The 81,825-nt window shown below is 64.2% G+C and carries 64 protein-coding genes, 3 tRNA genes, 1 other RNA gene and 1 pseudogene; 34 read left to right on the forward strand and 35 right to left on the reverse strand.

The window, feature by feature from the left end:
- Nucleotides 1–4: 4 nt before the first annotated feature.
- The 6 genes from AC5RTY_RS10265 to AC5RTY_RS10290 all read right to left on the reverse strand — a co-directional run bounded on the left by AC5RTY_RS10265 (nucleotide 5) and on the right by AC5RTY_RS10290 (nucleotide 5,368).
- The gene (locus AC5RTY_RS10265; RefSeq protein WP_494022925.1) at nucleotides 5–1,117 is read right to left on the reverse strand and encodes an ABC transporter ATP-binding protein; all 1,113 of its coding nucleotides are present in this window, start codon (nucleotides 1,115–1,117) and stop codon (nucleotides 5–7) included.
- Nucleotides 1,107–1,904 carry an ABC transporter permease gene (locus AC5RTY_RS10270; RefSeq protein WP_493999956.1) on the reverse strand — a complete coding sequence of 266 codons (798 nt, stop codon included), beginning with the start codon at nucleotides 1,902–1,904 and terminating at the stop codon, nucleotides 1,107–1,109. The genes AC5RTY_RS10265 and AC5RTY_RS10270 overlap by 11 nt, the downstream gene beginning before the upstream one ends.
- Nucleotides 1,901–2,830, reverse strand: a complete 930-nt coding sequence (locus AC5RTY_RS10275) for an ABC transporter permease (protein ID WP_494022926.1) — start codon at nucleotides 2,828–2,830, stop codon at nucleotides 1,901–1,903. Before AC5RTY_RS10275 ends, AC5RTY_RS10270 begins: the two co-directional genes overlap by 4 nt.
- Nucleotides 2,830–3,951: an ABC transporter substrate-binding protein gene (locus tag AC5RTY_RS10280; RefSeq protein WP_494022927.1), complete on the reverse strand. Its 1,122-nt coding sequence runs from the start codon at nucleotides 3,949–3,951 to the stop codon at nucleotides 2,830–2,832. The genes AC5RTY_RS10275 and AC5RTY_RS10280 overlap by 1 nt, the downstream gene beginning before the upstream one ends.
- A 69-nt stretch (nucleotides 3,952–4,020) precedes the next feature.
- Nucleotides 4,021–4,584: a helix-turn-helix domain-containing protein gene (locus AC5RTY_RS10285; RefSeq protein WP_494022928.1), complete on the reverse strand. Its 564-nt coding sequence runs from the start codon at nucleotides 4,582–4,584 to the stop codon at nucleotides 4,021–4,023.
- 163 nt (nucleotides 4,585–4,747) lie between these two features.
- The gene (locus AC5RTY_RS10290) at nucleotides 4,748–5,368 is read right to left on the reverse strand and encodes a TetR/AcrR family transcriptional regulator (protein WP_494022929.1); all 621 of its coding nucleotides are present in this window, start codon (nucleotides 5,366–5,368) and stop codon (nucleotides 4,748–4,750) included.
- Between the two features lie 143 nt (nucleotides 5,369–5,511).
- Between AC5RTY_RS10290 and AC5RTY_RS10295 the strand changes: the two genes are divergently transcribed.
- A complete protein-coding gene (locus AC5RTY_RS10295; RefSeq protein ID WP_494022930.1) occupies nucleotides 5,512–7,986 on the forward strand; it encodes a GcvT family protein in 2,475 nt (824 codons plus the stop codon).
- Nucleotides 7,987–8,048: 62 nt separating this feature from the next.
- Here AC5RTY_RS10295 and AC5RTY_RS10300 read toward each other — a convergent pair whose 3' ends face one another.
- Nucleotides 8,049–9,395: an FAD-dependent oxidoreductase gene (locus AC5RTY_RS10300; protein WP_494139476.1), complete on the reverse strand. Its 1,347-nt coding sequence runs from the start codon at nucleotides 9,393–9,395 to the stop codon at nucleotides 8,049–8,051.
- Nucleotides 9,396–9,434: 39 nt separating this feature from the next.
- Here AC5RTY_RS10300 and AC5RTY_RS10305 point away from each other — a divergent pair, with 39 nt between their 5' ends.
- The 5 genes from AC5RTY_RS10305 (at nucleotide 9,435) to AC5RTY_RS10325 (ending at nucleotide 14,391) form a co-directional block, all read left to right on the forward strand.
- Nucleotides 9,435–9,791, forward strand: coding sequence for a YraN family protein (locus tag AC5RTY_RS10305; RefSeq protein WP_494022932.1), 357 nt, complete (start codon nucleotides 9,435–9,437; stop codon nucleotides 9,789–9,791).
- The gene (locus tag AC5RTY_RS10310; RefSeq protein ID WP_494022933.1) at nucleotides 9,791–11,329 is read left to right on the forward strand and encodes a YifB family Mg chelatase-like AAA ATPase; all 1,539 of its coding nucleotides are present in this window, start codon (nucleotides 9,791–9,793) and stop codon (nucleotides 11,327–11,329) included. The genes AC5RTY_RS10305 and AC5RTY_RS10310 overlap by 1 nt, the downstream gene beginning before the upstream one ends.
- A 38-nt stretch (nucleotides 11,330–11,367) precedes the next feature.
- Complete coding sequence (gene dprA / locus AC5RTY_RS10315; protein ID WP_494022934.1) at nucleotides 11,368–12,573, forward strand: DNA-processing protein DprA; 1,206 nt, start codon at nucleotides 11,368–11,370, stop codon at nucleotides 12,571–12,573.
- Between the two features lie 111 nt (nucleotides 12,574–12,684).
- On the forward strand, nucleotides 12,685–13,638 hold the full coding sequence (locus AC5RTY_RS10320) for a tyrosine recombinase XerC (RefSeq protein WP_494022935.1): 954 nt from the start codon (nucleotides 12,685–12,687) through the stop codon (nucleotides 13,636–13,638).
- 249 nt (nucleotides 13,639–13,887) lie between these two features.
- Nucleotides 13,888–14,391 carry a DUF3145 domain-containing protein gene (locus AC5RTY_RS10325; RefSeq protein WP_493977382.1) on the forward strand — a complete coding sequence of 168 codons (504 nt, stop codon included), beginning with the start codon at nucleotides 13,888–13,890 and terminating at the stop codon, nucleotides 14,389–14,391.
- Nucleotides 14,392–14,499: 108 nt separating this feature from the next.
- Here the strand turns inward: AC5RTY_RS10325 and fabF are convergent, their stop codons facing one another.
- From fabF to aceE, 6 genes are all read right to left on the reverse strand, one after another.
- Nucleotides 14,500–15,735: a beta-ketoacyl-ACP synthase II gene (fabF, locus tag AC5RTY_RS10330; protein ID WP_493999945.1), complete on the reverse strand. Its 1,236-nt coding sequence runs from the start codon at nucleotides 15,733–15,735 to the stop codon at nucleotides 14,500–14,502.
- 106 nt (nucleotides 15,736–15,841) lie between these two features.
- Entirely contained in the window at nucleotides 15,842–16,087 is a 246-nt protein-coding gene (locus AC5RTY_RS10335; RefSeq protein WP_136786952.1) for an acyl carrier protein, read from the reverse strand.
- A 111-nt stretch (nucleotides 16,088–16,198) separates the two neighbouring features.
- Nucleotides 16,199–17,266 (reverse strand): beta-ketoacyl-ACP synthase III, encoded by a 1,068-nt coding sequence (locus AC5RTY_RS10340; RefSeq protein ID WP_494012291.1) that lies wholly within the window; start codon nucleotides 17,264–17,266, stop codon nucleotides 16,199–16,201.
- Nucleotides 17,263–18,228: an ACP S-malonyltransferase gene (locus AC5RTY_RS10345; RefSeq protein ID WP_494012290.1), complete on the reverse strand. Its 966-nt coding sequence runs from the start codon at nucleotides 18,226–18,228 to the stop codon at nucleotides 17,263–17,265. Before AC5RTY_RS10345 ends, AC5RTY_RS10340 begins: the two co-directional genes overlap by 4 nt.
- Nucleotides 18,229–18,323: 95 nt before the next feature.
- On the reverse strand, nucleotides 18,324–19,655 hold the full coding sequence (locus AC5RTY_RS10350; RefSeq protein WP_494012289.1) for a PucR family transcriptional regulator: 1,332 nt from the start codon (nucleotides 19,653–19,655) through the stop codon (nucleotides 18,324–18,326).
- A gap of 128 nt (nucleotides 19,656–19,783) precedes the next feature.
- A complete protein-coding gene (gene aceE / locus AC5RTY_RS10355; protein ID WP_493999941.1) occupies nucleotides 19,784–22,525 on the reverse strand; it encodes a pyruvate dehydrogenase (acetyl-transferring), homodimeric type in 2,742 nt (913 codons plus the stop codon).
- A 385-nt stretch (nucleotides 22,526–22,910) separates the two neighbouring features.
- Between aceE and AC5RTY_RS10360 the strand changes: the two genes are divergently transcribed.
- The 6 genes from AC5RTY_RS10360 to gnd all read left to right on the forward strand — a co-directional run bounded on the left by AC5RTY_RS10360 (nucleotide 22,911) and on the right by gnd (nucleotide 27,718).
- On the forward strand, nucleotides 22,911–23,333 hold the full coding sequence (locus AC5RTY_RS10360; RefSeq protein WP_493986977.1) for a DUF3052 domain-containing protein: 423 nt from the start codon (nucleotides 22,911–22,913) through the stop codon (nucleotides 23,331–23,333).
- Nucleotides 23,330–23,794: a peroxiredoxin gene (locus AC5RTY_RS10365; protein WP_494012288.1), complete on the forward strand. Its 465-nt coding sequence runs from the start codon at nucleotides 23,330–23,332 to the stop codon at nucleotides 23,792–23,794. The genes AC5RTY_RS10360 and AC5RTY_RS10365 overlap by 4 nt, the downstream gene beginning before the upstream one ends.
- A 5-nt stretch (nucleotides 23,795–23,799) precedes the next feature.
- Nucleotides 23,800–24,633 (forward strand): NAD-dependent protein deacetylase, encoded by an 834-nt coding sequence (locus AC5RTY_RS10370; protein ID WP_493999939.1) that lies wholly within the window; start codon nucleotides 23,800–23,802, stop codon nucleotides 24,631–24,633.
- 194 nt (nucleotides 24,634–24,827) lie between these two features.
- Nucleotides 24,828–24,900 (forward strand) — tRNA-Val (locus AC5RTY_RS10375).
- A gap of 1,099 nt (nucleotides 24,901–25,999) precedes the next feature.
- The gene (locus AC5RTY_RS10380; protein WP_494012287.1) at nucleotides 26,000–26,155 is read left to right on the forward strand and encodes a hypothetical protein; all 156 of its coding nucleotides are present in this window, start codon (nucleotides 26,000–26,002) and stop codon (nucleotides 26,153–26,155) included.
- A 126-nt stretch (nucleotides 26,156–26,281) separates the two neighbouring features.
- A complete protein-coding gene (gene gnd / locus AC5RTY_RS10385; RefSeq protein ID WP_494139477.1) occupies nucleotides 26,282–27,718 on the forward strand; it encodes an NADP-dependent phosphogluconate dehydrogenase in 1,437 nt (478 codons plus the stop codon).
- 174 nt (nucleotides 27,719–27,892) lie between these two features.
- On the opposite strand, the gene AC5RTY_RS10390 is transcribed toward gnd, so the two are convergent.
- The 7 genes from AC5RTY_RS10390 to msrA form a co-directional block, all read right to left on the reverse strand.
- The gene (locus AC5RTY_RS10390; protein WP_494139478.1) at nucleotides 27,893–28,417 is read right to left on the reverse strand and encodes a DUF1360 domain-containing protein; all 525 of its coding nucleotides are present in this window, start codon (nucleotides 28,415–28,417) and stop codon (nucleotides 27,893–27,895) included.
- A 177-nt stretch (nucleotides 28,418–28,594) separates the two neighbouring features.
- Entirely contained in the window at nucleotides 28,595–29,344 is a 750-nt protein-coding gene (locus AC5RTY_RS10395; protein WP_494139479.1) for a sunset domain-containing protein, read from the reverse strand.
- A gap of 243 nt (nucleotides 29,345–29,587) precedes the next feature.
- A complete protein-coding gene (locus tag AC5RTY_RS10400) occupies nucleotides 29,588–30,910 on the reverse strand; it encodes a hypothetical protein (protein WP_494139480.1) in 1,323 nt (440 codons plus the stop codon).
- A 255-nt stretch (nucleotides 30,911–31,165) separates the two neighbouring features.
- Nucleotides 31,166–32,152, reverse strand: a complete 987-nt coding sequence (locus AC5RTY_RS10405) for a diaminopimelate dehydrogenase (protein ID WP_494139481.1) — start codon at nucleotides 32,150–32,152, stop codon at nucleotides 31,166–31,168.
- A gap of 47 nt (nucleotides 32,153–32,199) precedes the next feature.
- Nucleotides 32,200–32,787, reverse strand: coding sequence for a serine O-acetyltransferase EpsC (gene epsC, locus AC5RTY_RS10410; RefSeq protein WP_493977395.1), 588 nt, complete (start codon nucleotides 32,785–32,787; stop codon nucleotides 32,200–32,202).
- Between the two features lie 47 nt (nucleotides 32,788–32,834).
- Nucleotides 32,835–33,770, reverse strand: a complete 936-nt coding sequence (cysK, locus tag AC5RTY_RS10415) for a cysteine synthase A (RefSeq protein WP_493977396.1) — start codon at nucleotides 33,768–33,770, stop codon at nucleotides 32,835–32,837.
- Between the two features lie 85 nt (nucleotides 33,771–33,855).
- On the reverse strand, nucleotides 33,856–34,380 hold the full coding sequence (msrA, locus tag AC5RTY_RS10420) for a peptide-methionine (S)-S-oxide reductase MsrA (protein ID WP_494012281.1): 525 nt from the start codon (nucleotides 34,378–34,380) through the stop codon (nucleotides 33,856–33,858).
- A gap of 98 nt (nucleotides 34,381–34,478) precedes the next feature.
- Between msrA and AC5RTY_RS10425 the strand changes: the two genes are divergently transcribed.
- The gene (locus AC5RTY_RS10425; RefSeq protein WP_494012280.1) at nucleotides 34,479–35,543 is read left to right on the forward strand and encodes a Nif3-like dinuclear metal center hexameric protein; all 1,065 of its coding nucleotides are present in this window, start codon (nucleotides 34,479–34,481) and stop codon (nucleotides 35,541–35,543) included.
- 74 nt (nucleotides 35,544–35,617) lie between these two features.
- Nucleotides 35,618–36,358: a zinc ribbon domain-containing protein gene (locus AC5RTY_RS10430; RefSeq protein WP_494012279.1), complete on the forward strand. Its 741-nt coding sequence runs from the start codon at nucleotides 35,618–35,620 to the stop codon at nucleotides 36,356–36,358.
- Between the two features lie 3 nt (nucleotides 36,359–36,361).
- Here the strand turns inward: AC5RTY_RS10430 and AC5RTY_RS10435 are convergent, their stop codons facing one another.
- The 3 genes from AC5RTY_RS10435 to AC5RTY_RS10445 all read right to left on the reverse strand — a co-directional run bounded on the left by AC5RTY_RS10435 (nucleotide 36,362) and on the right by AC5RTY_RS10445 (nucleotide 40,187).
- Nucleotides 36,362–37,195 (reverse strand): hypothetical protein, encoded by an 834-nt coding sequence (locus AC5RTY_RS10435; RefSeq protein ID WP_494139482.1) that lies wholly within the window; start codon nucleotides 37,193–37,195, stop codon nucleotides 36,362–36,364.
- Between the two features lie 313 nt (nucleotides 37,196–37,508).
- Complete coding sequence (locus AC5RTY_RS10440; RefSeq protein WP_494012277.1) at nucleotides 37,509–39,278, reverse strand: hypothetical protein; 1,770 nt, start codon at nucleotides 39,276–39,278, stop codon at nucleotides 37,509–37,511.
- A 144-nt stretch (nucleotides 39,279–39,422) separates the two neighbouring features.
- Nucleotides 39,423–40,187, reverse strand: coding sequence for a YaaA family protein (locus AC5RTY_RS10445; protein WP_494012276.1), 765 nt, complete (start codon nucleotides 40,185–40,187; stop codon nucleotides 39,423–39,425).
- Nucleotides 40,188–40,314: 127 nt separating this feature from the next.
- Here AC5RTY_RS10445 and rnpB point away from each other — a divergent pair.
- Nucleotides 40,315–40,706, forward strand: an RNA gene (rnpB, locus tag AC5RTY_RS10450) — RNase P RNA component class A.
- A 488-nt stretch (nucleotides 40,707–41,194) separates the two neighbouring features.
- Here the strand turns inward: rnpB and AC5RTY_RS10455 are convergent.
- A pseudogene (locus tag AC5RTY_RS10455) lies at nucleotides 41,195–41,367 on the reverse strand (IS110 family transposase); the annotation flags it as partial.
- Between the two features lie 693 nt (nucleotides 41,368–42,060).
- On the opposite strand from AC5RTY_RS10455, the gene AC5RTY_RS10460 reads away from it, so the two are divergent.
- Complete coding sequence (locus AC5RTY_RS10460) at nucleotides 42,061–44,136, forward strand: acyltransferase family protein (protein WP_494012275.1); 2,076 nt, start codon at nucleotides 42,061–42,063, stop codon at nucleotides 44,134–44,136.
- Nucleotides 44,137–44,369: 233 nt separating this feature from the next.
- Here the strand turns inward: AC5RTY_RS10460 and AC5RTY_RS10465 are convergent, their stop codons facing one another.
- From AC5RTY_RS10465 to AC5RTY_RS10475, 3 genes are all read right to left on the reverse strand, one after another.
- Nucleotides 44,370–44,540: a transposase gene (locus AC5RTY_RS10465; protein WP_494012274.1), complete on the reverse strand. Its 171-nt coding sequence runs from the start codon at nucleotides 44,538–44,540 to the stop codon at nucleotides 44,370–44,372.
- Between the two features lie 364 nt (nucleotides 44,541–44,904).
- Entirely contained in the window at nucleotides 44,905–45,120 is a 216-nt protein-coding gene (locus tag AC5RTY_RS10470; protein ID WP_494139483.1) for a hypothetical protein, read from the reverse strand.
- 366 nt (nucleotides 45,121–45,486) lie between these two features.
- Nucleotides 45,487–47,196: a hypothetical protein gene (locus tag AC5RTY_RS10475; RefSeq protein WP_494012273.1), complete on the reverse strand. Its 1,710-nt coding sequence runs from the start codon at nucleotides 47,194–47,196 to the stop codon at nucleotides 45,487–45,489.
- A gap of 651 nt (nucleotides 47,197–47,847) precedes the next feature.
- On the opposite strand from AC5RTY_RS10475, the gene AC5RTY_RS10480 reads away from it, so the two are divergent.
- Together AC5RTY_RS10480 and AC5RTY_RS10485 are read left to right on the forward strand one after the other, a co-directional pair.
- The gene (locus AC5RTY_RS10480; protein WP_494012979.1) at nucleotides 47,848–49,308 is read left to right on the forward strand and encodes a glyceraldehyde-3-phosphate dehydrogenase; all 1,461 of its coding nucleotides are present in this window, start codon (nucleotides 47,848–47,850) and stop codon (nucleotides 49,306–49,308) included.
- A gap of 198 nt (nucleotides 49,309–49,506) precedes the next feature.
- Nucleotides 49,507–49,707 carry a hypothetical protein gene (locus tag AC5RTY_RS10485; RefSeq protein WP_494012272.1) on the forward strand — a complete coding sequence of 67 codons (201 nt, stop codon included), beginning with the start codon at nucleotides 49,507–49,509 and terminating at the stop codon, nucleotides 49,705–49,707.
- Nucleotides 49,708–49,775: 68 nt separating this feature from the next.
- Here AC5RTY_RS10485 and def read toward each other — a convergent pair whose 3' ends face one another.
- The 3 genes from def to orn all read right to left on the reverse strand — a co-directional run bounded on the left by def (nucleotide 49,776) and on the right by orn (nucleotide 51,300).
- Nucleotides 49,776–50,348 (reverse strand): peptide deformylase, encoded by a 573-nt coding sequence (gene def, locus AC5RTY_RS10490; RefSeq protein ID WP_494012271.1) that lies wholly within the window; start codon nucleotides 50,346–50,348, stop codon nucleotides 49,776–49,778.
- 113 nt (nucleotides 50,349–50,461) lie between these two features.
- Nucleotides 50,462–50,534 (reverse strand) — tRNA-His (locus tag AC5RTY_RS10495).
- Nucleotides 50,535–50,685: 151 nt separating this feature from the next.
- Nucleotides 50,686–51,300, reverse strand: a complete 615-nt coding sequence (gene orn, locus AC5RTY_RS10500; RefSeq protein ID WP_494012270.1) for an oligoribonuclease — start codon at nucleotides 51,298–51,300, stop codon at nucleotides 50,686–50,688.
- Between the two features lie 209 nt (nucleotides 51,301–51,509).
- Between orn and mptB the strand changes: the two genes are divergently transcribed.
- The 12 genes from mptB (at nucleotide 51,510) to AC5RTY_RS10560 (ending at nucleotide 65,634) form a co-directional block, all read left to right on the forward strand.
- Nucleotides 51,510–53,042: a polyprenol phosphomannose-dependent alpha 1,6 mannosyltransferase MptB gene (mptB, locus tag AC5RTY_RS10505; protein WP_494012269.1), complete on the forward strand. Its 1,533-nt coding sequence runs from the start codon at nucleotides 51,510–51,512 to the stop codon at nucleotides 53,040–53,042.
- Nucleotides 53,043–53,078: 36 nt separating this feature from the next.
- The gene (locus tag AC5RTY_RS10510) at nucleotides 53,079–53,507 is read left to right on the forward strand and encodes a DUF3224 domain-containing protein (protein WP_494012268.1); all 429 of its coding nucleotides are present in this window, start codon (nucleotides 53,079–53,081) and stop codon (nucleotides 53,505–53,507) included.
- A gap of 85 nt (nucleotides 53,508–53,592) precedes the next feature.
- Nucleotides 53,593–54,441 (forward strand): ABC transporter permease, encoded by an 849-nt coding sequence (locus tag AC5RTY_RS10515; RefSeq protein ID WP_494012267.1) that lies wholly within the window; start codon nucleotides 53,593–53,595, stop codon nucleotides 54,439–54,441.
- On the forward strand, nucleotides 54,425–55,216 hold the full coding sequence (locus AC5RTY_RS10520; RefSeq protein ID WP_493999919.1) for an ABC transporter ATP-binding protein: 792 nt from the start codon (nucleotides 54,425–54,427) through the stop codon (nucleotides 55,214–55,216). The genes AC5RTY_RS10515 and AC5RTY_RS10520 overlap by 17 nt, the downstream gene beginning before the upstream one ends.
- Nucleotides 55,216–56,289: a glycosyltransferase family 2 protein gene (locus tag AC5RTY_RS10525; RefSeq protein ID WP_494012266.1), complete on the forward strand. Its 1,074-nt coding sequence runs from the start codon at nucleotides 55,216–55,218 to the stop codon at nucleotides 56,287–56,289. The genes AC5RTY_RS10520 and AC5RTY_RS10525 overlap by 1 nt, the downstream gene beginning before the upstream one ends.
- Nucleotides 56,286–57,110 (forward strand): CDP-alcohol phosphatidyltransferase family protein, encoded by an 825-nt coding sequence (locus AC5RTY_RS10530; RefSeq protein WP_494012265.1) that lies wholly within the window; start codon nucleotides 56,286–56,288, stop codon nucleotides 57,108–57,110. The genes AC5RTY_RS10525 and AC5RTY_RS10530 overlap by 4 nt, the downstream gene beginning before the upstream one ends.
- Nucleotides 57,111–57,115: 5 nt before the next feature.
- The gene (locus tag AC5RTY_RS10535) at nucleotides 57,116–58,015 is read left to right on the forward strand and encodes a glycosyltransferase family 2 protein (protein ID WP_494012978.1); all 900 of its coding nucleotides are present in this window, start codon (nucleotides 57,116–57,118) and stop codon (nucleotides 58,013–58,015) included.
- A 96-nt stretch (nucleotides 58,016–58,111) separates the two neighbouring features.
- The gene (locus AC5RTY_RS10540; protein ID WP_494012264.1) at nucleotides 58,112–58,573 is read left to right on the forward strand and encodes an adenylyltransferase/cytidyltransferase family protein; all 462 of its coding nucleotides are present in this window, start codon (nucleotides 58,112–58,114) and stop codon (nucleotides 58,571–58,573) included.
- A gap of 225 nt (nucleotides 58,574–58,798) precedes the next feature.
- Entirely contained in the window at nucleotides 58,799–60,247 is a 1,449-nt protein-coding gene (locus AC5RTY_RS10545) for a Stealth CR1 domain-containing protein (RefSeq protein WP_494139484.1), read from the forward strand.
- An 89-nt stretch (nucleotides 60,248–60,336) separates the two neighbouring features.
- On the forward strand, nucleotides 60,337–63,000 hold the full coding sequence (locus AC5RTY_RS10550) for a CDP-glycerol glycerophosphotransferase family protein (RefSeq protein WP_494139485.1): 2,664 nt from the start codon (nucleotides 60,337–60,339) through the stop codon (nucleotides 62,998–63,000).
- Between the two features lie 82 nt (nucleotides 63,001–63,082).
- Complete coding sequence (locus AC5RTY_RS10555; protein ID WP_494139486.1) at nucleotides 63,083–64,501, forward strand: phosphohexomutase domain-containing protein; 1,419 nt, start codon at nucleotides 63,083–63,085, stop codon at nucleotides 64,499–64,501.
- A gap of 35 nt (nucleotides 64,502–64,536) precedes the next feature.
- Complete coding sequence (locus tag AC5RTY_RS10560) at nucleotides 64,537–65,634, forward strand: mannose-1-phosphate guanylyltransferase (RefSeq protein WP_494014780.1); 1,098 nt, start codon at nucleotides 64,537–64,539, stop codon at nucleotides 65,632–65,634.
- A gap of 162 nt (nucleotides 65,635–65,796) precedes the next feature.
- Here AC5RTY_RS10560 and AC5RTY_RS10565 read toward each other — a convergent pair whose 3' ends face one another.
- Nucleotides 65,797–67,890: an acyltransferase family protein gene (locus tag AC5RTY_RS10565; RefSeq protein WP_494014779.1), complete on the reverse strand. Its 2,094-nt coding sequence runs from the start codon at nucleotides 67,888–67,890 to the stop codon at nucleotides 65,797–65,799.
- A gap of 193 nt (nucleotides 67,891–68,083) precedes the next feature.
- Between AC5RTY_RS10565 and AC5RTY_RS10570 the strand changes: the two genes are divergently transcribed.
- Entirely contained in the window at nucleotides 68,084–69,679 is a 1,596-nt protein-coding gene (locus tag AC5RTY_RS10570) for a stealth conserved region 3 domain-containing protein (protein ID WP_494014778.1), read from the forward strand.
- A 92-nt stretch (nucleotides 69,680–69,771) separates the two neighbouring features.
- Nucleotides 69,772–73,014 (forward strand): CDP-glycerol glycerophosphotransferase family protein, encoded by a 3,243-nt coding sequence (locus AC5RTY_RS10575; RefSeq protein WP_494014777.1) that lies wholly within the window; start codon nucleotides 69,772–69,774, stop codon nucleotides 73,012–73,014.
- On the opposite strand, the gene AC5RTY_RS10580 is transcribed toward AC5RTY_RS10575, so the two are convergent.
- The 4 genes from AC5RTY_RS10580 to AC5RTY_RS10595 all read right to left on the reverse strand — a co-directional run bounded on the left by AC5RTY_RS10580 (nucleotide 73,011) and on the right by AC5RTY_RS10595 (nucleotide 79,119).
- On the reverse strand, nucleotides 73,011–74,216 hold the full coding sequence (locus AC5RTY_RS10580; RefSeq protein WP_494014776.1) for a CDP-glycerol glycerophosphotransferase family protein: 1,206 nt from the start codon (nucleotides 74,214–74,216) through the stop codon (nucleotides 73,011–73,013). The genes AC5RTY_RS10575 and AC5RTY_RS10580 overlap by 4 nt on opposite strands.
- A 51-nt stretch (nucleotides 74,217–74,267) precedes the next feature.
- On the reverse strand, nucleotides 74,268–77,135 hold the full coding sequence (locus tag AC5RTY_RS10585) for a GH25 family lysozyme (RefSeq protein ID WP_494014775.1): 2,868 nt from the start codon (nucleotides 77,133–77,135) through the stop codon (nucleotides 74,268–74,270).
- A 742-nt stretch (nucleotides 77,136–77,877) separates the two neighbouring features.
- Nucleotides 77,878–77,950, reverse strand: a tRNA-Arg gene (locus AC5RTY_RS10590).
- 314 nt (nucleotides 77,951–78,264) lie between these two features.
- Entirely contained in the window at nucleotides 78,265–79,119 is an 855-nt protein-coding gene (locus AC5RTY_RS10595; RefSeq protein ID WP_494014774.1) for a hypothetical protein, read from the reverse strand.
- Between the two features lie 232 nt (nucleotides 79,120–79,351).
- On the opposite strand from AC5RTY_RS10595, the gene AC5RTY_RS10600 reads away from it, so the two are divergent.
- Together AC5RTY_RS10600 and ettA are read left to right on the forward strand one after the other, a co-directional pair.
- A complete protein-coding gene (locus AC5RTY_RS10600) occupies nucleotides 79,352–79,903 on the forward strand; it encodes a single-stranded DNA-binding protein (protein ID WP_494014773.1) in 552 nt (183 codons plus the stop codon).
- Between the two features lie 90 nt (nucleotides 79,904–79,993).
- A complete protein-coding gene (gene ettA, locus AC5RTY_RS10605; RefSeq protein WP_494014772.1) occupies nucleotides 79,994–81,676 on the forward strand; it encodes an energy-dependent translational throttle protein EttA in 1,683 nt (560 codons plus the stop codon).
- Nucleotides 81,677–81,825: the final 149 nt, after the last annotated feature.

Raw genomic sequence — 81,825 nt, forward strand, 5'->3', positions numbered from 1 at the left:
TTTCCTAGGTCGTGGAGACGAGGTCGGAGTCTTCGAGCAGCACGCCGTCCCGGGCGGACCAGTAGACGACCGCATCGTCTCCGGGCCGCAGGCCGTTGCTTTCGGACAGCGGGGTGCGGACGATGCCGGTGGAGCCGTCGGGCAGCTGCAGTTCATACTTGTGGCCGGAGCCCAGATAGATGTTCTGGACCACCTTGACCGGGACGGTGACGGCGCCGCCAGGGACTTCCTCCGCCTTCGGGGCGACGCGCAGCTGCTCGGGCCGCAGGACCAGGGCACCCTTGCCCGAGACGCTCCGGCCGGCGGGGCCGCGGAGTTTGGCCCCGTGGAAGTCCATCAACCACTCCGGGCCGGCCGTATCGACGTCGGCACGGAAAATGGTGGACTCGCCCATGAACTTGGCCACGAACAGGCTGGAGGGGCGCTCGTAAAGCTCGGCACTCGTACCGACCTGCTCGATCCTGCCGTTGTTGAAGATGGCGATGCGGTCGCTGAGGATCAGGGCTTCTTCCTGGTCATGGGTGACGAAGACGAAAGTGCGGCCGACTTCCTGGTGGATCCGCTTGATCTCCAGCTGCAGCTTCTCGCGCAGGTTCTTGTCCAGCGCGCCCAGCGGCTCGTCCATGAGCAGCGCCCGGGGGTTGAAGACCATGGCGCGGGCGAAGGCGACGCGCTGCTGCTGGCCGCCGGAGAGTTCGCGCGGGTAGCGGTCCTCATAGCCGGACAAGCCGACGGTCTTGAGTGCCTCGGCAATCAGCGTTTGCTGCTCGGACTTGGGGGTCTTGCGCTGCTGCAGCGGAAACGCGATGTTCTCGGCGACGCTCATGTGCGGGAACAGGGCGTAGTGCTGGAAAACGACGCCGAGCCCGCGCTTGTGCGCCGGCACGTTGTCCACGCGCTGGCCGTCGATCTCGATCGAGCCGCTGGTCAGGTCCGTAAAGCCGGCCACGAGGTTCAGCGTGGTCGTCTTGCCGCTGCCGGAGGGGCCCAGCAGGGTGATGAATTCACCCGGCTCGATGGTCAGCGAGACGTCGTCCACGGCGGTGGATTTGGCATAGCGCTTGGTGACATTCTGGATGTCGATCCGGGTGCCGGCCCCGGTGAGCTTACTGGACACGTTTCCTCCTACGCATACTGAGCAGCCCGACGGCAATGATGATTGTCGTCAAGAGCATGATCAAGGTTGCTGCGGCCGCGATGGTTGGGTCCGTGTCCCTGGTGACGGACGAATACATCTTGACGGGCAGCGTTTCCAAGTACGGACTTTTGATGAAGATCGACAGCACGACCTCGTCGAACGAGGTCACGAAGGCGAAGAGCGCGCCCGAAACGACTCCGGGCAGGATGGATGGCAGGATGACCTTAAGGAACGTGGACCACCGGTTCGCGCCCAGGCTCGCCGCCGCCGTCGCCAGCCGCTGATCGAAACCGCTGAGGGCCGCCGTGACGGAGACCACCACAAACGGTACGGCCAGGACCGTGTGGGCGAGCACGAAGCCGGTCAGGGTGCCCAGCATCTGCAGCCGCAGGAAGATCGCATAGATGCCGATGGCGAGGATGATCGCCGGCACTACGATCGGGGCCAGCAGCAGCGCCTGCAGCGTCTTGGCAGCCCGGCGCCGGACGAACTTTTGCAGGCCCATCGACGCCGCGGTGCCGATGACGGTCGCCGCGACGGCAACGATGACGGCGATCAGTATCGAATTGCCGAGGGCGGACATCCAGGCCCGGTCGGTGAAGAAATTTTCATACCAGCGCAGCGACCAGCCCGACGGCGGGAAACTCAGCGAGGCCTTGTCCGTAAAACTGAGCGGAATGACGATCGAGGTCGGCGCGATCAAGATGGCGGCCACCAGGCCCGCATAGACCAGCAGCAGGGACCGGGTCAGCACGGAATGTTTCACAGCAGTCCTCCTTCATCGCCGGCGGCACGTTTGCTCTTGCGCAGCAGCAGCGCCAACAGGCCCAGCAGCAGCAGCGTGGCAAGAAGCAGGATGACGCCCAGTACGCTGCCGCGACCCCACTGGAGTTGGCCGTTGACCTGCACGTAGATGTATTGCGAAATCAGCATCTCGGACGGCGAGCCGAGCAGCGCCGGGGTGATGTAGAAGCCCAGCGCCTGGATGAAGACCAGCAGGGAGCCGGACACCACGCCGGGCATGGCCAGCGGCATGAAGATCCGGGTGAAGGAAACGAAGGGAGCGGCGCCCAGGCTGCTGGAAGCCTGCAGCAGCCGCAGGTCCACGTTCCGCATCGACGCGTACAGCGGCAGCACCATAAACGGCAGCAGCACCTGGACCATGCCGATCAGGACGCCCGTGGTGTTGCGGATCAGCTCGAACGGCCCCAGCCCCAGGAACCCGAGCATGCCGTTGATCAGGCCGTTGTCCTGCAGCAGGATGATCCACGCGAAGCTGCGGATCATCAGCGACGTCCAGAACGGTATGAGGACTATGACCACCAGCGCCGCACGCATCTTGGGGCCCGAAATCACCATGAAGTACGCGTACGGATAAGCCAGCACCAGGCAGATGGCTGCGGACAGCAGCGCGACCCACAGGGTCCGCCCGAGCACGGCCCAGTTGCCGGCGTTGGCGGCAAACCACTCGTAGTTGTGCATGCCGGGCACGGGGTCCGCCACGCTGCGCCACATCGCCTCGGCCAGCGGGTAGGCGAACACGCCGGCCATCAGCGCCAGCGCCGGGAGCAACAACAACAGCGGACTCAGCCGCGGGCGCCTTCCGGCCGACGGCGCTGCGCCGCCCTCGCCATTCCCCGTCCGGCCGGCCGGGGCAGCCGACCGGACGGGGTCTTTGACTGCGTTGCTCATTAGGAGACCCAGGCCGTCCAGCGTTCCAGGGTCGAGGCGTAGTTCTCGCCCCACCATTCGAAGTCGGAGACCAGGACCTTGTCGGCGATCTCCGGTTCGGTGATCAGGAACTTCTTGCCGTTTTCATTCACCGCCGGCTTGGCGTCCACGTGGACCGGGGAATACGACGTTTCCTCGGTGAGCTTCTCCTGCTGTTCCTTGCCGAGTGCGTAGTTGATCAGGGCCATCGAGGCCTTCGGGTTCTTGGCGTTCGTGGGAACGGCCAGGACGTCCATGACCACGACGCCGGTCTCCCAGACCGGCTCGAACGGGGCTCCGTTTTCCACGGCTCCGTAGGCGCGGCCGGACCAGACGATCGCCATGTCCACTTCCTCCGCCTCAAGCATCTGCTGCGACTGGGCTCCCGTGGTCCAATACACGAGGCTGTCCTTGATGGTGTCCACCTTCTTCAGCGCCCGCTCGACATCGAGCGGGTAGAGGTCTTCCTCGGCCACCCCGTCGGCGATCAGGGCGCCCTCGAGGAGGCCGCCTCCGACGTCGGCGCCCTGGACGGCCCGCTTGCCGGGGAACTTCTTGGTATCGAAGAAATCGGCCCAGCCCTGGGGCGCCTCGCTGTACTTCTCGGTGTTGTACACGACGACCGCCGCGTACTGCATGGCCGGCACGTAGCAGTCGCTGGCCAGGCCCTCGGGGATGTTGGACTTATCGATGATCGAGTAGTCCAGCTTCTGCAGGAGCTTTCCGCATTGGCCGGCCGCCCAGTTCGAATCGGTGTCGACGACGTCCCACGTCACGTTGTTCGACTCCACCTGCGCCTGGATCTTCGCATACTCCATCGGCCCATCGGACAAGACGTTCGCCCCGGACTCCTCGGCGAACGGCGTCACTGCCGCCGCCATCTGTCCGTCCTGGTAGATGCCGCCGTAGGAGGCAAAGGTCATGTTCAGGCCCTCCAAGGCGCCGGCTTTGACCGTTCCGGCTTCCGCGGGACCGGTGCCCAGGTCGATGTCGGCCGAGGCGGCACTGCCCCCACCGCCACAGGCCGACACGAGCAGCGCGACTGCTGCCGCCATTCCAACCGGCAGGGCCCGCCGGCGGCGGGATGTGCTAAGTGCTGACATTATTTCTCCTCTTTCGTGTGGAACGCTGAGTGCGGAAGCGCCGGCTGTCGAACCGTCCGGCCCGCTGCTTTAGATGGTTGGAGGGCTGATGATCCACATGACCTCGGACGTGCCGTGGGCCAGGTTCCGAAGGCCGTGCGGCGCGGACGAGAGGTATTCGACGCTGTCCCCGCCTTCCAGGACATGGGACTCGCCGGAGAAGCGGACCTCCACCCGCCCCTTCAGGCAGACGAGGACCTCCTGCGCATTCCCGTGGGCGTACAGTTCCTCGCCGGTCCCGCCGTGCATGTCGAGTTCGCCGGCGTAGACCTCCAGGTTCCGCTGCGGGGAGCCGGTGAGCAGGTACTTGTTGAGGCCGTCGCCGGCATGGAAAACCGGCCGGTCGGCCTTGCGCAGTACCCGGCCCTCGGGCCTGGTGCCGTCGATCAGCTCCGCCGTCGTCGTTCCGAGGGCTTCAGCGATCTTCTTGAGCGTGGCGACGCTGGCGTTCGAGTGCGCGTTTTCCAGCTGGCTCAGGAAACCCGAGCTGACGCCGGTCAGCTGGGCCAGGCTGCGCAGCGAGATGCTCCGCAGTTCCCGTGCCGCACGAATGCGCTGGCCGATCGGCTGATCGTTGTCCGCCGTACCGCTCATCGAACACCTCCTTTAGTCTTCCTAACGCGGTGATTTATGTCACTTATCACCGTGTTTAGTAGACCCTAGCCCGGGTGTTCAGCCGAAAACAAGCGTTTCACCGATTTTTTGTGAGCCGCGTCTCGGGGCTCGGGCCAAAAACCCCGTCCGCTTCCTGGGGGCCTCACTCGCCGAGGTCGGCGCCGAGCTGAAGGCGCGCCGCCGCCAGCAGCAGCGACTTGGTGTAGTCCGGCGTAATTTTCGGGTCCTTCGTGGCCACGGCCATGATCAGGCCGTCGATGAGTGCGACCAGGGTGTCCACGATCTGTTCCACCGGGATCGCGGGGGTGAAGCGGCCGGCATCCGTGCCTTCGGCAATTGCTGCGCCCAGCGCCTTCCGCCACAGGGTGTTGGTGTGCAGCACAACGGGTTGCACCTCCCCGTGCCTGCTGGCCGCCGCGCAGGATTCCAGCCAGACGGTGCAGTGCTCCGGATCCGTGACCGCGCCGGCGAGGAGCGCCCGGATTTTCGCGGCCGGGTCCTCCTGCCGCTGCGCGGGCAGCTGCCATTCCGTCGCCCTGCGCTCACACGCGGTGACCAGCATATCGCGGACCACGGCGTCCCGGCTGGGGAAGTAGTGCTGGATCATTCCAATGGAGATTCCCGCTTCCGTGGAGATGTCCCGCAGGCGGATTCCGTCGAATCCGCGGGCCGCCAGCAGGCGTTCCGCCGCCTCGAGGATGAGGCGGCGCCGCGGCTGATCCTCGACGGTCAGCGCGCGGCCCGGGGCGGCAACGGGGCTCATGTTTTCCCTTCGATGTGCTGTGATACCGTTCACAATAATTCATTATTAACGGGAACGACAGCGGCCCGAGTGCCCCATCCGCGGCGGGCCCGTGGACCGCACGGCGGGCCCCTGACCTGCTGCCGACAGAAGCGAGGAAAACCATGGACCGGCTCGTAGACCGCACCATCAGCGCGGCAGCCTTCACCGATGAGGCCCGCGGGCCGCTGCCCGCCCGCGCGCGCACCGTCGTCGTCGGCGGGGGAATCATCGGGGCCAGCATTGCCTATCACCTGGCGGCCTCGGGGGAGACGGACGTCGTCCTGCTCGAAGCCAACGTCCTGGGCAGCGGCACCACGTGGCACGCGGCAGGCCTGGTGACCGGCGGGAGGACGACGACGGCGATGACCAAGCTGGCAAGGTACGGCCTCGAGACCTACGGCACGCTCGAAGAACGCTCCGGGCTCGACGTCTCGTTCCAGCAATCCGGCTCGGTGATGGTGGCGCGGACCGCCGGCCGGGTGGATGAAATGCACTACGCCTGCGACGTGGCCCGCCAGAACGGCACGGAGGCGGAGATCCTGGATGCGGCCGGCCTGGGCCGGCTGTGGCCGCTGGCCCGGACCGACGGAGTACTCGGCGCGCTCTACCTGCCCGACGACGGGCACATCAACCCCGGGTATGCGGCGCTGTCCTTCGCCAAACTTGCCCACGGGCTCGGCGTCGCCCTGCGCGAAAACGTGTCCGTCACCGGCATCCGCCACGGCCGGGGCGGGGTGACGGGCGTCGTCACGGATCAGGGGACCATAGAGGCCGAACGGGTGATCCTCGCCTGCGGGCTGTGGACACGCGACCTGGCCGCGACCGCCGGGGCGCATGTGCCGCTGTATGCCGCCGAGCACGTGCACGTGCGGAGCGGGGAGATCGACGGCGCCGTGCCCGAGCTGCCGGTCTTCCGGGATCTGGACAACAGCTACTACATCCGACACGAGTCGGGGCGGCTGCTGGTCGGCGCCTTCGAGCCCGACGGGTTGCCGCGGCCGGTGAGCGGGATCGGCAGAAGCGGTTTCGCGGAGTTCGAGGCCGACTGGGAACACTTCGCGACGATCCGCGGCAAGGCGGAGGCGGCGGTGCCGGCACTGGCGCAGAGCCGTTACGACCGCTTCCTCAATGCCCCGGAAAGCTTCACGCCGGATTCCAACTTCGTCCTCGGGGAGACGTCCGAGGTGCGCAACCTCTTTGTCGCGGCCGGCTTCAACTCCCAGGGCATCATTTTCGCCCCCGGCGCCGGTCGGGAACTGGCCGAGTGGGTGATCTCCGGATCGCCCGGCTTCGACGCGGCCGCGGTGGACGTCCAGCGGTTCTCGCGGCACCAGAGCAACCGGCGCTACCTGCACGCCCGGACCCGGGAGGGGCTCGGACGCCTCTACGCCATGCACTGGCCGCAGCTGCAGCCGACCACGGCACGGAACGTGCGGCGCTCGCCGCTGCACGCCCGGCTCGCCGAACTCGGCGCCTGCTTCGGGGAGCTCAACGGCTGGGAACGGGCCAACTGGTACGGCGACCCCGGGACCGCGCCGCAGTATGAGTACAGCTACGGCCGGCAGAACTGGTTCGACCGTGTCGGCGAGGAGCACCGTGGCGCACGGGAAGGGGTGGTGCTGTTCGACCTGAGCTCCTTCGCGAAGATCGAAGTGGCAGGTCCGGACGCGCTGGCGGTCTGTCAGCAGGCCTGCACGGCAGACGTCGACGTCCGCGTCGGCAAGGCCGTCTACACCCTGATGCTCAACGAGGCCGGGGGGATCGAGCTGGACGGCACCGTCACCAGGCTCGGGGAAGACCGGTTCCTTGTGGTGACGCCCGCCTTCAGCCAGGACAAGACGCTGGGGTACCTGCGGCGGCTGGCGCAAGGCAAGGCGGCCGCGGTCTTCGATGCGACGGCCGGTCTGGCGACGATCGGGGTCATGGGACCGAAGAGCCGGGAACTGCTCGGCCGGGTCTCGCCCGAGGACTGGTCGGACGCCGCCCAGGCCTACACCGAGGGACGGACCGTGGAGGTTGCCGACGGTTTCGCCTATGCCCTGCGGGTGAGCTTCGTCGGCGAACTCGGCTACGAGCTGTACCCGGGCACGGACACGGCCCTCAACGTGTTCGACGCGTTGTGGGAGGCCGGCCAGGACCTCGGCGTGCGGCTGGCCGGCTACCACGCCCTCGACTCGCTGCGCAGCGAGAAGGGTTTCCGCCATCTCGGGCACGACATCGGGCCCGCCGACGACCCGTACTCCGCAGGACTCGGCTTCACCGTGGCGCTGGACAAGCCGGGCGGCTTCGTGGGCCGGGACGCGGTGGCCAAGCTGGACCCGGCGGCGCCCGCCCACCGGACCGTCTACCTGGCGCTGGAGGACCCGGAGGCATTGTTCGTGCACGACGAGACCGTGTTCTGCGACGGCGTGCCGGTGGGCCGCATGACCAGCGGCAGCTACGGCTACACGCTGGGACGCGCCGTCGGGCTCGCCTCGGTCGCCGCGGATACGGACCTCTCCGGAACGTTCACGGTCGAATGCCGGGGCCGGCTCGTCGCGGCCACAGTCTCACGGCGCCCGTTCTACGATCCGAAAGGGGAACGGCTGCGCGGTTAGCAGCCGGCCTGCCGGTCGAGGCCTGACCTGCACCTAGGTGCGGCGGGGTGTTCCGCGGCCGATCAGCGGCCCAGCGCGGTCGGAACACCCCAGTCGGCGCTATCCGCGGCCTCGAAGCGACCCAGCCGGTAGGGGCTGATGTCAGCCTCAGGCTGCTTGTCCTCGGCCAGGTCGGCGACAATGACGCCCATCAGCGCCGAATACTTGAAGCCCTCGCCGGCATCCCCGCAGGCGACAACGACGCCGGGGACCGGCGAATCGACGACGAACCTGCCGTCGGGGGTGTCGGTCCACACGCAGACCTGCGCGTCGAGCACATCAGGTTGCAGCGACAGCAAGTCGCGGCGCACCCGTTCGCGGATGATGCCGGTGCGCACCTCATCCGGGGACCTGTCGGCGTCCCCCTCGATGTAGTGCCGCAGCGGACTGTCCAGGCCGACCTTGTAGCCTATGCCGGGGCTGCTCATGGCGTAGATGCCCGGTGCTTCGTCAGTTGGGCCGTCGAAAAAGCAAGGATAGTCGTCGGTGGCGCCCCGCGCGCCGCCGAAGTGGACCACCTGCTCCAGGTACGGCCGAAGCGGCGCAGGCAAGCCAAGCTGTGCGAGCAAGGTGCCGCTCCCCGGACCGGCCGCAATCACCAACACGTCCGCATCGACGCGCCGGCTATCGGAAAGGGAAGCGCTGACGGTTCCCGAAGCCGCCGAAACCTCCGACACCGTGGCCCCGTGCAGGAAGGTGCCGCCGGCCGCGGAAAACAGCCGGAACTGGGCCTGCAGGCTCGCATCGGCCAGCACCACGCCGGCGTCCCGCTGCCAAATGGCATCCCGGCCGTCCGGCCTCAGGCCGGGCAGGAACGCTGCAACGTTGTTCGCGTCGACCTCCTCGAAGGGCACATCTTCGGCCAGAAGGGTCGACCGCAGGCGCGGCAGCGACAACGTGTCGCGCCACAGCAGGCCCTTTTGGTGGTAAACGGGTTGCCCGGCCCTGCTCGAGAGCCGCTTCATGGCCTCCAGCCCCAACCTGGACAGCCGGACCCGGCCGGGGTCCGGGTCGGCAATGCGCCACATGCGCGTCGGTCCATAAGAGGACGACAGGGGGTTCGATACGCCGAAGCGGTCAATCAGGGTGACGTGATGACCCCGGCCGGCCAGCTCGGCCGCTGCCGGCAAACCCCATGCACCGGCTCCGACGACAGTTATCCTCACTGCAATGTCCTTCCTGCGCCCCGGACCGTTCCTGTCCGTGCAGCAGGCCGGCGCCCGCTTGCGCGCGACGAGAGGCTGAACCGGTGGCTGACATGGAGCGCAGGCCGGGGCGTGCTGCGCATCACTTCTCAGCGTAACGGAGGCTGCCGCCCTGCCCTGCACAGGCCGCCGCACGGGGCGGGATTTCCACATCCCGGGGGTCATGTGAAGCTGCCCTCCGCCGCCCCCGCCACGCTGGAGGGCATGAGAGCGAAAGACGACCTAGGCCGACGCGGTGAGGAGATGGCCGCGTCCTATCTTTTCGGCGCCGGCCAGCGTGTCATCGACCGAAACTGGCGCAGCCCCGACGGCGAACTGGACATCGTCTCCGTGGACGGGGCGACCATCGTGGTCTCCGAGGTCAAGACCCGGCGCAGCACCGACTACGGCCACCCCTTCGAAGCCATCACCGACGCCAAGGTCCGCCGTCTCCACTTTCTCGGGCACCAGTGGCTGCGCGACCACGGCATGGCCGGCACGGCAATGAGGGTGGATGCCGTCGCGGTGCTCTACGGGCAGGGGCGCTGGCCCGTGATCGAGTACCTGAAGGGCGTCGGCTGATGGGGCTCGGACGCACATTCTCGGTGGCGCTGGTGGGCCTGAACGGGCACATCGTCGAGGTAGAAGCGGACATCGGACAAACCCTCCCGGCCTTCATTCTCCTGGGGCTGCCGGACGCGGCCCTGACCGAGGCCAAGGAACGGATCAAGGCCGCGGCGAAGAACGCCGGGGTCCCGCTCAGCAGGCGGAAGATCACCGTCAACCTTGTCCCCGCTTCGCTGCCCAAGAAAGGCTCCGGCTTTGACCTGGCCATCCTGATGGCCTCGCTCCAGGCGGCGGGGGACGTCCGGCCCAGCGGCCGCAACATCTTCCTGGCCGAGCTGGGACTCGACGGAAGGCTCCGGCCGGTCAGGGGTGTACTCCCGGCGGTGATGGCGGCCGTCGAAGCCGGGTATCCGCATGTTGTCGTTGCCGACGCCAACGCCGCCGAGGCCGCGCTGGTGCCGGGCGCCCGGGTGCGCAGCTTCAGCAATCTGGTTGAGGTCTTGATGGCCTTCGGCGCCGACGCGAACCGGCTGAATCCCGCACCGCCGGAGCGGCTAAGCCCGACCGTCCCGGCCGCAGCACCTCCTGCGCCCGCCCCCGACTTGGCAGACGTGGCCGGGCAGCATGAAGCCCGGGCGGCGCTGGAAGTCGCCGCTGCGGGCGGCCACCATTTGCTGCTCGTCGGTCCGCCCGGTGCCGGCAAGACGATGCTCGCCGAACGGTTGCCGGGCATCCTGCCCGATCTTTCCGACCACCATGCCATGGAGGTCACCGCCATCCACTCCCTGAGCGCCACGGCCGCCCCGCTGACCGAGCTGGTGCGGCGGCCGCCGTACGAGAGCCCGCACCACACGGCAACGGCGGTCTCCATTATCGGGGGCGGCTCCGGCATGCCCCGTCCGGGAGCGGCCTCGCGGGCACACCGCGGGGTGCTGTTCATGGACGAGGCACCCGAATACGACCGGCAGGTGCTCGACGCGTTGCGCCAGCCGCTGGAGAGCGGGCGGCTGGTGGTACACCGGGCGGCGGGCAGCGCCGCCTACCCGGCCCGTTTCCAGCTCGTCATGGCGGCGAACCCCTGCCCGTGCGGGCTCTCCGACGGCAAGGGTTTGGAATGCACCTGCACGCCCGACCAGAGGCGCCGCTACTTTGGCAAGCTCTCCAACCCCCTGACCGACCGCATCGATCTGCAGTTGACTCTGCCACGGCTGACGGTGGGGATGATGGCCATGGGTGCGCAGCGGGAAGACAGCGCGGCCGTCGCCGCCCGGGTAGCGGTGGCACGGACGGCACAGCGGGCGAGGCTGCAGCCGTGGGGCATCGGGTTGAACGCGGAGATCAGCGGCGAACTGTTGACCGGGAAGCTGCGGCTTCCGGCCGCTATCACCAGGGACCTGGACCGGGCCATGGAATGCGGAGTGCTGACCGGCCGTGGCTACTCGCGGGTCCTGCGCGTTGCGTGGACGCTCGCCGACCTGTCCGGCCTGGACCGACCGGACCGGGACTGCGTCGGCACGGCGCTGGCCTTCCGCCAACAGGTCAAGGCGGCGTGACCATGCCGTCCCCATCTGCGGCCGCAGGCCAGGAGGAGATGACCAGAATGACGCAACTGCCGTCCACCGACGAACGCCTTGACAGGGCGGCGCTGTCCCGGCTGATGGAGCCGTCTGACTGGATCGGCCAGGCTCTGGTCGCTGCTGCCGGCGCCCACGACGCCCTCAGGGTCGCCACCGGCCAGATCAAGGCCGGGCACGGTCTGCAGGCGGAATTGCTGCGCGCCCTCGACCGCGTACCCTCTGCCGGCAACGCCCAGCCGCTCAGCGACGCCCTTGAGCGGTGGGCGCCGCGCATCAAGGACCTTGCGCCCGAACGCGACCTGGCCGTGATCGGCAGGCTTGGCGGCACCGTGCTCATTCCCGGAGACGCCGTGTGGCCGGCCGCGTTGGCAGACCTCGGGCTGGGCGAACCGCTCTGCCTCTGGGCGCGGGGAAGGTTCACGTGCGGCATCCCGGACGTCCGGACAACGGTGGCCGTTGTCGGCTCGCGGGACAGCACGAATTACGGCAACCAGGTGACCGGCGACATCAGCAGCGGACTCGCGCAGCGAGGCTATTGCGTGATTTCCGGCGGGGCCTACGGGATCGATGCGCAGGCCCATCGGTCGGCCCTGGCTGCGGAGACCGAACATGTCGCCACCATGGCGGTCATGGCCGGCGGCCTGGACCGGTACTACCCGGCCGGAAACGAAGAACTGCTCCGCGCCATCGCCAGACGGGGGATCCTGCTGGCCGAAGTGCCGCCCGGCGCCGCACCAACCCGTTGGAGATTCCTGCAACGAAACCGGCTCATCGCGGCGTTGGCCGCCGCAACCATCGTGGTGGAGGCTCGCTGGCGCTCGGGGGCACTGAATACTGCCCATCACGCCGCGGGGCTGGGCCGCGGCGTGGGTGCCGTTCCCGGATCCGTCTACAGCGCGAACTCGGCCGGTACCCACCGGTTGCTGCGAGACGGGAGCGCAACTGCCGTCACGGATGCCGCAGAGGCGGCCGAGCTGGCGGGACCGCTGGGAACAGTGCAGGCCGGGAGCCAAGAGGTGCTCGCCGACCACGACGGACTCGGTGTGGATGACCTGCTGCTGCTCGACGCGCTGCCGGTTCGCCGGGGAAGCACCGTCGACAAGCTCGCCACCGTCGCGGGGATCCCGGTCCGCACCGTCCTCGCGGGACTCGGCAGGTTGGAAGCGGCAGGACTGGCCGTCCAGGACGCCACCGGCTGGCGCCGCGGGCACAGGGACTGAATAGGACACTGGGAAGGAAGCGCGGCAAAGGAAGGAGAGGCGCGGCGGCAATTCGGCCACGTTCCCGTGCGCCTCCTTGAGTTCGGCTGGCCGGACCAGCAAAGTGAGGGGATGAGCTCTGCAGACCAACCCGAACCGCAGGGCACCGAGCCGCTCCCGCAGGCCTTTGACGCGGCCCTCGATGGCTTCGCCCGCTATCTGAAGGCGGAACGGGCGCGCTCGGAACATACCATCCGCGCCTATGCGACCGACGTCCGGCACCTGCTCGGATACGCAGCGGAAACCGGTGCCCGGGAGCTGCCGGACATCACCCTCGGGACTCTGCGGTCCTGGCTGGGCGCGATGAACGGAGCCGGCATGGCCCGATCCACGCTGGCGCGGCGCACGGCCACCGCCCGCACGTTTATGGGCTGGGCGTTGCGGGAAGAGCTCATCCACACCGATCCGTCGCTCCGGCTGAAGGCGCCCAAACGCACCGGCTCGCTGCCCACCGTGCTGCGCCCGGCCCAGGTCGACGAGCTGTTCCGAACGCTCGCCGAGGAAGCCGCCGAGGGGGAGCCGATGCCCCTGCGGGACCGGGCGATGATCGAACTGCTCTATGCCACCGGAATCCGCGTCAGCGAACTCGCGGGCCTGGACATCGACGAAGTGGATAACGAACGCCGGACCATCCTAGTGCTCGGCAAGGGCAACAAGGAACGCACCGTTCCGTTTGGACTGCCGGCCGCCGTCGCCATGGACGACTGGCTGCGCCGCGGCAGGCCCAGGCTGGCCACCGCGGAAAGCGGTCCGGCCCTGTTCCTCGGCCAACGCGGCAGGCGCGTGGACCCGCGCCAGGTGCGCTCCGTCGCGGCGAGGCTCTTCGGCCTGCTCGGCGACACCTCGGCCACCGGGCCGCACGCCCTCCGGCACAGCGCTGCCACGCACCTGTTGGATGGGGGAGCGGACCTGCGGGCCGTCCAGGAGATCCTCGGCCACAGCACTTTGGCGACCACCCAGCTCTACACCCACGTCTCCGTGGACCGGCTGCGCCGCAGCTACCAGCAGGCCCACCCGCGGGCCTGATCGCGGACAGCAGCGGCGGGCGGGACCGGCCGCCCGCCCGGAACGCGGCCGCCCCGGGGAGCCCCCGGACCGGCTGCACTGGCGGAACCGGCGACACGCCATAACACATTGGTAGTTACACTGGCGCAATTCGATGCCGTACGGCACAATGAGGAACGAAGCGTCGGAAACAGCAGTACTGACAAGTTCCATCCGTTGACAGGCTGAAGGTCGTTGGGGAAGACGTACCTACAGCAAATGGAGGATGGGATGTCTGTTGTGATGACGCGTGGAGTGCTGTTTGTGCATTCAGCACCTTCGGCACTGTGCCCGCATATCGAGTGGGCCGTCGGATCCGTCGTGGACAAGCGAACGGATCTCGAGTGGACCCCGCAGCCTGCCGCGCCCGGAATGTACCGGGCCGAGCTGTCGTGGGTCGGCGCGCAGGGGACCGGCGCCATGCTGGCCTCTGCCCTGCGCGGCTGGGCCCATTTGCGCTATGAAGTCGCCGAAGAGCCGAGCGCCGGGGTGGACGGCGGCCGCTGGTCGCACACGCCCGAACTCGGCATTTTCCACGCCATGACCGACGTCCACGGAAACATCATGGTGAGCGAGGACCGCATCCGCTACGCCTACGAAGCCGGTGCCGGCGATCCCGCAGCCGTCTACCACGAACTGTCCCTCGCCCTGGGCGAGGCATGGGACGAAGAACTCGAGCCTTTCCGCCACGCCGCTGAAGGCGCCCCCGTCCGCTGGCTGCACCAGGTCGGCTGACGCCGGCTCTTCCCTCCCTCCTCCATCCACGCAAAAAGGGAGGGCGGCCGGTGAAAACCGGCCGCCCTCCCTTTCGTGCTGCCCGCAGGCAAGCACCGGAATGAACCGTCAGACGTTGCGGAACACGACGACGGCGTTGTGGCCGCCGAACCCGAAGGAGTTGTTCAACGCGACGATGTCGCCCTGCGGCAGGTCGCGGGACGAGGTGACCACGTCCAGCGGAATCTCCGGGTCCTGGTTCTCCAGGTTGATCGTGGCCGGAGCGCGGCGTTCGTAGACGGCCAATACGGTCATCACGGACTCCACGGCACCCGACGCGCCGAGCAAGTGGCCGGTCTGCGACTTGGTCGCGGAGACCGCAACGTTGTCGACATGGTCTCCGAGCGCGGCCTTCAGCGCAGTGTATTCCGGCTTATCGCCGACAGGGGTGGACGTGGCGTGGGCGTTGACGTGCACCACGTCGGTCGCCTGTGCCCGGGCGTCGAACATCGCGGCCTTCAGCGCGCGGGTGGCGCCCAGTCCCTCGGGATCGGGGGCGGTGATGTGGTAGGCGTCGGCGGTGACGCCGGAGCCGGCAAGCTCGGCATAGATGCGGGCACCGCGGGCCAGGGCATGTTCCTCGGCCTCGAGCACCAGCGCGCCGGCGCCTTCGCCCATCACGAAGCCGTCCCGGTCCAGGTCGTACGGGCGCGAGGCACGTTCGGGGTCGTCATTGCGCCTGGACAGGGCCTGCATCGCGCTGAACGCCGCGATCGGCATGGGGTGGATCGCGGCCTCCGCGCCGCCGGTCATGACCACGTCGGCCTTGCCGGCGCGGATCAGGTCGATGCCCAAGGCCATGGCTTCGGTGCCGGAAGCGCAGGCGGAGACCGGGGTGTGGGCGCCCGCGCGGGCACCCAGGTCCATGCTCACGGCCGCGGCCGGGCCGTTCGGCATCAGCATCGGCACCGTCATCGGCAGCACCCGCCGCGGCCCGCGGTCGCGCAGCGTGTCCCACGCATCCAGCAGCGTCCACACGCCGCCGATACCGGTGGCGAAAGCCACGGCCAGGCGGTCGTGGTCAACCTCTTCGATGCCGGAGTCTTTCCAAGCCTCACGGGCCGCCACCACGGCGAACTGGGTGGAGGGGTCCATCCGCTTGGCTTCGACCCGGGTCAGTACTTCGTCCGGGCGGTTGCTGGCCTGGGCAGCGAACGTCACCGGCAGTTCGTACTGGGCTACCCAATCATCTTCGAGGGTACGGGCCCCGGAAACGCCCTTGAGCGCATTCCGCCACATCGTGGGGACGTCGCCGCCGATCGGGGTGGTGGCGCCGAGGCCGGTGATGACTACTTTGCGTGCCATTGATTCATTCTCTCAATAGTGATTGGGCAATAAATCCGGTGCGGCGGCCGGACCGGGGGTCACCGGCCGGCCGCCGAGTCCCGGGAAGCCCCCGGGTGGCGCGGAACTAAGCCTGGGCGTTGACGATGAAGTTGACGGCGTCACCGACGGTCTTGAGGTTCTTGACCTCTTCGTCCGGGATGCGCACGCCGAACTTTTCCTCGGCGTTGACCACGATGGTCATCATCGAGATGGAATCGATGTCCAGGTCATCGGTGAAGGACTTGTCCAGCTCGACAGCCTCCGGGGCCAGGCCGGTCTCTTCGTTGACGATCTCGGCCAGTCCGGCCAGGATTTCTTCGTTGCTAGCCATGGTGGCTCCTTTTCTTGTGCTGCCGGACGGTGTCCGGACGGGGTGTCAAACCGCGGTCTGCGGCCTGGTTCTGGTGGGATTGTAGGGGAGGCCCGACTACCGCAAGGCAGTCTACGGCAGGACGATGACCTGCGCGCCGAAGACCAGGCCGGCGCCGAAGCCGATCTGCAGGGCGAACCCGCCGGAGAGCGCGGGGTTCTCCTGCAACAGGCGGTGCGTGGCCAAGGGGATGGACGCCGCCGAGGTGTTGCCGGCATCGGCGATGTCGCGCGCCACGACCACGCTCTCGGGCAGCTTCAGCTGCTTGACCATCTCGTCGATGATGCGCATGTTCGCCTGGTGCGGCACGAAGGCGGCGAGGTCCTCGGGCTGCAGGCCGGCCGCCTCGAGCGCCTGCTTGGCTACCTTCGCCATTTCCCAGACCGCCCAGCGGAACACGGACGGCCCGTCCTGGCGCAGCGTGGGCCAGAGCTTGCTGTCCGTCTCGTCGAAGGTGTCCGAGACGGCCGAGAGCGAGCCGGCGGCCTCTGCGGCCAGCGATAGCTCGCGGACGTGGCTGAGCGAGTGGGTCATGCTGATGGTGTCCCACTTGCTGCCGTCGGAGCCCCAGACCGGCTTGCTGATGCCCGGGGTGTCGGACGGGCCCACGATGACGGCGCCGGCGCCGTCGCCCAGCAGGAAGGAGATCGTCCGCTCGGTGTTGTCGATGACGTCGGAGAGCTTTTCCGCGCCGACCACCAGCACGTAGTCGGCGGTGCCGGAACGCACCAGGGCGTCGGCCTGCGCGATGCCGTAGCAGTATCCGGCGCAGGCGGCGGAGATGTCGAAGGCGGGAGCCGGGGTGGCGCCGATCCGGTCGGCCAGGGCCGCGGCGGCCGACGGCGTGGCGTAGGGATGGGAGACGGTGGAGACGAGGACGGCCCCGAGCTGGTCGCCGGTGATGCCGGCCTGAGCCATCGCTTCCTTGGCGGCGCCTTCGGCCATGTCCAGCACGGACGTGTTGGCGTCCGCCCGGTGACGGGTGACGATCCCGGTCCGCTGGCGAATCCATTCGTCGGAGGAGTCGATCCACTGGCAGACGTCGTCGTTGGTGACGATGACGTCCGGACGGTACGCTCCGATGCCCAGGATGCGCGTGAAGTCGCGTAGCGGGGTCTGCTGGATGACGGGTGTGCTCACTGCTCGGATTCTCCAGACGTGCTGTTCAGGACGGGGGTCTGTTCGGTGTGCTCGGCGATGAAGGCGCGGGCCGCTTCCAGGTCTTCCGGCGACTTCAGGGCCATGGTTGCCACGCCCTTCATGCCGCGCTTCGCCAGCCCGGCCAGCGTACCGGCCGGCGGCAGTTCCAGCAGTCCGGTGACGCCGACGGACACGAGCTTCTCCATGCACTTGTCCCAGCGGACCGGGCGCGACACCTGGGCGATCAGGCTGTCCAGGTTTTCGTCGCCGCCGAAGACCGGTTCGCCGTCGTAATTGGAGAGCAGGGTCAGCGACGGCAGGGCCGGCTTCAGCTGGGGACGCAGGGTTTCCAGGGCGCTGACCGCCGGGGCCATGTGTTCGGTGTGGAATGCGCCGGCGACCTTCAGCGGGATCACCCGCGCCTTGGCCGGCGGATTCGCGGCGAACGCCTGCAACTGCTCGAGCGTGCCGGCGGCGACCGTCTGGCCGCCGCCATTGGCGTTGGCCGGGGTGAGCCCGGCCGCTTCGATCGCGGCGAGCACTTCGTCCGGATCGCCGCCGAGCACGGCGCTCATGCCGGTCGGGGTCTGGGCGGCGGCGCGCGCCATGGCGTTGGCCCGCTCGCGCACGAAGTTCATGGCATCGTTCTCGGTCAGCGCGCCGGCGATGGCGGACGCCGTAATCTCACCCACCGAGTGGCCGGCGACGACGGTGGACAGGTCGAGGGGCTCCTCGGCGGTCAGGGCGCGGGCGGCCAGCAGGCCCGCGGCCACGATCAGCGGCTGGGCGACGGCGGTGTCCTTGATGGTCTCCTCATCCGACACGGTGCCGTGCGTGAGAAGGTCCAGCTGGGCGATGTCGCTGAGCAGTCCGAGGTGTTCGGGCACACCGGGGACCTCGAGCCAGGGATTGAGGAATCCGGGCGTTTGGGAACCCTGGCCCGGGCAGACTATTGCAAGCACGTATTCAAGCTTTCCAAAGAGGAGGCGGTTTCCACGGTGTTTCGGCACACGAAGCTCGCCGAACCGCTTTGTAGGAAGTCTACAAGGTGGCGCAACTACTGCCGAGCCGCCGCGCGGTCCTTCGGGCTCCGCGCTGGAGCCACCAGACGTCCCACGCCGAGGGCGGTCTGCAGCACGAAGGCCTCCCGCGGCAGCAGCGGATCCCAGCCGGTCACATCGCACACCCGGCGCAGCCGGTAGCGCACCGTGTTGGCGTGGACGAACAGTTCCCGCGCCGTGGCCTCCAGCGAATGCCCCAGCGACAGGTAGCTGGAGAGCGTTTCGACCAACCCGTTGCCCGCGTTGAGCAGCGGCACGTAGATGTACTTGTAGAGGTCGCGTCGCGCGGCGTCGTCGCCGGACATCACCCGTTCGGGCCACAGGTCGTTGGCGGCGACAGGACGCGGCGCAGCCGGCCAGGCCTTGGCCGCGTTGAGCCCGGCGAAGGCGGCCTGGGCCGAGGTGCTGGCGTCCACCAGCGAACGGGCCTCCGGGCCGTAGACCACCGGCCCGGGCCCGAAGAGTTCGGCCAGCCGCACGAAGGCGGTGTCCTGGTCCGACAGGCCGCCCAGCACCAGGATCAGCCGCTCACCCTGGATGCCCACCAGCGTGTCGGCGGCGTAGCGGGAGCTGGCGCGGCGCAGTTCGGTCACGAAGCTGGGGCCCGGTTCACCGGGGGAGCCGCCCACCATCACCGTGATGGGGCCGGTGGTCTTCCAGCCGACCGCGGCGATCCGGGAGCGCAGCGCATCGGAGCTTTCGCCGCGCAGGATCGCGTCCACGACCAGCGCCTCGAGCCGGGTGTCCCAGGAACCGCGCGTCTCGGCGGCGCGGGCGTAGACGTCGGCGGCGGCGAAGGCGACCTCGCGGGAATAGCGCAGCACTGCTTCGCGCAGTTGGGCCTCGTCGCTTTCGCCGGCAAGGTCCGGCACTTCGTCTTCCACGGCTTCGACCACCACGCGGATCAGCTGCAGGGCGCGTTGCAGGCTGATGGAGCGGGTCAGCTCGGTGGGGGCGGTGCCGAAGACGTCGTTCATCACCCAGGCCGGGGACGTGGGGCGTTCATACCACGTCACGAAGGACGCGATGCCCTTCTGGGCCACCAGACCGAGGGCGGAGCGTTCGTCCGGCCGCAACCCGCGGTACCAGGGCAGGTCCGAATCCAGCCGCTTCAGGGTCACGGTCGCCAGCGCGCCGACCTTGGTCCGCAGCCGCTCCAACGTCGCCGGGTTGCCGGTCGCGGCCCGGTCGCCCTTCCGCCCGGCGCCGGCGCGCCGCCCGGCCGCACCGGATGTCGAGGGCGGCGCCTGCTGTGCCGCGGTTTTCTTGGCGGCCGTCGTGCCCGGTGGGGCAGCCGTCTTGGCAGGTTCGGTCCGGGCGTGGGGCATGCAACGAGCATACGCACTTGGCCGGGCAAGCTCCATTCCGGCTTTTGTGTGGTTCCTACTAAAACAGGCGGCGGACCCGGCCGCAAAGGGCCGGGTCCGCCGCCCGTCGGGTGGCGTGTTGCCGCGGTTTAGGAGTCGCCCCCGGCGTTGCCCGAGGTGCCGGCGTTGACGTCCATCAGGCGGTACTTGTCGAACGCGTCCCGCGGCACATTCTGGTCGACTTCGCCGCGGCGGGCCAGCATCTGCAGTGCCCGGACCACGATCGAGTGGCTGTCGATCTTGAAGAAGCGCCGGGCCGCGGCCCGCGTGTCGGAGAACCCGAAGCCGTCGGCGCCCAGGGTCGCGAACTCGTTGGGCAGGTACTGCCGGATCTGGTCCGGCACGGCCGCCATGTAGTCGCTGACCGCCACGATCGGGCCCGTCGCCCCTTCGAGCTGCTGGGCCACAAAGGGCTTGCGCGGCTCGGCGCCGGGGTTCAGGAACGCCTCCTCCTCGGCGGCCAAGCCGTCGCGGCGCAGTTCGTTCCAGCTGGTCACCGACCAGACATCGGCGGAGACGCCCCAGTCATCGGCCAGCAACTGCTGGGCTTCCAGCGCCCACGGCACGGCCACGCCGGAGGCCAACAGCTGGGTGCGGGGCCCGTCGACCTTGGCCGGAGCCAGCAGGTAGATGCCCTTGACCAGGCCCTCGACGTCCAGCTCCTCCGGTTCGGCGGGCTGGAGGATCGGTTCGTTGTACACGGTCAGGTAGTACATCACGTTGGGATCCGGATGGTTCCCGCCGTACATGCGCTCCAGGCCGGCGCGCATGATGTGTCCGATCTCGTACCCATAGGCCGGGTCATAGGTGACGACCGCCGGGTTGGTGGAGGCGAGGACCGGGGAATGCCCGTCCGCGTGCTGCAGGCCCTCGCCGGTCAGGGTGGTCCGTCCCGCGGTGGCGCCGATCACGAAGCCGCGGGCCATCTGGTCGGCGGCGGCCCAGAAGAAGTCACCGGTGCGCTGGAAGCCGAACATCGAGTAGAAGATGTAGATCGGCACCAACGGCTCGCCGTGGGTGGCGTAGGAGGTACCGACGGCGGTGAACGCGGCGGTGGAGCCGGATTCGTTGATGCCGGTGTGCAGGATCTGGCCCTGCGGGGATTCCTTGTACGCCAGGACCAGGTCGCGGTCCACGGACAGGTAGTTCTGGCCCTTGGGGTTATAGATCTTGGCGGTCGGGAAGAACGAGTCCATGCCGAAGGTCCGCGCCTCGTCCGGAATGATCGGGACCACGCGGGCACCGAATTCCTTGTCCCGCATCAGGTCCTTCAGCAGGCGCACGAACGCCATGGTGGTGGCCGCCTGCTGTTTCCCGGAGCCGCGCTTGGCAACCTCGTAGGCCTTGTCCTCGGGCAGGTGCAGCTGCTGGTGCGCGGTTCGGCGTTCCGGCACGGCGCCGCCGAGCGCGGCACGGCGCTCCATCATGTACTTGATCTCCGGGGTGTCCGGTCCCGGCCGGTAGTACGGCGGCCGGTACGGATCGGCCTCGAGCTGCTCGTCGGAGATCGGGATGCGCAGGTGGTCGCGGAAGTCCTTCAGGTCCTGCAGTGTCAGCTTCTTCATCTGGTGGGTCGCGTTGCGGCCCTCGAAGTGCGTGCCCAGGCCGTAACCCTTGACCGTCTGGGCGAGGACCACCGTGGGCTTGCCCTTGAATTCGGTGGCGGCGCGGTAGGCGGCGTAGACCTTGTGGTAGTCGTGGCCGCCGCGCTTGAGGTTCCAGATCTGCTCGTCGGTCATGTCCGCGACCATTTCCTTGGTCTGCGGGGTCTTGCCAAAGAAGTGCTCGCGGACGAACCCGCCGGATTCGGCCTTGTAGGTCTGGTAGTCGCCGTCGAGGGTGGAGTTCATGATGTCCACCAGCGCGCCGTCATGGTCCTTGGCGAGCAGTTCGTCCCACTCCCGGCCCCAGGTCACCTTGATGACATGCCAGCCGGCGCCGCGGAAGAAGGCCTCGAGCTCCTGCATGATCTTGCCGTTGCCGCGCACCGGCCCATCGAGGCGCTGCAGGTTGCAGTTGATCACGAAGGTGAGGTTGTCCAGCTTTTCGTTGGCTGCCAACTGCAGGAAGCCGCGCGACTCCGGTTCGTCCATCTCGCCGTCGCCCAGGAAGGCCCAGACGTGCTGGTCGGAGGTGTCCTTGATCCCGCGGTTCTGTAGGTAGCGGTTCAACTGCGCCTGGTAGATGGCGTTGGCCGGGCCGATGCCCATGGAAACGGTGGGGAATTCCCAGAACTCGGGCATGGAGCGCGGGTGCGGGTAGGAGGGCAGGGCGTGGCCTTCGCGGGACTTCTCCTGCCGGAAACCGTCCAGGTCCTCCTCGGACAGCCGGCCTTCGAGGAAGGCGCGCGCGTACATGCCGGGGGAGGCGTGGCCCTGGAAGAAGACCTGGTCGCCGCCGCCGGGGTGGTCCTTGCCGCGGAAGAAATGGTTGAAGCCCACTTCATAGAGGGTGGCCGCGCCGGCGTAGGTGGAGATGTGTCCGCCCACGCCGATGTCCGGACGCTGGGCCCGGTGCACCAGCATGGCCGCGTTCCAGCGCATCCAGGCGCGGTAGCGGCGCTCGATCTCCTCGTCGCCCGGGAACTCCGGTTCCTGGTCGACCGGAATGGTATTGACATAGTCCGTGGTGGTCACCATCGGCACGCCGACGCTCTGCGCACCCGCACGCTGCAGGATGGAGCGGACAATAAACTGGGCCCGTTCGGTGCCCTGGCTCTCCACCAGACCGTCGAAGGACTCTATCCATTCGGCGGTTTCTTCGGGATCGCGATCCGGCAGCTGGCTTGTCAGCCCGCTCAGGATGTGCGAGGTATCTTCTCCTGCGCTCACGTCCAACCTCTCATACGTGCAGATTGTGTCTGCGCCTTACGTGGCATAGCGACCCGGCGCATGGTCCGGCCGGGAGATATTCTTCAGTGCCACTCTAACTGTTCACGGCATTACAACGCAGCCGGAGCCGGCCGTGCCAGTTGTTACGACGACGTCGGAGGCCGCCGCGCCGTCGCCGTCGTCGGACCCACCGGCGCCGGTCCCCGCGGGCGCCCGCCGTCGTCCCTTAAGAAAGAGGCGTAAAGCGGCGCCGCGGCGCGGCAAAAAACGGCAGCGTCCTGCGGGTGGCTTGAAGCGACGGCGATTAGGGTGTTGGCTTGTAACTAGCAACACGCCCATCGCCGTCGGCGGGGTGAATCAATACGTTCCATACAGGAGGAGCACAGTGGGCGAGGCCGAAGCCGCCGCGGTAGAGAATGTGGCAGGCAATTTGGGTTTCAAAGACGGGGACCTGATCCAGGAATTCGGCTATGACGAGGACGTGGACTTCGATCTGCGTGACGACATCGAGGACCTCACCGGCTCCGAACTGCTCACCGAGGACGACCACGACGTGGTGGACGCGGTGATCCTGTGGTGGCGCGACGGCGACGGCGACCTGGTGGACGCGCTGGTCGACACGCAGACAACCCTCGGGCCGGGCGGAGTGGTCTGGGTGCTGACGCCGAAGTCCGGCCGGGACGGTTACGTGCCGCCGGCCGACGTCCAGGAAGCGGCGCCTACCGCCGGCCTGCACGTGACCACTTCCGCCGGCGTCTCCGGCGATTGGGCCGCCACCCGGCTGGTCAGCAAGCGGACCAACAAGTGACCGCGGACGCACCCCGGACCGGGCTGCCCGCACCCGATTTCGAGCTGGCCAACCAGTTCGGCGAACCCGTCAGGCTCTCCGCCCTGCGCGGTGAGAACGTCGTGCTGGTCTTCTACCCGTTCGCCTTCTCCGGCATCTGCACCGGCGAGCTGTGCGAGCTGCGCGACGACCTGGGCCTCTTCCGCAGCGAGAATGCCCGCGTGCTGGCCGTGTCCGTTGACCATAAGTTCGCCCTGCGCGCGTTCGCGGAGCAGGAAGGCTACGAGTTCGACCTGCTGGCCGACTTCTGGCCGCACGGCGACGTGGCCAAGGCCTACGGCGTGTTCGACGACGGCTCCGGCATGGCGCTTCGCGGCACCTTCATCATCGACGCCGAAGGCATCCTGCGGCACGTGATCCGCAATCCCCGCAGCCAGGCCCGCGACATCCAGGAATACCACCGCGTGCTGAAAGAGCTCTAGCCGCCATGGAGTTGCTGCGGCCGGCGCTCGAGATCCTGGCTGGACACCGTCTGGCCGTGTTGACCGGCGCTGGCCTCAGCACCGATTCCGGCATCCCGGACTACCGCGGACCCACCTCCGTCCCGCGCGCACCGATGACCTACCAGCAGTTCGTCGGCGACGAGGACCTGCGCCGCCGCTACTGGGCGCGCAACCACATCGGCTGGCGGCACATGCACCACGCCGCGCCCAACCTCGGCCACTACGCGCTGGCAGCGATGGAGCAGAACGGCCTGCTCAGCGGCCTGATCACGCAGAACGTGGACCGGCTGCATGAGGACGCCGGCAGCGTGAACGTGATCGACCTGCACGGGCGTTTCGACCGGGTGATCTGCCTGGACTGCGGGGACGTGACCAGCCGCTCCTCGCTGGCGGTGCGGCTGGAGGAACTCAACCCCGCCTACGCCGCCGCCGGCGATGCCGGCGACGTCGCTCCGGATGCCGACGCCGACGTCGCCGACACCTCCCGTTTCGTCGTGGCCGACTGCCTGGTTTGCGGTGGCATGCTCAAGCCGGACTTCGTCTACTTCGGCGAGAATGTCCCCAAGGACCGGGTGGCGGCGGCCTACGCCATGGTGGACGACGGCGAGGCGCTGCTGGTTGCCGGGTCCTCGCTCACCGTGATGAGCGGCCTGCGGTTCGTCCGGCACGCCGCCAAACAGGGCAAACCCGTGGTGATCATCAACCGCGGCCCTACCCGCGGCGACGACTTGGCCGACCTGAAGCTGGAAACGGGCGTCTCCGAGGCTCTTGGCCACCTGGCGGCGGAGTTGCCGGGCCGGCTCCAGAAGCCGGCCTGAGACGCGGCCAGGAGGACCGTGCCGCCCCTTCGATGCGCCGGCTGTTGACCCTGAGGGAGGTCTCAGGTTACAGGTTGCATCGTGTTGATCCGCACGTAAATTTGGTTGGCGTTCACGCCGGTTTATCCGGTAGAGTAAATCCTCGTGATGTTGCGGCGGATAACGCTCCGCGGTCCCGCTTTCGACATTACAACGGGTCTTTAGCTCAGCTGGTAGAGCGCCACGTTTACACCGTGGATGTCATCGGTTCGATCCCGGTAGGACCCACGGACAAACCCCGCACTGTCAGGCAAGACGCCTGGGAATGCGGGGTTTTTTCGTGCCCGGCTCCACTGGCCGGGCTGAGCCGCAGTCTCCGGTTTCTGGGTTCAGCTTCGATTCCTAAGTGAATCTTGAGGTCCAGCGGGCGCCTGCCGGTGTAACGTGGGGCTCCCGGTGGCCGCTGCAGGGGGCAGTGGAACCGGATGGATGAGGTAAGGGCCCCGCCCGCTGTTGGGGGATGGGCGGGGCTGTCCCTCAGCGTTGCAGATGCCGGATAAGGTGTTCGTCCGCGCACAGCATTCGACCGCGTCGAAGCCCCTTTCCCGCGAATCCGACACCCGGCCCGGCGGCCCCATCTTCCGCACCGCCCGGCAAGGACACGCCGTCCTGCCGCGCCGCCGCATGGGCTCGTGCGGGACATCTACCGGCACGTGAAAAACTTGTCAGCCATACTCGTCGCTCGCGAGAAATCTCGTCTCGGGGATCACAGCCGGCACACAGGTCCAAAGGGAAAGGCACTGTCCCGTGAGGGACAGTGCCTTTCGGGGCAGCCGTTAGATGGGGGATCAACGGAACTGCCAGGGGATAAGCGGTGCAGCAACCGGGGAGATGGGGGCTCCCGGGCGTTCAATGCCACCGCCAAGCCACAGTCTGCCATGACCCGTGGGCATTTCTCAACCACCATGATTGATCAGTTAAGCGTGTCGCTCGTTATCGGCAAATACGGGTCAAAACACGGCACGCGCCCTTACCATCCGCGAGCCGCCGAACGGTGCTGCCGAGTACTTATTGTGCCGATCTTATGCCAAGACAGAGCGGCCGCTGCGTCATGCAATAACGGTTAAGCAACGGCGCCGTGAAGCTCTCTACAACCGGCCTCCGGTCTGCAACGCTGGACCGATCATGCTGGTTTTCACGAGGGGCAACAATGGAGAAGTTCTGCCGGACTGCAGGCCACGCTTTCGTCCCTGCATGCACCGTCTCGGCACGGCGTTGTGCCTGCTCCGGAACGCACCGCCGGCCGTGGACCGGACAGGACCTCGGCCTGCTACCGGCGCAGGACCCGCTGGATGAAATCGGGCTGCCCGCGGCCTCGCCTCGAGCGTTGACCCCCCGCCCGGATCCCGGCACGGACGCCATCGCCGGCAGGGGCTTTCCCGGCGCCACTGCCGGCAGGGGCTTTCCCGGCGAGGACGACGCGGACGATGACGCAATCGACGCCTGGCTGCGCTTCCGCCCCTCGGCTGCCCCCGGCGAATGAGTCATAGCTAACGTCAGCCCGCTTAGCCGGTGCCGCCGGTCGGGATTAGGCTTGAGGAGGAACCACGGCCCGCTCGGGCTGTACGCTGACGTCCCTGACCGCGGGGACCGCACACATGGAGACTCAATGAGCGCACACATCGGTGTGACAGGTCTGGCCGTCATGGGCGCCAACCTGGCACGGAACTTCGCCCGCAACGGCTACACGGTCGCCCTGCACAACCGCTCGGTGGAAAAGACGGACGCCCTGCTGTCCGCCCACGGCGACGAGGGCGACTTCATCCGCACCGAGTCGCTGCAGGAGCTGGTGGAGAACCTGCAGAAGCCCCGCCGCGTGCTCATCATGGTCAAGGCCGGCAAGCCGGTCGACTCCGTCATCGAGCAGTTGGTGCCGTTGCTGGAAGAGGGCGACATCGTCATTGACGCCGGCAACTCGCACTACGAGGACACCCGGCGCCGCGAGGCCGCCTTGGCCGAGAAGGGGCTGCACTTCGTCGGCATCGGGGTCTCGGGCGGCGAGGAAGGGGCGCTCCTCGGCCCATCCATCATGCCCGGCGGCTCCCGGCAGTCCTACGACTCGCTCGGCCCCATGCTGGAAAAGATCTCCGCCAAGTACGACGGCGAACCCTGCTGCAGCTGGGTGGGCACGGATGGCGCGGGCCATTTCGTAAAGATGGTGCACAACGGCATCGAGTACGCGGACATGCAGGTCATCGGCGAGGCCTACGACCTGCTCCGCACCGGTGCAGGCCTGGAACCGCAGCAGCAGGCCGAGATCTTCACCGCGTGGAACAAGACCGAGCTCTCGTCCTTCCTGATTGAGATCACCGCCGAGGTGCTTGCCCACACGGACGCCAAGACTGGCAAGCCGTTCGTCGACGTGGTGGTGGACTCGGCCGGGCAGAAGGGCACCGGGCGCTGGACCGTCGTCTCCGCACTGGAGCTCGGATCGCCGGTCTCCGGCATTGCCGAGTCGGTTTTCGCGCGCGGCCTTTCCTCGCAGCGCGGCCAGCGGGCGATTGCCCAGGACGTGCTCTCAGGGCACGAAGAGGACGTTAAGGTCCCCCAGAGCTTCGTCGAGGACGTCCGCCAGGCGTTGTTCGCGTCCAAGCTGGTCAGCTACGCCCAGGGCATCGACATGCTCGGTTCCGCCGCGGGCGAGTACGGCTGGGACCTGAAGCTGGACGAGATCGCCTCGCTCTGGCGCGCCGGCTGCATCATCCGCGCAGAACTGCTGGACGACATCATGAAGGCCTACGCCGGCGACTCCAAGCCGGAGAACCTGCTCTTCGCCCCGGCCTTCGCCGAAGCGATCGGCGCGGCAGTCCCCGCTTGGCGCCGCGTGGTGGCCACCGCCGTCCAGCTGGGCATCCCGGTACCGGTGTTCGCATCCTCGCTGGCCTACTACGACGGGCTGCGCCGTAAGCGCCTGCCTGCCGCCCTGACCCAGGGCCTGCGCGACCTCTTCGGCGCCCACACCTACGGGCGGACGGACGCCGAAGGCACCTTCCACACCCTTTGGAGCGGCGACAAGTCCGAGGTTTCCGCGGTCGACACGCACTGAGGCTTAACTGTGGCGAACGCCCCGTACCTGCACAAGCAGATGCGGGGCGTTCGCTGTTTGCACGGTGAGTATTAGGCGTCTTGCCGCGCCTCAACTCCTGTTCGGTCGACGGCTCCGGCGGCTTCAACCCGGTTTAGTCCGGGACTCAGGAGGCCGGGAGCGGTGCGTCGGAACTCATGCCGCCGACTTCTGCACCTTGGAGTAGAAGAACTGGAGGAGGTCGGAGCCGAATTCGGCGCTGAACAGCGCGGCGGTCCAGCGGGTTGGCTTGGGAGCCAGCAGCAGGCCGAAGATGAAGCCGCTGGCCACCCATTGGCCCAGGCAGAACGGGCACGTCAATAGTTCGCCAATGGCTTTCCGTGGCCCAGTGCCGCGTACGTCTTCGGCCAGTTCAGCTGCTCCGCTTTGCCCTTTGAAGGTAGTGAAGGGGGCCCGCAGCGGGCTGGTGACCGGGGCCTTGGTCAGCAGGCGGGAGAGCTTGTGCGTGGCAATGGCGATCAGCGCCAGGTCGCTCCACCGGGGTGCGTCCGGCAGCGTGCGGCGAGAGCGGCGAACGGCGGCCGTCCCCAAGGCCAGTCCTGCGCCGTGGACGCCCATCAGCAACAGGAATGAGCCCAGCGGCCGGTGCTCCCCGTGGGTGTATTCATCCTTCTCGCGCCGCAGCAGGGCCCGTAATGTCTGTGCTTTTTCCTGATACATCTGTTGCTTGCCTTCCCGGTCTGGTGCCTGGGGCGAGTTTATCGACGCCATGGGCGACGCAACAGGGCGGGACGTTGGTGAGGCCGCACAACCGGCGGGCGAAATCCGCGCGGTTAAGCGGAAATCGGCCCCTCCTCGGGAAGTTGAGGAGGGGCCGATTTTCAGGTCTGCGTCCTGCTATCGCTTTGAAGCGCGGTAGCCTGCAGCCCGAGCTGCACCCTCGGTAGCGAAGCACTCTTCGGGGTTAGTGCGCGAGTAGAAGCCGCCGCCTGGGACGTGATAAATCCACTCGCCTGAGGAGCTTTGATTGCCCTTGATCGGGTATCCGGGCGGGCAATAGTTTCCGTTGGGGGCACTTCGAGTGGGCTTCGTACCGGCCTTGATCGTCAGCCACTGAGTTTTCGTGGCAGTCCGCGTGTAGGTCGACGCCGGCAACCGGTACTTTACCGTCGTGGTGACCTTATACTTGCCGGCCCGCAAGGAGACCGACTTCTTGTTCTTGGCCACAGTCTTACTGCCGGCTTTCACCGTCAGCGTCTTGGACACGACTTTTACGCCCTTGGCGGCCGACACGTTCGGCTTGATGGTCGCGGTGCCGTTGTAAGGAGCCTTCTTGCCGGCAATGGTCTTCAGCGCCACGGCAGTGCGGACCACGAGCTTCTGCGTCTTCGACGTCGTCTTGACCTTCGAGTAGACGCGCTGGCCGTCCACTTCTGCGTACGTCTTGTACTTCACGGTTGTGGCAACCGAGTAAGTTCCGGCCTTGAGCTTCGCGCTCTTCTTGTTCTTGAGCACGGTCTTGCTGCCTTGCTTGACCGTGATGGTCTTGGCTGTCACGGTGACCCAGCCGGTGGCGGCAACCGTGGGCTTCACCGTTGCAGTGCCGTTGACGGGGGCAACCGGGCTGCCGATATTTTTGATCGCCACGCTCGTTTCGGGCGCAGGCGTCGGGACCGTCGCCCCGACGGCGGGACCAGTCACCGCGGTGGCGGCCTGGACGGGAGCCGCGGTTGCGGCAGTGACGGAGCCTAGAAGGAGCGAGGCAGCGGCTGCGAACGCAGCGGCGCCACGCACGTGAGGTGCGAGTTTCAATTTCCCCAACTTTCCCGGGCGCAGCCCGGAACCATAATGATTTACTGGTTAATCGTACGAGCAATAATGCTCAGGCACCTAGAATCCTTGGACGTACTCAACGGAGTCGTCGTACCAATCGGTGATGCGCCAGACTCCGCCCTTGACTGCAGCGGCCGGGACATCGGCAAAAACCACGCCGTAACCAATGGAGGAATCAACGTCCACCGTCGGCGGAAGCAGCGGCCCCATGTCGAGATAGGAATCTATTACCGTATACCCGGAGTCGTCGTAGGTGTTCCCGTCTGCACCGATGTATTCCACGACGATCCAGTCGGCCGGATCCATGGTGGAATCGCTGCTGTTACCCAAGAGCAATTCCACGTAAAGATCCGCTTTTCCTGACTCTGTGTTGCTTGGGTATTGACGTGGTTCGAAGAACAGCACGTTCCAGTCAGGCAAAGTGAATATTTTGTCGATAGCGAAGGGGTCTTGCCTCGACGATCGTACAAACAGCACCATTTCGGCTGAGGTCGCTTTTCCGGCTTTGTTCGTTACTACGACCCGGTAGGTATCCAGTTCGTTCTTCGACCGTGCGGTAAACGTGTAGTTCGCGCTTGTTGCTCCCGAAATCCTCTTCCACGAGACCTTTCCGTCGGTTCCTTCGACCCCACGTTCCCACGCGTAGGACAGGGATCCGCCCGTGGCTTGGCTCTTGATAGTGATGGATTGGCCAGTGGTGGTCTCAATCGAACGCGGCATCTTAACCGTCGGTTTGACGACGGTCGTGACCTTCACGCTGTTGGAAGTTGCCTTTCCCGCCTTGTTGCCCGCTACGGCCCGGTACTCGGTTACTGACTGTCCGAAGGGAGTTGTGAAGGTGTGGGTTGACCTGGTGGCCGAGGAAATGTTCGCCCATTTGGATCCTGCCTTACGCTGCCACTGGTATGACATGGCTCCGCCACTCGCTTTGACTGAAAGCGTTACCTTCGATCGTGCCGGAGTGGTCACGTTCTTGGGCTCGGTTGTGATCCTGGGTGAGGTGACAACGGTGAGCGTGGCGCTCCTCGACTTGATCTTTGAGCGGGAGTTGGAGACGATCACGCGGTACTGCGCTCCATTAAGGCTGGCCGTGGCCTTGACCTTGAGAGTGTGGGTTTTGGCAGAAGCTCCGGTGGCTTTGACCCAGTTGTAGGACTTAGGTTTTTTGACCTGCCATTGATACCTGAGTTTGCTGCCGACTGCCTTGACGTTGAAGCTATGGGTCTTGCCGCTGGCCACAGTTGAGGACTTCGGGGCACCCGTGATCGTTGCCTTCACGACTGCCGTGGAGACCGCTGTCGTTGAAGCGACGGTAACGCCGACTGGGTTCGCCTGAGCCTGAGCGAGTGTTATTGGTGCAGTAAATAAAAGAGTGGCCATTGAAACTGTAACGGCGCGCTGAAGTAGCCTTTTCAAGAATTTCCCCCAACAGGAATGACAACAGAGCAGACGGAAGAGAAAGCTCCTCGTCAGGTTGAGGAGTTATCCGAATAATACTCAATCATTCGGCATAAGCAGTCAACGGCGTCATCGGAGCCCGAGAAACCCTGACAGACAGCGAGAGGCCCCTCTGCTCCGCGCAGAGGGGCCTCTTAGGATCGATGGTCGAGCCTACCGGTAGACCGCGACGAGTTGCTACAGCAACTCAGCGCGCAGTTCCGCCGCAGATTTGGGGGAGAGCAGGCCGGGCGGTACGTCGAAGACGGTGACCGCGCCGAACCGGCCCTGCCGGTGCAGGCGGTGCACCGCCCTCGCGTAGGCCACCAGGACACTGGCGGTGAACTCCGGGTTGCTCTCCAGCGAGAGTCCGTACTCGATGACCTGGGCGTGTTCCTCGCTCGTGTTGCCGCTGCGGATGGTCATCCCGCCGTGCGGCATGGCGCTGTGGTCGCGGGCCAGCTCCTCGGCGGTGATGAAGTGGACCTCGGTGTCGTACTGGTCGAAGTAGTGCGGCATGGTCACGATGGCTTCCTTGACCGCTGCGGGGTCGGCGCCGTCTGCCAGCACCACGAAGCATTCACGGGTGTGCTTCTGCCGCGTTTCCAGCTGCGGGCGGCTGCCGTCGCGCACCTGTTCAATCGCGGCTTCCGACGGCAGTGTGTACTGCACCCCGGCTGCGACACCGGGAACCCGGCGGACGGCGTCGGAATGTCCCTGGCTCAGACCGCGGCCCCAGAAGGTGTAGGTGTCGCCGTCGGGCAGGAGGGCCTCCCCGTACACCCGGTTGATGGAAAACATGCCCGGGTCCCAGCCGGCGGAAATCAGCGCTGTCTTCCCGGCGGCCCGCGCCGGCGCGTCGACGGCGTCGAAGTATTCGGGAATGTGGGCGTGCGTGTCGAAGCTGTCCACCGTGTTAAAGCGGGCCGCCATGACCGGACCCTGCTGCGGGAGGTCCTCCTTGGAACCGCCGCACAGGATCAGCACGTCGATGCTGTCTTCGTGGGCGGCCAGGTCGTCCATGGCGTATACGGCAGTCTCCTCGCGCAGCGTGGCAAGGTCCCCGGGGGACCGGCGGGTGAAGACCCCGGCCAGTTCCATGTCTGGGTTCTTGGCTACCGCGGCCTCCACGCCGCGGCCCAGGTTTCCGTAGCCGGCTATGCCGATGCGGATCGATTCGCCCACGGCTTGTCCTCTCGTCAGGTTCAACGTTTATCGGGCAGCAGTGGACGTTAGATCCACATCGCCGGGTCGATGTATTCGGCCGGGTCGACGGCCGGCTTGGTTTCGCGCTGCGGATCGCGGTGCCGGAAGGTGGCCGGAATGCCGGTGATGATCGATTCCGGCGGAGCGTCCTTGACCACCACGGCGTTCGCCCCGACGGCGCTGTCGGCCCCGATGACCACGGGGCCCAGCACTTTGGCCCCGGCACCGATGACCACCCGGTCGCCGATGGTTGGGTGGCGCTTGACCTTGTCCAGCGAACGGCCGCCGAGCGTGACGCCGTGGTAGAGCATCACGTCGTCGCCGATTTCGGCCGTCTCACCGATCACCACGCCCATGCCGTGGTCAATGAAGAACCGGCGGCCGATGGTCGCGCCGGGATGGATCTCGATGCCGGTCAGGAAGCGTCCGGCCTGCGAAATCAGCCGGGCCGGCAGCCGCAGCGACGGTTTGGCCCACAGCCTGTGGGTCAGCCGGTGGATCCAAATGGCGTGCAGCCCGGAGTAGGCCAGGAAATTCTCCACGTGGCCCCGGGCCGCCGGGTCGTGCGACCGGGCGGCCTCGAGGTCTTCACGCAGTCGCGCTAGGAAACCCATGTGCTCTTTCTGCTTGAACAGCGCCGCTCGGCGGCAGGGGAAGCTGGTTAGCCGCGGATGTCGTCGTACAGGATCGTGGAAATGTAGCGCTCACCGAAGTCGGGCACCACGGCCACGATCAGCTTACCGGCGTTCTCCGGGCGCTTCGCGACTTCCAGCGCCGCCCACACGGCCGCACCCGAGGAGATGCCGCCGAGGATGCCTTCCTTGATGCCCAGATCGCGGGCGACGGCGACCGACGCCGACGTCGGCGCGTCCAGCACCTCGTCGTAGACGCTGGTGTTCAGCACCTCCGGCACGAAGTTGGCGCCGAGGCCCTGGATCTTGTGCGGGCCGGGGCTGCCGCCGGTGAGGATGGGGGAGTCTTCCGGCTCGACGGCGATGATCTGGACGCCGGGCTTGCGCTCCTTCAGCAGGCCGCCGGCGCCGGTGATGGTGCCGCCGGTGCCGATGCCGGCCACCAGGATGTCCACCTGGCCGTCGGTGTCGGCCCAGATTTCCTCGCCGGTGGTGGTGCGGTGGATCAGCGGGTTGGCCTCATTGGCGAACTGCTGCGCCCAGATGGAGTTTTCCGTGTTGGCCACGATCTCCTTGGCCTTCTCCACAGCGCCGCGCATGCCCTCGGAGCCGGGGGTCAGCACGATTTCGGCACCGAAGGCGCGCAGCATGACCCGGCGCTCGGTGGACATGGTCTCCGGCATGGTCAGGATCACCTTGTAGCCGCGGGCTGCCCCTACCATGGCCAGCGCGATGCCGGTGTTACCGGAGGTGCCCTCCACGATGGTGCCGCCGGGCTTCAGCGCACCTGCCTTCTCGGCGGCGTCGACGATGGCCACGCCAATCCGGTCCTTGACCGAGTTGGCGGGGTTGTAGAACTCCAGCTTCACGGCGATCTGGGCCGGCAGGCCCTCGGTGAGCCGGTTCAGGCGCACCAGCGGGGTGCGCCCCACAACCTGGGTGACGTCGTCGTAAATCGGGGCCATGTTTTCCTGCCTTCTGGCCGTTCGGGCCGTTACAGATGGGGGTAACAAAACTTCTTCCACACTAGTCAGCGCGGCGAGCCGTGAGCTAAGCGGTGAGCCATTCGGCGTAATATTTTCGGGCCTTGGCCAGCTTCGGATTGATGATCACCTGGCAGTAGCCGGCATCGGGATGCTTGGCGTAGAAGTTCTGGTGGTATTCCTCCGCCGGATAGAAATCGGGCAGCCGCACGACCTCGGTCACGATGGGGTCCTGCCAGTCGGACTGTGCGCGCTCGATGGCAGCCTCGAAGGTTCGCTTCTGTTCGTCGTCGACGTAGAACATCGACGAGCGATACTGCGTCCCGACGTCGTAGCCCTGGCGGTTCAGGGTGGTGGGGTTGTGCGATGCGAAGAACATCCCCAGGATGACGTCCTCGGGCACCACCGCTTCGTCGAACGTCACGGCCACCACCTCTGCGTGCCCCGTCGTTCCGGAGCAGACCGCCTCGTAGGAGGGACTCTTCACGTGGCCGCCCGTGTAGCCGGAAACCACCTCGGTGACACCGCGCGTCCTGTTGTAGACCGCGTCGAGGCACCAAAAGCAGCCACCACCAAGCACAAAAGTCTTCATGGCTTAACAATGTCACGGACCCCCTCGAATGTTCCCGGGCCGCGAACGCGGGCGGCGGTCGGTGGGATGACCACCGCGGATGGGGTAGAAAAGGATTCATGGTCGACGACGAACAGCTCCGTACCGGGGATGCCGAAGCCCCAGCAGGCACCGAAGGCTCCGCAGGCACCGAAGGCCCCGTGGGAACCCAGGCTGCCGAGGCAAACGCAACGCCCGACGGCGCCAACGCCCCCGAGGGAAGCGCAACCCCCGAAGGAAACGAAGTCCCCGCAGGAACCGAAGCCGCCGAGGGAACCGAAGCCTCGGTGCGGGACGAAGCGCGGCCGACTACGCCGGTGCTGGGCGATGTGCTCCTGGCCATCGAAGAGCTCTGGCCCGAATCGCTCGCCGAGCAATGGGATGCAGTGGGCCCCGTCGTCGGCCGGCCCTCCTCCGCCGTGCAGAAGATCATGTTCGCCGTGGATCCGACAACCGAAGTGATCACCGAGGCCATCGAGTGGGGCGCCGACCTGCTGCTCACGCATCACCCGCTGCTGCTGAAGCCGGTCAACTCGGTCGCAACCACCAGCTTCAAGGGAGACGCCGTGCACCGGCTGATCGAAAGCGGCTGCGCCTTGGTCACGGTTCACACCAACGCTGACAGCGCCGTCGGAGGTGTCTCCGACGTGCTCGCCGACGCGCTCGGGTTGCGGGACGTGCGGCCGCTCTCGCCGGCCGACAACGGGTTGCCGGAAGAAGGCATCGGGCGGGTGGGGGAGCTGGCCGAGGCCAAGACGCTGGGCGAGTTCGCCGAGCAGGTATTCAGCATCCTGCCGGCGGTCGCCGGGGGAGTGAGGGTGGCCGGCGACCGCAACGGGATCATCCGCAGTGTGGCCGTGTGCGGCGGTGCCGGCGACTCGCTGCTCGATCAGGTCCGCACGTCGCGGGCGGACGTTTATGTCACGGCCGACCTGCGCCACCACCCGGCGTCCGAAGCGCGAGAGGGGGCCGTGGACGGCCGGCCGTATCTCATCGACGTCTCTCATTTCGGCAGTGAATGGTTGTGGCTGACGCCGGCGTCCGTGGCGCTGGACAATGTCCTGGCCGACCAGGGCTACTCGGTGGAAGTCAAGGTCAGCGTCACCAACACCGATCCGTGGGATTTCGTCCTGACTCCGGGGTAGCAGCGCTTCGTCCGGACTGTAGGCTTGGACGAGGCTGAACCGCAGTGGTTCCGCAGCGTTTTGAAAGGACGTACATGGCGAAGGCACCGGCTTCCGAGCAACTGAGGTTGCTCGACCTGCAGGCACTGGACGGCAAGCTCACCCAACTGAGCCGCCGCGCTGCAGCCACCGCCAAGAACGCCGACATCGACGCGCTGGCGGAGAAGCTGGCGGCCGCCGACTCGTCGCTGGTCGCCCTTAACACGGAGATTGCGGACACCGAACGCGAGCTGAAGCGCGCCGAAGGCGACGTGGAAACTGTCCAGTCGCGGATCGAACGCGACCAAAAGCGTCTGGACAGCGGAGCGGGTTCGCCCAAGGACCTGACAGCGCTGCAGCACGAACTGGTGTCGCTGAACAGGCGCCGCGGCGACCTGGAAGACGTGGAGCTGGAAGTGATGGAGCGCCTCGAGGGGCTCCGCACCCGGCAGGCCGAGCACCAGCAGGCCAACGACCAGTTGCGCGAAGAACTGTCCGGTTTGGAGCGCGCCCGCGACGAAGAGCTCGCCGGCATCGAAAGCGAACGTGCCGCGGCAGCCGCTGAACGCCAGAAAGTTGCCGGCAGCTTCGAGGCCTCCCTGCTGGCCGTCTACGAAAAGACCCTTGCCCACCGGGGCATCGGCGCCGCCCGGTTGTTCCATGGCAAGTCGGAGGGCTCCGGCATGCAGCTCAGCCCTGGCGACCTGGCCGACATCCGCAAGGCCGCAACCGACGACATCGTCTTCTGCCCCGACTCCGGCTGCATCCTGGTCCGCTCGGAGGAGTGGGGCAGCTAGCGGTCACCTTCGGGCCGGGCATGCATGGAGACGGCGCTCACCGGCTGTTTTTGGTGGCGGGAGCCAGCCCAGGTTTCCGAGCTTGTCCTCGATAACGTCCCGCAGGACCGCACAGCCCGCCGCATTCAGATGCGCACTGTTGCTGGAGAGACTGGGCGGCTTGTTGCCCCTCGCCTGTTCTGAGAGGTCCTCCGGCGTCGGCCGGATGCCTGCCATCTCCCAGATCCCTCGATGCGTCAGCAGGTGGTCCAGATCCAGGTACCGCGAGCCGTACCGCGTCTTCAGGGCATCATTGACTCGGTAGATGCGCCGCCGCACGAGCGACGATGCGTGCGTCCCGGTATTGACAAAATGTCCCCAGATCAGCACGTGTCCGCCGGCGGCGGACAGCCACTCGTCAGCCGCCTGCGCCCACCCGAAAATGGTGTCCGGGTCGGTCGTTGCATGGTGTTTGCCGGTGAGGTTGTTCTTGCCGATGTTCAGGTGGCTGATGCCAGCACGGTACCCGCTTCCCTCGGCGGGGATAAACGGGGTTCCGTGAGGGATCCGCGTGCGATTGCCGGGCTGGGACCGGCGGAAACTGTAGCCAGGTTGGGCGCCGTGAGCCTTGGATAGCTTCCCCGATATGCCCGCGAGGGAGCCCGCAGCGCTGAACGATGCAGCACTCGCGGCGCTCATCGACGGCGAGGTCAGGAGGACGGAGCCGGAGGACGGTATGGCACCGGCATCAAAGCGCGCCGGCCGGGACCCCAGCCGGGCGAGAATCTGCTCAGCGGTCTGCCCGCCGGCGCCGCCGTTGAAGTACGTCATCCCGTAGGCGGAGGCTAGGAACGACAATTCCCGGAACATTCCTGCAGCTGTCGACGAACCCCAGCAGGCCATCTCCAGCGCGCCCGAGCGCAACGGGCCGGCCGCCATCGGAACCGCCGGATTACCGGGGAAATCGGCAGCTACCGCACAGGGGACTGCGGCCAGTACCAGCCCAAGTAAGGCTCGGCGCCGGACGGGGCGCTGAATCGAGGACATAGTGCCTTCCGTTCGGTCAGACCGTCAGTGACAGTGCCCCTGTCACCGATGAAAATGGAGCCGTTCGAGCGCACGCCCAATATAGGCCGTCAGGACGCTGCGGATAAAGTGCAGCAGGGTCTGGTCACCTCAGCACCAGGCGGGACAGCCGCCGTTTGATCTTTCGTCGAATCCTCCGCTGCAGTTCCCTTGGGCGGACCAACCCCGAACCCCGGCGACTCAGAAGTGCTGTGTGGTGCATGGTGGCGCTTGTGGTGCCGTCGCCGTCGGCAGGGCCGATGTCGACGGTTTTGCCGGTGGGGAGGGTGTAGAGCCCAACGGCGCAGCTGAGGCTGACGGAAACCTGGTACGTGCCCGGCGGCAGCGAAGAGACGTCGACGCCGGCGCCCTTGCGGGTGCCGAAGTGCGCGCCGGAGTAGTCGCTGAGCCCGTCGCCGAAGACGTTCGGGTCGCCGCGGAATCCGCCGGCGGCCAGGGTGAAGGCGTGGGTGCCGGCGGGTCCGTGCAGCACCAGGTAGTAGCGGGCAGCTTTACTGTCGGGGATTTCCACGCCGCGGACGGCGAAGTCCCCGTCCAGATGAACCCGGAGCCCGCGGGCCCAGCCGGTGTGCAGCCGGAAGTAGGCCTCCGGCGGTGCGGTGCCGAGGACCGGCCGCACATCCAGCACGGCGCCGCCGGGCCGGGTGCGGAAGCGGTACAACAGTCCGTCCAGCTGTGATTCGGTGTAGAACGGTGTGCTGGAGGCCAGCGGCAGCTCGGCCTCCCGGCCCGGCACCGCCAGTCGCAGCCGCAGCTTGTACGTTCCCGCCGGCAACCCGGCCAGATCGATGCCCTGATGGTTGCGCGAGGAAAACCGTGCCAGTCGGTAATTGCAGTAGGCCTGCTGGAAGTACCGGAAGGAGATGCCCGCGTCCGCGTTCGCACCCAGCTCAAACTCGTGTCGGGTGTCTTCCCCGCCGAGCACCAGGGAGCTGACCAAATCCGCCCACTGTCCGGTGGGGTGCCCGCGCAGGAACCCGACGCCCTCGGGGAAGAACACCGAACCGGCCAGCCTTGCCCCTGTGAGATTGGCCACGGCAGTGCCGGCCTCCCGCTGCCGCGCCAGCACGTCGGCGCCTAGCTGGGGTTCCAGCCGGTTCCCGTTGCGCACCGAGCCGTAGCGCGGCGCAACGTTATCCGCGAGCGCATAGAGAGTGGCCAGAATCAGTGGCACGTTGTAGCGGGTCACATCCGTGTGCTCGTTGACCAGGTCCGACTCTGTCTCGATGTAATTGAAGTTCGGATACTTGGCGAACATCGGCAGTGCGGGCACGATCTGCGCCGCGTGGAACTGGTCCCGCGGGGAGCTGAACAGGTAAATGTTCTTCGCCGTCTGTACATCTGCCGCCACGGCGTCAGGCAGCAGCCGGTCCAGCTCTTCCAGTTCGGACTGCCCGCCCCCACCGGTCAGATGCGTGAAGATCTTGGGCCGGTTCGCGCGGGTATGTGTACCGACATAGATCTGTGGAGCGCTGGCGAGGATATTGCCGAAGTTGTACTTGATGCCCAAATACAGCGCAGCGAACCCGCCCTTGGAAAAACCCGCCAACGTGCATTCTTCGCTGGTCAGCCCCAGCCGCTGCAGCTCTGCATCAATCAATGCAACCACTGCCTGCTCGATGGAGAAGTCCAGATGCCGGCACAGGTAGTACGCGTGCTGCCCGTCGAACTTGTCCTTGATCCAGAGCCAGTGCGCCTGGCTGTCGCTGGAAGCTCTGCCGTCAAACTCGTAGCTGTCCAGCCGTCCTACACCCGCGAACATGACGATCAGGTGTCGCCGGTCCAGCTTGGCCGCGCGCCGCTTGTACTGCACCAGCACGCTGCCGTGGACAAAATCCAGCTCTCCGTCGGCCATGCGCCCAACGCCTCCATCACTGCTTCAAGTACTCGGTCGCCCCGAAACTACGTGGCCTTGATGAACGTCAGGCAAACTCGCGGGTCCGGCATCGACCCCCCCTACCCGGTGATCGACCAAGGGCCGCCAGGCCCGCGTGGAGATCTACTCGCCCAAAACAACGTTCAGCGCGTGCGCCTTGCGGGCCGTTCCATCCACGAGCTCGGCTTGCCAGACTTCCTGCGCCGCCTTTAACAGCGCGGCCGGTGTCTCGGGCGCCTTGCCGCGGCGGGTCAGCAGGTGCCGGGCTAGTTCGCCGCGGGTGTGCTTGGCAAAGTGCGAAACGACCGTGCGCTTGCCGTCGCGTTCCTGGAAAACGTTGACCACCACGGTGCGGGTCGGCTCCGGCGTCCAAGCCGCGGCGTAGGTGCTGGAGCGGCAGTCGACCATCAGGTGCCCCTCGGCGTGCGTGTCCAACGCTTTCGGCAGCCGCTTCTTCCAGTACGAGGCCAGCTTCCCGGTTTCCGGCAGACCCACAGACATGGACAGCCGGTAGGCCGGAATGCTGTCCGCGAAACCGATGGCACCCCAGAGCGCTGAGATGACGACGACGGCGGCGTCCGCCTTGCGCTTTTGCGTGGGGGTCATGGTGCGGTAACCGAGTGCGTCGTACAGCACACCGGAGTAGACGGTGTGCGCCGGGGCGGAGGGTTCGTCGTGCAGCCGGGTGTTTCGCTCCACCTCCGCAGCCAGCGAGGCTCCGACGCCCAGACGGGCGAGCGCCTCCGGGCTCCGGCTGACGTGGGCCAAGGCCGCCAGCACTTCCTCGCGGGCCGGGTTCAGCTCCGGAAACTGCAGGTCCTGCAGCTCGAACGGGTGCCCCTTGGCGGCAGCGGTCTTCCCTTCGGAAGGCGGAAGAAGAATCAGCACCGTAAGAGCCTACCGTCGGACGGCGCCGCAGGACGAAAGGCGGCCCGCCGCCGTCGTCCCCGAAGGGAAGCGGCAGGCGCGGCAGATTACGGGTCACGGGCGGGCAGGCCGTATCCTGAAGGCGGGACGGGTTGGCTGGGCGATCGCGTCGGGCTGGTCCGCGAGGACGAGTCCGCCGAGGAAAGTCCGGGCTCCACAGGGCAGGGTGGTGGGTAACGCCCACTCGGGGAAACCCGCAGGCAAGTGCCACAGAAAACAGACCGCCAGGACTGCTCCGGCAGGGCTTGGTAAGGGTGAAACGGCGGTGTAAGAGACCACCAGCGACCCGGGCGACCGGGACGGCTAGGTAAACCCCACCCGGAGCAAGGCCAGACAGGGCACGATCGAGGGCTGCTCGCCCGAGTGTCCGGGTAGGCCGCTTGAGGGTACCGGCAACGGTGCTCCTAGATGGATGATCGCCACCCGGCGGCGGGCAACTGCCGCAGGTGACAGAACCCGGCTTACAGACCAACCCGTCCCTTTATCCTTGTGCTCGATCGACGACGCTACCGGTGCGACCGTTGCACCATGTCACCGAGGATGAGCCAGCGCCGGCTAACAGTTTGATGTGGTATTAGAGCCGAGAACTGCGGGCAGGTCCTGAAGCTAGACGGCACGGCGGCGGGCTCAACAAGATCCAGATGGCGGTGATTTTTCGCACGAGACCGATGAAAGAGTCGAACGGGAACGAGTAAAGAGGACCACGATAGGGCGGCGGACCTTAAGCATCTGGCGGCATGCGGTGTCTCTTGAGAGCTATTGTGCAGGCGAGTCCGTTTTGCTTGTCCCCTGAATGACGGCGCGAAAGGGGGGGTGTCCCTATGTTCTTCGTCAAGGGGTCAAGCCGAGCTGAGACGTTTCGTGAGGGTCATGTCGCGGAGCATGGCGAAGAGGACATCGCAGCGTCGTCTGGCTAGGGCGGTGAGGGCTTGGGTGTGGCGTTTCCCCTCGGCGCGTTTCCGGTCGTACCGGATCCGGTTCGAAGCAGCCGTCGCCTGCTGCGCCGGGTCATCGTCGAAGCCCCAAAGCATCGACAGTTCCGCAGCCTGTTCATCGGCTAAGTGGCGCGCAGGGTGTGGGGCATGGTTCGGGCAGCCTCGGCGATGATCGCCGCGTCCCGGGCATCGGTTTTCGCCTCGCCTCCTTTGCAGGAACACCGGTGGCAACGCAATTGATGGGGATCCGTTTGGTGACGATGCTGCCGATCCGATCACCGTTCCATCACCTATGGAAGCGCCGCCCAGCACAGCAGCGGATCGGGCCAACCAGACGTAATTGCCGATGCTGAGCGACTTGGATACGTTCACCCGGTCACCTGCGGACATCAAAGATCGCGTGCCCGTCGTCGGCGCGGACTTGGTTGTCGCTGGCGAACATCACATCGTCTCGGCGAACATCACATCGTCTCCAACACGGATCGTCGTACCCTCCGTTGCAGATATGACGACTGCCGTCGTGGTGGAGACGATGTTCCCGATCAGCACTTGCGCGTCTTGCTCCACCCTTATGCTCTGGCCGAAAATGCTGGAACACCCTTATTGCTGCCAACCTCGACCACGCCGTTATCGCAATCGAAGTTGATGCTGAGGCGTCCGAGACGGGCGTCGGGAGCGACCGCCAGACGGTTGTTGGATCCGGTGAACTTAATCTAGATGTCCTGCTCTATGGTTCCGGGATAGACGATCTCGTTCCCTGAGCCGTCGGAATAATTTTGTATTCGATTAACCCTTACCATTGGAACAGCTTAGTAGATTCCGCCGCCAGGCCTACCCCCAATTGATCACCGCAACGCGATGTAACTGCCTGTAGGTCTGGCACCAGAAGAGAGAAACATGTGACAGACCTGTCAGTAAGGAAACCGCTGCCTGCCCGTACCGGGAAACCCTCCAGCTTCCGCCCGGATATCCAGGGAATCCGAACCATCGCGGTCCTATCCGTACTTCTGTACCACGCCGGTGTGCCGTGGCTACCTGGCGGGTTTGTCGGGGTTGATATTTTCTTCGTCGTGTCCGGATTCCTGATTACGGGCGGCCTCGTCAGGGAACTGCAGGAGCATGGGCGATTTTCGCTCAAGGACTTCTATATTCGGCGCATGGCCCGCATCCTGCCGGCGGCATCAGTCACCCTAGTCGCAACCGTTGCTGCCACTTGGCTCCTACTCCCAGAAACGCGTTGGGGGCAGGTTGGCAGAGAGGCTTTCGCGAGCGGCCTGTACTTCGTCAACTGGCTGTTCGCGGAAAGCGCTGTCGATTACCTCGCGCAAGACCAGGCGCCGAGCCCACTGCAGCATTTCTGGTCGCTTGCGGTGGAAGAACAGTTCTACATAGTCTGGCCCCTCCTACTGATAGTGGTGGCATGGCTTGCCCTCCGTTCGAAGGTCGGCCTGCGAAACGGTCTATTCGCGGCTTTGGCCCTGATCGCCATACCGTCTATGGCGTGGTCCATCTACTACACCAATGAAAACCCGGGCGGCGCCTACTTTGTAACGACGACCCGTGTTTGGGAGCTCGCAGTTGGTGCTGGCCTTGCCATCTTGATGAGCAGGTCGCCGGCTCCGTCCAATCTGTTGGCCGGAGTCGTCGGATGGTCTGGACTTGCCGCGGTTTTGGCCGCAGCGTTGCTTTTCAGCGGCCGCTTGCCGTTTCCGAGCTACACCGCCCTGCTGCCCGTTCTCGGCACAGCGGCCCTGATCTGGGGTGGTTTAGTCGCGGGCAGCGGTCCGGCGCGCCTACTCTCTCTGGCACCCATGGTTTGGGTGGGAGGCATTTCCTACTCGTTATACCTTTGGCACTGGCCGCTGCTCGTTATCACTGCAGCACTAGTGGGAGAACTGTCCCCGGCGACGGGGCTCTTAGTGGTCATCGCTGCGATGCTCCCGGCCTGGCTAAGTACCCGGTTCATCGAGAAGCCAGCCCAACGTTACATTCGTGGATTCATGGGAAAGGAAGGAAGTCGCGGCGCGAAGCTGACTCTCGGGGCTGCAGTCTCAGTTTTTGGGGTCATCCCCGCCATGCTGTTGGTCTTAGCCGTGCCGACCGCGCAGACTTCAACGGCCCAACCCGGGCAAGGACCGATCGGCGCTGAAGTGCTGGCCAAAGGTGAGAAAGTCACCGTAGTCGATTCTTTCCCGTCTGTTATCCCTGCTGCCGTCAACGGCGCCAAGGACATGCCGGCCGCCAACACGAACGGGTGCATGCTCGACCATACGACGGTCGAACCGAAGGTCTGCGCGTACGGCGACTTGAAGTCCGACAAGGTGGTAGCCCTCGCTGGCGACTCCCACGCGGCCATGCACATCCCTAGCCTTGACCTGGTAGCGAAGGACGCCGGCTACCGGCTGGATACTTACACCAAGGGATCCTGCCCCTTCGTTACAGTGCCCATCGATTTCCAAGAAAAGCACTACAAAGAGTGTGGCGAGTGGGTGGGCAATGTCACCGACAAGCTCGTCAAGGAAAAGCCTGAACTGGTGATCACCACTATGAGCCGCGCCTATAAGGTGTTCGGATCAGGCTTGAGCTTTGAGGAGAGCAAGCAGCCGATCGCCGATGGCTTGGTCGAAAGGTGGGCCAAGTTTGAGGATGCTGGCATTCCTGTTGCGGCGGTGCGCAGCGTTCCGCGGGCCGGCATTGTGGTCCCGGACTGCGTAGCGGAGAACATGGATCGGCTCTCGGCGTGCAGCTTCGGGCAGGACGAGGGACTCTGGAACGATGGGTCAGAGCTCCGTGCGGCCCGAGCCCTACCAAGTGTCACAGTGGTTGACTTGACTCCCGCATTGTGTGGAGACGGCCGATGCCCGGCTGTGATTGGCGGGGTGCTGGTCTACCGGGATACCAACCACATAACGGCGACTTACTCGCGCACACTGCATCAGCAGATGGCGGAACGCTTGGCTCCGCTCTTGAAGTAGGAAATTGTATGGAGTGTGATCGTTGTCCCCGATACACGCGCAGCATAAGTTGTCCCTCACGCTATTCGGCAGCGTCGTCCTAGCCACCGCGACCGCAACGAGACGCTATTGACCACGGTGCGGTCGGCGACCGGAAACAACCAAGGATCAAGTTCAGTGTGGTTCGGTCCTAGTAGGCGCGTATGGACGGGAGCCTTCAGCGCGGAGATGGCGGAGAAGGAACAGGGCGCGTTTCAGGACTTTATTGCCCTTCTTCGACGGATGGTCGCCGCGGTCGAAGTACCCGATCTCCAGGTCACCGGGGCGAATCCGGAGTAGGAGGCCAGATGTTCTGGGGAGGCGAAGACTTCGCCGACGATCTCGGTGATGATCCGTGCTTCCCTCCTGGCAGCGGCCGCCGGCATGGAGGTCAGGACGAGGTAATGAGGGTGGGCCCTCCACCAGTTCTTAGACCGGGCCAGCACTTGGGCTCGGGAAGTTCGCAGCTGCACCCGTTACGCGGCCAACTGCGGCAATAGGACACCGGCCGCGCCCGCACCGGAGACCACCAGGGCCTGCTCACCCAACGCCGTGAACACCTCGACCGCCCAAGCGCTTGCCAGCCCGCGGCGCAAACCTGACCAGCAGCGCAGCCACCGGGCCTGACCGGCCTTTCACGGGGCATCCGGAGTTAACTATTTGACCAGTAGCTCCGCCATCGCAGGGTGAACCAGATGTGGTCGTCGTCGAAGCCGCGAAGCATCGACAGTTCCACAGCCTGTTCGTCAGCTAAGGCGATGGTGCGCACGGTGTGCGTCTGGGCCGCCTCGGCGATAATGGCAGCGTCCCGGCATCGATCTTGACCTCGCCCGGATGCAGGGCCGAGATGCGGGGCATCGCCAGGCCGGGCAGATAAGCGATCATGATGCAGCGCGACCGCGTGATGGTTGCTCTTGCCACGTCATCCTCGGCAAAGACAGCGACCAAATGGTGCTCTTTGATCACGCCGACTCCAGACATCAATCGATTACGCGTGCTGGCATATCCTGCGGCGGCATAGTCCGGCATCCACGACGGGCGATCTGCCGCCGTCCAAGCTCCGCTAGGTCTTTTCCTCATCAGCGACCCTCTGGCGCCTGTCGATCCCTGGTGACAACACCCACCCGGATTATGAACGACTGGGGGGTAGACACGTGCCGAGGCCCCGACTGGCCAGCGACCCTGATTTTGCCTTTATGGGTCTTCAAAGAAGGAAAACACTGCGACTTCCGCGGAGCGTAGGCTCCCGGAGCTCGACGCGGCAGAAATGTACATCATTCCGGACGGACGCCTGCCTAACTGGTTCACAGGCGCCCCCATAGCTGTTTTGAGCTACTGCTTCAGACGTCTCAAACCCGAAGCGACCAGCCGGGCGCCACCCCATACCCGAGATGAGGATAGGGCCGCATCGTTGCGTTCATCAGCAATTGTCAATGTTAAGTTCAGAGGCCGGGTGAATACCCCGTTTCTCATGAGGGAACTGACATAGAGTTCGTATCGTCCAGATAGGAAGTCTGGTAGTTTTACTCCTCGATACTGAGGAGTCGCAAAGTATCCCTTCGAATAATCGTTCCATGGATCTGCGGTCAATACGGAGACACCATCCCGATGGTCGCTTGCAAGTCTCACTGAGACGACATCTGCGCCCTTACCTATGGGCACAAAAACTAGCCAGTATGATACGTCGGCCGAAGCGGCTACTGGCTGACTCGTGACAGCGAAATATCCTTCAACATGAATCTTCTGCCCAGATAACCACGACTTGCGGAGCTTGAAAAAGGCAGGACTCGTAGCGTCCCCGAGTAAGGGACGCTTTTGGAGAGCCAAATTACCTGCCGAACTGGTCAGGTAATAGGCCGAATCTTTATAGGCGGTTCTTGAGTTTTTCAGGGCAGGAAAATCCGCAGCCTCAGCTTCGATTCCAGCGTGCTTCACTCTTATGCCGATCTTATACACTCCGTGAGGAACGGGTGATAAGTCAATGCCTCTTTCTCCGAGGCTCGCGAAACTACCCGCACGATATTCACAGTAGGTACTTTCAAAGTACTTGGCGCTAAGAGTTGAATCCAGCACGCTCCCCAGGGGGAACTCTAGATCGTCTGTCACGGAAGTAAGACGGAGATGGGACTTCACACTGCCGTGCTCGGCAGCTGGATAGCCCAAAATGAAGGCATGGCCCTTCGGGTAAAGCTTTCCTTCGGCAATAGTGGCGTCATTAATGGCACAGGCAAGTTGCCGCCGCTCCTGCAATTCAGATATCCGGTGTGTATCTTCTGTTGAGCCGATGCAACCGCTCCCATTAGTGACATTTCCATACCGGGGCACCAGACCATCTGCTAGTGCTCCGACCGTAGAGATCATGAAGGGAACGTTGTACCGTATGACTTCCGAGTGTTGACGCACTATTGGACTTATCGTTGTTATGAAATTGAAGTTTTCATATTTTGCATAAAGATCCAAATAGGGAAGAATTTCGGTTTCATACTGCACGTCGGCCGGAGAGCTCACTAAGTATAGGTTGCGTTTTCTGTTGGAGTCGGCAGCTAGGACGTCGGGTACAAGGCTGTCCAAAGCTACGACTTCCTGGTCTGAACCACTCGATGTAAGGCCTTTGAGTACGTCTGGTCGTTCTTCGCGGTTCCCGCTTCCAATCCGTAGGCGCGGAACCACGGCCACTATACTTCCATAGTCGTATTTCGCGCCGTGATAGAGGCTTGCACTTCCACCCTTCGACGCTCCCATTAGCGTGCACTGTTCTTTGGACAATCCCAACCTAATGCGGGTCGTCTCAATAAGCTCGTGAACGGATTCTTCTGGTGTGAATCCGCTCGAGTCGCGGATATAGTAAGTGTTGAGAGGATCCCGGATCCACAAAATCGCGCACCGGAGGGACCGCGCGGCGATCCCCTGAAAATCGTAAGTGCCTGCGAAGCCGCTTGAGAATATCACAAGAAGATGGCGCCGATCTTGTTCCGCTTTCTTATACTTGTAGTAAACGGAATGGCCATTGTACGAGTATGATTGTTCCGGAATGTCATTCATGCAATTCTCTTTGGGTTGCGTTGGGTTGGATCGAGGTTCGGTTGCATCATCTGCCCCTGCGCCTGACGCAAGGGCAGATATTGCCGGCGAACAAGTATGGAGCTCAGCCCGAAAATTCTAGCAGTCGGTGATGTAAGCCCGGGATGCAGGATGCGAAAGCAGGGGAGGGGCGGTATCTTGGGCTTCGCGGCGGTCGTGGCGTGTTCGGAAGGGAGCGATTCGTATAAGAACTCGATTCTTGTTCGGACTTGCCTGAGATTCGTAGCGTTTGATGCAGCTCATCGTCGACAGCGGTTTTCTCCTTCGAACTAAGAGTTCTTACAGGGTAGGTGGCAAAGTTAAGGATCTAGGGCGTACAGCGGACCGGCCGGTCATCAATCCCCCTCGCTGTGAGGCAGTTCACCTGTAACGGTGCCTCCCTGCTCCGCGCAGTCTCTAGAATGGATAATGGACAGGCTTCCGCCGCCGCCGATCGAGGGTCGGCGACGGGAACGGGCCGATCCGCAAGCTTCCCGCCGGCACTTGGCGGTGGCGTGCCGTGTGGCCGGACAGACTGTCTAGCCAACCGGCGTCGTCGTGAAAATCCACGGCGGTGACAACCGGGCTCGAGGGAGAACCCGGCTGATGTAGGAAGGTAATTCTGTGAACCAGATGTCAGAGTCGGCCCTGGATACGTGGACCAACCGCGAGGCACTTGCCGAAGCGATGATCCCGATGATCGGGCGCTTGTACCGCGAAAACAACGTAGTCACCTCCATCCACGGGCGCAGCCTGATCAACCAGTCCGTGGTGGGCATCCTGAAGGCGCACCGCTTCGCCCGCCAGATTGACGACGCCGAACTGCCGCTGGAAGAGACCTTCCCCGTGCTGCAGGCGATGAGCGAACTGGACCTCGGCGCGGGTTCCGTGGATCTGGCCCGCCTGCTGGTGAAGTTCAAGAACGAGGGTGACGGCGCCGAGCTGAAGGACTTCGTGCGCAACGAACTGGCGGACATCGTCGGCAAGCGCGGCGCCGACGAGCGCACCAGCACCGACGTGGTGCTCTACGGCTTCGGCCGCATCGGCCGTCTGCTGGCCCGGATCCTGGTCGGCCACGCCGGCGGGGGCCACGGCCTGCGCCTGCGCGCCGTCGTCGTCCGCAAGGGCAGCGACGACGACCTGGTCAAGCGCGCCAGCCTGCTGCGCCGCGATTCGGTGCACGGCCCTTTCGAGGGCACGATCTCCGTGGATGAAGAAAACAACACCATCCAGGCCAACGGCACCCTGATCCAGTTCATCTACTCCAACGACCCGGCGTCCGTCGACTACACCCAGTACGGCATCAAGGACGCCATCGTGGTGGACAACACGGGCAAGTGGCGCGACGAGGCCGGGCTGTCCCAGCACCTTCAGTGCCCCGGCGTTTCCCGCGTGCTCCTCACCGCTCCCGGCAAGGGCGGCCTGAAGAACATCGTGCACGGCGTGAACCATGCAGACATCACCGACGAGGACAAGATCGTCTCCGCCGCCTCCTGCACCACCAACGCCATCACCCCGGTCCTCAAGGCGCTGAACGACAAGTTCGGCATTGCCCACGGCCACGTGGAGACGGTGCACTCCTACACCAACGACCAGAACCTGATCGACAACTTCCACAAGGGATCCCGCCGCGGCCGCTCCGCCGCGCTGAACATGGTGCTGACCGAGACCGGCGCGGCCAAGGCAGTGGCCAAGGCCCTGCCGGAGCTGGAAGGCAAGCTCACCGGCAACGCCATCCGCGTCCCCACTCCGGATGTTTCCATGGCCATCCTGAACCTCAACCTGGAACAGGACGCCACCAAGGAGAGCCTGAACGAGTACCTGCGCGGCATGTCGCTGAACTCGGACCTGCGGAAGCAGATCGACTACATCGACTCTCCCGAGGTCGTCTCCACCGACTTCGTCGGGTCCCGTCGTGCCGGCATCGTGGACGGCCTGGCCACGATTGCCAGCGGCAAGAACGCCGTGCTCTACGTCTGGTACGACAACGAGTTCGGCTACAGCTGCCAGGTGGTCCGCGTTCTCGAGGAGATCGCGGGCGTCAACCCGAAGATCTTCCCGGCCGTTCTGGAACCGGTGGCCGAGACGGTCTGATCGCCCTGAGACGGCACTAACGACGGCGGGGCCGGCGGCATGCGAATGCCGCCGGCCCCCGTCGTTAACCGGCCGGTGGCATCGGGAACGTCATGCTGGTTTGTGGGCGTAGCGATCCAAGCGGCTAAGCCGGCTGTGGGCGCCCGCGCGACTGCCGCCGCTATGGCTTTGCGGCGACGCCGTTCCTACAATGGCCGCATGGTAGAGATGACGCGTTGGGAACGGGCGCAGGTCAATTACAAGGAGGCCCAGCGGCTGCTGGACGCGGCGCACGACGCGTACGCCCGCGGCAATGTGACGTCGAAGCGCATCGACGAACTCAAACGCCTTCGGGACATCGCGCTGGAAGATCTGCATCGCTGCGAAAAGGACCATCGATCCAGTCTCACGGACAGTTGACCGGAATCCTGCCGCTGCGGGCTTGAGACCTCGAAGGATCAAGATCTCGCTTCCCACAGGGCGGACGGCTAGTGGCCGAACGGGTCCGGATCGACTCCCGGCAGCCACGTGTTGCCGGGGACGCCCCAGCCTTCCTTCTTGATGTTCTTGCGGGCGCGTTTGCCCCATCGGTCATTGAGCCGGTCGATGTACAGCTTGCCGTCCAAATGGTCGTACTCGTGCTGCATTACCCGGGCGAACCAGCCCGTCGCCTCAAAATCCACCGGGCTGCCTTCTGCGTCAAACCCCCGGACGCGGGCCCACTCGGCCCGCTTCAAAGGATAGCTGTGCCCGGGCACGGACAGGCAGCCCTCGTTTTCCTCGTCGGGGTCGGGTTCCGCGCCCGAGACCTTGCCGAGGACCAGTGTGGGATTGACCAGGACGCCCCGAGGCGGGACGTCGTCGTCGTTGGCGAATTCATAGGTGAAGATCCGCAGTCCCACCCCGATCTGCGGAGCCGCCAGTCCTACGCCGTGAGCCTCGTCCATCGTCTCGAACATGTCAGCGATGATCGCGCGGAGCTCGTCGTCGAAATTCTCGACCTCAGCTGCCCGGCGGTGCAGCACCGGCTCGCCGGTGATAGTGACGGGGCGGACGGTCATTTCTCTCCTTCGCTCAGGATGTCGGCGCGGGGCGCCGCCGTCGCGGCCGGACATGCGAAGAGCCGCCCCGGCGTCGGGACGGCTCTGCCTGCCGGCTGCTGCCGGACCTTCGGGGTGAGTAACGGGGATTGAACCCGCGACCTCCTGGACCACAACCAGGCGCTCTGCCAGCTGAGCTATACCCACCACGTGCCCTCTTGTTCCTCCCGACGGGCCCCGCTCCAGCGGTTCCTGCCGGTCTCCAACCAGTAAGGCAACGCAGACTAGTTTACATGCTTTTCATCTGGCTTTTGCCACTTTAGGCGATTCCCGCAGTGAAAGTGGCGCAGCTAACATCCTAGTCCCCGGACGTGGCGCCGATGCTTGCGGCGATCTTCTTCGCGGTGGCCGAATCCGGGCCGGGGGAGGGGACGAAGACGGCCTGGCGGTAGTACCGGAGCTCATTGATGGAGTCCTTGATGTCGCCCAGTGCCCGGTGTCCGCCGCTCTTGGCCGGCGCTTGGAAGTAGGCCCGGGTGAACCAGCGGCGCGAGAGTTCCTTGATCGTGGAAACGTCGATGATCCGGTAGTGCAGGTGATCAATGACGCGGGGCATGTCGCGGGCCAGGAAGGTCCGGTCCGTGCCAACGGAGTTGCCTGCCAACTGCGCCTTGCGGGGTTCGGGAACCCACGCCGTGATGTATTCCATCACCTTGTCTTCGGCCTCGGCCATCGTCATGCCGTGCGGGAGTTCGTCCAGCAGCTTGGAGGTGGTGTGCATGGTGCGGACGAAGTCGTTCATATGGGCGAGGGCCTCTGCGGTGGGCTTGATGACGACGTCGACTCCCTCCCCCAGGATGTTGAGTTCCGAGTCGGTGACCAGGACTGCGACCTCGATGAGCGCGTCGGCTTCGAGGTCCAGTCCGGTCATTTCGCAGTCGATCCAGACAATATGTTCATTAGAGATTGGCACCCGATAAATGTATCGCGTCGGCGCGCTGCCGCGCGGGAGAGCGGCAGGGAATGCCGCCGGCCCGGTGCTAACATGCAGAGAGCACCTCAAGCAGGCGTGCCTCCCACGCTGCCTTCGACTGACCGTTCCGAGGCGTGCAGACCACCCCCGCGGCACGCGCCGCACCGGACCAGGTGTACTGACCCCGGAGTGATTGGACCGCCGAGAAGATGACTGCCCAAAGACCCGCGACTGAACCTTCCAGCTCACGCAGCGGAAGCGTCGTCAAGGAGCGGTCTACCCGGAGCATCCTCGAGGGCGCCATCGGCTCGATCATGATGTTCCTCGGGTCGCTGGGGGTGGGGTGGCTGGCCTCGGTGTCCGAGCTGCGGCGCTGGCCGCTGCTGATCTTCCTGCGGGTGGAACTGGTCGGTGTGATCCTCTCGGTGATCCTGCTCGCCCTCGGGGGCATGATCCTGGTGCGGGCCTGGCTGCGGCTCGGCCAGCAGTTCACCGTCTGGGGCGAGTCCGCACGGCGGGCAACGCTGACCGCCATCGTTGCCTGGGGCACCCCGCTGGCACTGTGTATCCCGCTGTTCAGCCGTGACGTCTACGCCTATATTGCCCAAGGCAAAGTCATGGTCAACAACCTTAATCCGTACGTGGACGGGTACGACCAGCTGCAGAACTATCTGCAGACCGGAGCCGACGACCTCTGGGCACGCAGCCCAACGCCTTACGGACCGATCTTTCTCTGGATGGAGGAGTTCACCGTCTGGCTCACGGGCGGCCACCCGGAATACTCCATCATCATGTTCCGGATCCTCGCCATCGCCGGTGCCGCAATGTGCGTCTACTACGGACCGAAACTTGCCGAACTGCACGGCATCAACCCCAACCGGGCGTTGTGGCTGGCCTGCGCCAACCCGTTGTTCCTGACCACCTTCATCGCCAGCATCCACAACGATGCCCTGATGCTGGGGTTGGCTCTTGCCGGTCTCTACTACGCGGCGAACCGACGGGTACTGCTGGGCATCTTGCTGGTGACACTCTCGATAGGCATCAAACCGATCACCCTGATCTTCCTGCCGTTCGTCGGCCTGTTGTGGGCGGGCAAGGGTGCCAGTTGGCCGCGCAAATTCGGATACTGGGCACTGACGGCCGGGATTTCCTTCGGGCTGCTGGCGATTCTGGGGATGATCAACGGGCTGGGATTCGGCTGGGTCGGGGCCCTCAGCCAGCAAGGAGCCGGCCTGATGATCTGGTACGCCCCGGTCGGGCTGCTGGGGATCTTCCTGGGCCTGGTCTCCGGCGGCTTGGGGCTCGACGGCGCGATGGTGCAGTCCGCCGTCTACACCGGCGGCCGGCTGGTGGCCGTGCTGATCGTCCTCTACACCATGTTCCGCGGCAGCTACGACCGGATTGTTCGTCGGCTCGCGCTGGCACTGGCCGCAGTGGTGTTGCTGGGCCCGATGATTCAGCCCTGGTACATCGTGTGGCTGCTGCCGCTGTTTGCGGCCACCGGGATCCGGAACGACTGGCAGGTACAGACCGTCTACGCGGTGACGTCCTTCCTGATGATCTACGCGATCACCGACCAGCTGGACATCTTCCCCTACATCGAGTTCGACCTCGACATGGCGCGGCTTCTCGCCTGCATCGTGGCGGTAGCCTTCGCGCTGTACCTGGTGTTTCTGGATCCGAAAACCCGCAAGCTCTTCCGCAAGAAATACGCCGACTCGCATGACCAGCGACTCTTCTGACGCGCTCGGCAAACGATCTAGGAGAAACAGGGCATCATGAACGACGCCGAACACATCATCGCCGCCGACTTCGACGTCACCGACTGGGTGCCGGAACCCTATGAAGTCGAGGGAACAAGCTCGGACCTGAGCCGGGTCCGCGTGACCAAAGTATTTGACGGATTGATCACAGGCACCAGCCGCGCAGAACTGCTGATGGCCGGCAACAGCACCGGAGCGGGATACGTTGCCTCCGAAGTTTTCACCGGCTCCGTCGATGGCCGCGAAGGCACGATGGTGATCCAGCACTGGGGCCTCGCGGAGGGCGAAGCCGCCGCGAGCGACGGGCACATCATTCCGGGCTCGGGCACGGGAGCGCTGGAGGGAATTGGGGGGAAAGCCATCTACGTCCAGGACACCGCGGGCCAGCACAGCCTTGAACTGCGCGTGTTCTTCCGGGAGGGCGAATCCGCGGTTCGGGGCTGAATCATCTAAACTCGGTAGGTGCACCGCCGGTCCCTCAGGGGTGGCGACGCCACCGTCCACCTGTAAGTAAGGGAAACTACCTGGCATGAGCCTTGCCGAATATGCGAGCGAGAACCGCCTCCACCGAGTCGGTGCCCGCCCTTCGCTTTTCCGCTATCTCGCGGAAGCATGGACCCGTCGTGACTTCGCCATCGCCATGGCGAGGTACAAGATCGAGGCGTCGAACCAGCGCAACCGACTGGGCATGCTCTGGGTGTTCATCAAACCCACACTGAATGCTCTCCTGTACGGCGCGATCTTCGGTATCTTGCAGGGGGCCAGCCGGCCGGAGAACTTCCCGATGTATGTGGTAATCGGCGTGTTCCTCTTCGAGTTCTTTTCCACCTCGATGAACAACGGCGCCAAATCGATCACAGGAAACGGCGCCCTGGTGCAGTCCTTGGCCTTCCCACGGATAACGCTGCCCGTCTCCACCGTGATCCAGCAGCTGATGACACTCGTGCCAATGCTTGCCGTGATGTTCGTGTACATCCTGATCTTGGGTGCGCCGATCAGTGTGGAATGGCTGCTGATCATTCCGTTGGTTGCAATCTTCACGGTGTTCAACCTGGGCGTAGCCCTGATCGGCGCCAGACTCACGGTCCACGTCAGGGACCTGACCCAGTTACTCCCGCTCGTCACCCGGATCCTCTTTTACACCTCCGGCGTTCTGTTTTCCATCGACCGCATCCTGGCATCGCATCCTTGGGCCATCGCGCTGTTCGACTTCCACCCGCTGCATGAAATCCTCTCCATTGCCCGAGGGGTTCTCATGCCGGGTATGGACTACGATCCGATCTACTGGCTCTACTTTTCCGTCTGGTCCGTAGCGGTCTTCGTTGCCGGAGTCTTGTTCTTTTGGGTAGCTGAGGAGCGGTATGGCCGAGTCGACTAAGACTGGAGAAGCGTTGATGGGCACAGATGCGGCCGGCGCCGCCCGTAAACCCGTGGTCGTCGTCGATGATCTGCATGTGAAGTACTACGTCCATGCCGGCGGAAAGCCGGTCAAGGGCACCGGGCGATCGCTGCTGCAGCGGGGAGCCGGCAGGCTCCGTACAGTCCACGCGCTCAAGGGAATCTCCTTCACCGCCTACGAAAATGAATCCATCGGGGTCATCGGCTCGAACGGATCCGGCAAATCCACGCTGATGCGCACGCTCGTCGGGCTGACGCCTCCAGCGCAGGGTGCCGTCTATGCCTCCTCTCGTCCGAACATGCTGGGCGTGGGGGCGGCCTTGATCCCGGACCTCTCGGGGGAAAAGAACATCCAATTGGGCGGGCTCGCGCTCGGGTTCTCTAAGCAGGAAATCAACGGGCTCCGGGACGACATCGTCGAGTTTGCCGAGTTGGAAGAGTTCATCGACCTTCCCATGCGGACCTATTCATCCGGAATGCAGGCGCGGCTGAAATTCGCCATCGCCGCCTCCAAGCAGCACGAGATTCTCATCGTGGATGAAGCACTTGCGGTTGGCGACCAACGCTTCCGGCAGAGGAGCGAGGCCCGCATCCGTGAGATACGCGAGAACGCCGGTACCGTTTTCCTTGTCTCGCACTCGATGAAATCGATACTGGATACCTGCAGCAGGGTCATCTGGATCAATAAAGGCGTGCTGGAAATGGACGGCGACCCGAGAGAAGTCGTGGACGCCTACAAGGAGTCCAGGAAATAGTGACTTCGGCATCCGTCCTGCCTCCGCTGGAGGAGTACCCTGGCGTGTCCTACATCATGCCCGTCCTCAATGAGGCGGCGCATATCGAGGACGCGGTCCGCAGCATCCTGAACCAGGAATACCCCGGGCCAAAGGAAGTGGTTCTGGCGCTGGGGCCTTCAACGGATGAGACTGACCGGATCGTGGCGGACCTGCAGGCGAGGGAACCGCGGTTACGCAGCGTCAACAGCCCCACCGGCCGTACCCCGGCCGGACTGAATCTTGCCCTTCAAGCTTCGAGTCATCCGGTCGTTGTCAGGGTGGACGCACATACGGAACTAGAGCCTCACTACACGAAGCGCGGGGTGGCAACGCTGCGGCGGACCGGTGCGGCTGATGTCGGGGGGCTCATGGACGCCCGAGGCAAGACTCCCTTTCAGCGGGCAGTCGCAGCCGCCTATGTATCGCCTCTGGGACTCGGTGGGGCGGCGTATCACAGCGGGGCACCTGAGGGCCCTGCAGAATCCGCTTATCTCGGCGTCTTCCGACGCGAGGTCTTCGACGAGGTCGGATTTTTCGAGGAGACGCTGTGGCGGGGCCAAGACTGGGACATGTGCCTGCGCCTGCGCCAAGCCGGCTACACGGTCTGGTTCGACCCGGAGCTGAAGGTCGTCTATTGGCCGCGCGCGCAGTGGGGAAAACTGGTCCGGCAGTTCTACGCCGCGGGCATCTGGCGGGCAGAGCTGGCTAACCGGCACAAGGAAGGAAAATCCGTCAGGCACTTCCTGCCGCCAGTACTGGTGGCCGCGTTGGGCGTCGGCGTTGGCTCCGCCAGCATGCTCGCCACCGGCACGGCCAAGACGTGGCCGGCTAGCCTGCGGCTTCTGGCGGGTGCAGTGGCCGCCGTCCCTGCGTTTTACGGGGCGGGCGTCACGTACGCCTCCGCAAGCATGCCAGGCGACCTTGGTCGACCCGAACGACTGCGGCTGCTGGCGGTGCTGCCAGGAATCCACATCAGCTGGGGGCTGGGATATCTCCGCGGACGACTGTTCGGAGCGGCAGGAACCGTAGATACCAGCCGGAGGAAGTCGTGACGGCCGTTCAGCGGCCGGCGCGCCCCACCCTGGAGCAGCTCCGCTCCGTGGCCCAGCCGCCAGAGGTCCGAAGCAGAAAAAACGCTGAGCACTGGACCGCCGAGCTCTATCTTCGGCACATCTCCATCTACCTCACCAGCGTCCTGGTCCGCACCCCGATCTCCGCGAACGGCGTCACAGGCCTCATGATTCTGTCGGGCTGGGCAATTTCCGCATCGCTGCTCGTACCGGGAATCTGGGGACCGTTGCTCGCGGTCTTCTTCTCGCAACTGCAGTTGTACTTCGACTGCAGCGACGGGGAAGTCGCGCGGTGGCGCGGCACTCAAAGCCCCAAAGGCATCTTCCTTGACAAGATCGGCCACTACACGACCGAGGGGCTGATTCCCATCGCACTCGGGCTGCGGTGCCTGGGAGACATGGGCCTGCTGAGCCGCGACCCGGGGCAGGCCTACCTCTATCTGTTCCTCGGTGCGCTGCTGGCGTTCCTTATCGTCCTTAACAAGGCCCAAAACGAGATGGTGCACGCCTCCCGGGCGTTGGCAGGGATGGACAAGCTCCCAGATACGGCAGAGGCGAAAGCCGTTCCCGCCACGTCCTTTGTCGGCAGGCTTCGTCGGCTTGCCCGGTTCCTGCCCTTCCACCGGGTGTTGCATTCGGTGGAGATGAGTTTGCTGGTCCTGGCCGCCTCCATCGTGTCGGTAGCAGCCGGTCAGCAGGTAACGGGGGAGCGTTGGCTGCTCTTCGTCCTGGTGCCCGCCGTCCTGTTCGTAAATATCGGCCATTTCGTCGCCATCATGGCCTCGCCTAGGCTGCGGAAGTGAGCGGCATGCAACAAGACATGAGATCCCAGGAACCGACCTTCGGGGTGGTCATGCTTACTCAGGGAACACGCCCCGCCGAATTGCAACGAGGATACGAATCGTTGCAACGGCAGCAAGGGGTGAGGCTGGATGTCGTAGTGGTGGGCAATGGCTGGGATCCGGAAGACGTGCCGGCCGATTTCAAAACGCTGCATATCGAGGAGAACATCGGCATCCCCGCTGGGCGGAACGCCGGCGTGCCGCATGTCAAAGGGGAGTACCTTTTCTTCCTCGACGACGATGCATGGCTGCCGGACCCTGACTTTCTGCTCTCCTGCGTCCGGCTCTTTCGAAAGCATCCGGACCTCGGCATGGTTCAGCCCAGAATCGAGGACCCTGCCAGTCCTGTTGCCCCGCAGCGCTGGGTTCCTCGGCTCCGTAAGGGCGACGTACGGGCGTCGAGCAATGTCTTTTCCGTGGTGGAGATGGCCATCGCGATGCGCCGGGACGTTTTCCAAGCCACCGGAGGCTGGCCGTCCAGTTTCTGGTACGCGCACGAGGGTATCGAATTTGCGTGGCGTGTCTGGGACGCGGGCTTCCGGACGTGGTACGCGGGGGACCTGCGCGCCGGACACCCGGTAATCGATCCTCGCCGACATGAGGAATTCTTCCGTCTCAACGCCCGCAACCGCGTCTGGCTGGCCAGACGGAACCTGCACTGGCCGTTCAGCTGGGCTTATGTGGGCTCGTGGACGCTAATACAGGTTGTTCGCTCGCGCCGACAACCGCACCAGCTCAAACCCTGGTTCTCCGGCTGGTGGGCCGGGTGGAAGCATGATCCTTGGGGGCCGCAAGAATTTCGGCGCAAACTCAGGTGGAAAACCATCTTCAGGATGGGAAAAGCCGGAAGGTGGCCTGTGATTTAGGCGACGCGATGCTTGGGATCGCAGGGACGATGGAAGCGGTTGGCCTAAGCTAGATTCTGGACTACCTAGAGACTACAACGAGATTTGAGGTGCCACGTGGGTAAAACCGTTCTCACTTATGGGACGTTCGACCTGTTCCATATTGGGCATCTAAACATCTTGAAGCGGTTAAGCGCTCTCGGCGACAGACTGATCGTCGGTGTTTCCACCGATGAGTTCAACGCCATCAAGGGTAAGAAACCGATTGTTCCGTTCGATCAGCGGATCGAGATCGTCCGATCGATCCGGTACGTCTCAGAGGCCATACCTGAGGAAAGCTGGGATCAAAAGAGCCATGATATTGATGTGTTTCGAGTTGATATATTCGGCATGGGTGAGGACTGGCGAGGGAGATTCGACGAATTAGAGGACAGGGTCGAGGTCGTCTACCTGCCACGTACAAGCGGAATTTCTACAACTGAACTGAAACGAGTCCTTTCCGCCTTTGACGAGAGACACGTTGACGAACTAAAGCGAACCCTGGACAGTATCGGACAAATTGTACGAGAACTCACATGAGCGCTTTTTTCCATGGACAAAAAATCAATGCCACCAGTTTTTAGTGCGAGTTGAAAAATGATTAGAGCTTCTGTCAAGCGGGTAACCGATCGAGTACTAGTAGAGACATCTCGCCATGTTTCTGCTCGCGCCATTACTGCTCGTGCCCGCATGCAGGGTCTGAGCGGTGCTTACGGAATTCACTCGTATGGACGGCTTCCTATCGTCGCTCGAACCAATCCGGAGTTGAAGCTGCCTGAACAGCGCAAATTTTCCAGATCAAAACTAATGGAACTGCTCGTTGACCTGAACATTCCGTTTTGGGCGATTCCTACGCCACCCCACCAGCCGAGCGCCCTCGGGATAGATGCGTCCTACCGAAAAAAAGTGCTTACCGCTCTGAGTAAAAACCCGAAGTTTCGCGGCTGGTATTGTACTGGTCTAACCTTTGCCAATGTTCCCAGTAGGGTTGTCAAGGGAATCGATGCGGCTGGCACCGTTTCCTGGCCAGCCGTAAGGATATGGGAGTTCGTCCGGGCTACCGAGGACTCAGCCTTCCAAGCGGACGCGGCTCAAGGAGTTGACCTCGAATTTTGGTCCCGGGACGCCAGCGGCATACTGCATCCTCCTGTCTGGCGGGAACAGTCCACCACTCTGTCGGAACTCGAATCTGCAGCAGTTGACACCAACTATGTGCCAAAGTCGTGGTCGGACTACCGTCATCTCTCCGTGTCCCAAATGAAAATTGACGTTGTCTACACATGGGTTGATGGTTCGGATGATGCCTGGCTGCGAAGCAAAGGGGAAGCTGCGGGCTCGGCCGATGTTGCTGCTTTCACCGAACGAGCGCACCACGATGCCCGGTTCGCAGATCATGACGAACTTCGCTTTAGTCTGCGTTCTCTCGAGCAGTTTGCGCCGTGGGTTAACAAGATATGGATAGTGACTGCAGGCCAGACGCCTGCCTGGCTTGACCTCAACCATTCCCAAGTAGAAGTCGTCGACCATCGATCCATATGGCCAAGTGATGATGGTTTACCTAACTTTAATTCTCATGCAATTGAAGCTAACCTTCACCGCATTGAAGGTTTATCTGAATACTTCCTATACCTCAACGACGATATGTTTTTGGGCCGTCCCGTTAGCCCTGAGCACTTCTTCCACCCAAGCGGCATCAGCAAAGTATTTCAGTCTAGGGCTTTGGTGGACTTCAGGGAGCCGGAACCGGGGGAGATTGCTTCATCTACCGCTGCTAAGAGAGCCCGTGAGATCTTGAAGCAAGAATTCGGTGTCGTCGCAACGCGGAAGTTTTATCATACGGCGGCGGCTTTACGGGTCTCCGTCCTTCAAGAGATTGAAAGAAAGTTCCCCGCTTTTTTCGAAGAGACACGGCGCGCAACATTTCGAACGACCAGGGACATAGCGGCTGCAGGGTCCCTGTATTTGAACTATGTGCTCGCCAGCGGCCAAGGTGTGCCGGGCACGCTGCGGTATGAGTACATCGACCCAGCTACGGGCGAGGGGTTAAGGCGCCTTGAACGAATCGCAAGGTTCAGGTCCTACGATGCATTTTGTATCAACGATGGCGCCACCGATCAGCATCAGAGCCAAAGGATAGCCACTGACTCTATCATACGTCAGTTTTTGTCTTCCTACTTGCCGGTCCCAAGTCAGTTCGAGTCCACCAACGTATGATTTGTGGGGCTACCAATCCGAATAAAGCCGCGCGAATAAGCAAGGCGAAAGAGGTTATTACAATGCAACATGGAGGATTTTCTCTGGTTGTGGCCATGTACAACGTGGCACGCTTTCTTCCCGATTTTTTCCAATCCCTTGAGGCGCAAGATTTTCCATTTGAGGAATTAGACGTCGTACTCGTGAACGATGGGTCAAGCGATGAAACAGGGACGGTGGCGGAAGAGTGGTCATCTCGCTTCGATAATGTTTCGGTTATCCACCAGGAAAACGGCGGGCAGGCTTCCGCGAGAAACGCTGGGTTGAAGGTCGCAAAAAACGAATGGGTTTGTTTTGTCGACCCTGATGATATGTTGGATCCAAGGTACTTCGCCGAATCCTTCCGGTTTATGGTCGAAAATACGGGCTTGTCCGCGTCGCTCTACGCAACAAATCCAATATACTTTGAAGAAAATACCGGAAAGCTCCGTGACGGCCACCCCTTGAGGGGGCGGTTTCGGGGCGGCAACCGTTTGGTAGATCTCCAAGGCTTCCCAAACTCCATACAGATGCAGGCGACTACTGCATTCTTTCGTCGTACTATTCTCGTCGAACACGGCATCGAATTTGGCACTCTCATCCGTCCTACATTTGAGGACGCGCACTTCGTCTCACATTATTTGTTACATTCCAGCAACGTTGTGATCGGCATCGTTTCTTCTGCGAAGTACATATACAGGCGACGAGCTGATGGAACATCAACACTTCAGACATCGCACGGGGATGCCAGGAAGTACACTGATGTGCCGCGTTATGGACTGCTTGACATACTACAGAAGGCCATGCGGATTCAAGGAAGCGTTCCTCAATGGCTGCAGAATGTCATTCTCTATGATGTTTTTTGGCTATTCAAGAGCGACCGTTCTATCTATTCGACAAGCGCAGGCCTACCGGACGCGGTGTTCGATGAATTCCATGACCTCCTTAAGGATATTCTGTCATACATCGACTCTGCGTCCATTATGGCCTTCGATGCGATGCCTATTGATGCCTGGATGCGTCAGGCGCTCATCGCCGGCTATAAGGACAGAGGATTTCTTACGCCCTGCGCTTTGGTTCGTCCTTTGGACATAGCTCAGGGTCTGGTTAAGCTCACCTACCGCTATGCCTCTGTACTTCCCAAGGAAGAAATTATCATCCGCGGAATGAGAGTTCAGCCGCGGCACGCCAAAGTCCAAGCATTGTCCTTCTTCCGTCGTACGGTTTTATATGAGCGCACACTATGGGTTTCTTCGTCGGGCACCGTGAGGCTGATGCTCGACGGGAAGCCGGTGCACATGATCTTCAATGAGACAAATCGGCCCGATTTCTCGCTCCTTCCAAGCAAGTTGGAAGCAATGAGGTCTGCCCTGACTGACACCGTTCCCGTTCGATATAGGAATAGGCAGTCTTCTCAGCTTCGCTTTTTTCTGCGATGGGCAAAAGGTCATGCCTGGGCGTTTCGCCGAGCAACCCGGGTAAAAAACGTTAAGGACATATGGACTGCTTGGGTTCTGCGTTCGCAAAGAATCAAATCAAAGTACGGCGACGCTTGGGTGCTAATGGATCGCGACAATGAAGCGAACGATAGCGCTGAAGAGTTGTATCACTGGTTGGCTGCAAATCATCCCGAAATAAACGCATGGTACGTTTTGCGGCGGGATGCAGCTGACTGGGATCGTCTGAGGAGAGCGGGAGTCAAGCTGGCAGCGTACGGTTCCTTTCAGTGGCGTTTACTCATGTTGTCGGCGGTGCATTACGCTTCTTCTCATATAGATAAGTATGTTGTACAACCTATCAGCACACGCAAGTACGGTCATCCGCAGTGGCGCTTTACGTTTTTACAGCATGGTGTTATCAAAGGTGATTTATCCCGTTGGCTAAATGGCAAGTCTCCTGATCTCTTTATTACCTCCACTAGTGCTGAGTACGAATCTATAGCAGGTGACCACTCGCCGTATAAGTTCAGCTCCAAAGAAGTCCGTCTTACGGGACTGCCGCGTCACGATGCTTTGCTGCGTAAACGCGCAGCGGCAGGCACTCCGGACGTCATCCTAATCGCGCCGACATGGCGTAATTATCTGGTAGCGGCAAACAAAGACAGTTCGGCTGCGCGGGGATATAATCCGGCTTTCGTCGAGAGTAAATATGTGTCGAGCTATCGGGACCTGCTGCGGTCGGAGCAGCTTCGGCGGACCGCAGCGGAGTTCGGATATCGAATTGCTTTCATGCCGCATCCAAACAGTCAGCCCTACATGGAGGTGTTTGACGTCCCAGAGTATGTAGAAACGGTAAAATATGGCGAGTCAGACGTGCAAGAGATTATGGCACGAACAGCGATAATGATCACCGACTATTCGTCGATTGCTTTCAATATCGCATATTTGGACGGTGCCGTGGTCTACTATCAGTTCGATGCTGACGAATACTTCGGTGGTGGACATACGGAGCGACCCGGCTACTTCTCCTACGAGGTGGACGGATTTGGTCCGGTCGTCACATCAGTCAGTGATGCCGCACGCGAAGTGAGTGTTATCGCTCAAAACGGGGGGCCGCTACCAGAGTACTTAGAGCGCATCAGAAAGACTTTTCCGGTCAGGGATGGTGGTAACTCTCGACGGGTTTATGAGGCGATGATCGATACGTCTCGTAAGCTCAGCTTCGAGGAAGCAACTCAACCCTTTGAAGCATCCGACGTCATGAGCTTGTCCGGAGAGAACGAATCTATACGCTGATGCAAATCGGCGCAAAGAAGCATTATCGGGCTGGAGGTCCAACATTTACTCTGCATTCAAGGCGTACGACGTCCGCGGGATCGTGGGCGAAACCATTACGGCGGCGACCGTCGAGGCGACCGGCGCCGCGTTCGTGGACGTGTTGTCCCTGGCCGGGCAGACGGTGCTGGTGGGCGGCGACATGCGCCCGTCCTCGCCGGAGTTCGCCGCCGCGTTCGCCCACGGCGCGGCCGGCCGCGGGGCCAACATCCAGATGCTGGGGCTGATCTCCACCGATGAGCTCTACTACGCCTGCGGGTCCCTGGACGCCGCAGGGGTGGTGTTCACCGCCAGCCACAACCCCGCGCAGTACAACGGCCTGAAGATGGCCAAGCCCGGGGCGGTGCCGGTCTCCTCCGACACCGGCATGTTCGACATCCGCGACCTGGCGCAGAAGTACCTCGAGACCGGGATCCCCGACGGCACCGAGCCCGGGACCATCAGCGAAACCAACGTGCTGGCCGGTTACGCCTCCTACCTGCGCTCCCTGGTGGACCTGGCCGGCATCCGGCCGCTGAAGGTAGTGGTGGACGCCGGCAACGGCATGGCCGGGATGACCACCCCCGCCGTGCTCGGCGACACCCTGCTGCCGGCGCTGCCGCTTAAGGTCGTGCCGCTGTATTTCGAGCTGGACGGGACGTTCCCCAACCACCCGGCCAACCCCTTGGAACCGGAAAACCTGGTGGACCTGCAGGCCGCCGTTATCGAGCACGGGGCGGACCTCGGCCTGGCCTTCGACGGCGACGCCGACCGGTGCTTCGTGATCGATGACACCGGGGCGGTGGTCTCCCCCTCGGCGATCACCGCGCTGGTCGCCCGGCGCGAAATCGCCCGCGCCCGCGCCGCCGGCGAAGAAAGCCCGGCGGTGATCCACAACCTGATCACCTCCCGCGCCGTGCCCGAAACCATCACCGCCGCCGGCGGACGCCCGGTCCGCACCCGGGTGGGACACTCGTTCATCAAGGCGCACATGGCCGAGGAGAAGGCCGTGTTCGGCGGCGAACACTCCGCGCACTACTACTTCCGCGACTTCTACAACGCCGACACCGGCATGCTCGCCGCCATGCACGTGCTCGCCGCCCTCGGCGAGCAGGACGCGCCGTTGTCCAAGCTGGCCGCCGAATACGACCCCTACCACGCCACCGGCGAACTGAACTCCCAGGTCGAAGACAAGGACGCCGCGATCGCCCGAGTGCTGGCCGACTTCGCCCCCGCCCTCGCGTCCGACCCCGCCGCGGCCGGAACCGACACCACCGCCGCCGGCTGCCCGGCCGCCTACGCGGGCACCGGCGTGAGCGTGGACCGGCTCGACGGCACCACCGTGATCGCCGACGACGGCACCTGGTGGTTCAACCTCCGCCCCTCCAACACCGAACCCTTCCTGCGGCTGAACGCCGAGGCGACCAGCCCCGGCCTGCTCGACACCCTCCGCGGGCACGTCCTGGCCCTGGTTAGGAGCTGATCGTGACGGCGATCGGCATCGACCACTCCAAGGTCATGGACCGTTTTCATGCAGTTATTCCGGCCGGCGGGACCGGGACGCGGTTGTGGCCGCTGTCCCGCGCGGCGGCGCCGAAGTTCCTGCACGACCTGACCGGTTCCGGGTCCACGCTGATCCGCGCCACCTATTCCCGTCTCGAGCCGCTGTGCCAGGGGCGGACCCTGGTGGTTACCGGCAAGGTGCACCGGCATGCGGTGTGCGCGCAGCTGCCCGAGCTTCAGGATGCGAACCTGGTGCTGGAGCCGGAGCCGAAGGACTCTGCGGCGGCGATCGGTCTCGCCGCGGCGATCCTGTACCGGCGGGACCCGCGGATCATCATGGGCTCCTTCGCCGCGGACCAGGTGATCACCCCGGTGGAGGACTTCCAGCAGGCGGTTCGCGAGGCGGTGCACACCGCGGCCGAGGGCTACATCGTCACGATCGGGATCACGCCGACGCATCCGGCCACCGGATTCGGGTACATCCGCTCCGCCGGGGCGCTGCAGGTCCCCGGGGCGCCCTCCGCGCAGGCGGTGGCCGAGTTCGTGGAGAAACCCGACGAGCAGGTGGCCCGCGGTTATTTGGCGACGGGGGAATATTCCTGGAACGCCGGCATGTTCGTGGCGCCGGTTGACCTGCTGCTGAAGCATTTGGAAACCAACGAGCCCGAACTCTTTGCCGGCCTGACCGAGATCGCCGAGGCCTGGGACACTCCGGCCCGCGGCGCGGTGATGCGCAGGATCTGGCCGGACCTGCCCAAGACGGCGATCGACTACGCGGTGGCCGAACCCGCGGCGGCCGCCGGGGACGTGGCGATGATCCCCGGTTCCTTCTCCTGGGACGACGTGGGCGACTTCGCCGCGATCGGGCGGTTGAATACCGCCAGCGAAACGTCCGGGCTGACGGTCCTCGGCGAAGGGGCGAGGGTCTTCGCGGAGTCGGCCACCGGCGTCGTGGTCTCCGACACCAAACGCGTGATCGCGCTGATCGGCATCGACGACGTCGTCGTGGTCGACACCCCGGACGCGCTGCTGGTGACCACCAAGGAACACGCGCAGAAGGTGAAGTCCGCCGTCGAACACCTCAGGGCCAGCGGCGACACCGACGTCCTCTGAACAAGTAACAGTTCAAGATTTGTTCTAGTAACTCAGATCCGCGCCCGGCGACTCGTAATGCACGCATACATATTACTCCCGACCATTCGGACACGACATAGAGGGGTGCCCGGGCGGTTTACGATTCTGTGTGTGACTATGAAGAGTTAGTCGTCTGCTCGGTCAGTCGCGCAGTGCCTCCAGAATCGGGCGTTCCAGATACGGGGCGAGCGTTTGGGCATAGGTGGCCGTGATGTGTGAGGAATCGAAGTAGGTCACCACGGATCCTACGACGGCGGGGCATTCCCCGTCTGCACAAAAGTATTTGTCCATGTCAAGGGTTTGGATCCTCGGATGGTCAAGTTCGAGCGCCGCCGTGGTCACCGGGTCCATCCAGTACCACTCGTCTGGCGATCCGGAACACTTCTGGGGATTGCCCGTGTTCTCGGCGAGGCAGTCCGGGATTGAATCGATCGTATTACCGGGGAAGGGCGGGTCCTTGATCACGACGACGTCGGCGCCGCTGTCCGCCCAGCGGGACAGGTAGTTCCGGTAGCCATCGACGGCGGGTTTTTCGGTACTGTCCCACGATTCGCCTTGCACCGGGACGGACTGACGTTCCGAAGTGACGATCAGGTCGAACGCATCCCCGGCTGTTTCATCCAGCACCCAATCGCCGTACGCGGCGCAGTTCGCCGTCTTTTCCTCGGTATCGAACTGCAGTAGCACCGTTGTGGGGTTGCACCTAGAGACCAGATACGTGGAGATCGTCCAGTTATTCTGTTCAGCCAGCACCTGCAGCGCGGGAAGCCATTGACCCGCGTGCGAGTTTCCGACGAGCGCGACCTTGGTGGGCCCGTCGCCATACGTGCAGACGGGACGGCTGGTAAAGGGTTGGTTCGACCAGCACCCGTCGGCATACGCATCGGACTTGTCCTCTTTGGCCAGCGATGGTTCGGGCACGACCGGCGCTTGGGGTGCCGGGACGCATTTGTCAAAGCCGTTGGCTATGGCGGAAGCACCGAGACAAGGATGGTCATCGCTCATCACCGCGGCGAGATGTTGCTCCGCCTGGAAGGTGCGTTGGGTGACTTCAACTAATTGCGCAGCGCCCACGGCCGTAAGCAACACGATACCCGCAGCGGCGAATCGGTAAGTTGGCGCAAGGCTCTTATGGGCGGAGGGGAATCGGAAACGGTCCTCAATAAACGTCTTGCTTAGCCCCGACAGCACCAGTGTCGCAGCCACGATCAGCAAGTCGTCCAACCAGCTCAGTTGGTGACCGGTGACGTAGGGCACGAGAACGATCAATGGCCAGTGCCACAGATATATCGAGTACGAAACTTCCCCAAGCCACTGAACCGGACGGTTTCGGAGAAATCCGGTGGGGGAAAGCCGTCCTTCGGCAGCTGCCAGGATAACCAGTCCTGTCCCCGCGACGGGCAGGAGCGCGGTATACCCAGGGAAAGGGGTCGACTCCGAGTAAAGCACACCGGAACAGACAATCGCTGCAAGCCCGAACCACGCTACCGCTGCCCGCGCAACGCTGGGCAGGTGCCGTGCCAAAGCCGGCGCCGCCAATGCCACCAGGCCGCCGAAGCCCAGCTCCCACATCCGGGTGGGCGTGACGAAATATGCACTTCCCGGTTCAGTAGCCGTAGCCGCGATGGAGAAGGAAAGTGACAGACCCACGACGGCGGTCACGGCTCCCAAGAGCAGGCGCAGCGGGGCTAGCGAGCGCTTTTTCGCGAACCAGAAGACCGCGAACACGAGGACTGGCCAGAAAAGGTAGAACTGCTCCTCGACTGACAAGGACCAGAAATGCTGGATAGGAGTGGGGGCGTTCTCGGCCGCCAGATAGTCGACGGAACTGCCGGCCAGTACCCAGTTCTGCACATAAAGTGACGAGGAGATGATCTCCTTAGCGATCGCACCCCACTGACTAGGCGGTGCTACCAGCCTTGATGCAACAGCCGTTGCAGCCAAGACAACGAAAGCGGCAGGCAATAGGCGGCGAATCCTGCGGCCCCAAAAAGCCGTCAGGCCGTGCCACCCCGTCGGCGGCCGTTTGACCAAATGAGAGGTAATGAGGAAGCCAGAAATGACGAAGAAGACATCGACTCCGACAAACCCCCCGGTTAAACCTTCCGACCATAAGTGGTAGACAACCACAAGGGCTACGGCTAGGGCCCGCAACCCCTGGATGTCCAGACGCACGGCCGCCGGTTTGATAGGCGGAGTGCTGACATCGGGCTCTGCTGCCAGCGCGATGGTCAACTCCCTGAAGTTCCAAGAGCACCAAGATGTGCATTACATCGGGCTGTCATTTTCGCCGACCGGACGCCCGAGCGCAATGGATATCCAGGTCCACTTGGCGCGCATTGCTAAGCTAAAGCAGTCGTTGGCGCCAGAGAGCGGCGCTACCAGCGGCCGTGGTATAGCAGCGGACACTGCTGCGGGAAAGGAGCCCATGCGCCTCGGACTCAAGGGCCGCGCCGCGGCGGCCATTCCACAGAGCCTGGTTGAAGCTGTATTCCGCGCCTTCGGCAGCGGCGCTGGCCCCCAAGGCATCCTCCAGTTGGCAACTCATCGTCGATTGCCGGGATCACGTCCCGCTTCGGCCTCTTCCTCACTAGAGGGCATCCGAAACGTGGACCGCTTTTCGGCGAAGAGCCTGCGGCACGACACGGCCGCCGTCGTGCTTGATGCCTTGATGCGGGCCAAAATTGATTACCGCGTACTGCGCTCCGAGGCGGGGGTCCCAGCAGTCGTGGACATCCCGGATGCCCAATGGTCATCTGCCCTGGGTGCCATCGCTTCTGCTGCCGGTACCCGTCCGTTTTACATCCGTGCCAATGGCGAAAACAAGCCGGTTACAGGAAAGTGCCCACCAGCGTCTTCAATAGTGTTTGAAGCAGTGGGGCACGAAGATCGACAACTGGGCGACCATCAGTTGGGCATCAAGATCTTGCCGCGCGAAGCGGGCCTGCCAGAGAAGGGGTTGTTGACTTCTGTCGACTTCCCGATCGACGCGGTGTACACATGGGTGGACGGCGATGACCCCCAGTGGCAGCGCAGCAAAGCACAGATGCTAGCCCAGACGGCTCCTACGAGCAGGAATGAGACAGCGGCAAACGAAGCGCGTTACGCGTCGCGGGACGAACTGCGCTACTCGCTCAGGTCGCTGGATTACTTCGCGCCTTGGATCAATCACGTGTACTTGGTGACCGCGGGTCAGACGCCCCCGTGGCTGGACACGTCCAACAGCCGTATCACGGTGGTGGATCACCGGGAAATCTTTTCTGAAACGAGCGCCTTACCAACCTTCAACTCGCACGCTATCGAGTCCCAGCTGCACCACATTGACGGACTGAGCGAACACTTTCTGTACCTGAACGACGACGTATTTTTTGGGCGGCCGGTGACCCCGGAACTGTTCTTCCACGGCAATGGGCTGGCCAAATTCTTCCTGTCCGAACAGACCGTGGATTACGCGCCGCGTTCGGTGGACGAGCTGCCCGTGGACAGCGCGGCGAAGAACAACCGTGCGTTGCTGGAGGCGGCCTTCGGCAGGACCGTGGAGCGCAAGTTTCAACATGCAGCCCATCCGCAACGAGTCAGTACCCTTTCCAGACTCGAACAGGAGCATCCGGAGGAACTCTTGAGGACGCAGCGGAGTAGATTCAGGGATCCGTCTGATCTTTCCGTGACGTCGTCCCTAGCTCACTACTATGGTTTCGCCATCGGTGCAGCTGTTCCCGGGGACCTGTCTTACCGCTATTGTGACATCAACGATCCGTCTGCGCAGGCGAAGCTCCTGCGGTTGTTGCGTCGCAGAGACGCGGACGTGTTCTGCCTTAACGAGGTTGCAAGCACCGGCAAAGATACGCGAAAGGTGGACTCGCTGACCCGCAGTTTCCTGAACGCATATTTTCCCGTCGCTAGTACTTTCGAGAGCGAACCCGCATGGAATCACGAGCCGGCATCATTCGAGAGGCCGTCTCTGCCGTCGGTCGGTTTACAGGCAGAGGCGGTGCGTCGGCGCGGGCAGATTTCCGAGCGCTAGAACTTCAGCAGCGAGCCAGTATTCTGCAGGTGCGGTTCACGGTCTCCGCCCGGATCGAGCCCACGTCCTTGTGGTGTAGGAATTCCGGCAACGTGTGGACGAAAGTGGCCGACTTGTCGGAGGCAGTAGACCAGCCCGGAAGCGAATTTCGGAGATACAGCGCACAGTTCGATTTGGCGACTGCGGTGCCCTCTCCAACTGATCCCCGCGAGGAGGGGGAAACCCTGGGACTGTTTGTTCAGTTCGAGGCTTCCGCCAAAGATCTGCCCGGGTTCAGCACCAACATTCATGAGGGCGGACCAGCCTCCATTCGAGAAGCGTCTGAAGGAATGCGCCTCGCAGAGTTACGGGCGGCGGTGGCCGATGGTGCGCTGGCCCGTGACGCGACGATGACGGCGTGGGCTTCGTTCGGGCGCTTTGCTGACACCGAAGTTGGTTCCCTGCGCAGCATCACCACTCAGGCGTTCACGGTTGAACCGTACGTCAACCGGAGTGGCCTGGTCTCGTTGGCGGTGAACCGGCAGCTCAAACCCTACAACGCCGTCTACGTGCACCGGCTCAGCGTCAACGGGGGCGCGTTGGACCTGCGGGCAACTCTTGTCACCCGACACGGTGAGGCTGAAGCAGTCGACCTGATGCTGTTCGGACGAGAGAGCGCGGCTCACTACTCCGCGCGCGCCAATACCTCGCTGGACGCTGGGGCAACTCGCCGGAAGTTCGGACTGCGCAGGTATCGGGTGCGCGCCCGCTTGGATCTGGGCACCATCTCGAGCCAGGACCTGGCCCGCGACGAAATCCTGGATGCGTGGCTTGCTATATATACCCCAGGCGGAACAGAGCCGCAGCGGGCGCGCATCGGGCGCACCAGATATGTCACCCGGAAGCTCACCCGTCCCGGTTGGCAAACGCGTGGGGACAAGACGCTGGCGGTTACGCCCTACTACACCTTCAAGGCTAAGAACACTTCCTTCCACATCGAATTATTGGACACTGACGCCTTCGAATTCATGCTGCGGCAGTCCCACAAGAGGCAGTTGCCGGGCCGAGGAGCACAGCAAAAGCCAGTCTGGCTAGTGGGCGAACGGCCGTACAAGGCCCAAGACACCGGGCTGCACTTCTTCCGCTACATGCGCCGGGAGCACCCCGAAATAGACACTTATTACGTCATCGAACCGTCGTCACCGGATCGTCGCAATCTGGAGGGGCTGGACCACGTAGTGGAGTACCGATCCAAGGAACACTTCGACGTCGCACTGCGGGCAGAACGGTTTATTGGCTCCCACCATCCCGACTTCCTCTATCCAACGTGGCTACCGCACTTTCGCAGAGCAGTGGGCGGGGTCAAGGTATTTCTCCAGCACGGGGTGATGGGAACCAAATGGATGGTGCCCAACTACGGGAAAAACGCACCCGGATTCGACACCGACCTGTTTCTCGTCAGCTCCGAGCGGGAGAAAGAGTACATCGTCAGCGACTTCGGATATCCGGCCAAGGACGTCGTGGTCACCGGTTTGTCCCGCTTCGACGCCTTGTTCGCCGGCGATGTAGCAGTGCAGCGAAACCAGATCCTGATCTTTCCTACCTGGCGGGACTGGCTCCATCGCCCGGACGACTTCGAAGAGTCCGAGTACTTTCGAGAGTGGGATGCGCTGCTGAACGATCCCCGGCTGCGCGATCTTGTCGATAGGCAGCGGGCAGAGGTGGTCTTCTGCCTGCATCCGAATATGCAGCAGTTCCGACACCACTTTGCCATGGCACCGGCGCGCGTCGTTTCCCAAGGCGAGGTCGACGTCCAGTACTTGCTGAAGGAAAGCGCGGTCCTGCTTACCGACTACTCGAGCGTGGGCTTTGACTTCAGTTTCCTTGAGAAGCCGGTCCACTATTTCCAGTTTGACCGCGAGCGTTTCTTGGGACCGCGGGGATCCCATTTGGACCTGGACGAGGAACTGCCGGGGCAGATTGCGTTTGCCCGATCCGCATTGCTGGACCAACTAGAGGCTACGCTCGCCCGCGGCTGCACGCCGCTGCCCGAGGACACTGCCAAGTCGCGGGCATTCCTGGCGTTCAAGGACACCGACAACTGCAGGCGCATTTTTGAGGCAGTGGCAGAAGCGCGTCCCGTCGACCCACGGTGGAAGAAGGCCATCGACCCGGAATTCGCCGAGCGGTTGTTCAACAGGTTCCGCCGCAGCCGCTTTTATTTCCCGACGATGCGCCGGATGTTTGCGATGGTTTCAAAAACCCCGATGGACAAAGACTTGATGGTGTTCGAGTCAGGGCTTGGCAAACAGTACTCGGACAGCCCGCGCTACATATACGAAGAACTGGTGCGGCGCGGGGACACCCGCAGCAAGGTGTGGGTCTACCAAGGCAAGCTGCCGCAGCCCGACTCTCACACCAAAGTGGTGAAACGGCTGTCTCCTGGTTACTACTGGTACCTGGCAAAGGCGAAGTATTGGGTTAACAACCAGAATTTTCCCTACTACGTCCGGCGCCGCAAAGATGCGGTCTTCATTCAAACCTGGCACGGAACACCTCTGAAGAAAATGGCCCATGATGTGGGCACAGTCCATGGCAGGGACTCGGACTACCTTGCTCATGTGGACGCAGCTGTTCGGCAATGGACGACTCTACTTTCACCGAGTCCATATGCAACCAAAGTCTTCAGGAGCGCGTTCCGCTTCACTGGGACGATTGTAGAACTGGGGTACCCGCGCAATGACGTTCTCCTGGGCCCAGACGTCGAGCGACGGTCTAGCGCTTTCCGCCGCAAACTTGGAGTTCCCGACGGCAAGCGGGTCGTCCTCTACGCTCCAACGTTCCGGGACGATCAGCCGACAGACATGGGACACTTTCGCTTTGATCTGCCGTTCCAGTTGCATGCCTTCAAGGAACGCTTCGGGCAAGACACGGTGTTGCTCTTGCGCATGCATGTGCTGGTGAACAACGCCGTGACCATACCCGAAGATGTCCGCGACTGCGTGTACGACGTCTCGAAGTTCCCGGATATTCAGGAACTCTACCTGGCCAGCGACGCACTGATCACTGATTATTCGTCCGTTTTCTTCGACTACGCCATCCTGCAGCGGCCCATCATCTTCTATGCCTACGACCTGGAAAACTACCGCGACACGCTGCGCGGTTTCTACCTGGACTACAACACCGAACTGCCCGGGCCTGTGACGCAAACCGAAGACGAACTGTTCGACGCGATAGACGAGAGCCGATCGAGCGACCCTGCGCGCGAGCTAAGGCTCAAGAATTTTGTGGCCAAGTACGCCCCGCGCGACGACGGCAACGCCGCCGGACGCGTGGTGGACCGCTTGCTGTCTTAGGGCGCCGACTGTTCCGAGAGAATCGTACCCACGGCGCTGACGAACCGCGCCGTGCTCGCGCCCGGCGTGGTATCGCCGAAGTGGTGGGCGATCAGCTGCAGCTGGTCGGGACTGATTCCGGCTGCTGCGGCCTCGGCCAGCAGCGCCGGCGTTCGTGCCGCCTCGGACTGGTCAATGAGCCTGGTCTTGGCGGTTACGCCCTCTGCGTCGATGTGGGCGCCCGGGTCCGACGGCCTCGTCATGAGCAGGGGCTTCCGGCTGGGAAGCCAATCCAAGGCCATGGCAGAGATATCGCAGATGCACAGGTCCGCTTCCGCCATGGCGGCTGAAAAGTCGGCAGCCGTGTCCACCCGGTGGCCCGCTGGCTCCTCCTTTTCCGCGGAGACGATCATCTTTTTGATCTCGTGCAGAGCGGCACGGTGGGAGGCGAGCCTGCTGCCGGTCCGCGGGTGCGGCCGGAAGACCAGCCGGTAGCGGGCATCAGCCAGAAGGGAGCCGACAATCTCCCGTCCATGACTGGCCAGCGAGCCGTACGCCATGGCCGGGCGGTCCCCTTCCCAGGTGGGGGCGTACAGAACGGTGAGACGTCCGCCGTCGTTCTTGGTTTGCGGGGCAGGAGCGGCGAAGTCCAGTTGCGGCCGTCCCACTTCCACCAGGTGGGACTCATCAAACCGTTGAAGGGCGGTGAGGATGCGTTCCCGGGAGGCAGGGCCCGCGATGAAGGCGAAGTCATAGGCCTTCAGCTGGTTGGAGACCATGGACACTTTGTCGCTCTCCCCGTGGCTCAGGTGCACATGCACTTGGGCCGGCAGGCGGAGAACCGTGAAGTTATCCCGGTTGTTATTGACGTAGAACACCATCCGGACGCCGGCGCGTTCGATGAAAGCCTCCACCTCCGCGATGCCCTTGGTGAGGAACACCGGCAGGGGGGAATCAGGGAGCAGTTCCGCCGCCGTGGCTGGCCGGTGCACCAGAACCGCGACCCGGTGGCGCTCTGCCAGCTTCGCCATGGGAGCCAGCCATTGCCTGACCTGATAGGCGCTGTCCGGGTCGTCAGCGAAGTACAGGACGCAGTCGTACCGGTTGCCGGCGTCCCTGTTGGCGCCGACCAGCCGGGTTCGCACGCGGCGTTCCGTCAGCACGCTGTTGGCCTCGGTGAGGATCCGGGCGGCGAGAGGCTGAAGGCGGGACGCGATGGGCAACAGTGAATCCTGACGTCGGGGTAACGGGGGGGGTGGACCTACTTGAACAGCTTAGAGCTTCCCCACGTTGCGCCGTTTGGCCAAACCGTCGTTCGTCATGCCGTTGCCCCGGTACAGCCACATGGCGCCCGCGCCGGTCGTGGCCAGGAGATCCACCTTCTTGTCGGAGGTGGTGTCGCCGGGTCCGAGGATTTGGTTGTACTGTTGCCATCCACCGCTGGCAATCTGCCGCTCGGCGTTGAACCAGGCTGCCGAGGCGTTCTTGGCCGTGCGTCCCTGTCGTAGCCAAAGGGTGCCGTCGGCTTTGGTGGCCACCACGTCGACAGTGCCATTGCCGTCATAGTCGCCGACGCCGACAATCTGCGAGTAGTTCCAGCCCGTGGCGATACGTGTGCGCGAGCCGTGCTGGCCGTTGCCCGGGCCGGCGTACAGCCAAGCCGAGCCGTCAGGGCGGACGCCGAGCAGGTCGTTCTTGCCGTCGCGGTTGACGTCGCCCGTGCCTACCAGTGCCTCGAACTGGTTCCACCCGCGGGTGCCGATCTTCACCCGGCGCTTATAGCCTTCGCTGGATCTGCTGACGGTGCCAGTACCGGCGTAGAACCAGAGGGTTCCGTTGGTCTGCCGGGCCACGAGATCGTTCTTGCCGTCCCGGTTATAGTCGCCGACGCCGACTATGGAGCTGTAGATGTGCCAGCCATGCCCGATCCGTTCGGGCGTGCCAAAGGTTCCCTTGCCGGTACCGCGCACCAGCCACAGGGTGCCGTCCGCCTTACGGCCGATCAAATCACTGCGGCCGTCGCCGGTGAAGTCGCCCGGAGTGACTACGGTGTCGAACACCTTCCAGGTGCTGCTGACCAGCGTCCTGGCGTTGTAGCCCTTGGAGTCGACCATCTGGGTGCCTTTGTAGAAGCCCAGCGAGCCATCGGGGCTGATGGTTAGAAGATCGTTTTTCTTGTCCCGGTCGTTATCCCACACTCCGAGGATGTCTGCGAAGGACCTCCAGCCCCAACCGATCTTCCGGGCAGCGGCGAAGGTGCGGGCGCCGGTCTTGCCAGTTCCTGCCTGCAACCACAGCGTTCCGTCTGCCTTGGACGCCAGAACGTCCACTCGGCCGTCGCCGGTAAAGTCACGAGTGGCGACGAGTTTCGTATAGCTGCCCCAGCCGCTGGCGATCTGGCTGCGGTTTCCGGGTTTACCGTTGCCGGGGGCCGCGTAGAGCCAGACCGTGCCGTCGGACCGCCGGGCCAGGAGGTCGTTGGTGCCGTCGCGGTTGAGGTCGCCGGGGCCGATGATGTGGGTGAAGCCGTTCCAGCCGCTGCTGCCGATGCGCACGCGTGCCTGGAAGTCGCCGTTACCCTTGCCCTTGTACAGCCACAGCGACCCGTCGGTCTGCCGGGCTAGCAGGTCGTTCAACTTGTCTCCGTTATAGTCCCCGGTCCCGATTAGGAGGTTGTAGATTTGCCAGCCGTCGCCGATTCGGGACGGCGACTTGTAGCCGCCCGAACCGTTGCCGGGGTAAAACCAGAGTGAGCCGTCCGTCCGTCGGGAAAGCAGGTCGCCGTTGCCGTCCCGGTTCAAGTCGCCCGGTGCGGCGTAGCGCTGGGTGCGATCCCACGTGATGGTCCGGTTGCGGGCGAAGTTTTGCAGTTCGGTGTAGGAACCCCGCCACACATTCGAGTCGCCCGAGTAGGGGCCCGTCGAGCTGTACTGCCAAATGTCGTAGGAAGTCCAGCCGGCCGGCAGCCAGGGGGTGCCGGTTGTGTAGTGCGCGACGTGTAGCGGGTGGTTCTTGAAGGCCGTGCTGTTGCCGGTGCACTTGTTCCACCAGTCCGCGGTGGTGTAGATGGCGGGGAGGCGGCCGGTGCGGGCCTTGATGGTGTTCGAGAAGTCCTTGATCCAGTTGACCATCGCCGTCGGGGACATGCCGTAGCAGGTGTTGCCCAGTTCCGGGTAGGGGTTGTATTCGATGTCCAGCAGGGGCGGCAGGGTCTTTCCATCGGCGGACCAGCCGCCGCCGTTGTTCACCATGTAGTCCGCCTGCGCCTTGCCCGACGAGACGTTGGGGATGGCGAAGTGGTATGCGCCGCGAATCATGCCGACGTTGTAGGAACCGGTGTACTGCGACGGGAACAACGGGTTTTTGTACCTCAAGGCCTCGGTTGACTTTACGTAGGCGAACCGCGCCCCGTAGTTCCACTCGGTTTTCCAGTTGACGTTGGGCTGGTGACTGCTGACGTCCATGCCCTGGACCCCGCTGGGCTTCCATCTGGTGCGGCTGAACGAGGGGAGCGCCGCGGGTGCCGCAACGCTGGTGCGTTCGATGTCGAGGACTTCCAGCTGAGCGTCGAGTTCTGCCAGCACTTCCGGCTGTTCCAGTTCCCGCTCCCGTTCCCGGCGCTGCTGGAGACCTTGGCCCATGTCGGCGCCGTGTTCGCCCTGCAGGGTCTTCAGGAGCTCAAGGAGTTGTTCCTGGCTGAGCTCCTCGACCGGCACCTCGACCGATTCCGGTTCGTTTTCCGTCGGGGTCGTGTCGCCGGTTTCGGGGGAGGGCTGGGCCGTCGGTTCGTCCGGGGCGACGGCGGGGGAGGAAGGCGATGGGCCCTCGGCCGGTTGTTCGAGGTCCGGCGTAGGTCGGGTTTCTTCCTCCGTCCGGAATTCATTGCCGGACGTGTCGCCGGACGCCGGATCGGAGGGCGAAGGCTGTGCCGTTCCCAGCCCGGTGGCGGCGGGGGCCTGCAGCGGGGCGCCATCGGGTGCCGGCGCCTGCGAGTCCGGTGCTGGCTGCTGCAGGGCCTGTGCGGATGCGCCGGGGGCCATCAGGAGGCCCAGCGCCATCACGACGGCGGTTGCGCTGGCGACGCGGGCAGTGGCTCGCTGGTTTCGTTTGGGAGAGGCTGCGGGGCTGCGGAAGCTGGGCATGGAATGCTCCGGACAATAGGGCACGAACGGGCCGGGTCAAGAGAGCCGCAACCTCCGGTCAGCAAAGGCGAAGCGTCGGCTCAAGGTAGGTTAAACGTTATCAGCCGCATGAGCAAAACGATGAGCGATAGGCTGCGTTTCCATGAAAGTCGACAACTGTTAGCCCGCTGTTACTGTGCGCTGCTGCCTCTCATGCGGCGCGCCGCAAGGCGGGCGGGAGCCGGGGTGCCGGGACTCGGCGGCGGGCGGGGGGTTAGTCTTGGGGCTTTCGGCCGGCTGGTTGGGCAGGTTTTCCCGGAATTTCGAGGTGATAACCGGTGCCTGCTCACCGGCTAGCAGGCGTTCGAAGGCGAATTTGTACAGCTTGCCCATCAACGCCAAGGTTTGTGGCCCCGGGCCGACTTATCCCTTGCGCCGCTGCTTCCTGCCCGGGTTTGCAGACAGAAAGCATTGAGCTCCGCGGCCGAAGCAGCGCTGGGCGGTGGGAGTGCGAAGCCGGGCTGGTGGTCCAGGATCCTTGCGATGCGGCCGTGCTCGTCCAGTCCCAGCGGCAGGTCGCAGCCGGTCCGGGCCGAGCTCCTCGATGGCCGCGGGGATTTCACTGGCGTGGAACCGGACGTAGTGCTCCTAAACATCGTTGCGGAAGTAGGCAGAGGCCAGACCGAAAGCCCCCCGGGAACCGTGCATCGCGGTGCTGTTGTCCCCATCTCCGTTGCGCGGGCCGAGTCGGCATATCTTGTTGCGCCCCGGACAGGAATCGAACCTGCGACCAAGAGATTAGAAGGCTCCTGCTCTATCCGCTGAGCTACCGAGGCAGACGGCCGGCTACTGTTCACTCACTTGTCCACTCCAATTCCGGAGTCTCCAAATGTGTCCAGTGTGTGCCCACTCTCGTGGACGCCACTGCGGCCGGTGCTTAGTCTAGCAATTTGTTCAAGGCCGGGCGCGATGGCGGCCGCGGTCGTGCTGTCCGTCGACGCCCAGGGCTTCCACGCAGTGCCACTGGGAAGAAGGACGTACTGTTCTAACCCCCGTTCCGCCCCGTCGCCGTCGCCCAGGCTGCGCCCTGGGCACGCACAGACTTCCGCGGCTGGGCGTCCGGCGGGCGCCCAGCCGCGGAAGGAACTTGCTACTTGCCGGTTCCGGCGTCGGCGCCACCATCGACCGTGCCGCGCTGCCCATCCAAGCCCTGTTCCGGGATGTCTTCCGGTGCCGGTGTCTGGCTCGGCTCCGGTGCCTGACTCGGTTGCGGGGCAGGCTCGGCAGTCTGGCTTGTTTCCGGGGCAGGAGTTGGGCCCTGTTCGGTGCCGTTAGATCCGCCGCTTCCCGGCTCTTCAGTCTCGGTTGAGCTGTTGCCGCCGACCGAGGGATCGTCCGTGGTCACGGCGTCGTCGGCGTCGCCATCTCCAGTCTTCGCGGGCTCCTCTTCCTGCTTGGCCGGCTTGTCCGTTTGATCCGTGGCCTCCTGGTCTCCGCCCAGGGTGCCAAGGGTCGTCTTGTGGGCGCTTGAGGCAGGGTCGATACCCGTAGTCGAGGAGACCAGGCTGGAAATCGGCTGGCTGGTGCCGAGCTCCACCGCGGTGATGCTGACCATCGCGATGGCGAAAGCCGCGGCGCTGGCCAGTCCAACCTTGACCCACGTCATCGGGGCGATGGGCTTACGGGCGGGTTTAGGCTGCGGTTCGATCGCTTCGGACGGGGCGCTGGCGGCCACATTTTCGACCTCCCGCAGGGCACCGATTCGAGCCTTGGGGATTTTTTTCATGGCCACAGTGGCGGCCGAGCTCAGCGTCCGGGCATAGAGCGCGGCGCCAACGGTCGCGACGACGGAGCCAACTGCGGCGCCGATCAGTGTTCCGGCGACGCCGAGAAAGGACCCCACCAATGCGGAGGTTACCGCGGCCAGCGCCGAGGCGATAGTTTGGGCGCCACTCAGTCCGAGAGAGGGCTTGGGCTTGTCGTCGGCAGCGGAGTCGTCAGCCATTTGATACCTAATCCGGTCGGAGATTATTACGGATAGGTAACGATACCTGCCCGCGGACGGTTCCCGGCACGGCCGTTGTTTGAGTGAGACGCTGCCCACACCCGCCCTCCACAAGGACAACGCCCGGCGCCGCGTCCCACATGCCGCGTGGCCCGCTTCACCGCAGGCGCTGGAGCCGCGAGGCTCGATGGTGTCGGCAGGGCGCCGGCGCTACAGCGGACGGGAGAAGAGCATGAGCGACTACATTACGGTGCGCGGGACGGTTGGTACCGAGGTGCAGCAGCGGCGCACGCACGGCGGAGATGCCGTGGCGGAGTTCCGGCTGGCTTGCTCGGGGGACTGGCTGAACCGGGAGACCGGCGAGTGGGTCAAAGGGCAGACAAACTGGTACACCGTCCAGGCGTTCCGGGGCCTGGCGGAGAACCTGTGGCGCAGCCTGGCGAAGGGCGATCCGGTGGTGGTCAGCGGCAAGCTCAAGCTGCGGCAGTGGTCAACCGAGGACGGGCGGCGCGGCACCGCTCCCGAGATCGACGCCGACACAGTGGGCCACGACCTACGCCGCGGCTCTGCCTCGTTCACCAAGATCGCTGTGCCGGCAGCGGCCTCGCGCGAAGCCGCTGAGACCGGGCAGGGCGGTGCCGACTACCGCGCGATGGCCCTGGCCAGTGCCGGCGGCGGGGAATCAACAGACGGAGAGTTCGGCCTCGAGCCAGGCCTGGGCGGCAGCGGCGGCCACGCCGACGAGGACCGGCAGGAGGAGACGCAACTGCCCCGGGCGAGTTGATCTGTTGCTCGGGGTGTCCGAGCCGCCGGGACAGGGGAAGCGGTGCGGCAGAATATGTGATCGTGGCGCGCAGCGACTAGCCTTGAGGGCATGGCGGAATTCATTTATACGATGTCCAAGGCCCGCAAGGCCGTTGGCGACAAAGTCATTCTGGACGACGTAAGCATGTCGTTCTTCCCCGGCGCCAAGATCGGTGTCGTCGGCCCCAACGGTGCGGGCAAGTCCACGATCCTCAAAATCATGGCCGGCCTGGACACCCCTTCCAACGGCGAAGCCAGGCTCAGCCCCGGCTACACCGTCGGCATCCTGCTGCAGGAGCCGCCGCTGAACGAGGAGAAGACCGTCCTGGGCAACGTCCAGGAAGGCGTCGGCGAAATCTACGGCAAGATCCAGCGCTTCAACGAGATTTCCGAAGAGATGGCCAGCCCGGATGCTGACTACGACGCGCTGCTCGAGGAAATGGGCAAGCTGCAGGAGGCCATTGACGCCGCGGATGCCTGGGACATCGACTCCCAGCTGGAGCAGGCCATGGACGCGCTGCGCTGCCCGCCGGGCGATGCCGACGTGACCGTGCTCTCCGGTGGCGAACGGCGGCGCGTGGCACTGTGCAAGCTGCTGCTGCAGAAGCCCGACCTGCTGCTGCTCGACGAGCCCACCAACCACCTCGACGCGGAAAGCGTGCTGTGGCTGGAGCAGCACCTGAAGTCCTACCCGGGCGCCGTCCTCGCCGTGACCCACGACCGGTACTTCCTCGACCATGTGGCCGAATGGATCGCCGAAGTGGACCGCGGCCACCTCTACCCGTACGAGGGCAACTACTCCACCTACCTGGAGAAGAAACGCGCCCGGCTCGAAATCCAGGGCAAGAAGGACGCCAAGCAGGCCAAGCGCCTGACCGAGGAACTGGACTGGGTCCGGTCGAACGCCAAGGGCCGCCAGACCAAGTCCAAGGCCCGTCTGGCCCGCTACGAGGAAATGGCTGCCGAGGCCGAGCGCACCCGGAAGCTGGACTTCGAAGAGATCCAGATCCCGCCGGGTCCGCGACTCGGCCAGCTGGTCATCGAGGCCAAGGACCTGTTCAAGGGCTTCGGCGACCGCGAGCTGATCAGGGACCTGTCCTTCTCGCTGCCGCGCAACGGCATCGTCGGCGTGATCGGCCCCAACGGCGTCGGCAAGACGACCCTGTTCAAGACGATCGTCGGACTCGAACCGCTGGACGGCGGGGAGCTGAAGATCGGCGATTCCGTCAAGATCTCGTACGTGGACCAGTCCCGCGGCGGCATCGACCCGAACAAGACCCTGTGGGAGGTCGTCTCCGACGGGCTCGACCACATCCAGGTCGGCCAGGTCGAAATGCCGTCCCGCGCCTACGTCTCCGCGTTCGGCTTCAAGGGCCCGGACCAGCAGAAGAAGGCCGGCGTGCTTTCCGGCGGTGAGCGCAACCGGCTGAACCTGGCGCTGACCCTGAAACAGGGCGGCAACTTGCTGCTGCTCGATGAGCCGACCAACGACCTGGACGTCGAAACGCTCTCCAGCCTGGAAAACGCGCTGCTGGAATTCCCCGGCTGCGCCGTGGTGGTCTCGCACGACCGCTGGTTCCTGGACCGGGTGGCCACGCACATCCTGGCCTACGAGGGCACCGAGGAAGAGCCCGCGAACTGGTACTGGTTCGAGGGCAACTTCGACTCCTACGAGCAGAACAAGGTCGAGCGGCTTGGCCCGGACGCGGCCAAGCCGCACCGGGTCACGCACCGCCGCCTGACCCGCGACTAAGCCCTAGCAATCGCTGCCAGCGGCGCCTGAAGGAACGGTCCCGAACAAGCGTTGAACTGCTCCCCGGAAGTTGGACTGAGAAATTCAGTTCCGACTCCTGGGGAGCAGTTTTATGCATGCATGTAGTTCGTTATCCGAGGATCAGCGCG

This window comes from Arthrobacter sp. Y3224055 (genome assembly GCF_059090825.1).

Excerpts from the sequence above, each read along its gene's own strand:
- AC5RTY_RS10275 (WP_494022926.1), bottom strand. The coding sequence starts at position 2,830 with ATGAGCAACGCAGTCAAAGACCCCGTCCGGTCGGCTGCCCCGGCCGGC.
- AC5RTY_RS10280 (WP_494022927.1), bottom strand. The coding sequence starts at position 3,951 with ATGTCAGCACTTAGCACATCCCGCCGCCGGCGGGCCCTGCCGGTTGGA.
- AC5RTY_RS10285 (WP_494022928.1), bottom strand. The coding sequence starts at position 4,584 with ATGAGCGGTACGGCGGACAACGATCAGCCGATCGGCCAGCGCATTCGT.
- AC5RTY_RS10290 (WP_494022929.1), bottom strand. The coding sequence starts at position 5,368 with ATGAGCCCCGTTGCCGCCCCGGGCCGCGCGCTGACCGTCGAGGATCAG.
- AC5RTY_RS10295 (WP_494022930.1), top strand. The coding sequence starts at position 5,512 with ATGGACCGGCTCGTAGACCGCACCATCAGCGCGGCAGCCTTCACCGAT.
- AC5RTY_RS10300 (WP_494139476.1), bottom strand. The coding sequence starts at position 9,395 with ATGACCCCCGGGATGTGGAAATCCCGCCCCGTGCGGCGGCCTGTGCAG.
- AC5RTY_RS10305 (WP_494022932.1), top strand. The coding sequence starts at position 9,435 with ATGAGAGCGAAAGACGACCTAGGCCGACGCGGTGAGGAGATGGCCGCG.
- AC5RTY_RS10310 (WP_494022933.1), top strand. The coding sequence starts at position 9,791 with ATGGGGCTCGGACGCACATTCTCGGTGGCGCTGGTGGGCCTGAACGGG.
- dprA (WP_494022934.1), top strand. The coding sequence starts at position 11,368 with ATGACCAGAATGACGCAACTGCCGTCCACCGACGAACGCCTTGACAGG.
- AC5RTY_RS10320 (WP_494022935.1), top strand. The coding sequence starts at position 12,685 with ATGAGCTCTGCAGACCAACCCGAACCGCAGGGCACCGAGCCGCTCCCG.
- AC5RTY_RS10325 (WP_493977382.1), top strand. The coding sequence starts at position 13,888 with ATGTCTGTTGTGATGACGCGTGGAGTGCTGTTTGTGCATTCAGCACCT.
- fabF (WP_493999945.1), bottom strand. The coding sequence starts at position 15,735 with ATGGCACGCAAAGTAGTCATCACCGGCCTCGGCGCCACCACCCCGATC.
- AC5RTY_RS10335 (WP_136786952.1), bottom strand. The coding sequence starts at position 16,087 with ATGGCTAGCAACGAAGAAATCCTGGCCGGACTGGCCGAGATCGTCAAC.
- AC5RTY_RS10350 (WP_494012289.1), bottom strand. The coding sequence starts at position 19,655 with ATGCCCCACGCCCGGACCGAACCTGCCAAGACGGCTGCCCCACCGGGC.
- AC5RTY_RS10370 (WP_493999939.1), top strand. The coding sequence starts at position 23,800 with ATGGAGTTGCTGCGGCCGGCGCTCGAGATCCTGGCTGGACACCGTCTG.
- gnd (WP_494139477.1), top strand. The coding sequence starts at position 26,282 with ATGAGCGCACACATCGGTGTGACAGGTCTGGCCGTCATGGGCGCCAAC.
- AC5RTY_RS10390 (WP_494139478.1), bottom strand. The coding sequence starts at position 28,417 with ATGTATCAGGAAAAAGCACAGACATTACGGGCCCTGCTGCGGCGCGAG.
- AC5RTY_RS10400 (WP_494139480.1), bottom strand. The coding sequence starts at position 30,910 with ATGGCCACTCTTTTATTTACTGCACCAATAACACTCGCTCAGGCTCAG.
- epsC (WP_493977395.1), bottom strand. The coding sequence starts at position 32,787 with ATGGGTTTCCTAGCGCGACTGCGTGAAGACCTCGAGGCCGCCCGGTCG.
- cysK (WP_493977396.1), bottom strand. The coding sequence starts at position 33,770 with ATGGCCCCGATTTACGACGACGTCACCCAGGTTGTGGGGCGCACCCCG.
- msrA (WP_494012281.1), bottom strand. The coding sequence starts at position 34,380 with ATGAAGACTTTTGTGCTTGGTGGTGGCTGCTTTTGGTGCCTCGACGCG.
- AC5RTY_RS10425 (WP_494012280.1), top strand. The coding sequence starts at position 34,479 with ATGGTCGACGACGAACAGCTCCGTACCGGGGATGCCGAAGCCCCAGCA.
- AC5RTY_RS10430 (WP_494012279.1), top strand. The coding sequence starts at position 35,618 with ATGGCGAAGGCACCGGCTTCCGAGCAACTGAGGTTGCTCGACCTGCAG.
- AC5RTY_RS10440 (WP_494012277.1), bottom strand. The coding sequence starts at position 39,278 with ATGGCCGACGGAGAGCTGGATTTTGTCCACGGCAGCGTGCTGGTGCAG.
- AC5RTY_RS10465 (WP_494012274.1), bottom strand. The coding sequence starts at position 44,540 with ATGCCGGCGGCCGCTGCCAGGAGGGAAGCACGGATCATCACCGAGATC.
- AC5RTY_RS10475 (WP_494012273.1), bottom strand. The coding sequence starts at position 47,196 with ATGAATGACATTCCGGAACAATCATACTCGTACAATGGCCATTCCGTT.
- AC5RTY_RS10480 (WP_494012979.1), top strand. The coding sequence starts at position 47,848 with ATGTCAGAGTCGGCCCTGGATACGTGGACCAACCGCGAGGCACTTGCC.
- AC5RTY_RS10485 (WP_494012272.1), top strand. The coding sequence starts at position 49,507 with ATGGTAGAGATGACGCGTTGGGAACGGGCGCAGGTCAATTACAAGGAG.
- def (WP_494012271.1), bottom strand. The coding sequence starts at position 50,348 with ATGACCGTCCGCCCCGTCACTATCACCGGCGAGCCGGTGCTGCACCGC.
- mptB (WP_494012269.1), top strand. The coding sequence starts at position 51,510 with ATGACTGCCCAAAGACCCGCGACTGAACCTTCCAGCTCACGCAGCGGA.
- AC5RTY_RS10510 (WP_494012268.1), top strand. The coding sequence starts at position 53,079 with ATGAACGACGCCGAACACATCATCGCCGCCGACTTCGACGTCACCGAC.
- AC5RTY_RS10515 (WP_494012267.1), top strand. The coding sequence starts at position 53,593 with ATGAGCCTTGCCGAATATGCGAGCGAGAACCGCCTCCACCGAGTCGGT.
- AC5RTY_RS10520 (WP_493999919.1), top strand. The coding sequence starts at position 54,425 with ATGGCCGAGTCGACTAAGACTGGAGAAGCGTTGATGGGCACAGATGCG.
- AC5RTY_RS10535 (WP_494012978.1), top strand. The coding sequence starts at position 57,116 with ATGCAACAAGACATGAGATCCCAGGAACCGACCTTCGGGGTGGTCATG.
- AC5RTY_RS10560 (WP_494014780.1), top strand. The coding sequence starts at position 64,537 with ATGGACCGTTTTCATGCAGTTATTCCGGCCGGCGGGACCGGGACGCGG.
- AC5RTY_RS10570 (WP_494014778.1), top strand. The coding sequence starts at position 68,084 with ATGCGCCTCGGACTCAAGGGCCGCGCCGCGGCGGCCATTCCACAGAGC.
- AC5RTY_RS10585 (WP_494014775.1), bottom strand. The coding sequence starts at position 77,135 with ATGCCCAGCTTCCGCAGCCCCGCAGCCTCTCCCAAACGAAACCAGCGA.
- AC5RTY_RS10595 (WP_494014774.1), bottom strand. The coding sequence starts at position 79,119 with ATGGCTGACGACTCCGCTGCCGACGACAAGCCCAAGCCCTCTCTCGGA.
- AC5RTY_RS10600 (WP_494014773.1), top strand. The coding sequence starts at position 79,352 with ATGAGCGACTACATTACGGTGCGCGGGACGGTTGGTACCGAGGTGCAG.
- ettA (WP_494014772.1), top strand. The coding sequence starts at position 79,994 with ATGGCGGAATTCATTTATACGATGTCCAAGGCCCGCAAGGCCGTTGGC.